The organism is Bacteroides sp. CACC 737 (genome assembly GCF_013874375.1).
GTDB classification, from domain to species: Bacteria; Bacteroidota; Bacteroidia; order Bacteroidales; family Bacteroidaceae; genus Bacteroides; species Bacteroides uniformis.
The window spans coordinates 288,146-403,488 of the sequence record NZ_CP059408.1; the positions used below are offsets into that span (position 1 = coordinate 288,146).

Below are 115,343 nucleotides of genomic sequence, written 5' to 3' on the forward strand. Positions count from 1 at the left end.
ATTCGCCAGAATTCCGGGCATGGGTAGGTGGATAAGCTGTGCGCTTCATTGTAGGCTACATAGCCTATATTGTATTCCAACGGGACATTCAGGCGTGCAGCAGTGCGGCAGATGTGCCGGCTGATGGTAGTGCAATGGTGGTCGAATCTCGGATAGGAACGCATGAACAAGTCCGGATGGGCAAGGCAAGAGAATAATCCGCTTTCCATACCTTCGATGGCGCTCTCTTCGTAAAGGTCGAGCATATCGCGGCTGTCCGTATGATGGCCGAAGTAGGGGAACTTTTCATCAGTGTGGTAGTGATGGTTTCCGAAGATGATATAGTCCAGTTGGTACTTCTTGATTTGTTCTTTCAGCCAATGGATATATTGGGGGAAGTATTCACATTCAAGTCCTATTCTGATGTCTATCCGGTCGTGGTATTTCTCACGGAGCGTCTTAAGACTCTCCACGTAGCCGGGAAGCTCTTCGGGGAGCATCCGCATGTCGGCTACGTAGTCAGTACGGTATTTCCAGGGAGTGTGGTCCGAAAATCCGAGTATCCGGTAACCGCCTTTGATGGCACTGAGCACATAGTCTTCATCATCTCCGGTGGCATGCATGCAGCGTGTGGTGTGCGTGTGATAATTAGTTTTCATTGCGTTATGATTTCATCCATGCGTATATCAAACGGTTCCGCAGGAACTTCTTCTACGAGTTGAAACGGGAAACAGATGCCGGCTTTGTAGGCTAATGGGATGCGGGGCAGAAGCCGGTCGTAGTAACCTTTACCGCGCCCCAGACGGTTGCCGTTACGGTCGAATGCGACACCGGGAACTACTATGAAGTCAATGTCTGCATAGTCAGTAAATAGCTCGCCGGTTGGTTCTTCAATGCCGTATGCGCCGGGTTTCAGGTCTTCCGGTCCGGTGTACAGCCGCAGTTCCAGGTCGTCGCCTACAACTACCGGAAGCAGTATTCGCTTTTCGCGGCTCCACTTCCGGATAAATTCGTGTGTGTCCACTTCGTCTTTGAGAGAGTGATAAAGCAGTACGGTTGTTGCCGCCCTGAAAGCAGGATGTGCCTCGAGGGCGGCAAGTATTTCAGCAGACTGACGCGTAGTGGAAGAGCTGTGTCGGGTCTTCAACAAAGCTACCTGCCTGCGCAGTTCTTTTTTCCTTTCCATCATCTTTTGTATCCTCTATGATTGGTGTCGCTTCCGGGGCTTTGGGGAATGCCTCGCCACGTTCCAGAATATCCAATGCCTTCTTGACGGTAGCATCGCTCTGGTTGATGTAGCGGATGTATTGCTCCCTTCCCAGTATGTTATAGATAATGTTGCCGTAAAGGCTTCTTTCCAGTAGCTTGTAAGACTTGTGTATAAGCAGGTTGCGCCGCTTTACTCCCTTGGAGTCTGCAAAACGCACAAACTGTTCCACAATACCCTGATGGCGAAGGTACTTCAACAAGTCTTCTTCATTGTCGTATTCACTCAATTTCGTGCGGTTGCGGTCGGTATACTGGAAGCTGAATTGCAGAATCAGTCCCTTGTTGCTTACTTCTATCAGGTAAGAAGATACTCCGGTGGTGTCTTGCGGAACGAATACGTCCGGCATAATGCCACCGCCGCCGTATACGGGTCTGCCCAAGCCGGTAGAGTAACGTAGGTTTTCGTCCAGTTTGATACTGTCTTTGGAGAAGAACTCGCCGTGTTCGTAACGGGTAATCCAGTCCATTTCGTATTTGCTGTCCTTACCGTTCTCATAGGGACGCTGGATGCAACGGCCCGATGGGGTGTAATAGCGGGCAATGGTCAGGCGGATGGCGGAACCGTCGCTGAAGTCGATGGGTTGCTGTACGAGTCCCTTGCCGAAGGAACGGCGTCCTACAATGGTCCCGCGGTCATTGTCCTGAATGGCGCCCGCAAAGATTTCGCTGGCCGAAGCGGAGCCTTCATTCACCAATACTATCAGCGGCAGCTTCTGGCAACTGCCGGTGCCGTTGGCATATTCCTCCATACGGGGATATTTGCGGCCGTGGGTATACACTATCAGCTTTCCTTCCGGCAGGAATTCGTTCACCATGCGCGTGGCGGCTTCCATGTATCCTCCGGTATTGTCGCGCAGGTCGATAATCAGGCCTTTGCATTTCTCGTGGCTCAGTTGGGCAATCGCATTCAGCAGCTCCACGTGTGTGGTGCGTCCGAATTTGCTGATTTGTATATAGCCATAGTCATCATTGAGCATATAGGCTGCATCAATGGTGTTTTGCGGGATGTCACCGCGTGTGATGGTGAAGTCGAGCAACTCCTTTTCCGTGGCACGCTTGACGCCTAACTTCACTTGGCTTCCTTTCGGACCTTTCAGGTTGCGCATAGCCTTTTCGTTTGTCAGGCCTTTGCCTGCAAAAAGACTGTCGTTGACCATCACAATGCGGTCGCCTGCCATCAGGCCCACTTTCTCGGACGGTCCGCCGGGAATCACGCTGTTTACGTGTATCGTGTCTTCCTGAATGGTGAACTGGATGCCTATACCGCTGAAGCTGCCTTCAAGTTCGGAATTAACCTCCTCCAGTTTCTGTGCGGGGATGTAGGTGGAGTGGGGGTCGAGTTCCGCCAATATCTGTGGCATGGCCTTCTCTACCAAATCGGTCATGTTGACGGTATCCACATACTGGTCGTCAATAACACGCAGCAAGGCATTCAGCTTGTTGGACGAGCTATTGATGATTCCCAGTTTATTACCGGCAAAATGCCTGGCATAAAACGTTCCGATAAGGATTCCCGCGACTACGCTGATTGCGATGATAAGCGGCATAAAGCGGGAAGTATTTTTTGTACTCATGATGTTTATTTACTATTAGACTATTTACAATTTACTATTTGGCTGCACATGCAATTTTCAACTTTCTATTATCCATTATCCATTGAAATAAATACCACCTCGATGCCTGCCCGTTTCAAAAGTTCGATACCATCTTCCAGGCGGTATTTCTCGGAGTAGACCACCCGTTTGATGCCTGCCTGGATAATCAGTTTGGCACATTCTATGCATGGGGAGGCGGTGACGTACATGGTGGCACCGTTACTGCTGTTGTTTGAACGGGCTATTTTGGTAATGGCATTTGCTTCGGCATGGAGCACGTATGGTTTGGTGACGTTGTTCTCATCTTCGCACACATTCTCAAAACCGGAAGGAGTACCGTTGTAGCCGTCGGAGATAATCATCTTGTCTTTTACAATCAGTGCACCGACCTGGCGGCGTTGGCAATACGAATTTTCGGCCCAAATGCTTGCCATACGTATATAACGCCTGTCCAATGCTTCTTGTTTGTCTTTTGTAGAATCGTCCATCATATTTATGTTTTATCGTTGCGGGGTGAATCCCATGACTCTGGTTGTCGGTCCGTCTTTAAAATAGAGGGTCAGTGAATTGGCATCCCCTTCATACTTGTACACATTTTGCAGTCCGGAGATGAATGTCTTGGCCAGTGCATCGCTCTCTGCGGACCCCGTAACCTTTACGCTGATGCTGAGCGAGCCTGAAGCTCCGTCGGCTTTCCAAGTGCCGTTGACGCTTGAGTTGATGCCTTGTCCGTTGACGGTGGTGCCCATCAGTTCTCCATCCAGTTCGGTACCTTCAAAATTGAGGGTGAAGGTACTTTTCTGATTATATAGCTTGTCCAGACTCTTCTTCATCTCTTCCTCATTGTTGTTCCAAAGGTTTGGATAGAATTGGGCATTGCTGCCTTTATTGGTGAGTCGGCTGAGCTTCCATGTCTTCCCGGTGAATATCCCGACAACATCGTCTTCATTGTCGCAACCGCTTAACAGGGGAAGCAACGACAACATGAGCAGTATGCAACAGATGTTCCTTATAAGTCTCTTCATTTCTTTATTCCATTTCTGATTAATAATGCGTCGATTGTAGGCTCTTGTCCGCGGAAGCGTTTATAGAGCGTCATCGGATGTTCCGTTCCACCTTTGGAAAGGATATTCTCTCGGAAGGAGGCGGCAGTCTCAGGGTTGAAGATGCCCGTCTGCTTGAATAGCGAGAATGCATCTGCATCCAGCACCTCTGCCCACTTATAACTATAGTATCCGGCAGAATATCCTCCGGAAAAGATATGGGAGAATTGTGTGCTCATGCAGGCTTCTGCCACAGAAGGCAGAATCTGTGCTTTTTCCCAAGCCTTCTTTTCATAGGCTTTCACGTCACCTTCAAACGGGGTGTTACGTGTGTACCAAGCCATATCAAGCAGGCCGAAGCTAACCTGGCGGAGGCAGGCGTATGCCGCGTTGAAGTTGGAGGAATCCACAATGCGCTGTACCAGTTCGTCCGGTATCAGTTCACCGGTTTGGTAATGGCGGGCAAACGTATGCAGGAATTCCTTTTCGATAGCGAAGTTCTCCATGAATTGGGAGGGGAGTTCCACAAAGTCCCAATACACATTGGTCCCACTCAGGCTTCCGTAGGTGGAATTGGCAAACATACCATGCAGGCTGTGTCCGAATTCGTGCAGGAAGGTTTCTACTTCACCGAAGGTCAATAGGGCGGGTTTGTCTTGTGTCGGTTTGGTGAAGTTCATCACGATGGATATGTGGGGACGGCTGTTCTCGCCGGTCTTCTCGTCAATCCACTGCTCCTTGTAGCTGGTCATCCAGGCTCCCGAGCGCTTGCCTGCCCGGGGGTGGAAGTCGGTATAGAACACAGCCAGGAATTTTCCGTCTTTGTCGAATACCTCGTAGGCGTCCACATCCTTGTGATAAACGGGAATATTTGGGTTCTTCTTGAAGGTGATGCCATACAGTCTGGTTGCCAGGCTGAATACACCTTCCTTCACGTTGTTCAGCTCAAAGTAAGGGCGGAGCAGCTCATCGTCGATATTGAACTTCCGGTCTTTCAGTTTATGGGAATAGTACGCCCAGTCCCACGGCATCACGACGAAGTCTTCTCCTTCCGCTTGGCGTGCCAGGGCTTGCACTTCTGCATATTCTTGTTTGGCGGTAGGCGTGTAAGCCTCCAGCAGTTGGTCCAGCAGCTTATACACGGACTCACTGTTTTGTGCCATGCGCTCCTGGAGGTTGTATTCGGCGAAGTTGTCATAGCCTAGGAGTTGGGCAATCTCCATACGGACATTGGCCAGTTTCTTTACAATTTCCAGGTTATTGCTGGCGTTGTCATGCGTACACTTCGTATTGTAGGCCATATATAGCTCACGGCGCAGGTCACGGCTGTCTGCGTAGGTCAGGAAAGGGCCATAGCTGGGAGCCTGCAAGGTGAATACCCAGCCTTCGACGCCTTTTTCCCCGGCTGTCTCTGCAGCGGCTTCTACCGCGCTCTCGGGTAGCCCGGCCAGTTGTGACTTGTCGGTGATGACAAGCTTGTAGTCGTTCGTTTCTTTCAGGTTGTTTTCACTGAACTGCAGCGTCAGCAGACTGAGCTCTTTGCATAAAGCCCGGTATTTCTCCTTGGCTTCTCCCTGGAGGTTGGCTCCATTGCGTACAAAGCCATTGTAAATATCTTCCAGCAGCTTGTGCTGTTCCGGGTTCAGCGTCTCTTTGTCTTGCTGCTCGTAAACCGCTTTGATGCGTGCAAACAGCTCTTCGTTCAGGCTGATGTCGTTTTCATGCTCGCTCATCATAGGCATGATTTCCTTGGCCAGTTCCTGCAGGTCATCGTTCGTTTCTGCGCTGAGCAGATTGCCGAATACGGTACCGACACGGTGGAGCATTTCGCCGGACTTCTCATAGGCCAGCACTGTGTTGGCAAATGTCGGGACTTCCGGATTGCGGATGATGGCATCTATTTCCGCATTCTGGCGGCGGATGCCTTCGTGGATGGCGGGTACATAGTCTCCGGTCTTAATCTTGTCGAACGGGACAGTGCCGTGTGGCGTGGAGTATGTTTCAAAAAAAGGATTTTGAGACGATATAGTGTTCATAAAGCAAAGCAATATTAGAGTTAGTATAATCTTCATCATCATTAAAGAAGCTGATAAAAAACGTACTAGCTGCAAAATTGCAAAAAAAATAGGCGACTTCTGCAGAAGCCACCTATTTTTTATTATTTTCTAACTGTATATTAGCAGTTAACTGATGCCATGTGAGCAATCAGGTCAAGAACCTTGTTAGAATAACCGATTTCGTTATCATACCAAGATACAACCTTAACGAAAGTATCAGTCAAAGCGATACCAGCCTTAGCGTCGAAGATAGAAGTGCGAGTGTCACCCAAGAAGTCAGAAGAAACAACTGCATCTTCAGTGTAACCCAGAACACCCTTCAATTCGCCTTCAGAAGCTTCCTTCATGGCAGCGCAGATTTCAGCGTAAGTAGCGGGCTTAGCCAAGTTAACTGTCAAGTCAACTACAGATACGTCCAAAGTCGGAACACGCATAGACATACCAGTCAGTTTACCGTTCAATGCCGGGATAACTTTACCTACAGCCTTAGCAGCACCGGTAGAAGACGGGATAATGTTGCCAGAAGCAGCACGACCACCTCTCCAGTCTTTCATAGAAGGACCGTCAACTGTCTTCTGAGTAGCAGTTGTAGAGTGAACAGTAGTCATCAAACCGTCAGTGATACCCCATTTGTCGTTCAATACCTTAGCGATAGGAGCCAAGCAGTTAGTAGTACAAGAAGCGTTAGATACGAATTGAGTACCCTTAACGTAAGTCTTTTCGTTAACACCGCAAACGAACATCGGAGTGTCGTCCTTAGAAGGAGCAGACATTACAACATATTTTGCGCCAGCTTCGATGTGAGCTTGAGCTTTGTCTTTGCTCAGGAACAAGCCAGTAGATTCAACAACGTATTCTGCCTCTACTTCGTTCCATTTCAAGTCAGCCGGATTTTTTTCTGCAGTGATGCGGATAGCCTGACCGTTAACGATCAATTTGCTGTTTTCAACGTCAGCTTCGATAGTACCGTCGAATTGACCGTGCATAGTGTCATACTTCAGCATGTAAGCCAAGTAGTCTACCGGGCAAAGGTCGTTGATACCTACGATCTGAATATCGTTTCTCTTCATTGCAGCGCGGAATACGAAACGTCCGATACGTCCGAATCCATTAATACCTACTTTAATCATTTTGTTTAAACTTTTAAGGGTTTTATAATGTTTAAAAATAAACTTTCGCTTACTAATTGCATTTCTTTCTGATTTGCGGTGCAAAAGTAAGAAAATGTTTTTATATTCGTAACCAAAATCATAATTAAATAATTGAAAAGATGGGAAAAAGTTCATTTTTACAGGAATTTAAGGCTTTTGCCATGAAGGGCAATGTGATAGACATGGCCGTCGGTGTGATTATCGGTGGGGCATTTGGAAAAATCGTCTCTTCCATCGTGGCAGATGTGATTATGCCTCCTATCGGGTTACTGGTGGGCGGTGTCAACTTTACAGACTTGAAGTGGGTGCTGAAACCTGCCGAAATGGTGGATGGGAAAGAGGTTGCTGCCGTGACCTTGAATTACGGTAATTTCTTGCAGGTCACTTTCGACTTTCTGATTATAGCATTCTCTATCTTCATGTTTATAAAGTTGTTGACCAAACTGACTGAAAAGAAGAAAGAAGAGGCGCCTGCCGTTCCTCCGGCTCCCCCCGTACCGAGCAAGGAAGAGGTGCTGCTGACCGAAATCCGTGACTTGCTGAAAGAAAAGTAATATCGAAGCAGAACTTCATAATGTGGTTAATGTGCCGGTTGGCATATTAATTACATTGGTACCTTTAACTCTTCCCGACACTGCCGGAAACTGTTCCTTTTTGTGCTAAGCAATAATCTTACCACAGCTGTGGTAAGAAAATAACATTGCTGTGGTAAGCAAGTTGCATAGCTGTGGTAAGAAAACAACACGGCTGTGGTGAGAATAGCTTTTCGTATATTTGTGGATAGTGTTTGCCTGAATTTAAAGCTGTTTTTAGTAAAAAAGCGTTTTTCTGTCACATTATCCCTAATAATTCCTTTACTTTTTCTACTTTTGCAAATCATTTATTAAAGTCTATACGGATTTATATGCAAGAGAAGATTATTATTCTTGATTTCGGTTCGCAAACCACGCAGCTCATAGGCCGCCGGTTGCGCGAACTGAATGTCTATTGCGAGATTGTACCTTACAACAAATTTCCATACGGAGATGAGAGTGTAAAAGGAGTTATCCTTTCGGGTAGCCCCTTTTCTGTTTATGATAAGAGTGCATTCAAGGTAGATTTGAGCGGGATTCGTGGGAAATATCCCATTCTGGGTATCTGCTACGGTGCACAGTTTATCTCCTACAGCAACGGTGGACGGGTGGAGCCGGCAGGAACCCGCGAGTACGGACGTGCCCATCTCGGTTCTTTCGATTCGGAGAATGTCCTTTTCAAAGGGGTAAGGAAGAATACCCAAGTATGGATGAGCCACGGAGACACGATTACAGCCATTCCCGACAATTTCAAGATTATAGCTTCTACGGACAAGGTAGCGATTGCTGCTTACCAGGTGTCCGGCGAGGAGATGTGGGGAGTGCAGTTCCATCCGGAAGTGTTTCATAGCGAGGATGGTACGCAGATGCTACGCAACTTCGTGGTAGACGTCTGCGGTTGCAGTCAAAGCTGGAGCGCCGCATCGTTTGTAGATACCACTGTAGCCGAACTGAAGGAGCAGCTTGGCAACGATCGCGTTATCTTGGGACTGAGTGGCGGTGTAGACTCTTCGGTAGCCGCCGTGTTGCTGCATCGTGCCATCGGTAAGAACCTGACCTGCATCTTTGTAGACCACGGACTGCTTCGCAAGAATGAGTTCAAGAATGTGATGCACGACTACGAGTGTCTGGGGTTGAATGTGATTGGTGTGGATGCCAGTGAGAAGTTCTTCAAGGATTTGAAGGGAGTGACCGAGCCTGAGCAGAAGCGTAAAATCATCGGCCGCGATTTCATCGAAGTCTTCGATGCCGAGGCGCACAAAATTACCGATGCCCGTTGGTTGGCACAAGGCACCATTTATCCCGACCGCATCGAGAGCTTGAACATTACGGGCAAGACCATCAAAAGCCATCACAACGTGGGCGGTCTGCCCGAGGAGATGAACCTCCGTCTGTGCGAGCCGTTGCAGTGGCTGTTCAAGGACGAAGTACGCCGCGTAGGACGCGAATTGGGAATGCCCGAACATCTGATTACTCGTCATCCTTTCCCTGGCCCGGGACTGGCTGTCCGCATTCTGGGGGATATAACACGAGAGAAAGTACAGACCTTGCAGGAAGCCGACGATATTTTCATCCAGGGCTTGCGTGATTGGAAAGTGAAGGATGCCGCCGGCAACGAGACATCGCTCTACCATCAGGTCTGGCAGGCGGGCGTCATTCTTCTGCCCGTACAGAGTGTGGGCGTGATGGGTGACGAACGTACCTATGAACGTGCGGTGGCCTTGCGTGCTGTTACTTCCACCGATGCCATGACGGCCGACTGGGCGCATCTGCCCTACGAATTTCTGGGCAAGGTGTCCAACGACATTATTAATAAAGTGAAAGGTGTGAACCGCGTAACCTATGACATCTCTTCAAAACCGCCCAGCACAATAGAATGGGAATAAGACCGACTGAAATTATTAACTTAAAAACAATATAGAAGAATGAAGCAGGATATGATTGTGATTCTGGATTTGGGAAGCCATGAGAACACAGTGCTTGCCAGAGCGATTCGTGCGTTGGGAGTATATAGCGAAATATACCCGCACGATATTACCGCTGCCGAACTGAAGGCTTTGCCGAATGTGAAAGGTATCATCATCAACGGTGGTCCCAATAATGTGGTTGATGGGGTATCTATCGATGTATTGCCCGAGATTTACGAAGCAGGGTTCCCCGTGATGGCCGCCGGACACGACAAGGCGTTGTGTGAAGTGAAGCTGCCGCAGTTTACGGATGATGTGGAAGCCATCAAGGATGCTGTGAAATCTTTCGTATTCGATACTTGTAAGGCTGAGGCTAATTGGAACATGACGAATTTCGTCAACGACCAGATAGAATTGATACGCCGTCAGGTAGGCGACCGTAAGGTGCTGCTGGCACTGTCCGGTGGTGTGGATAGCTCCGTGGTGGCTGCTTTGCTGCTGAAAGCTATCGGCGACAAGCTGGTTTGCGTACACGTGAACCACGGGTTGATGCGTAAGGGCGAATCGGAAGCCGTGGTGGAAATCTTTGGCAAGGAGCTGAAGGCTAACTTGATATACGTGGATGCCACAGACCGTTTCCTCTCCAAGCTTGAAAACGTGGCCGACCCCGAACAGAAGCGCAAGATTATCGGCGGAGAGTTTATCCGCGTCTTTGAGGAAGAAGCCCGTAAGCTGGACGGCATCGACTTCCTTGGACAGGGTACCATCTATCCCGACATTGTAGAGAGTGGTACAAAAACAGCCAAGATGGTGAAGTCTCATCACAACGTAGGCGGTCTGCCCGAGGATTTGCAATTTGAACTGGTGGAGCCGTTGCGCCAGTTGTTCAAGGACGAAGTACGTGCATGCGGTGTAGAGCTTGGATTGCCGTACGAGATGGTTTACCGTCAACCGTTCCCCGGTCCCGGATTGGGAGTGCGTTGTCTGGGAGCCATTACCCGCGACCGTTTGGAGGCTGTACGCGAGTCGGATGCCATTCTGCGTGAGGAATTCCAATTGGCAGGCCTGGATAAGAAGGTATGGCAGTATTTCACTGTGGTGCCCGATTTCAAATCTGTAGGTGTACGCGACAATGCGCGCTCTTTCGACTGGCCCGTCATTATCCGTGCCGTCAATACGGTGGATGCTATGACCGCTACCGTCGAGCCGGTAGACTGGCCCATCCTGATGAAGATTACAGACCGTATCCTCAAGGAAGTGAAGACCGTCAACCGTGTTTGCTACGATATGTCTCCGAAACCCAATGCGACAATCGAGTGGGAGTGAGACTGGCCAATGATAATGATAGCCTCACCTTAAAAATGGTGGGGCTGTTTTTTTATGACAAAAACAACAAAGAATAGAACAATGAAACTTTTATGTATGATTGCTGTCTTTTTGTGCATACCTTGGGTAGCCTCTGACGCGCAGAAGCAGGATTGGGGAAATTTGAAACGTTATGCAGAGGCAAATAAGGAACTGGTACGGAAGGGAAAGCAAAAGGACCGGGTGGTTTTTATGGGCAACTCAATCACAGAAGGATGGGTGGCAAATGATGCCGCTTTCTTTGAAAAAAATGGCTATGTGGGCCGTGGTATAAGTGGGCAGACTTCTTCCCATTTCCTGCTCCGTTTTCGTGAGGATGTCATCAAGCTTGCTCCGGCGCTGGTCGTGATAAATGCAGGTACCAATGACGTAGCGGAAAATGCAGGCGCTTATAATGAAGAATACACTTTTGGAAATATAGTGTCTATGGTTGAGTTGGCACGGGCTAATAAGATAAAGGTGATTTTGACATCTGTGTTGCCTGCCGCTGCTTTTGGCTGGAATTCTTCGGTGAAGGATGCTCCGCAAAAGATAATGCAGCTGAATGCCAGAATACGGGCATATGCTAAGGAGAACAAGATTCCTTATGTCGACTATTACAGTGAGATGGTAGAGGCGGAAGACGGCAATAACGCCTTGAACCCCTTGTATACTAAGGACGGGGTACACCCCACTCTGGAAGGGTATAAAGTGATGGAATCCTTGATAAAGAAAGTGATAGACAAGGTGTTGTAGGAAATCTCGGTTCAGGTGGTTATAAGAGTTTTTCTGCGTTGGGAATCATCATCTCGCCTCTGTGCAGTTCGAGCAGACCTTTCTCCTGCATGCTGTTCAGCGCTCTCGATACTCCCACGCGGGTATCATTGACCACCTGGGCCAGTTCTTCCATTTTTATTTTCAGCGTTTTCCTGCCTGCCGGACGTTCGATGTGTGTTAGGATAAAGTTGCCGATACGTCTTTCAAGGTTGTCGGTGTTTTCTGCCCAAAGGCGGTTGCTCAGACTTTGCGCGCGGTTGCTGATGATATTCATGTAATTCAGGCGGAATATATCATATTTAAACAATTCGCTCATGACGAAAGCCTTGCTTATGCTAACAGTGTGGGTCTCAGTTTGGGCGGTATAGGTCGAGACATAGGAGGTGCTCATCCCGAATAGGGATTGTGGCTCGATGACATAAGGCGCTTGAAAATATTCCGTGAAGCTGTATGAGGTATTAGCGGATGAAGTACATGAGGAGATTTCACCTTTCAATACGAATATCAGTTGACTGCATGTGTCACCGGCTTTCACGATAACTTCGCCGGCTTTATGCTTTGTAAAGTTCAGCTTGACTTTTCCTAGGATATTGGTAAAGTCTTCTTGTGCGAGTCCTTGAAAGAGTGGCAGTTGCAATAATGTATCAAACATTGTATTCATGATGCTTTTTCTTCTTGTTTTGAAACAAAAGTAGACATTATCAAGGTGTACTGTAAACTCTTTGCCCCTCTTTTTGTTTTTTTTATTGTTTCTTAAACGTGCTGTTGTCCTCTTCTGCCTTGTGGTCCGAATCCTCTTTTTCTGAATCCTCTTCTTCCGTGTCTTCCTCTTCCTCCTCTCCGGCAAACGGATCAGGCCGTTGTGGTCCGTATCCCATAAAGCATATGGCGCATAGCGTGCCTGCTATGGCTCCGCTAAGGTGTCCTTCCCAAGAAGTGGTGGCCTTTGCAAATTGTGGGAACATATTCCATACCAGGCCGCCATATAGGAACGTTATCAACAGTGAAATGGCGATAAGCGGTACATGTTTGCGCAGTATGCCGCTGAAGAACAGAAAGAAAGCCAGTCCGTATATAATGCCACTGGCTCCGATATGCCATCCCGGTTTCCCTATAAGAAAGGTAAGTGTACCGCATCCTATCCAAATGGCAAAGAAAATGTAGGGGGCTATATGGCGGTAGAAATAGAACAGACACCACATTAGGAAAAAGAGTGGAATCGTATTGGCGAGCAGATGCTTGAAGCTGCTGTGCACCAGTGGATGTGCGAAAATTCCGAACATACCCCGCTGTTCCATCGGATATACTCCCAGTTGTGTGAAGTTCCAGTCCATGCCTATCTCCAAAAACTTCAAAATGTATAAAATGAATAGCAGGAATAGGGGTATAACCGCCGCCAATGCCATTCTGCGTATATCATGCTTCATATTTCGTACAGTGATTGCTATTTTTGTACAATACTACGGAATATTTGACGAAAACCGAAAAAAAACTGACTTTTTATTTTGCCTATAAGCTTTAATTCGTATTTTTGGGCATCGCTACATGGCTTGTAGCGCATATACCGAAATAATTAACCTTTAAATAATGCACAACTATGAGTTATTTACGATTTGACAAGACCCTGATGATTAATCTGCAAGAATCTTTGCCAAGGGAGATATTGCGGACGAATAGGTCGGGAGCCTATCATTGTACAACAATTGTAGATTGTAACACACGCAAATATCACGGTCTGTTGGTGATACCGGTCCCCAACCTTGATGATGAAAACCATGTGCTGCTGTCTTCTTTGGATGAAACTGTAATTCAGCACGGTGCGGAGTTCAACCTGGGGTTGCATAAGTATCAAGGGAACCACTTCAGTCCTAACGGACACAAGTACATTCGAGAGTTCGACTGTGAAAATATCCCCACAACTACCTATCGTGTAGGAGGTGTCATCCTTCGTAAAGAAAAGATTTTCGTACATCATGAAAATCGGATTCTGATTCGTTATACCTTGGTCGATGCCCATTCGGCAACTACACTCAGATTCCGCCCTTTCCTGGCATTCCGCAGTGTGCGCGAGTACACGCACGAAAATGCGCAGGCAAGCCGCGACTATCAGTTGGTAGAGAATGGCATTAAAACCTGCATGTATCCTGGTTATCCGGAGTTGTTCATGCAGCTCAACAAAAAGAATGAGTTCCACTTCCAGCCTGACTGGTATCGTGGTATTGAGTATCCTAAAGAACAGGAACGCGGATATGACTTCAATGAAGACCTTTATGTGCCGGGATATTTTGAAGTTGATATAAAGAAAGGGGAAAGCGTTGTCTTCTCCGCCGGTATTTCCGAGATTTCCCCCCGCAAGCTGAAGCAGACTTTTGAGTCCGAGGTGGCCGACCGCACTCCGCGTGACAGCTTTTACCACTGTCTGAAAAACTCGGCGCACCAGTTCCACAACAAGCAGGGAGAGGAGCATTATGTGCTTGCAGGTTATCCTTGGTTCAAGTGCCGTGCCCGTGACTTGTTCATCTCCCTGCCGGGTCTTACTTTGGCCTTAGGCGAACAAGATGAATTTGAAGACGTGATGAAAACAGCCGAAAAGGCTATCCGTGAATTTATCAATGGAGAACCTTCTTCCTATAAGATATACGAGATGGAGCATCCGGATGTGCTACTGTGGGCTGTCTGGGCTTTACAGCAGTATGCTAAGGAGACTTCGCGTGAAAATTGCCGGCAGATGTACGGTAATCTCCTTGAAGAGATTGTTGACTATATCCGTGAACGCAGGCATGGCAATCTCTTCCTGCACGAAAATGGATTGTTGTATACCAATGGTACCGAGAAAGCGGTTACCTGGATGAACTCTACCGCCAATGGCCGTCCGGTTATTCCGCGTACGGGCTATATTGTGGAAGTGAATGCACTGTGGTACAATGCCCTGCGTTTTGTAGCCGATATGGTGCGGGAGGGAGGCAATGAAATTCTTGCTGATACACTGGACGCTCAGGCAGAAGTTACCGGAAAGTCTTTCGTAGACGTATTCCGCAATGAGTATGGCTATCTGTTTGACTATGTGGATGGTTATATGATGGATTGGAGTGTACGTCCCAACATGATATTTACTGTTGCTTTTGACTATTCTCCGTTGGATAGGGCCCAGAAAAAGCAGGTACTCGATATTGTGACGAAAGAACTGTTGACTCCGAAGGGTTTGCGTACACTGAGCCCCAAGAGTGGCGGATACAATCCGAATTATGTAGGTCCTCAGATTCAAAGAGATTATGCCTATCATCAGGGTACGGCATGGCCGTGGCTGATGGGTTTTTACATGGAAGCATATCTGCGTATCTATAAAGTGAGTGGCGTGTCGTTTGTAGAAAGATACCTCATCGGTATGGAAGATGAAATGACTTCCCATTGTATTGGCGCATTGCCCGAACTCTTCGATGGTAATCCTCCGTTTGTAGGAAGAGGGGCGGTGTCATTTGCCATGAATACGGCAGAAATCCTGCGTATCTTGAAGTTATTGTCTAAGTATAATTTATAAAAGGAGGAACGAAGATGAAAGTTTTAATGTTTGGATGGGAATTTCCTCCCAAAATATATGGTGGTCTTGCGGTTGCTTCTTATGGAATAACTAAAGGATTAAGTTTGCAGGGCGATGTGGAAACTACTTTCTGCATGCCCAAGCCGACGGGTGAAGAAGAGGACTTCTTGAAGATAGTAGGCATGAACCAGGTGCCTATCGTGTGGCGTGATGTCGATTACAATTATTTGAAGTCGAGGCTGACGCGCAACATGACGCCGGAAGATTATTATTCTTTCCGCGACCATATCTATTCGGATTTCTCTTATATGCACGTCAATGACATAGGCTGCATGGACTTTGCCGGCGGTTATCCCGGCAACCTGCACGAAGAGATAAACAACTTCTCGGTGATTGCCGGAGTAGTGGCTCGCCAGCAGGAATTTGATATTATTCATGCCCACGACTGGCTGACGTATCCTGCCGGAGTGCATGCCAAGATGGTGAGCGGAAAGCCGCTCTGCATCCATGTGCATGCTACGGACTTTGACCGTTCACGTGGAAAAGTCAATCCTACCGTCTATTCTATGGAGAAGAACGGTATGGATTATGCCGACTGCATCATGTGCGTGTCCGAACTGACCCGTCGCACGGTTATTGAGCAGTACCATCAGAATCCCAAGAAGGTGTTTGCCATGCACAATGCCGTCTATCCTCTCTCGCAGGAATACCAGGACATTCCACGTCCCGACCATTCCAAAGAGAAGATTGTGACATTCCTTGGCCGCATCACCATGCAAAAGGGACCGGAATACTTTGTGGAAGCTGCTTCACTGGTATTGCAGCGTGCCCGTAACATCCGCTTTGTTATGGCCGGTTCGGGAGATATGATGGATGCCATGATTAATCTGGCAGCCGAGCGGGGCATCGCCGACCGGTTCCATTTCCCGGGCTTCATGAAGGGAAAGCAGGTATATGAGGTTTATAAGAACAGTGATGTATTCGTTATGCCTTCCGTTTCCGAACCTTTCGGTATTGCTCCGCTGGAAGCTATGCAGTGTGGAACTCCTTCCATCATTTCAAAGCAGTCGGGATGCGGTGAAATTCTTGATAAGGTCATCAAGACCGATTATTGGGACATTCATGCAATGGCCGATGCCATTTACTCTCTCTGCACTAATCCCGCTCTCTTCCAATATCTGCAGGAGGAAGGCAAGAAGGAAGTGGATGGAATCACGTGGGAAAAAGTAGGCTTGAGAATCCGCGCCCTCTATGAGGATGTGTTAAGAAACTATGGTAAATAACAAAAACAATAATAGAAATGAGAACTATCTGTCTTTATTTTGAAATACATCAAATCATTCATCTGAAACGTTACCGTTTCTTTGATATAGGTATCGATCATTATTACTACGATGATTATGCCAATGAAACCAGTATCAATGATGTAGCCGAACGCTCTTATATCCCGGCATTGAACACTCTGATTGAAATGGTGAAGAATTCCGGAGGTGCGTTTAAAGTGGCTTTCTCCATTTCAGGGGTTGCGCTGGAGCAGTTGGAAATATATGCACCGGCTGTCATCGACTTGTTGCACCAGCTGAATGATACTGGTTGCTGTGAGTTCCTTGCCGAGCCTTATTCTCATGGCCTTTCTTCTCTGGCCAACGAGGATTGCTTCAAGGAAGAGGTGATGCGTCAGAGCGCTAAGATGAAGCAAATGTTCGGTAAGGCGCCGAAGGTGTTTCGTAATTCCAGCCTGATTTATAATGACGAGATTGGTGCGATGGTGGCAGCTTTGGGATTCAAGGGCATGCTGACGGAAGGAGCCAAGCATGTTTTGGGTTGGAAGAGTCCGCACTATGTATACCATTGCTCCATGAATCCTAACTTGAAGTTGCTGTTGCGTGACTTTAAGCTGTCTGACGACATCAGCCTACGCTTCTCCAACTCCGAGTGGAACGAGTATCCTTTGTTTGCCGACAAGTACATCAACTGGATTGATGCTTTACCGCAGGAAGAGCAGGTCATCAACATCTTTATGGAACTCTCTGCTCTGGGCATGGCACAGCCGTTGTCTTCCAATATTCTGGAATTCCTGAAGGCACTTCCATACTGTGCCAAAGAAAAGGGGATTACTTTCTCCACACCGACGGAAATCGTTACTAAACTGAAATCTGTTTCCCAGTTGAACGTTCCATATCCGATGTCTTGGGTGGACGAAGAAAGAGATACCAGCTGCTGGCTGGGTAACGTGATGCAGCGTGAAGCATTCAACAAGTTGTATAGTGTTGCCGAACGTGTCCATCTCTGTGATGACCGTCGTATCAAGCAAGACTGGGATTATCTGCAGGCAAGTAACAACTTCCGTTTCATGACTACCAAGCAAAGCGGTGTCGGTTTGAACCGTGGCATTTATGAATCTCCTTTTGATGCTTTCACCAATTATATGAATATTCTTGGTGACTTTATCAAACGTGTCGATTCTCTTTATCCGGTAGATATAGATAATGAAGAACTGAATGCATTGCTGACCACTATCCAAAACCAAGGTACCGAGATAGAGGAACTTCATAAGGAATTGGCGAAAGCGCAGACCAAACTGGAGAAGATAAAGGCTGCGGAAAAGAAAGAGGGCAAGGCTACAGCTAAATCTGCCGCAGAAAAAACGGCAAAGGCCAAGGCTTCTGCCAAAAAGCCTGCTGCAAAGAAAACAACTAAAAAGGCTGCTGAATAATATCGGCAGCTTTCCCATCAATCATAAAAAAGCCTTCCGCTCATCGTAGAGCGGAAGGCTTTTTTATGGAATATCTGTCAGTTACTTGTTGAAACTGGTGTATGTAACTTCTATCTTCAGAGGCGATTCCACTTCGCCTTTTGCATTCTCTTTCGGACCGCCTTTCAGTTTGGCATATCCCGGCTTGAGGTCGTTTTGGATACCGGTTATGGTTTTGTTGCCGCTACTGCTTGTACTGTTGTCATAGGTAATGGAAACCGGAATCAGCAATACCTTATCCCAGTCTTCATTTTCTTTGTTCCAAGTTTTTTCCCACTCTGTCTCATTCCAAGAACTGCCGGCCTTTTCTTTGGCGGCTTTCTTGGCAGCTTGTTTTTCGTTGATGCAAGTGGTAACCAACCGGGCGATGTTGCTGAATACATATTGATTAGTGGCAAATGCATTGTGGGTGGTTGTAAATGAGGTAATATTATCCATGACTTTGTTCTCTTCAAAGAAGCTTTTCAAGTCTTGTTTACGTATCAACAGCACGTCATTGGGAGCACTCATGCTATATTCATAGTCACTGTTTATATTATAATTCGTGAAAGTTAACTTCACGGCATTCAAGGTGTCATTGGTCAGTTTATTGTATATTGAATCGTATGGCATGGTAGCTTGAGTGAAGATACCGGCAGGAGATTTGATATAGGTATGTTGAGTTTCGGCAGCCTTTGCTTTTATCAAATCAGAATTCAGAAACTGGTTTGCCTGGATAACCTCTTTGGTAGAGGCGAATACAGTTTGCATGCTATAGAACAAAGAGTCTGTACCATCTTTTTTCTTCAGTGCTACACCGGTAGTATCATTTACGTGGTGGAAACGGAATTGCATTTGCAGAGCCACATAATCCACATAGAGGATGGTTCCATCTCCATAATCGCTCTTCACGTATACTCCTTTGAAAATCTTGTCTATGAAAGTTGCGGCGTCTTTAAAGTATTCGGGATGCTCGCGATAAACCTTCAATATTCTGTCTTCGCCGAAGGTTTTCTTGTCCAATGGGAACGTTACATTGGGATAGAAAGTATAATAACCGTTATTGTCCTTTTCAAATCTCACAGAGTCTGGAACAGACGTGTCGAAAGCTGAATAGGCCTTACGTCCGAGCAGGGACTTGGGGTCATACTTATTGTAGTACTCCTCTGGATTGATGTTGGTATAGCGATTTTTGTCCAGCTTCTTGTCCAGTTCATAGACACTCATTCGGCATGCATTCAGGGAATCGCCGAACCAACTGGAATAATAGACTGCTAGTTGTACTGAAACTACCGAGTCGGCAGTCATTGTACCTGTTGCCTTGATTGGATTTCCTTCACTGTCCCATTCGGTCACTTTATACACTTCCGGAAGTGAGAAGTTCTCCGTACAGTTCAGCTCCGTAAGGAAACTTGTTTCGTAATAACCGAATTCCGGGTCGGAAAACTTGCCTATATAGCCGGTACTCGTTTTGGCAAATACGGAATCAACGGGAAATGAACATGTTGTTACATTAAAAGTAGCAGTATGCGCTGACATGCCGTCAGAATCGGGCAACATACCCAGGCCTAATGTGCCGGTGTTGTCATCGCATCCAAAGAAAGTCAGGACTGCCAAAAGTAATGTTCCCAGATATCTTACTTTCATAGTTTTAACTGTCTAAATCGATTTTATTTTTGTTCTGTTTTCCATACCTTGTCGTAGAAGTCGTTGCAGGCTTCAGCAAAGTTTTCGGGAGATTGATATTCCAATACGGGCTTTCCGGATTCGCGGGCATAGTTCAGTACTTCCTCATTGACGTGTTCGCTTTGCTGTATAATGCCGTCGGAGAAGTCAGCAGCCAGTTTGCAAAGTGCTGTGTAGTCAATGGGTTCCTTCAATCCTGCAATATCTTTTTTGGCAATGCCTTTCAACAATAGCTTGTTAGAAAAGTCTGTGTGGAAAGCTTGTTTGAAGTCATCTTCATAAAGGGAAAATATGACTTTGGCATCTCTGAAAGAAGGTTCGTCTTTATAGGCTTTCTTGATGTACAGAGGCGCTAAAGCGGTCATCCAGCCGTGGCAGTGGATGATGTCGGGACACCAACGCAGTTTCTTCACCGTTTCCAGTACGCCGCGGGCATAGAAGATGGCACGGGCATCATTGTCTTCATACTCTTCACCATTTTCGTCTGTTACCTGCAAGCGGTTCTGGAAGTAGTCATCGTTGTCGATGAAGTATACTTGCATACGTGCAGACTGGATAGAGGCAACCTTGATGATGAGCGGGTGATCGGTATCGTCAATGATGAGGTTCATGCCGGAGAGTCGTATCACCTCATGCAGCTGGTTTCTGCGTTCGTTGATATTTCCCCATTTTGGCATAAACGTTCTGATTTCTCTGCCTTTTTCTTGAATAGCCTGAGGTAGGTTTCTGCCTACGAGGGACATTTCGGATTCTGAAACGTAAGGGGTAATTTCTTGGGTTATAAATAAAACCTTGTTCGCCTTTGTCATAATAACAATGTTCTCAATTATTCTGCAAAGATATAAAAAAAATCGGGCAATAAAGCAAACAGAGCCCGTCTATAATTCCTTATGAATTGTTAACTGATTGTTGTTCAGTGAAAAATCTTCTTTTGGAATTGTCGGAAAGTGTACTGAGTTTTGCATTAATTTGTGATATTTCTTCTTTATATGCTAAATAATGGTTTATTTTGCACCGCTTTTGAGAACAACCAAGTTATTATATAACCAATTAAAATGGAAATAGTACATACTATCAAGGACTTGCAGGCCGGACTTTCGGCTTTGAGAGCCCAGGGAAAGAAGATAGGTCTGGTACCTACGATGGGTGCCTTGCATGCCGGTCATGCCTCATTGGTGAAACGTTGTGTGGCAGAAAATGACGCTGCCGTAGTAAGCGTTTTTGTAAATCCGACCCAGTTTAATGACAAGAATGATTTAGTGAAATATCCCCGTACGCCGGAGGCTGATTGCCGTTTGCTGGAGGAGTGTGGAGCGGCATTTGTCTTTGCTCCTTCGGTGGAGGAGATGTATCCGGAACCGGATACCCGCCGTTTCAGCTATGCACCGCTGGACACAGTGATGGAAGGGGCATTCCGTCCGGGACATTTTAATGGTGTTTGCCAGATTGTGAGCAAACTGTTTGATGCTGTGCAGCCGGATCGTGCCTACTTCGGCGAGAAAGATTTCCAGCAGCTGGCAATTATTCGCGAGATGGTCCGCCAGCTGAAGTATCCTTTGGAAATTGTAGGCTGTCCCATTGTTCGTGAGGAAGACGGGTTGGCTCTGAGCAGCCGCAATGCCCGTTTATCTGCCGAAGAACGCAAAAATGCACTGAGAATTTCGCAGACTTTATTTGAAAGTCGTACCTTTGCAACCTCGCATACGGTAACTGAGACACAGAAGTTTGTGGAAGACACCATCGCAGCCACCCCCGGATTGCGTTTGGAATACTTTGAGCTGGTGGATGGCAGTACCTTACAGAAGATTGCCGATTGGGAGGAAACCTCTTATGCTGTGGGTTGTATCACGGTGTTCTGCGGGGAAGTCCGTCTGATTGACAATATCAAGTACAAAGAGCCTGCTGCCTTGTAATTTATAATTAGTAATTCGTAATTTATAAAGATATGATGATTGAAGTGTTGAAGTCGAAAATCCATTGTGCCCGCGTCACGGAAGCAAACCTGAACTATATGGGAAGCATTACGATTGATGAGGATTTGATGGATGCTGCCAACATGATTGCCGGCGAGAAGGTGTATATAGCCGACAATAATAACGGTGAACGTTTTGAAACCTACATTATTAAGGGCGAGCGCGGCTCTGGAAAAATTTGCTTGAACGGTGCGGCAGCCCGCAAGGTGCAACCTGATGACATCGTTATTATCATGTCCTACGCGCTGATGGACTTTGAAGAAGCCAAGTCATTCAAGCCGACGGTGATTTTCCCCGACCCGGCAACGAACAAGGTGGTGAAGTAGTCTCTTTATTGAAATATGGAAATAAAGCCCCGTTTGCAATTTTTCTGTAAACGGGGCTTTGTTTTTACTTCTGATTCTTCCCCGCAGGGTTCGTATGAGAATGAGGAGCCGATTTAATCTTATCGAGTAAATACAGAATCTCAGTTTGGACATCGAAATTATATCTTTGGTAGTCCTGATAGGTGGGCATCAAGTCCGGATAAAGTGTGTGGGCACACCGGTCTTTGCCCGGAAAGCATATTTGTATGGAGTTGGAGATAGAGCCTTGCATGCCGGTATAAGGTAACCGGAATAAGGTTTGTTCCATATAGGTATTGGGGGCTTGTCCACTGGGTATTCCTACAAGGGTAGCACCCATTTTCCACAGATAGAAAGTGTAGTGGAAAGCTGCACTGAAGGTACGTTCGTTGGTAATGACGTAAATGTGTTCCGGAGTATAGAGCGCCTTTCCTTGTTGCTTTCTCAGTTCTTCCGGTGCACTGGACATACAGTTCTCGATGAAGTCGGCCCGTCGCTGTTCTATGTTTGTGGTATCTGCTTCGTCCGTACTAAAAGTGTAGTCACCGTAGGTATAGTCTGTTCCGTATGTTTGGTTGAAATCCTGCAAGTTTGTCTGTAGTTTTTGCATGTAGAGGGGAGAGATGATACGATAGAATTTTATATCCATATCCGTTTGCAGGAAGTGGTCACCGAACAGTTGGTAAAGTGTGGGTAGGACAATCGGAGTCCAGCCGCCGCTATTGTTGCGCAAATCTATGATGAGAGTGGAGGAGGCTTCCTTCTTCATCTCTTTCAACATATGGGCGAAAACTTCGGAAAGGGACGGGAGTTGCCGAATGGCTTGCAGGGTATCGGCGGGCATATCTTGTTTCAAGATATCCCGATAATAGAATCCTATTTGCCGGTATAAATCTTTCAGCCCTTGTTTTTGCATATACTCAAAATTATCCCGTGCCATGATACTGTTGATATTGATGAGCATTATTTGCTTGTCGTTGTCTACGAACTGATAGGTCAGTTGTTTGTCTGTATAAGCTTTCCAACTGTTATTGTGTTGCATGGGTGTGTTTTGCACTTCCTGCCTTGACAATAAGGGAAGGGTTAATCCTCTTGATTTGCCGTCGGGAGTAAGAAGTGAGAGGTGAAGGTTGTCTTTCATTTCAGGGAAAAGCTGTCTCAAGAAATGTTCCGTAGGCATGGACTTGCATAGATTGGCATAACGGTCATATAGGTTTTCACTGGCTTGGATAGCGGCAGTGCGGGCCAGTACCTCTTCTAAAGAATCTCCGTTGATGGTTGTGATACGGCTACCTAACAAGTCTTTGTACGTTTCAGGGATTCCTTGAAGTATAATGCCGTCGGGGATGGTGCGTACTTCCAGTGCCAGGTAACGCTGCTTTGCTTGTTGATTGGCTGTGGGAGGTAAAAGGTAGGTGTGTCCGTCTTGCAGATTGGATAGGAAAATGCTTACCTTGTCAAAAAAGGTCTGTTTCGTACTGGGAGTCCGGCGTAACTCGTTCTCCAGATGGAAAGCTTGTTCGTAGAAGAATACTTTTCCTCCGAAGCCGCTGTAAGGGTCAGGATGGGTTGCTGTCAGTTCTTTTACCAGATACCGAAAGTCTGAAGCAAGGGAATCCCCGTTTAGGGGCTCTTGGGCGCTTGCCAATAGGGAAGCCAGACAGAGAAGGAAGGATAGATGAATATGTTTCATATTCTTGAAATATTAAGTTGTATGTTAGAAGGGGAAAGTAGAAGGAGAGGTTGTAGTAGAATAAAAAAGGTGGAGTTCGTATGTCTCCACCTTTCATGACAGATTCTTATTTTTTTAGCTGTTCGTTCATCGCTGCTGCTGCCTTTCGTCCGTCTCCCATGGCAAGGATTACGGTAGCACCTCCGCGGACAATGTCTCCTCCGGCAAAGATGGTCGGGATGGACGACTGCATGTTATCGTTGACGGCAATCGTTCCTTTCCGGCCCAATTCCAGTCCCTTGATGGAGCTTGGGACAATCGGGTTGGGAGATACACCTACGCTGACGATGGCAAGGTCAATGTCGATGGTTTCCGTGGCTCCGGGGATGGGTACGGGACTGCGGCGTCCGCTGGCATCCGGTTCACCCAGTTCCATTTTCTGAAGCACCACTTGTTTCACTTTTCCTTGTTCGTCGGCAATGTATTCGATTGGGTTGTGGAGGGTCAGGAATTCTACACCTTCTTCCTTGGCATGTTTCACCTCCTCGATACGTGCCGGCATTTCTTCTTCCGAACGACGGTAGATAATTAGGGCGCGCGCTGCACCGAGGCGGCGTGCAGTACGCACGGAGTCCATGGCAGTATTACCGCCGCCTATCACGGCTACACATTTGCCGAAGGGAACCGGTGTATCGGAATCTTCACTTGCCGCATCCATCAGGTTGACACGGGTCAGGTATTCATTGGACGAGAGGATATTGATGGAGTTCTCGCCGGGGATGTTCATAAAGTTGGGCAGTCCTGCACCGGAAGCTACGAATATGCCTTTGAAGCCTTCCTCTTCCAGTTGTTCCACGCTGAGCGTCTTGCCGATGATACAGTCCTTGACGAATTCTACTCCCATTTTGGCAAGGTTGTCAATTTCTACATCCACCACTTTGTTGGGCAGGCGGAACTCAGGAATGCCGTATTTCAATACACCACCAATCTCGTGCAGTGCTTCGAAAACAGTCACGTCATAGCCATACTTCGCCATATCTCCGGCAAATGACAGACCGGCGGGACCTGAACCGATGACAGCTACTTTGATACTGTTCTTTTCCTTGATTTCAGGTATGGAGATTTGTCCGCTCTCTCGTTCGTAGTCAGCGGCAAAACGTTCCAGATAGCCGATGGCTACCGGCTTTTCGTTCATCTTCAGATGGATACATTTGGATTCGCACTGTTTCTCTTGCGGACAGACGCGACCGCAGACGGCAGGCAGCGCACTGGTTTCTTTCAGTGTCTTGGCCGCTTCGAGGAATTCACCGCGCTCAATGTTCTTGATGAAGCGGGGGATGTCGATACCTACCGGACAACCTTCCGTACATCCGGGGTTGGCGCAGTCCAAGCAACGTTTGGCCTCTGTCAGCGCTTGTTCTTTCGTTAACCCTTGGTTGACTTCCTCCTTGCGGCTGTGCGAGCGGTATTCTGCATCGAGCTCGTTCATCTCCACGCGTGGAATGGCAGTCCGTTCTTTGGCTTTCATGGATTTGCGTAACTCCTGACGCCATGCAGCATTACGGCTTTTCTCATCTTCCATGTTTTCACCGGTAGCTTGGCAGGTCTGAGGTTCTTCCAGCTTGTGCATCTCCTCGCGTTCGATGCTTTTAAAAGCGCCCATACGCTTCAGCATCTCATCGAAGTCCACTTGATGTCCGTCGAACTCAGGGCCGTCCACACATACAAATTTGGTCTTTCCTCCGATGGTGATTCGGCAGGCGCCACACATGCCGGTACCGTCAACCATAATCGTATTCAGGGATACATCCGTGGGGATTTCGTATTTCTTTGTCAGCAAACAAACAAATTTCATCATGATGGCGGGGCCGATGGCGAAACACTTGTTCACCTTCTCGCGCTTGATGACTTCTTCTACGCCTTCCGTCACCAGACCTTTTCGTCCGTAGGAGCCGTCGTCGGTCATGATAATGACTTCGTCGGAGCTTTCGCGCATCTCCTTTTCAAGGATGATCAGTTCTTTGGTACGTCCTGCCAGTATGGTGATGACGCGGTTGCCGGCAGCTTTCAGCGCTTGCACGATAGGGAGCATGGGAGCTACGCCTACACCACCTCCGGCACAGACCACAGTACCGAAGTTGTCAATGTGTGTAGCTTGTCCCAACGGACCGACAACATCCGTAATGTAATCGCCTTCGTTCAGTTCGCAAAGACGGGTAGAGGAGAGCCCGACTTCCTGAACCACCAGTGTGATGGTTCCCTTTACCGGGTCGGCTTCCGCAATGGTAAGCGGCATACGTTCGCCTTTTTCGCCCACACGTACAATGACAAAGTGCCCTGCCTTACGTGATTTGGCAATCAATGGTGCTTCAATGACTAACTTAAAGACCTTTTCAGAAAAGTGTTCTTTGCTAATGATTTTATTCATTATCTAATAATTTTGTTGGTGTAATTACGCAATTACTGTCAGATTGATAGATTTTGCAAAGATAGGGGTTATTTGGTAATATCAAAAGAAGAATAGGGTAAAACTGCATGTTGTCACTGGATAACATCCCTTTGTCACTATAATTTGTTCACTTTCTACAGCCTGCCTACTTTTGAAATAAAAAATGAGGAAGAGTATGTATCGAAATGTTTTTTTAGGGGCAATTTTATTGAGTATGCCTTTGGTGGTTTGGTCGCAGCAGGATACGATTGCCGACCAGCGTTTGGAAGAAATTATGGTAACTGCTAAACTCCCGTTGGTAGAAATATCTGCCGGTAAAACAAGTTATCGGATGGATGCATCTGTCACTCAAAGTACGGGCAGTCTTTATGATGTTCTTGCTTCCCTGCCGGGAGTCGTGATAGATTCCAATGGCAATATTTTGTTGAACGGACAAAGCGGTGCAACGATTCTGATGGATGGCAAGCCTACTTATCTTTCGGGAGATGAATTGATGAGTCTGTTGAAATCTACTCCTGCAACTAATGCTGATAAGATAGATTTGATAACCCAGCCTTCCGCACGCCACGATGCGGCGGGAAGCTCCGGGTTGATTGATATACGTACAAGAAAAATAAGGCTGCGCGGTGTGAATCTGGCCTTGAACGGCAATGGCAGTCTTGGACGGACGGGTGGCGGTTATGGCGGCGTTTCCATGAATGTCAGGGAGAATAAGTTCAATCTTTATTTGAATTATTCGTATTATCAGGGAAAGGATGTCATAGACTTGTTTATCGACCGTGCGTTCGAACGGGATGGAGGAAGAATGATGCAGGACTCTTACCGGAAGCGTAGGAATTATTCGCACTATTTTCGTACCGGATGTGATTATTATCTCAATGAACGGACAGTTTGGGGAGTCTCGTTGGGTGGAAACTTTTCCCGGCAAAAGGAAAATGCAGGCATGTTTACGGAAATCCAAGAAATCGGAGTTGCGGGAAATACTTATAGCTATGCGGAGCAAAACCGGAACAATCTTTCTGCCGGGACCAGTATGGTGCATAAGCTTAAAAGAGAAGGGGGAGAACTCAGCGCTTCTTTTGATTATTTCCATTATTACCGTGTTGGAAACCAGTTGATGGATAGTTTTAAGCCCGATACATTGAAAGGGGACATGAAGGGAAATACCGACTTATATGTCGGACAGATAGATGCGGTTTATCCATTAAGTGAGGTTTGGAAGTTGCAGGCCGGAGTCAAAACCTCATTTGTTACGATAGACAATACGGCAGGTTATATGCGTCCGTCGGCTTCCGGCTGGCTGCCGGACGGGGCGCTTGGTTCCCGATTTGTATATGATGAAAATATCAATGCCTCCTATCTGCAAGCCGGCTATGAGAAAGACCGCTTGAAAATCTCAGCGGGTCTAAGGTTGGAACATACCCATGTACACGGGGACTTTGGAGGAAATACACAACAGAAAGACTCTTCGTTTACAACGAATTACTTCCATTTGTTTCCTACCATTGCTTTGCAATACGGTTTGACTTCGGAACATTTGTTTCAGTTTTCGTATGGCAGGCGTATTACCCGCCCCAATTATGGTGATTTGAATCCTTTTACCTACATATTCGATGACTATACCCATGAAGGAGGAAATACAAAACTGCATCCTTCCTTTTCTGATAATATAGAGTTGGGGTATGTGTATCGTGACTGGTTTCAGACGGTTCTCTTTTTCTCGTATACAGATGATGCTATCATGAAGAGCTATCGCGAACAAGAGGAACGGCGTATCTATGTAATGCCTCAGAATCTGTCTTCCTATGTACAGACGGGTGTGCGTGTACATGCTGCCAACCTCTCACCTGCTTCTTTTTGGAAAGTGAATCTGACCGCTATCGGTATTTATAATAATTATGGTTGGACGGAACAAGGGCAGAAAATGAAAAACCGTATGTTTACCCCGATACTCGGCTGCATGAACCAGTTTGCTTTCGCTTCAGTATGGTCGGCCGAACTTTCGGCAAATTATAATGGGCGAATGGCCTACGGACAAGCCACTGTACATCCGGTGCTGGAGGTGAACATCGGTATCCAAAAGAAGATGTTCCGTAACAGATGCACCGTTACCTTGTTTGCCAAGGATGTATTCAACACCAATTATCAAAAAGTAGATATTCGGTCTCCCGGTGTGCAGGCGTTTGTTGACGAACGGCACAACAAACGTGTGCTGGGTATTGCTTTCTCTTGGCGTTTTCAAAAAGGCAGCGATACAAAAGAAAGCAGAAGGAAAAAAGAAATAAATGAAACAAAAAGAGTAAATTTGTAACTACTATGGGCAGACTGTGGAACAAATGGCTGATGCCGGCATTATTTGCCGTGATTCTTTTTCTATGTATTCGTGTGGCGAATGATATTCCGAAACATGAATACTATTGGGAAAGTAATGAGTGGAATTTCATGTTGAAGGATATGCTTGTGGTACTCTTCATGTCTTACCCTATCTTTTTTCTATTGAAGTATTGGCTTTGTTTGTGCCGGAAGCGGAAGTTGGTGTGGTGGCAGGAATACGGGGTGGTTGTCCTGACAGCTCCCGTCTGGTGTCTTCTGACGATGTGGGTTATCCGCTTTTTGATGGGGGTAAGTCTTGATTTATACGATGTGCCTATTCCCGCCATAGTCAGTATGTTGCTTGGCGGCTTCTTCTATATATTCTTGCGTAATCAGATGATACAGAAGGAAAACGAAGCTCAACGCCTGCAATTGGAGAAGATAAAAAATGACCAGCTCCAGACAGAGCTGAAATTCCTTAAAGCACAATATCATCCACACTTTCTTTTTAATGTACTCAATACGGTTTATTTTCAGATAGATGAGAATAATGAGGCTCCACGGCATACTCTTGAGCAATTGTCCGATTTGCTTCGTTACCAATTATACAATGACGGGGAGAAAGTGCAAGTTCGTGTGGAAGTGGAATATCTGAAACAATACATCAGCCTATGTAAACTTCGTGCTACGAAGCGGCTGCAGTTGCAGGTGCATTTCGATGAAATGGAGGCGCAGGTTGAGATTTATCCATTGTTGTTTGTACCGTTGGTGGAGAATGCTTTCAAATATGTGGGAGGGAACTATTTTATAGCTATGGATATGTGTCTGAAAGAAGGCAAGTTGTGTTTTAGTATTGAAAATTCTATACCGGAACCATTAGTGCACCAGAAAGGAAAACATGGAATCGGCATAGAAAATCTGAGGCGCAGGCTGGAGCTGCTATATCCGGAGCGTCATACGCTGGACATAAATAGAGGAGATACTTTGTTTAGAGTAAAACTTGTGATAGAATTATAGGATGAAACAGGTAAAATGTGTAATAACCGATGACGAGCCTACTGCATGTGAAGGATTGCAACGCTATGTGGAAAAGGTGGATTTCCTTTCTTTAATGGGTGTATGTGAAGATGCTATGCAGTTGAACACTCTTTTGCAGACTGAGCAGCCGGACTTGTTGTTTCTGGATATTGAAATGCCTTATCTTTCGGGGCTTGAACTCTTGGCATCTCTTGCCCATCCGCCTCATGTGATTATCACTTCCGCTTATGAGCAGTATGCATTGAAAGGTTATGAACTTGATGTTACGGACTATCTGTTGAAACCGATTTCGTTTGACCGGTTCCTGAAAGCGGTGAATAAAGTACATGGTCTTTTGCAGCAGGAGAAATGGCCGGATGAAGCTAATAATTTTATATTTGTCCGTTCAGACCGTCAGATGCATAAGGTGTTGTTTAAGGATATTCTGGTGGTGGAGGGGCTGGAAAATTACGTCTGTATTTATACGGAAAGCACAAAGCTGCTTGTACGTTCTACCATGAAGCGTATGATAGAGGCTCTTCCTGGTGGAGTATTTCAGCAAGTCCATAAATCATATCTGATAAATTTGGAAAAGATTGAGATGATAGATGGCAATCGGATTATAGTTGGGAGGCATACTGTTCCGGTGGCACGTAATTTCCGCGAGGAGGTGTTTGCACGTATTTTGAAGAATACTTTGTAGTTGCGCAGGAGAAGCTTGTCATGATAAAACTCTGGGCACGAATTACATGGATTTCACGTTTTTTGCTAACCGCAACTGTGAAATTCATGTAATTCGTGCCCGAAAGAAAGTGTCAAAGGCGTATTGCTGCACGTGACTATTATGGCCTTAGTCTATTATTTCAAATCCCGTATACGGAACCAATGCCTTTGGTATGCGGATTCCTTCTGGAGTCTGGTTGTTTTCCAGCAAGGCGGCAACGATGCGTGGCAGAGCGAGTGCGGAACCGTTCAGCGTATGGCAAAGCTCTGTTTTCTTTTCTGCCGTACGGTAGCGGCATTTCAGACGGTTGGCTTGATAAGTGTCAAAATTAGAGACGGAACTTACTTCCAGCCAGCGTTTCTGTGCTTCGGAATACACCTCAAAGTCAAAACAGAGGGCAGCCGTGAAGCTCATATCGCCACCGCAAAGGCGCAGGATGCGGTAGGGGAGTTCCAGTTTTTGAAGCAAACCTTCTACATGGTCCAGCATTTCCTGATGAGACTGTTTGGAGTGTTCCGGCTTGTCGATGCGCACCAGTTCTACTTTGGAGAATTCGTGCAGACGGTTCAGACCACGTACATCTTTTCCGTATGAGCCGGCTTCGCGACGGAAACATTGAGTATAGGCGCAATTCTTGATGGGCAACTGTTTTTCGTCCAGAATCACATCGCGGTAGATGTTTGTTACCGGAACTTCGGCTGTAGGAATCAGATATAAGTCGTCCACTTCGCAATGGTACATTTGTCCTTCTTTATCGGGAAGTTGCCCCGTGCCATAGCCAGAAGCGGCGTTCACCACTGTCGGCGGCATTACTTCTGTATAGCCGGATTTGCGTGCCTCGTCCAGGAAGAAGTTGATGAGCGCGCGTTGCAGTTGTGCACCTTTGCCTTTGTATACGGGGAATCCGGCACCGGTAATCTTAACGCCCAGGTCAAAGTCTATCAAGTCATATTTCTTGGCCAGTTCCCAGTGGGGCAGGGCATCTTTGGGCAATTCGGTTTCCATGCCGCCCATCTTCTCTACCACATTGTCGTCGGCACCGACGCCTTCGGGCACACTGTCATAGGGAACGTTGGGGATGGTGTAAAGTAAAGTCTGCAAATCGTTGGCAGCCTGCTCCATATTGGCTTGCAAGTCTTTGTTGACTTCTTTCAGCTCGGCCACGCGGCTTTTGGCGGCTTCTGCTTCTTCTTTCTTACCCTCCTTCATCAGTTGTCCGATGGATTTGGAGAGTGAGTTGGCTTCTGCCAAGTTTTTATCTAAGATGGTTTGATTGGCTTTTCTTTTGTCATTGAAGTCCAGCACTTGTGCAATGGTTTCTTTCGCATTCTTGAAGTGCTTCTTTTCCAGTCCGCGGAGAACCGCGTCGGTATTTTCTGTAATTTGTTTGATGGTAAGCATATCTTATACTTGTTTTTATGTTATTCGGTTTTGTGAGTGCAAAGATATGGAAAAAACAAATAAAGTGTTGCTTTTGACATGAAAGAAAGGGATGCAATCCATTCGGATTGCATCCCTTTTCCTTATTTCTTGTTCGGAAACTTATGCTTCTGCGTTTTCTGCGGGGATAACAGAAACTGAACGTCTGTCTTCCTTGCCTACTTTGAACTTTACAGTTCCGTCTACTAAAGCGAAAAGAGTGTGGTCTTTTCCCATGCCGATGTTCTCACCCGGGTGGAATTCAGTACCTCTTTGACGAACGATGATGTTACCTGCCTTGCAAGCTTCGCCACCAAATATCTTAACGCCTAATCTCTTGCTCTGTGATTCGCGGCCGTTCTTAGAACTACCGACACCTTTTTTATGTGCCATTTTTTCTTACTGTTTTAATTGATTAAGCTACTACTTCTGTAATTGTTAACTCTGTGAATTGTTGACGGTGACCGTTCAACTTACGATAACCTTTTCTTCTTTTCTTATGGAAAACGAGAACTTTATCGCCTTTTACCATGTTTGATACGACCTGGCAAACAACCTTTGCACCCTCTACAGTGGGAGCACCTACGGTGATGTTGCCGTCTTTGTCTACCAAAAGAACCTTGTCAAACTCTACTGTTGCACCGTTTTCTGCATTCTGGATGTGGTGTACAAACAGTTTTTTGCCAGCTTCTGCTTTGAATTGCTGACCGTTAATTTCTACAATTGCGTACATTTCTTATATTAATGTATAAGTTAGCTCCGTCGGGTGGTCTCTAATCACTTAGAAAGCACTTGGTCGAACCCGGTGCGGAATAATCGGGCACAAAAGTACTCTTTTTATTCTAAATGGGCAAATGTTCTTTTGCTTTTTTATTCTTTTAGTGCAGATTGTACTTTTGGCCTATTGGAGAAAAACTGTTTCATCAAGAAGAGACAATTTATGTAGGGATGGTTGTTGTTACAAGATGAATTTCAGTACATAGATACCGGCCAGCATTAGTGCCATGACGAGGCATGCAAATATGACGAGTAGCACAAGACTGTAAGTCAGCATGAGGATAGTGCGCCAAAAGCTTCTCCACCAGGTGCAGCGGTACAATTGTTTGTAATCGCAACAGAATAGGACGAAAATAAGCCATAAAGGCAGCTCATACAAATCGTCTACCTTTGCACACCCGTTGAAAGGCAGCACGATGATGCTTAGCAGGAGTATCTGGCAAGCTATGTAGGCTTGTATGAATACATGCTCCGTGGTATTGTAGTTTAACTTATATTTCCGGCGTCGGAAGGCAAGTTGGGTAGCAAGTGCAAACAGAGGCAGTGTGGCAATGATGCGGAATGCTTTGTTTCCGTGTCCCCAGCTCTTCATCAGATTCCATACTTTCATTAGGAAAGGAGAGTTCTGGAAGACTTTTTCCAGTCTGTCTCCCACCTCCGAGGTGTCGTTTACAAACTCATCGATGAGGTCGCCATCATCGCTGTTCGATTCGGATACCTGTGTGGCAGAAGTGGAGTCGTTCTTCTCTTCCAGTTTGTTCAGGCTTTTCTCCAGGCTTTTTATAGTGATGGCGAGGGCTCGCTTTTCCTCTTTGCTATAGGTTTTCTCCATCTTTTGGGTAAGCTTCTCTTTAGCGGCAATGATTTCTTCTTTGTCTGTCTGCTCTGTCTTTTCCGTCTTTGCTTTTTTGCTCAGAGCTTCCGGGTCTACCAGTTGCACAGCCATGATATAAAGAGCTGCAAGAATGAAGAGTGTCTGGAACGGGCGAAAATACTCTATACGCTTACCACCGATGAAGTCTCTAATCATGTATCCCGGACGGTAGAGGAGTTCCAGAAGGGTACGTCCAAAACCATTGTCTATATTGAAGAAGCCTCCGGCAATGTTTTTAAGGGCGTTGCTTAGCCGGTAACGTGGAGTGTTTCGGCTTTGTCCGCAACGGTTACAGTAGTTGCCGGTATAGGTGGTGCCACAATTCAGGCAAGTGCAGGTTTCGGTACTCGCAGGAGGAGTTTTCCTTCCTTGTATCAGCTTGATGTGGAATGCACGCAGGCGTACTGCGTAGGGGTGCCACCATGAGTCGATGAAAGTTCTTGCTTTGTTGGGCAGTATCCTTCTTTTTTGGAGGATGCCCCACAATGTCAGTATGAAGACAACCGGGAAGAAGTTGCTGTCGTCGGTCATGTCCAGCTCTTCAATAGCCAACCAAAAGAGTGTCAATAGAAGGAGGATTTGCCAGGCATTTATCCTTTTCTGTTTCCGGGGAGAAGTGGCATACATATTTTCCGGTCGGATGGGGCTTTCAATCTTGAATATGGAGGGATGCTCCTCCTGAACTGCCAGCAGTTCTTCCAAAGTGCTCATTATTTTCCGGTGTGGGTACTTTTCCAATTCTTTGGCAGTGGTTACTCCGTGGGTGACCCCGGCAAAGTCTACTCCGGCCGCTTGGGCTGTTTCCGCATCTATCGTGCTGTCGCCTATATAGAGGGTATCGGTTTTGCTGACATGTAGCCGCTTAATGGCAAGGAGTAGCCCTTCGGGAGATGGCTTGGCGGTTTTCACGTCTTCACCACCCACGATGATGTCTATAAAATCTTCAGGAAAATGCTGGTCGAGGAGTTCCTTGATGCGGAATCGGTATTTGGTCGAGATGATTCCGATGCGGGCGCCAGAGTCCTTTAGTGCAGTCAGTACAGACTTGGTTTCCAGGAAAAGCACCGTATTGACAGTCATATGCGTATCGGCCTCTTTTCGGTATTCTGCCTTGAATCCTGCCAGTTGTCCGGCATCTGTCACGCCGGTGAGGATGGAAAAAGAGTTTTCCAGAGTCTTGCCGATGGTACGTTTGATGTCGTCATCTGTAACCTCTGTATATCCGTGACGGGTCAGTACGTTGCGGAAACAAGTGACGATTCCGCGGGAAGAATCAGCAAGCGTATAGTCAAAGTCGAAAAGATAGGTCGTGTAATTCATTGTGACTTTTTGTGGCAAAGATAGTGTAAAGTATATTTTTACAAAATAAAAAAGAGGATTAATCGGAATTTTGTATTACTTTTGTTTGCATGAATTCTGTTGAAAAAGTGACAAGATGTGTAAGTGTTTTATCCGGTTAGGTTGTTATACTATACACGTTAACCCTATAATGTTATGAATTTGATAAAATCTTGTTGTTTGTTTGTGGTCTTTTCATCCTTTCTGGCATGCACCCCACAAGTGTCGGATGTGAAGAGTATGTCTTATACAGAGTTCGTGAACCCCTTTATCGGTACAGATTTTACTGGAAACACCTATCCGGGTGCCCAGGCACCGTTTGGCATGGTGCAACTCAGTCCTGACAACGGACTGCCGGGCTGGGACCGTATTTCCGGATATTTTTATCCAGACAGTACCATTGCAGGCTTCAGCCATACCCATCTCTCCGGAACCGGCGCTGGTGACTTGTATGATATCTCTTTTATGCCGGTGACATTGCCTTATAAGGAGGCGGAAGCTCCGCTCGGCATTCACTCTTTGTTCTCTCATTCGGAAGAGTCGGCAAGCGCCGGATATTACCAGGTGCGTCTGAAAGATTATAATATCAATGTAGAGTTGACGGCCACCGAGCGTTGTGGCATTCAGCGGTATACTTTCCCCAAAGCCGATGCTGCCGTTTTCCTGAATTTGCGGAAAGCCATGAATTGGGATTTTACCAATGATTCTCACATAGAAGTCGTCGATTCGGTAACGGTGCAAGGTTACCGTTACTCTGACGGTTGGGCACGCGACCAGCGCCTCTACTTCCGTACCCGTTTCTCCAAACCGTTTGTTGTGATGCAGCTCGATACAGCTGCCATAGAGAAAGATGGCAAGCGGATAGGGACATCCGTCATTGCACGATTCGACTTTCAGACTAAGGAAGGAGAACAGATTCTTGTTAGTACTGCCATCTCCGGTGTGAGTATGGAAGGGGCGGCACGTAATTTGGCAGCCGAAGTACCCGATGATGATTTCGACAAATACCTGGCAGCTGTGCAGGATGATTGGAACAAACAATTGTCCCGGATAGAAATAAAATGCGATGACCGTGATGAGAAAGTCAAGTTCTATACGGCTTTGTATCATTCGATGATTGCTCCTACCATTTACAGTGATGTGGACGGTGCTTATTACGGTCCCGACAAGCAAGTGCACCGTGCGGAGAGCTGGACAAATTACAGTACTTTCTCCTTGTGGGACACTTACCGTGCGGCTCATCCTCTCTATACCTTTATTGAGCCGGAACGGGTGAACGATATGGTGAAGTCCTTCCTCGCCTTCTTCGAACAGAACGGTCGCCTTCCCGTATGGAATTTTCAGGGGAGCGAGACAGATATGATGATAGGTTACCACTCTGTACCAGTTATTGTAGATGCCTATCTGAAAGGTATTGGGGACTTCGATGCGAAAAAGGCCTTGGAGGCTTGTGTAGCTACTGCCAATATCGATTCTTATCGTGGCATTGGGTTATATAAGAAATATGCTTATGTTCCTTATAATGTGACGGATCAGTATAATTCGGAAAACTGGTCACTTTCTAAAACACTGGAATATGCATACGATGACTATTGTATAGCCCGTATGGCAGAGAAACTGGGCGATAAGGAGGTAGCGGACGAGTTTTATAAGCGTTCCCGTAATTACCGGAATGTTTACAATCCGGTAAGTTCTTTCATGCAGCCCCGTGATGACAAGGGAGAGTTTATCCGGAACTTCTCGCCGGACGACTATACTCCGCACATCTGCGAGAGCAACGGCTGGCAGTACTTCTGGTCTGTACAGCAGGATATTGACGGCTTGATAGCTTTGACCGGAGGTAAGGAACGGTTTGCCCAGAAGCTGGACAGTATGTTTACCTATAATTCTTCTGCAGATGATGAGCTGCCTATTTTCAGCACCGGAATGATTGGCCAGTATGCGCATGGAAATGAGCCTAGCCATCACGTCATTTATCTGTTCAATGCTGTGGATCAACCTTGGAAAACCCAGAAATATGCAGCCCGGGTGATGCATGAACTCTACCTGAACACTCCTGCCGGTTTGTGTGGCAACGAGGATTGCGGACAGATGTCTGCTTGGTATGTGTTCAGTGCGATGGGCTTTTATCCGGTAGACCCGGTTGGCGGAAAATATGAAATCGGTACCCCCCTATATCCGGAAATGAAGATGCACCTGCCTGGTGGAAAGACCTTTAAGGTACTGGCACCGGCGGTGAGCAAGGAAAATTGCTACATTCAATCTGTCAAACTCAACGGTAAGAGCTATGACAAAAGTTATATTACGCATGAACAGATAATGGATGGAAGTGTTTTCGAATTTGAAATGGGGGATAAGCCAGGTGATGCATGGTACAGCCCCCGATAACCGGCTAAAATATGGATGAACATTTCGACTTGACATATAAATCCCTTTTCCGCAGGTATTATACCAATCTGCTGTTCTACGCCACACGCATTGTGGGGGAAGAAGATGCGGAAGATGTGGTGCAGGATGTTTTCGTGGAGCTGTGGAAGCGGAAAGATACCATGAAGGTGGGAGAGCAGATTCAGGCTTTTTTGTATAGGGCGGTGTATACCCGTGCCTTGAACGTTCTGAAGCATCGGGACATTGTAAGTGGCTATGAGGCTGTCATGCTCGAAATCCATAAAAAGAGGGTTGAGTTCTATCAACCCGACAGCAATGATGTGGTGAAACGGATAGAGGATGCCGAACTCAGAAGGAAGCTGTCCGATGCCATCAATGAATTGCCGGACAAGTGCCGGATGGTATTCAAACTCAGCTATCTGCATGATATGAAGAATAAGGAGATAGCTGATACGATGGGAGTGTCATTGCGTACGGTGGAGGCTCACATGTACAAAGCTTTGAAGTTGCTGCGCGATAAACTGGGGTATCTGAACCTGATGTTGGCTCTGTTTTTCATCGGGAAAGTAAGTGTTTTTGCGAGCAGCGTTGTTTTATTATCATAATGAAGGAAAGAATGAATAAGTTGAATGAGGAGATATTGGCCAAGTTCCTTATGGGTGAATGTACGGAAGATGAACTTCGTGAGGTGAACGCCTGGCTGGAAGGGTCGGGTGAGAATGCACGCGAATTGTTCAGGCTGGAGGAGATTTACCACTTGGGGAGACTGGGGGATACTTCGAATGCACAAGACATAGAAAAGGTCGAAAAGCGATTGTTTAAAAGGTTGGAACAAGAGAAGACGAAACAATACAAGGTACGGAGGATGGTTGGATGGATGCGGTATGCGGCCGTATTTGTGGGCTTCTTCCTTTTGGGTACTTTCGGCTATCTTTTTTATCAGACTTATAGCCAGCCGGAAACATTACTGGCTGTCACCACTCATGATAAGATTAAGGAATTGAAACTGCCGGATGGCACAAAAGTCTGGCTGAATAAAAATACTACCTTGAAATATCCGTATGAGTTTGCAGGGAAGGGAAGAAAGGTTTATCTGGAAGGAGAAGGATATTTTGAGGTAATGAGGAATCCGGAAAAACCGTTTGTCGTACAGAGTGAGGCCATGCAGGTCAGAGTATTGGGAACTGTTTTCAACCTCAAGTCTGACAAGGCTAAGATGTCTGCAGTAGCTACCCTTCTGAAAGGCGAAGTAGAGGTGAAAGGCAATCATGGCGAGGGTATGATTATCCTTGCCCCCGGACAGAAAGCCGAGCTGAACGGAATGACTAGGCGTCTGGTGGTGAAGCAGGTGGATACGGGAATCGAAAACTGGCACAATAATGAGTTTGTCTTTGAGAAGGCTGACCTATACACCATTGCGCGTACATTGGAGAATTCGTATGGGGTGAGGATAATTCTGGCACCGAACATAGATGTAAGCAAGACCTACTCGGGTACACTGAAGAAAAAAGAGAGTGTGGGGGCTGTGCTGAATCTGATAAAGAATGCCATTCCATTGGAGTATAAAATTGTGGGGAACAGTGTTTTCCTCTCCTCAATGAAGTAGGAAGGCCGCACAAATCCGAGATATGACGAGAAGAATTTATTTAATACTAACAACTTTCTAATATTATGCGAAAATTAATCCTATTGTTTCTTTTTGTGAGCAGTTCCTTGTGGCTGCATGCCAAGGACTTTACCCAGTATGTCAGTCCTCTTGTCGGCACGCAGTCTACTTTCGAGCTTTCCACCGGTAATACCTATCCTGCGATCGCACGTCCCTGGGGTATGAACTTCTGGACTCCTCAGACTGGTAAGATGGGTGACGGCTGGCAATACGTCTATACCGCGAACAAGATCCGTGGTTTCAAGCAGACACACCAGCCCAGTCCCTGGATTAACGACTACGGGCAGTTCTCCATCATGCCGGTGGTTGGCAAGCCCGAGTTTGATGAGGAGAAGCGTGCAAGCTGGTTCTCCCACAAGGGCGAAGTGGCACTTCCTCATTATTATAAGGTATATCTTGCCGAACACGATGTGGTTACCGAGTTCACCCCTACCGACCGTGCCGTATTGTTCCGTTTCACTTTCCCTGAAAATGATCATTCATACGTTGTTGTTGATGCCTTTGACAAGGGCTCTTATGTGAAGATACTTCCGGAACAGAATCGTATTATCGGTTATACTACCCGTAACAGCGGCGGTGTTCCCGAGAACTTCAAGAACTATTTCGTGATAGAGTTCGACAAGCCTTTTACTTATAAGGCGTCTGTAGCCGATGGCGTCTTGACCGAGAATAAGGTTGAGCAGGAAGCCGGACACGCCGGTGCTGTTATCGGCTTCAAAACCCGCAAGGGTGAAGTGGTACATGCCCGTGTAGCCTCTTCTTTCATCAGTTTTGAGCAGGCTGACCGTAACTTGAAGGAGCTTGGCAATGACAATTTGGAAACATTGGTTCAGAAAGGTCAGGATGCCTGGAACAAGGTGCTGGGCCGTATTGATGTGGAAGGCGGAACCCTTGACCAGTACCGTACTTTCTACTCATGTTTGTATCGTTCCTTGTTATTCCCCCGTGCATTCTATGAACTGGATGAGGCGGGAAGTCCTATTCATTACAGCCCTTACAATGGTCAGGTGCTGCCCGGTTATATGTATACGGATACCGGTTTCTGGGATACTTTCCGCTGTCTCTTTCCATTCCTTAATCTGATGTATCCGTCAGTGAACAGGCAGATTCAGGAAGGTCTTGTCAACACCTATAAGGAAAGCGGTTTCTTCCCCGAATGGGCAAGTCCGGGTCACCGTGGCTGTATGATTGGCAACAACTCTGCTTCCGTACTGGCAGATGCCTATCTGAAAGGTGTGAAGGTGGAGGATGTGCAGACGCTGTACGAAGGTCTCATCAACGGTACAAAGAATGTCCATCCCGAGGTCTCTTCTACGGGTCGCCTCGGCTATGAGTATTACAATAAGCTTGGTTATGTTCCCTACGATGTGAAAATCAACGAGAACACTGCCCGTACTTTGGAGTATGCTTATAATGACTGGTGCATCTACCGCATGGCAAAAGAGTTGAACCGTCCGAAGAAGGAGCAGAAACTCTTTGCGGAACGTGCCATGAACTATAGGAATGTGTTTGATAAGGAAAGCAAGCTGATGCGTGGTCGTAATCAAGACGGCCAGTTCCAGGCTCCTTTCTCTCCATTGAAGTGGGGTGATGCCTTTACTGAAGGTAACAGTTGGCACTATTCCTGGTCTGTATTCCACGACCCTCAAGGTCTGATAGACTTGATGGGTGGCAAGGAATCTTTCGTGGAGATGCTTGACTCTGTATTTATTGTTCCACCCTTGTTCGATGACAGCTATTACGGCCAGGTAATCCATGAAATCCGTGAGATGACAGTGATGAATATGGGTAACTATGCCCATGGCAACCAGCCCATCCAGCACATGATTTACCTTTATAATTATGCCGGGGAGCCTTGGAAGGCCCAATATTGGCTTCGTCAGGTAATGAACCGCATGTACACTGCCGGTCCCGACGGTTATTGCGGTGACGAGGACAACGGTCAGACTTCCGCGTGGTATGTCTTCTCTGCACTTGGTTTCTATCCGGTTTGCCCTGGTACGGACGAGTATGTACTGGGCGCCCCTCTGTTCCGTAAGGCTACCCTCCATTTCGAGAACGGTAAGTCCCTGACAATTGACGCTCCGGATAACTCACCGGAGAACATGTATATCGAGTCTCTCAAGGTGAACGGCGTGGATTATTCCAGGAATTATCTGACGCATGGCAATTTGCAGAATGGCGGTACCTTGAGGTTTGATATGGGCAGCCAGCCTAATATGAAGAGAGGTACGCAGCCGGAAGATTATCCTTATTCTTTCTCGAATGAACTGAAGAAGTAAAGAATAGTAATAATATAGTAAGAAAAGGGTTGCCTCGAAAATAAGTTGATATATCATTTTGTTATTTACTATCTGTATTATAGGTGTTTTTCTTGAATCAGGTGGAAATAATTATTTACTTCGTTAGTAATATTGAGCAAAATGATATATCAACTTATTTTCGGGGTAACTCTTTTTTTTAGGATTAATGATAAAAAAGATACTTTTTCAGTAAGTGTATTTTCATTGTCTGTTGTTTTATATAGGAATGCGAGAGAATGAATCTCTCGAAGTAATTTATTGTATAACCTATAAATTGTGTTTATGAAAGACAATTATGCTTTTCGGAGTTCGACGTTCATGCGGGCTTTATTAGTTTTGTTGTTCATGGCAGTTTCTATCCAGTGGGGCTTTGCCCAATTAAACCTGAATGTGTCTCGCGGCACATTGAGGACAGTCATTGAACAAATCAAGTCTCAATCCAAGTATCAATTTTTTTATGACGACAAACTGGCTGCGTTGCCGGTAGAAAACGTCAAAGTGAACAATGCGTCTATAGAAGATGCTTTGAATGTTATTCTCAAAGGGAAAGACATTTCCTATAAAGTGGAGGATAACATCGTTTATCTTTCTGAAAAGTCTGCTGCTCCTCAAGAGGGCAACCAACAAGGGAAAGAACGGACGATTACCGGAGTCGTGTCAGATGACATGGGACCTCTGATTGGTGTGAATGTATTGATAAAAGGTACCAGCAACGGGTGCATTACCGACCTCGACGGTAACTTTACGTTGACCACTACGGAAGCGAATCCGGTGATCGTATTCTCTTATATCGGTTATACTACGCAGGAAATTCCCGTGAAAGGTAATGCACCGATTAATGTGATGATGGCCGGAGATACCCAACAGCTTGAAGAAGTTGTGGTTACTGCCCTAGGTATCAAGCGTTCGGAAAAGGCATTGTCCTACAATGTACAGCAGGTGAATACAGATGCCATTACTTCCAATAAAGACGCCAACTTTGTGAACTCATTGAGTGGTAAAGTAGCAGGTGTGAATATCAATGCTTCTTCATCCGGTGTGGGTGGCGTGTCAAAGGTAGTGATGCGTGGTACGAAATCCATCATGCAGTCTTCCAATGCACTTTATGTAATTGACGGTGTGCCTATTTTCTCTGGCCGTGGTACTGCCGGAGGTAAGGAGTTCGACTCCCAGGGATCTTCAGAACCGATTGCTGACATCAACCCGGAAGACATCGAGTCAATGTCGGTCTTGACTGGCGCCGCCGCTGCTGCCTTGTACGGTTCGGAAGCTGCCAACGGTGCCATTGTCATCACTACAAAGAAAGGTAAAGAAGGTAAGGTGAGTCTTACTGTCAGCAGCAATACTGAATTCACCAATCCGTTTGTGATGCCGAGCTTCCAAAACCGGTATGGTACGGGAACCGGTGGTGTGATGAGCACTTCAGGAGCCATGAGCTGGGGAGCTCCTTTGTCTGCAGCCAATAATTACAATTACAGTCCGAAAGATGATTATTTCCAGACGGGTATTGTAGGGACGGAAAGCATCTCTTTGTCAACTGGTACAGAAAAAAACCAGACGTATGCATCGGCTGCTGCCGTAAACTCTAAGGGTATTGTTCCCAACAACAAATACAACCGTTACAACTTCACGGTACGTAATACCACTACTTTCTTGGACGACAAGATGACTTTGGACTTCGGTGCAAGCTATATTCTGCAGAATGACCAGAACATGACGAACCAGGGTACCTACAATAACCCGTTGGTGGGTGCTTATTTGTTCCCGCGCAGCAACGACTGGTCGGATATCAGCATGTATGAGCGCTATGACGCTGCCCGTAAGATTTATACGCAATATTGGCCGGTAGGGGACGAAGGTATGGTAATGCAGAATCCTTATTGGATTAACTACCGCAATTTGCGCCAGAACAAGAAGGATCGCTATATGCTGAATGCCGGTTTGAGCTATAAGATTCTGGACTGGCTGACTGTTTCAGGACGTGTACGTTTGGATAACTCCAATAATGACTATACAGAAAAGTTTTATGCTTCTACCAATACTCAGCTCACCGAGAGTTCTTCACGAGGTCTTTATGGTATTACTAAGACGCAGGACAAACAGTTGTATGCTGACTTCCTGGTGAGTATCAACAAATATTTCGGTGAAGACTGGTCACTCCAGGCCAACGTCGGTGGTTCATTCTCCGATATACGTTCGGATGCAATGAAAACACGTGGTCCGATTGCTGACGGTGGTGATGCTTTCGGTGGTGAACCGGTAGGTCTAACCAACTACTTTGCTATCCAGAACCTGAGTGCCAGCAAGACACAGCGCTTGCAGGAGGGATGGCGTGAACAGACTCAGTCTCTCTTCGCTTCGGCTGAGCTTGGTTACAAGAATACTTACTTCTTGACGCTGACCGGACGTAACGACTGGCCTTCACAGTTGGCAGGTCCCAACTCCAACAGTAAATCATTCTTTTATCCTTCAGTCGGTGGTTCTGTTGTACTGTCTGAACTGATGCCTAACTTGAACAAAGATTATCTTTCTTTTATAAAGGTTCGTGGTTCATGGGCATCTGTTGGTAGTGCTTTCTCCAGATACTTGGCTAATCCTCACTACGAATGGAATTCAAGTTCCGGTCAATGGAGTATCACGACTCAATATCCGTTGTATAATCTGAAGCCTGAGCGTACCAATTCTTGGGAAATCGGTTTGAACATGCGTTTCCTCAAAAATTTTGAATTGGATGTGACATATTACAATGCCAAGACTATGAATCAGACATTCAATCCGCAGTTGCCTGTCAGCGGTTGGTCGGCTTTGTATATCCAGACCGGTGCCGTACGTAACTCCGGTATTGAGTTGTCACTGAACTATAAGAATACTTGGAAGGACTTTACATGGGATACTGGTATAACTTTTTCCAGCAACAAGAATAAGATTTTGACACTGGCAGACAAAGCCATCAACCCCGTTACCGGTGAGTTGTTCTCTTTGAGCACGTTGAATATGGGTGGTTTAGGTGATGCCCGCTTCTTGCTGAAAGAGGGAGGAAGCATGGGGGACCTTTACTCTCTGAGAGATATGAAGCGTGATGCCAATGGACAGATTTTTGTAGACCAGAACGGAGCAGTTGCTACGGAAACCATTACCGATCCTGACAAATACATCAAATTGGGAAGTGTACTTCCTAAGGGGAATTTGGCTTGGCGTAACAACTTCATCTGGAAGAATTTCACAGCAGGCTTTTTGATTTCAGCCCGTTTGGGTGGTGTGGTCTACTCACGTACACAAGCCATGTTGGATTACTATGGTGTGTCTGAGGCTTCTGCGGATGCACGTGATTTAGGTTACGTATTGGTGAATGGCAAGGACAAGGTAAATCCCGAAACATGGTATGGTGTAGTCGGTAGTGGTACAGCTGTTCCCCAATACTATACTTACTCTGCTACCAACGTTCGCCTGCAGGAAGTTTCCTTGGGTTACACTATTCCCAAAAAGTTGTTGAACGATGTGTGTGATATCAAGGTTTCGTTGGTAGGCCGCAACTTATGGATGATTTACAGCAAGGCTCCTTTCGATCCAGAAAGTGTGGCTTCTACCGATAACTTCTATCAGGGAATCGACTATTTCATGATGCCGGCTTTGCGTAACATCGGCTTTAGCTTGAGCTTTAAATTTTAATACCAAACGATATGAAAAAGAGAAATATAATAAATAAATTGATTATTGCTCCATTGGTTATGGGCTTTATGTCCTGCACCGGCAATTATATGGATATCAATTCCAATCCTTATCAACCGGGCGATTTGACTCCCGATGATTATGCACTGGGTTCTGCCATGAGTAACTTGGCAAGTACGGTTATTTCGTCAGACGTCAATACGGCACAATTTACCGATTGTTTGTTGGGCGGACCGTTGGGAGGTTATTTTGCCGATTCAAATGCCGGCTGGTCCAATACAATATCCAATTTTAATGCTACGAATGACTGGACACGCGTATTCTTGATGAGTGACCGTATCATCTCGACATTATATGCTAACTTGAGCACAGTGAAACAAGTATCGGAGAATACCAACAATCCGGTTCCCTATGCTATTGCACAAATCATAAAGGTTGCTGCCATGAGCCGCGTGACTGATACATACGGTCCCATCCCTTATTCCAAGATTGGTCAGGATGGCAAGATAACTATTCCTTATGATACGCAGGAAGAAGTCTACAATGCATTCTTCAAGGAACTGGACGAGTCCATTGAGGTGCTGACCGAGAACAGAAACGCGGCGTTGGTCGCTTCTGCAGACTTCGTATACAGCGGTAATGTACAGAAATGGGTGAAATTTGCCAACTCGTTGAAGTTGCGTCTGGCTATTCGCATTGCCAATGTAAGTCCTGCCAAGGCCAAAGAGATGGCTGAAAGCGCAGTGAATCATGAACTGGGCTTGATTGAAACAAATGCAGACAATGCTACATGGAAGTATTTCGGAACAATCAGCAACCCGCTGTTTATGGCAGTGCGTTATAATGAAGAAGCATCAGGCGGTGATACCCATCCTGCTGCTGACATCATCTGTTACATGAACGGTTACAATGACAATCGCCGCGCCAGCTATTTTGAAGAATCCAAATGGGAGGGAGAGTCTTATGTAGGATTACGCCGTGGTATCGATCTCAGCAAAGCGAGGGAATCTTTCATAAATTATTCACGGGTGAAGATTTCCTCTTCAGACCCTGTGCTTTGGATGAATGCAGCGGAAGTTGCCTTCTTGCGCGCTGAAGCTACTGCAGTCTATGGTTTCAGCATGAAAGGAACTGCGGCTGATTTTTATGAACAAGGTGTCCGCCTTTCTTTTGAACAATGGGGAGCTACGGGGGTAGATAGTTATCTGGCTGATGGAAGCAGTGTCCCTGCCCTTTATAAGGATCCTGCTGGTCTTAATACGTATGAAAAGAACCTTTCAAACATTACCATCAAATGGAATGAGGGAGCATCCAAAGAGGAAAAGCAGGAGCGTATCATTACTCAGAAATGGATTGCTAACTGGCCGTTAGGCAACGAGGCTTGGGCTGATTACCGTCGTACGGGTTATCCCAAACTGTTGCCTGCAACCAGCGAAGGCAATAAGAGTAATGGAATTGTTGACAGCGAGAAAGGTGCACGTCGCATGCCTTATCCTTCTGAAGAATATACAAATAATACTGAAAACGTGCAGGATGCAGTAAGCAATTATCTGGGTGGACCGGACAACATGGCTACTGATGTATGGTGGGCACGTAAATAATAACAATAAATGCTGAATAATTATGAAATTATATAAGAAATCATTTAAAGGAATTGCGCTGGCAGCTTTTTCCGTATTGGCATTGTCTGCCTGCTCCGACTGGACAGATACAGAAAGCATCAATTTGGCAGAACCCGGAATCGACGAACAGTCTCCCGAATTGTATGCCAAGTATCTGAAGAACTTGCAGGAATATAAGAATTCTGACCATAAGATTGTGTACGGCTGGTTTGATAATAGTGAGAAAGTTCCTTTCAGTCGTGGGCAACACATGTCAGATGTGCCTGACAGTCTGGACGTAATTATTGTGACTACTCCCGATTTAGTGGAATTCGAACTGAAAGACATTGTAAGTGTACACGAGAAAGGAACAAAAGTATTCTACTCTATCAGTTATGACAATATCTTGAAGGAACATACCGACAAGGTGAAGGAAGGAACGGAAACGTCCACATTCTCGGCTTATCTTTCTGCTGAGTTGAACAGATTGATTGCTCTGGAAGCTCCTTTCGACGGCATTGTTGCTGAATATCGCGGCAGCAATCCTATCTACATGTCCGAAGCTGACAAGGCTGAAGCAAAGGCAAATCAAGATACCTTTTTCAGTGTGATAGCCAACTGGAAGAGCGCCAATTCGGGTAAGAAGCTGGTGTTCCAGGGGTATCCTGCCAACCTGATAGGTCAGTCTGTACTGTCTTCTTGTGACCATATCATCTTGATTACAAATGATGTCACGGATGTTGCCCAACTGGGGATAGAAGCGCTTCAGGCCTTGATGGCAGACGGTGTTCCGGCTGACCGCTTCATTGTATCGGCATCTACCATCTCTCTGGATACAACTGATAAGACTACCGGATATTACAATGCTTTGAGAGCTCTGTCGGAAGCCGCTTATTGGGTGACAGAGCCGTCTGCTGAGTTTATAAAAGCTGGTTTGGCTATTGAGAACATGCAGAATGATTACTACAATGCAACCAATACCTACCAATACGTGAGAGAAGCTATCAATATTATGAATCCTGCTCCTAAAAAATAAAAGAATATCATGAAACTGAAAAGTATATATTTAGTATCGATGGCATTATTGGCAGGTGTATTTGCTGCTTGTAATGATAATGACGTTGAGAATTTCGATAATCAGGTGTATATCAACAGCTCGGCGATGACCAGCACTGTGTTGTTGAAAAACACAGTTTCCGATACGGAAGGTTCATTCCGGATTTCAATGGCTCGCCCTGAATCACGGGACATAACTATTTCCTTGAAGGCGGACCCTTCCTTGGTAGCTACTTATAACGCCACCTATTATGACACAGCCGAGGCGCTGCCGGAAAATTATTATACGGTAGAAACTCCGCAGGCTACCATTTTGGCCGGTGCTGTCATTTCAGATGACATCACTGTCAGCTTCAAGAACTTGACGGAACTGGACCGTGAGAAGGTATATGTATTGCCGGTTACGGTAGACCAGGCAAGTATCGGAGTCTTGAAGAGCTCCGGTACTATGTACTACGTGCTGAAGGGTGCTGCATTGATTAATACGGTTCCTGATATTACCAAGAATCTGGTTTACGTAACTTGGACCAATCCGGATGTAGCCAATAATATGAATAAACTGACGGCAGAAGCGTTGATTCGCGTAAGCAAGTTCGACAAGATGCTGACTTCCATTATGGGTATCGAAGGCAAGTTCCTGCTCCGTATCGGTGATGCCGGAATTCCTCAGAACCAATTGCAGGTGGCTACAAGCAGTGGCAATGTGACTGATGAGAGTCTGGCTATTCCGACAAATGAATGGACACATATAGCTGTGACCTACGATGCGGATGCAAAAACTGTTATAGTTTACATCAATGGTAAGAATATGTTGGAGACTACTTTGGACTGCGGTGCTGTGAACTGGGGGCAGACTATGACTGATGAAGGTAACGGATTCTGGATTGGTCATTCATACAATCGTGACCGCTGGTTGGAAGGTAACATCTCAGAGGTACGTATCTGGAACAAGGTGTTGACATCAGCAGAAATCAATGCAAAGGACCACTTCTACCAGGTAGATCCGGATGCTGACGGACTGGTTTCTTACTGGAAGTTCGATGAAGGTGCCGGTACTGCCATTCATGACTATAGCGGAAATGAGAACAATGCTACTGCAGTTGAACCATTGACTTGGACTGCTGTGGAACTGCCCGCCAAATAATTTAGTTATACCTTAATTCAAATAAAAAGATATTGATTATGAAATATATGAATCATGTAAAATCAGGCTTGCTGGCAATGGCTTTTGCATGTGCAGGAATATGCTTTACCGGTTGTGAAGATGATGTTGTCATCAACACCGGCAACAGCGACAAGCTGGATACTGTGGATGGCGTGTATGGTTATGTAAAGTCTGCCGCTGGTGCACGTGAACTTACTCCGATTTCCGTTTTTGGCGACAAGGTTGCTACCGGACATCTCTATTTTGAACTGAGCAAAGCTGCAGAGCAGGATGTTACGGTGACCTTCAAAGTGGACGAAGACGTTTTGGAAGCTTATAATAAGAAGAATGGAACAAGCTATAAAATGTATCCCGCCGATAAGTTGAGTCTGGCGAACGGTGGAACTGTCATTATCAAGGCGGGCGAACAGAAGTCGGCTTCTGTGGAACTGAATATCAATGCAGGAGGCACAATCGGACAAACTTATGCTGTTGCCGTTTCTGCATCTGCCAATAACGGTGTGGAAGTTTCTACAAACAATCAGGAATATATTTACTTGGTAAAGCCTTTGGCTGCTATTCCTGAGAGTATCAGTAAGGGTGATATACTTACACATTGCTTTGTGGAAGTAAATGACGAGAACATCTTGAATATGGGTGAATATACCATGAAGAGCGACGGAAAGCCTTTCTTTGATGTAGTCAGCATTTTTGCTGCCAATATCAATGTGGATAGCAAGACCGGTCGCGTACATGTTTTTTGCAATGACCAGGTTTCTTTCTTGCTGAGAAATGCGGATAAGTTCATCCGTCCTTTGCAGGCTAAGGGCATTAAGGTGGCTATGACTATTCTTGGCAACCATGATGAGGCCGGTATGGGTAACCTTTCTGAAGCTGCCGCCAAAGACTTTGCCAAGGAACTGAAGGCTTATTTGGATATCTATGGTTTGGATGGCATTGACTTTGATGATGAGTACACCAGTTACAACAACTCCAACCCCAGTCCCGGCTTCGAAAAACGTTCACGTGCCAACTTCGCACGTTTGGTTTATGAGTGCCGCCAGGTATTTGGAGATAAACTGATCGGTGTGTATGAATATGGTTCGCTTGATTCTCCCGATGGCGAGGTAGAAGGTGTGAAAGTTGGTGATATTGTGGACTATATGACCTATGGTTATTACCAGAATCAGAATCCTAATGGAGCTTTTGGCCGTGAAGCGTCTCATTTTGAGAACCTGCCCAAATCCAAGTATGCTCCGCTGCCTTGGAAGATTAATGATGAGTTGAACGGAGGTTGGAATGGATTTGACAAGAGCAAATTCCAAAAAGTGAAAGATGAAGGTTATGGCATTCAGATGTTCTACAATCCCAAACCGCTGATGTATCAGTATTATACGCTGCTTTCGGAAATAAGTAAAGTACTTTTTGATGATGAAGTGGAGTGGAGCGGTAAGTACTGGAACCGTACTGGTGAAGCTTATCAAGGAAAGATGATGGGCTATGAAGATTTGGTCGGTGAATGGAAAGTAACTTCCAGTAACTCCCTCTTTACCTATGTGGATGAAGAAGGCAATCCTCGCTGGTGGGATTGGAAAGGCAGTCAGGATTTTGAGAAGAATGTAATTATAGAGAAAGATGAAGAAGGTACCGGATATGTAGTTTACAACTGGGGTACTTTCCCCGAAATTACCGGTAAGTATCCGATGCATTGCGATTACTATAACGGTGCACTGCTCATCTATCCGCAAACCATTCATGAGGGCGATGCTGAAGACCCTGCTACCTACAAGATGCATTTCGGTACTTATAGTAATGCCTTCCAGTGGAAAGCATATCCTAAGTATGATAATTATTCCATGGATGGCGATATTGCTCCTAACGGTGATATGCGTATCTATGGTTTGGGCAACAGATGGGCTATCAACCCTTATAAGTATGTAGGCGGTGAGATTGAGAACGACATCTTCCCCGATGTTCCTTACTTCGTGAGTGAGAACTATACGATGAAGAAGGTACGCTGATGCCATGTTTTCCGTAAACTGAGGTTTCGGAAAAATGGATGCTTGAACCTTTTCATACATGAAACAAAGGAGGGCTTTGCTCAAAGTAATGGGGCGGCCCTCCTCAAGCATTCTCATATAACAAGATTCTATTATGAAGCTATACACTTACTTATACAATAAACAATATGAAGAAAAACATGAAATCTAGTTCCATACTGTTGGGCGGACTTTTTCTGCTGGGGGCGGTTTGCAGCTGTACCCAGACGGCACCGGACTATGCGTCTTACGTCAATCCGTTCATCGGTACGGGCGGACATGGGCATACCTATCCCGGAGCGGTAGTTCCCAACGGAATGATTCAGCCCAGCCCCGACACGCGTATCTACGAGTGGGATGCCTGCTCCGGATATTACTATGCAGATACTACTATCAACGGATTTTCACATACTCACGTCAGCGGTACGGGTTGTGCCGATTACGGGGATGTGTTGCTGATGCCCACTGTAGGGCGGCAGGATTACCACTCTATGGGCTCGAAGAGCCAGCAGATGGCGTACGCCTCTGCCTTTTCCCACGAGAATGAAACAGCCGAACCGGGATATTATTCCGTATTTTTGGACCGCTACGGGGTGAAAGCCGAACTGACCTCTACCAAACGTGCGGCGATTCATCGCTATACCTTCCCGAAAGCGGAAGATGCAGGCTTTATCCTCGACTTGGATTATAGCATTCAGCGCCAGAAGAATGAACAGATGGAGCTGGAAGTAATCAGCGATACTGAAATCCGTGGACGCAAGAAGACTGTATATTGGGCTTTCGACCAGTATATCAACTTCTACGCCAAGTTCTCCAAACCATTTACCTATACGCTGGTCACGGACTCCATGGCATTGGACGAAGGCGGTCCGCTTCTGCCTACAGCTAAAGCTTTACTGCAATTCCAGACGGAGCCCAATGAGGAGGTATTGGTAAAGGTAGGTGTGTCTGCCGTGGATATGGACGGTGCCCGCAAGAATGTGGAAGCCGAAATCTCCGGATGGGATTTTGACGGTGTGCGCCGTGCTGCCCGCCAGCAGTGGAACACTTATCTCTCCAAGATTGACATCGATACGAAGGACAACGACCAGCGTACCATGTTCTACACGGCACTTTACCACACGGGCATGCAGCCCAACTTATTTACCGATGCCGACGGACGTTACTTTGGTATGGACTTGAAGCCCCATCAAGGCAGGGTGGACGAGCCTGTCTACACCATTTTCTCTTTATGGGACACTTTCCGTGCCTATCATCCGCTGATGACGATTATCGATCCAGAACTGAACGAGGCCTTCATCCGTTCGCTCATCCAGAAGTCCCGCGAGGGCGGCGTCCTGCCTATGTGGGAACTGGCCGGAAACTATACGGGTACCATGATTGGTTATCATGCAGCTTCCCTCATAGCGGATTCGTATGTAAAGGGATACCGTAACTTCGACGTGCAGGAGGCCTATAAGGCTTGCCTCCGTACGGCAGAATACGATACGACGGGCATTATCACGCATCCTTTGGTTGTGCCGCATCTGATGCCGCAGGCCAAGTACTGGAAGAACAAGATTGGCTACGTGCCTTGCGACAAAGACAATGAGTCCGTGGCAAAAGCGCTGGAGTATGCTTACGATGACTGGTGCATCTCTGTACTGGCAGGTGCCTTGGACGACGAAGTCAACCGCGACAAGTATGCTGCCTTTGCCGAGGGATATAAAGTTTATTTCGATCCGAGTACCCGTTTCATGCGTGGACTGGACAGTGAGGGCAACTGGCGTACGCCTTTCAACCCCCGCGCATCCAATCACCGTAACGATGACTATTGCGAAGGCACTGCCTGGCAGTGGACTTGGTTCGTTCCCCACGATGTAGACGGATTGGTAGAACTGATGGGAGGACGCGACGCTTTCATCGGCAAGTTGGATTCTCTGTTCACTGCCGATTCCAAGCTGGAAGGTGAATCGACTTCGGTGGATATTTCCGGTCTGATAGGCCAGTATGCTCACGGCAATGAGCCGAGCCATCACATTGCCCATCTCTACAACTACGTAGGCCAGCCCTGGCGTACGCAGGAGATTGTGGATGAGGTGCTGCATACGCTTTACTTCAACAACCCCGACGGACTTTCGGGCAATGAAGACTGCGGACAGATGTCTGCATGGTACATTCTGAATGCGATGGGCTTCTATCAGGTATGCCCCGGCAAGTCGGTATATTCCATCGGACGCCCGCTGTTCAACGAGGCGACCGTTCATCTGAAAGACGGCAAGTCGTTCAAGGTGATAGCCCACAACAATAGCCGCGATAACAAGTATGTGCAGAGCATTGTGCTGAACGGCAATAAGCTGGAGACTCCATTCTTTACGCATCAGGATATAGTGGACGGCGGTACACTGGAACTGACTATGGGCAGCGAACCGCTGAAGCCGGAAGAGTAAATGGATTATTATGCTCACAAGATTCCCTGATGAGCAATACCTTTAATAAGGTGGAGTCCTACCGGGAAATGAATAGCAGCAGCAACGGCATGTATTCTTTTAGCTCGTTGCGCAGAAATTCCAATGTTTTTTGTTTATAGCGGTTGACTGACTTCACACTAAGGTTCAGCTCTTCCGCTATTTCTGTATGCGTTTTTCCCTTGAAGAAGCTCTCGATGAAGACAATGCGGTAGCTCTCGGGAAGCTTGTTCAGGGTACCGTACAGCATCCGGTACATTTCGTCTAAGGTATATACACTGTCCGGTTCCGTTTCGTAGACAGGGGTTTTCTTTTTGACGACTTCCGCATAATTCCATTCATATTCCTGATGCTTCAGGTAGTTCAGGCAATTGTTCCTCACGCACATCTTGAGGTAACCCAATATCGTTTTCGGGTCTATCTCGAAGTTGTCCATGTTGTTCCATAGGGAGGCGAATACTTCGGAAACAATGTCTTCGCGAGTCTCTTTATTGTCAACAAAACGCTTGGCATACAAGCAGAAGGGGGCATAGTACTCCTCGTAGAGCTGCTTGAATACTTGTTTCTTGCTTTGTTCATTAAGAGATAGTTTCATAATATATCTACAGTATTTCGAAGGCAAATATACAATAAGAAAGTCAAATAAAAGGTTCTTTTTGAAATTTAAAAGAACAAAGCTGTGGCAATAGGCAAGTAGTATTTTGTTATTAAGGACCCAATTGAAAAAACTTTGTTTTAGCTGTCCCTTTTTGATTTCCCGATTGTATTATCTATGTAATTGCAATTATAAATAGGTTATAAGGTTTAGAGATTATGGAAAAATTAGATTCGGATTTATTGTTTCGGAAAGCACAAGCATTGGGAGATGATATCCGGGAAATGGAATCAATTGATGTGGCCAAAGCTTTTGAACGGACACAGCAGTTGATAAGGAAAAAGCGGGGTAGGCAGATGTATGATAGCTTGATGCGCTATGCCGCATTCTTGACGTTACCTTTGCTGATGATTTCGCTGACGTTGGGCTACTTATATTTCAGTGGACCGGAAGCGGTAGACTGCTACGCCGAAGTCACGGCTGCCAAAGGTTCGGTCATCCGTTATGAGCTTCCTGACCATTCGGTGGCGTGGCTCAATGCGGGAAGTACCTTGCGTTATCCCATAGTTTTCAGGAAAGACAATCGGAGCGTGGAACTGAAAGGGGAAGCGTATTTTGAAGTGCAGGCCGACAAGAAACGTCCTTTTTATGTGAACACACTGGATGGATTGAGTGTATATGTATACGGAACGAAGTTCAACGTGGCTGCCTACGAGGATGAAGAACTTATTGGTACGGTGTTGGAGAAAGGTAAGGTAAATGTGGTAACCCCCAATCAGGAGACAATGGAATTGTTACCCGGAGAGCAGTTGCTTTACAATCGGAACAGTCGGAAATGGATTAAAAATAAAGTGGATGTCTACGAGAAGGTGGCTTGGAAAGACGGAAAGCTGATTTTCAGGAATGCGACGTTGGAAGAGATATTCAAAAGGCTTTCAAGGCATTTCAATGTGGATATTGAGTTTGACAATAGGTTGGGAAAGGAATACAAGTACCGGGCGACTTTCCACAAAGAGACCTTGCAGCAGATTTTGGATTATCTGGCAAAGTCGGCAGCCTTGAAGTGGAGGGTGGAAGATGCTGCGCAGCAGGCAGACGATACCCTTACGAAGGCTAGGATTATAGTAAACTTATATTAGTAACCCTTAAAACCATAAAGAGCCTATGATATAGCATAAGAAGAGCAAAAACAAAAAAGGAAGAAAACTGTCCCCACAGCTTTCTTCCCTACTCATTAAAAAACTCACGGATTTTGGTTTAGCAGACAAGAAGCCGTGAATCAAACCTTAGTTCATTTAGTAATAAACTTTAGTTAACCGCAAATGTATGAAAAATAATCATTCATTTAGTGCAGTATGCCTTAAATATACCTTAAAATTAAAACTTCCTTTACCTATGAGGATAAGTCTAATACTACTTTTTGCTGTTGTATTACAGCTTCCTGCCAGTAACGGGTACGCCCAGCGGACGCGAGGCTCCTTTTCTATGTCGAGTGTTTCCATAGAAAATGTATTGAATAAGATAGAGGAGAACTCCGACTATGTGTTCCTCTATAATAACAAGACGATTCAGGCAGACCGCATTGTTTCGGTAAACAGCCGGTCGGGAAAGATAACAGAGATCCTGGATGACATGTTTCGTGGAACAAATGTCACTTATACATTGGTAGACAATCAGATAATCTTGTCCACGAAACAGATAAAGCAACAAGAACCCAAAATCAAGGTGGACGGCGTGGTCAAGGATGCTACCGGCGAACCGCTGATTGGCGTCAACGTGAAGGTGAAGAATACCATTGCCGGTACCATTACTGATTTGGACGGCAAGTTCAACTTGGCGGTAAACAAGGGGGACGTTCTCGAAATCTCTTATGTGGGATATACTACTAAGGAAATCAAGATAATAGACGATCGAATCCTGAATGTGCTGTTGGAAGAAGATTCGCAGAAGCTGAACGAGGTAGTGGTCACTGCCCTGGGTATCAAGCGTGCCGAGAAAGCGTTGAGCTACAACGTGCAGCAGGTGAAACAAGACGAGCTGGTCCGTGTGAAGGATGCTAACTTCGTGAACTCGCTGAGCGGAAAGATTGCCGGTGTAAGCATCAACAAGAGTGCTAGCGGCGTGGGAGGAGCTACCCGCGTGGTGATGCGTGGAGCCAAGTCCATCGAGGGCGACAACAATGCACTCTACGTGGTGGACGGTATCCCTTTGTTCAACACCAATATGGGGAATACGGACAGCGGTATCATGGGTGAGGGCAAGGCCGGAACGGAAGGTATTGCTGACTTCAACCCCGAAGACATCGAAAGCCTCTCCGTGTTGAGCGGCCCTTCGGCAGCCGCCTTGTACGGTAGCAGCGCCGCCAACGGGGTGATTCTGATTACTACCAAAAAGGGCAAGGAAGGAAAACTTTCCGTCCAGTTCTCTTCTTCCACGGAGTTTAGCAAAGCCTACATGACACCGGAGTTCCAGAGCACCTACGGCAATAAAAAGGACATGTACGAAAGCTGGGGAGAAAAGCTGGCTACCCCTTCTGCCTACGATCCGAAGGACGACTTCTTCAATACCGGAACCAACTTCATCAACTCGTTGACATTGACCACGGGCACCAAGCAGAACCAGACGTTCGCGTCCGTATCATCCACCAACTCGGCCGGTATTGTGCCCAATAACTCTTACGACCGTCTGAACTTCACTATCCGCAACACTGCCACCTTCTTCAAGGATAAACTGCAACTCGACCTGGGCGCGTCGTATGTGAAGCAGAAAGACCGCAACATGGTGTCGCAAGGACAGTACTGGAATCCGGTGATGGCTGCCTACCTCTTCCCGCGGGGAGAAAACTTTGAAGACATCAAGACTTTTGAGCGTTATGATGACAGCCGTAAGTTTCCCGTACAATACTGGCCGGTGTCCGAACCTACCTACGCTTCGCAGAACCCTTACTGGACTGCCTACCGCAATGTGGCTACCAACGAGAAGAGCCGCTACATGTTCAACGTGGGGCTGACCTACAAGATTACCGACTGGCTGAACGCCGCCGCACGCTTCCGCATGGACGATACGCATGTGCTCTTCGAACGCAAGATTTACGCCACTTCCGACCAGAAGTTTGCCGAGGGAAAGAAAGGACATTATGGCTACAGCAACTATAACGACCGCCAAGAATACGCCGACTTCATGCTGAATGTCAACAAGCATATCCGGGACTTCAGCATTGCTGCTAACTTGGGCTGGAGCTATTCTAACTATTGGCTATTGGAGAGAGGATATAAAGGAACATTGAGCCTGGTACCCAATAAATTCGTGGCAGTCAACATCGACCCGGCCAATGGACGTGTCTCCGAAAAGGGCGGTGATAGCCGCGTGCGCAACCATGCCGTCTTTGCCAATGTGGAATTAGGCTGGAAGAGTATGCTTTACTTGACGCTGACCGGACGTAACGACTGGAACTCCCGTCTGGTGAACACCGACGAAGAGTCCTTCTTCTATCCTTCCGTAGGTTTGTCGGCCATCATTTCCGAAATGGTAGATTTGCCCCGGTTCATTTCTTACTTGAAGGTACGTGGTTCCTTTACCGAAGTGGGCGCTCCAATTTCCCGTTCCGGTCTGACTCCCGGTACGGTGACAACTCCCATTGACGGCGGTACGGTGAAGCCTACCTATATCTATCCGTTTACCGACTTCAAGGCAGAGCGTACCCGTTCGTATGAATTCGGTTTAAGTTTGCGTTTGTGGAACAAGTTGAGTGCAGAAGTCACTTACTACCATTCCAATACCAAGAACCAGACTTTCTTGGGTAACTTGCCTGAATTTACCGGTTACAAGCAGATTTACTTGCAGGCCGGTAATGTGGAGAACCGCGGATGGGAAGCCTCTTTGGGTTACAATGACAAGCTGAAGAACGGACTGGCATTCTCCTCCACATTGACATTTTCGCGTAACGTCAACAGAATTAAAGAAATGGTGGATGGTTACCATACTGATTTGTTGGACGATCCCATCCAGATTTCTGAAGTTGTGAAAGATGGCGGACGTATCATTTTGAGGAAAGGTGGCAGCATTCACGACATTTACGCCAATACCTTCTTGAAGAAAGATCATCAGGGTTATGTAGAGATAAAGAGTGACGGTACGTTTGAACTGGATAATAGCGGTAAGCCCGTCTATTTGGGCAAGACTTCCCCCGACTTCAATATGGGATGGAACAACTCCTTGTCGTACAAAGGACTCGGACTCAGCTTCCTGCTCAACGGACGTTTCGGAGGTGTGGTTACCTCCTCTACCGAAGCATTGCTCGACCGTTTCGGCGTGTCGAAGCGTTCGGCCGAGGCACGTGACAATGGCGGTGCATTATTGCCGGGACAGGGCAGGGTAGATGCAAAGACCTACTACCAGATGATTGGTACAGGAGGTTACGAGACCTCCGGCTACTATGTCTACAGCGCTACCAACATCCGTTTGCAGGAGTTGACACTCAGCTACACCATGCCCAACCGCTGGTTTGGCAATGTACTGAAGGACGTGACGGTTTCCTTCATTGCCAACAATCCCTGGATGTTGTACTGCGAGGCTCCGTTCGACCCCGAACTGACTCCCTCTACCGCCACCTACGGACAAGGCAACGATTACTTTATGCAGCCAAGTGTGCGTAGCTTTGGCTTTGGTATTAAATTCAAATTATAACAGACCGACTTTTAATATGAAAAAGATAAATCAATATAAGCTTTTAGCGGGAATATATGCCCTAGCATTGTTGGCATCCTGCGATTACGAGGAAATCAATACCAATTGGGCTGAAATGAACGAGAAGGAAGAAGCCATGGACGGTGTTGCCGTCGGAGGATTGGTGACAACGATGGAGCAGACCGTCTTCCCGGTAGGGACACAAGCCGACGATACGGACATCATCAACATGTACCAGACCGACTATCATCTGTCTGCCGACTGCTGGAGTGGATTCTTCTCACAAAACAACTCTTGGAACGGTGGTAACAACAATACCAGTTATTATTTGATTGACGGATGGATTAAGGGTACTTATGCACGTTCTTATACCAATGCACTCGACCCGTGGAAAAAATTGAAAGCCGCTTCTGAAAAGAACGACACTCCCGAAGTCTTTGCCTTGGCACAAGTATTGAAGATTTCGGCTTGGCACAAGGCGTTGGAGAGTTTCGGGCCGATGCCTTATTCACATGCAGCCGATGCTACGATGAACATTCCTTTCGACTTGGAGAAGGACATATATGCTGCCATGTTCAAAGACTTGGCCGATGCTGTGGAGGTTTTGACCAAGAAAGCGGATGCCGGGGTGACCATTATGGGAGATTATGATGCGGTTTATGCGGGTGACTCTAGGAAATGGGTGAAGTATGCCAATTCGCTGATGCTTCGTCTGGCGATGCGCGTACGTTTTGCCGATGCCGAACTGGCAAAGCGGTATGCGGCTTTGGCCGTGAAACACTCCATCGGAGTGATGACCTCCAAAGACGAAGAGGCGCAGATGAGTTCGGGTGCGGGCATCACTTTCCGCAACAACATCGAGTGGTTGGCCGAGCAGTACAATGAATCGCGCATGGGGTCGTCCATGTTCTCTTACCTGATGGGTTACGAAGACCCACGTCTGAGCGCTTACTTCAAACCGGTGGATGACAAATGTACTTTGGGACAGTTGGCATTCGATGGCAAGAAATATCAAGCCATTCCTGCCGGGCATCTTTACGGGCAGAACGATGTCTATACGACATTCTCAAAGCCGAATATCAAAGGTGACACTCCGACCTATTGGATGCGTGCTTCCGAAGTCTATTTCTTACGTGCTGAAGCTGCTTTGGTGTGGGGAGGTGAATTCGGTAATGCCGACGAGCTCTACAAGCAAGGTATTGGGATGTCGTTCCAGGAAAACGGGGTGACAGCTTCGGTCGATGATTACATGAACTCCGGCAATGTACCAATCAAGCATGAGTTCGGTGGTTCTTACTCTTGCAGTTTTTCCGCCCCTCGTGCCGTTACAGTCAAGTTTGAAGGCAGCCGGGAAGAAAAATTGGAGAAGATTATTATCCAGAAGTGGCTTGCGCTCTTTCCCAACGGTCAAGAGGCTTGGACGGAGTGGAGAAGAACTGGCTATCCCGACTTGAATCCGGTGATGGCAAACAGAGGTTCGTTCCAAGGAGCCACCATTGAAAAAGGAGTGCGCCGAATGATTTATCCGACCAGTTTCCATCAGACAACGGAGGACGAGGCCAACTATCAGGCCATCCTGAAGTTGCTCAATAATGGGAAGGGTGGTGAAGACAAATCTTCTACCCGTCTGTGGTGGGATTGCAAGTGATAAACGATGTCTTACGTTAGAAATAAGAAAAATATGAAAAAATTGAAGAAACTATTATATATTGTTCCGTTGCTTGGTTTGATGGCTACTGCCTGCACGGATATTGAGAGCATTGAGATAGATCATATCGGTGGTAACAATACCAAAGATGACGTGGAGAGCGAAGCGTACTATGCCGACTTGCGCGCGTATAAAGAAACCGCCAAGAATTATGGCCGCCCCGTTGCGTTCGGCTGGTTTTCCAACTGGGCGCCGACGGGAGCCATGCGGAGAGGGTATCTCACTTCTGTGCCCGATAGTATGGATATCATATCTATGTGGAGCGGTGCCCCAGGACGTTATGAAATCACTGAGGCGCAGAAGAAAGACAAGGAGTTTGTGCAAAAAGTGAAAGGCATCAGGTTATTGGAAGTCTGCCTGCTTTCACACTTGGGCAAAGGGCGCACCCCTACTTCGGTATACGATGAAGTGGAAAAAAAAGCCATAGAAGAGGGTTGGAGCGAAGCTAAGCTGACAGAAGAAAGAAAGTTTGCTCGCTGGGACTTCTGGGGGTTTACTTCGCATGACTTGAACAACAAGGAAGAGCTGGAACGGGCTCTTTCCAAATTTGCCAAAGCCATCTGTGACTCGTTGGTGACCGGCGAGTGGGACGGATATGATATCGACTGGGAACCGGGTAACGGTTTCAATGATTCCGACGGTACTATCGGCAGCCATAACATCGGTTTCGTGGTGAAAGAGTTGGGCAAATACATCGGTCCTAAGAGCGACCCGGAGAACAAAGGGCATAAACTGCTATGCATCGACGGGCATATCAATGATTTCTTGCCTGAGATAGAAGATTATGTGGATTACTGGATAGCTCAGGCGTATGGGCAAGCTTCTCCTTATTTGCATTCGCCTGGCAATATCAATGAGAAACTCATTGTCACGGAGAACTTCGAATCGTTTGCTTCCAATGGAGGGCAATTGTTGAAACAGGCCGCCTGGATGCCGGAAGAAGGGTATAAAGGCGGTGTGGGAGCTTATCGCTTTGATAATGACTATGACAATGCACCCGATTATAAATGGATGCGTCAAGCCATACAGATTAATCAGCGTGTGTTCAACGAATGGAAAGAAAGCAAAGGAAAAAATAAGTAGTGAATCAAATTTTAGAATATGAAAGATATGAATAAATATTTGTTGAAATATATGGTGTTTTGCTTCATAGCCATGCTGTCGGTCAGTTGCAATGATAGCGAAAGTGATTTGCTGGAACCTAAGGTCTATTTTGAAGAAAGGGAGTACCGGATAGAGGTGGAAGAGGGCGAAGCGATGACCCATGAGTTGCGGGCACGTGTGTCATCCTTGTGTGCTTCGCAGGTAGAGGTGTCTTATGAAGTGGCCGATACTTCTGTAATTGAGGCTTATAACAAAAAGTATGGAACGGAATATGAGATGTTCGATGCTACTGCCGTAGATTTGGGAAATGCTGTTGCCACTGTTCCTTCCGGAGAGGTGTATGCCGGATCGGTATCGGTGAAATTTTCTAAGTTGGATAAGGTGGAAGAAGGTAAGTCTTATCTGCTTCCGGTGCGTGTACGGTCTGCTTCTCTACCGGTTTCCCAAGGGGGAGATGTGGTTTATTTTATCCTCCACAAGCCCGTGCGGATTATGAAGGTGGCTCGTGTGTATAACAATTATGTGAGGATACCTTTGCTTCCCGGTACCCAATTCACATCCGTTACTTACGAAGCATTGATTTATATTGATTTCTTTGGAAACAACAATACTGTTATGGGATGCGAGGGAACTCTGATTTTCCGTATCGGTGATGCACCTTTGCTGGAGAAAGACCATTTGCAGATTGCAGGCAAATCGGAATACAGCGTTTCTCAGGCTTTGGGAACCGGGAAATGGTATCACGTGGCGTTCACTTACAATCAGCCTACCGGCAAGACTGCCATCTTCATCAATGGAGAAAAAGCTTCCGAAGCGGTTTGGGATATTCCGAGCTTCGATTTCGGTAAGGGCGACTTCTTTATCGGTAAGGTGGCCGGATTCATGTGGGGCGAACGTCCGTTCTATGGTCGCATGAGCGAAGTCAGACTTTGGAATGTGTCGCGCACGGAGAGTCAAATCAAGGAAAACATGATTACGGTTGACCCGAAATCGGAAGGCCTTGCTGCTTATTATAAGTTGAACGGAACCGACCAGTTCCAAGACGGAGAGACGTGGAAAGTGAAAGATGCTTCCGGTCATGGAATGGACGGATTGGTGAATGGAGGCGATAAAGCCCTCGGCATCGTGGAATTGGATGAACCGATAACTATTAAATAGCAGGATTCCGGTTTGGATATGAATGCAAGTTCTTGCAACTACCAATTACAAGAACTTGCATTCTTTCTTTTACCGACATGTCTTTATTCTTTATCCTTCTATTCTGCTAATTAAAATTAAAAAATAATCTGCAGTATTAGTGTTTTTGCCGAGTGAATTGTTTTATTAACCAATAAAAGGCAAAAGAATGTGTCTCAATAAACTTAAATTTAGGATGAAAAACATGAAATCTATTGCATGGCAAGCCGGATGTCTCTTGTGGTTGGGCATGGCGGTATGCAACTGTACTCCGGCTTCTTCAGGGGAAGACTATGCATCTTACGTAAATCCGTTTATCGGTACGGGTGGGCACGGACATACCTATCCGGGCGCAGTGGTACCCAACGGGATGATTCAGCCGAGCCCCGACACGCGCATCTTTCAGTGGGATGCTTGTTCCGGTTATTACTATGCCGATTCCACCATTAACGGATTCTCGCACACGCACCTCAGTGGAACGGGTTGCGGTGATTATGGCGATGTGCTGCTGATGCCCACCGTGGGCCGTCAGGACTATCATGCGATGGGGAAGAAGAGCCAGCAAATGGCATACGCCTCGCCTTTCTCGCACGGGCGGGAGAAGGCAGAACCGGGATATTATTCCGTATTCCTCGACCGTTATGGCGTACAAGCCGAGTTGACCTCTACCAAGCGCGCCGCCATTCATCGCTACACGTTTCCCAAGTCTGGGAAAGCAGGATTTATCCTTGACCTTGACTACAGCCTCCAGCGTCAGAAGAATGAAGAGATGAAGCTGGAAGTCATCAGTGATACAGAAATCCGCGGACATAAGAAAACCGTTTACTGGGCTTTCGATCAATACATAAACTTCTATGCCAAGTTCTCCAAACCGTTTACTTATACAATGGTGACCGATTCCATGGCATTGGATGAAGGGGAACCGCTGTTGCCCACCGCCAAGGTGCTATTGCAATTCCAGACGGAGAAGGATGAGCAGGTGATGGTGAAGGTGGGTGTTTCAGCTGTGGATATGGACGGTGCCCGCCGGAATGTGGAAGCGGAGATACCCGGATGGGATTTTGACGGAGTGCGTCGGGCAGCCCGCCAATCATGGAATGAATACCTTGCCAAGATAGATATCGAGACGGAGGATGAAGACCAGCGTACCATGTTCTATACGGCGCTTTATCATACGGGTATGCAGCCCAATCTGTTTACCGATGCCGACGGGCGTTATTTTGGCATGGATTTGAAAGTGCATCAGGGTAGCGTGGAAGAGCCCGTCTATACCATTTTCTCTTTGTGGGACACGTTCCGTGCCTACCACCCGTTGATGACGATTATCAATCCGGATTTGAACCAAGCCTTCATCCGCTCGCTCATCCAGAAGGAGCGCGAAGGCGGTGTATTTCCCATGTGGGAATTGGCGGGCAACTATACGGGCACGATGATAGGCTATCATGCTGCCTCCCTTGTGGCAGATGCCTATATGAAGGGCTATCGCGACTTTGATGTACAGAAGGCATACCGCGCTTGCCTGCGTGTGGCGGAGTATGACACTACTGGTATTATCACCCATCCTTTGGTATTGCCTCATTTGATGCCGCAGGCCAAATATTGGAAGAACAAGGTCGGTTACGTGCCTTGCGACAAGGATAATGAAGCAGTAGCTAAGGCCTTGGAGTATGCCTACGATGACTGGTGCATCTCTGTGCTGGCCGGTGAGTTGGGCGACACGCTGAACCAACGGAAGTATGCTGATTTCAGCAAGGGCTATCAGAACTATTTCGATCCAGTTACCCGTTTTATGCGTGGACTGGATAGCAAAGGCAATTGGCGTACGCCGTTCAATCCCCGCTCTTCCAACCATCGCAGTGATGACTATTGTGAGGGGACTGCCTGGCAATGGACCTGGTTTGTTCCTCACGATGTGGAGGGACTGGTGGAACTGATGGGAGGCCGTGAAGCTTTTATCGGTAAGTTGGACTCGCTGTTCGTGGCCGATTCTTCACTGGAAGGTGAACTAGTGTCTGCCGACATTTCCGGCCTGATAGGGCAGTATGCCCATGGTAATGAGCCGAGTCACCATATCATTCACTTCTACAACTATGTGGGCCAACCCTGGCGCACGCAGGAGTTGGTGGACGAGGTACTGCAGACGCTTTATTTCAACAATCCGAACGGGCTTTCGGGTAATGAAGACTGTGGGCAGATGTCGGCATGGTATGTACTGAATGCCATGGGCTTCTACCAAGTTTGCCCAGGCCGTCCGCTCTATTCCATCGGTCGCTCGTTGTTCGACAAGGCGACAGTGAACCTTAAGGATGGAAAGAAATTCACGGTGGTGGCCACGGACAACAGTCGTACGAACAAGTATGTTCAGAAGATGTTGTTGAACGGCGAGGAATTGGTACGCCCGTTCTTTACGCATCAGGACATAACGGACGGTGGCACTTTGGAGTTGATAATGGGCGACAAGCCGGTAAAGACAAACAATTGATAACGTGCGATTAGTTATGAATCACAATAATTACCGTAACCCGGTTTCCTGGGTGCCTTCCGTTTATTTTGCCATGGGGCTGCCTTTCATTGCAGTCAACCTGGTCTCTACGTTCATGTTTAAGGATTTGGGCATATCCGACACGCAGATTGCCTTCTGGACTTCTATCATCATGATGCCCTGGACGTTGAAGTTCCTTTGGAGTCCGTTCCTGGAGATGTACCGCACAAAGAAGTTCTTTGTGGTTATCACCCAGTTGTTGAGCGGATTGCTGTTCGGACTGGTGGCTTTTTCGTTGAAGTTCGATTACTTTTTTGCCATTAGTATTTCGACAATGGCAGTCATCGCTTTCAGCGGAGCCACGCACGATATAGCCTGCGATGGCGTGTATATGGCGGAACTGTCACCTGCCGACCAAGCCAAGTACATCGGTGTGCAGGGGGCTTTCTACAACATCGCCAAATTGGTGGCGAACGGCGGACTGGTGGCGATGGCGGGTATGCTGGCCCAGAGTTTCGGGGCGATGGAAGGCCGTTCTATGCAGGAGAACATGTCTGCTTATAAGGAAGCGTGGATGATTATCTTTATCGTCATTGCCGTGTTGCTGTTGCTGTTGGGGGGGTATCATTCACGGATGTTGCCGTGCACGCAGAAGCGGCAGGACGCCAAGCGTTCGGGCGCGGAGGTGATGCGGGAACTGTGGGCGGTGATAAGGAATTTCTTCACAAAGCGCCACATCTTCTATTACATTTGCTTCATTATCCTCTACCGCTTTGCTGAAGGGCTTGTGATGAAGATTGCACCGCTCTTCTTGCGCTCCTCGCGTGAGGTGGGGGGATTGGGGCTTTCGCTTACTGAAATCGGTACGTTGAACGGTGTCTTCGGTTCAGCGGCTTTTGTGCTGGGATCCTTGTTGGCAGGCATCTACGTGTCGAAGCGCGGGCTGAAGAAGACGCTGTTTTCGCTCTGCATCGTGTTCAACTTTCCGTTCGTGGCCTACACGCTACTCGCCATTTATCAACCGGAGAACCTTTATCTGATAGGTGCGGGCATCGTGGCGGAGTATTTCGGTTACGGCTTCGGCTTCGTGGGGCTGACGTTGTTCATGATGCAGCAGATTGCTCCCGGCAAGCATCAGATGTCACACTACGCCTTTGCTTCCGGCATCATGAATTTGGGAGTGATGCTTCCGGGGATGATGAGTGGTTTCTTTAGTGATTTGTTGGGGTACGAGAAGTTCTTCACTTACGTGCTGTTGGCCGCCGTACCGTCGTTGCTGATAACATACTTCATTCCCTTTACGCATGACGATGAGGTGAAGTAAGCTTTGCAGCATGAATGAGACTTGTTGCATAAAAAACTATTGAATAAAAGAATATAATCTGTGCCCATCTGTGTAATCTGTGGTGCAAAGATAAAAATCCAAAATATTATGAACAATAAATTTACTTCAATCCCTTGGGAAGAGCGTCCGGCAGATTGTGCGGACGTGATGTGGCGTTATTCGCAGAATCCCGTTATCGGACGTTACCATATTCCGACGTCCAACAGTATCTTCAATAGTGCAGTGGTGCCTTTTGGCGACGGATTTGCCGGTGTGTTCCGTTGTGACAACCGGGCGGTGCAGATGAATATTTTTGCCGGTTTCAGCAAGGACGGCATCCACTGGGAAATAGAGCATGAGCCAATCAAGTTCAAGGCCGGGAATACGGACATGATAGAGTCCGAATATAAATACGACCCGCGCGTGACATGGATTGAGGATCGCTACTGGATTACGTGGTGCAACGGCTACTACGGTCCCACCATCGGTATCGGCTATACTTTCGATTTCAAGGAGTTCTTCCAGTGCGAGAATGCTTTCTTGCCTTTCAATCGCAACGGTGTATTGTTGCCTCAGAGGTTCGATGGCAAATATGCACTCTTGAGCCGTCCCAGCGACAGTGGCCATACACCTTTTGGCGACATCTACATCAGCTTCAGCCCCGACATGAAGTTCTGGGGCGAACACCGCCATGTGATGGCTCCCACACCTTTCCCCGAAAGTGCCTGGCAATGCACCAAGATAGGGGCGGGTTCGGTACCGTTCCTCACGGACGAAGGTTGGCTGATGTTCTATCACGGCGTGATAACCACTTGCAACGGTTTCCGTTACTCCATGGGGGCGGCTATTCTGGATAAGGACAATCCTGCCAAGTTGCTCTACCGCACCCGTGAGTATCTGCTTGCGCCTGCTGCTCCATACGAACTGGCAGGCGATGTACCCAATGTGGTGTTCCCTTGCGCAGCATTGCAGGATGGAGAACGTGTAGCTGTATACTACGGTGCAGCCGATACGGTAGTGGGGCTTGCCTTTGGCTATATCCGCGAGATTCTGGAGTTCACGAAGCGCACAAGTATTTTGTAAGCACCAAGCAGTTGGCAGGCGCTTGGTATTGCTGAAAAAAACGTCTGCCGTAACTGTCTTATACTTAGTGAAATATCACTGCAAAGATACTGCATGCTTTTTGCAGTGATACTGCAGAGCCGTTGCAGCGCCACTGCAAAGCTGATGCAGCGTTACTGCAAAGCTGTTGCAGCGCTACTGCAAAGTAGTTTGCAGTGTCACTGCAGACCGTTTGCAGTAACGCTGCAGAGTGCATGCAATGACACCGGCATGGGTAGCGTGCTCACTAACTAATAAAGAACAAATCCCTACTATATTATGAAACGACTGATTACTTTCTGTATCATCTCCTTTGGAATGCTCACGGCATCTATGGCTGCGGAGAAGCAACCGACGGACTATGTGAATCCTTTTATTGGTACCACCAACTTCGGCACTACAAATCCGGGAGCCGTCTGTCCCAATGGAATGATGTCCGTAGTGCCCTTCAACGTGATGGGCTCGGAGGACAACAAATACGATAAAGATGCCCGCTGGTGGTCCACTCCCTATGAGTATCACAATTGTTTCTTCACCGGATATTCGCATGTCAATTTGAGCGGTGTGGGCTGTCCGGAATTGGGTTCTTTGCTGCTGATGCCCACTACGGGAGAGTTGTCCGTGGATTATAAGGAGTATGGAAGCCGCTATAAGGACGAGCAGGCATCCCCCGGATATTACAGCAACTTCCTGACCCGCTACAATGTGAAGACGGAAGTGACGGCAACTCCCCGCACGGGTGTGGCGCGTTTCACCTTTCCTGCTGGGCAAAGCCATGTACTGCTGAATCTGGGCGAAGGTCTGACCAATGAATCGGGAGCTTTTCTGCGTCGGACGGGTGAGTGCGAGTTTGAAGGTATGAAGCTGCTGGGTACTTTCTGCTATAATCCGCAGGCCGTTTTCCCCATCTACTTTGTGATGCGTGTCAACAAGCAGCCTGCTGCTTCGGGCTACTGGAAGAAGCAACGCCCCATGACCGGTGTGGAGGCCGAATGGGATCCCGATAACGGACGCTACAAACTTTACACCGGCTACGGGAAAGAGCTGGCAGGAGATGACATCGGCGCTTACCTTACATTCCATACTGAAGAGGGCGAGCAAGTGGAAGTACAGATGGGAGTCTCTTTTGTGAGTATAGAGAATGCCCGGCTCAATTTGGATATCGAGCAGCAGGGAAAGAACTTCAGCCAAGTGCTGGAGGAAGCCCGTCGTTGCTGGAACGATGACCTCTCGCGCATCCTTGTGGAAGGAGGTACGGAAGAGCAGAAAACCGTTTTTTATACGGCACTCTATCATACGCTGATACATCCCAATATCCTGCAAGATGTGAACGGGGAGTATCCCGCTATGGAGAGTGACAAAATTCTGACCACCAAAGGCGACCGTTATACCGTCTTTTCCTTGTGGGACACTTACCGCAATGTGCACCAGCTTCTTACGCTAGTATATCCCGAACGGCAATTGCAGATGGTGCGCTCCATGCTCGACATGTACCGCGAACACGGCTGGCTTCCCAAATGGGAACTCTACGGCCGTGAGACGCTGACCATGGAAGGTGACCCTTCCATCCCCGTCATCGTCGACACCTGGCTGAAAGGTCTGCGCGACTTTGACATAGAACTGGCCTACGAGGCCATGCGCAAGGGAGCCACCCTGCCGGGGGCGGAGAACCTGCTCCGTCCGGACAATGACGACTATGTGTCATTGGGATATGTGCCTCTGCGGGAGCAGTATGACAATTCCGTTTCACATGCCCTGGAATGCTATATTGCCGACAATGCCTTGTCGCGCATAGCTGCTGCGCTTGGCAAGAAGGAGGATGCCCGTCTGTTCCACGAACGTTCGCTGGGCTACAAGCATTATTACTGTAAGGAGTACGGTACTTTCCGTCCCATCTTGCCGGACGGAGAATTCTATGCTCCTTTCAATCCTATGGAAGGTGAGAATTTTGAGCCCAGCCCCGGCTTCCACGAAGGCAATGCTTGGAACTATACTTTCTATGTTCCCCACGATGTGAAAGGGCTTGCCCGGCTCATGGGTGGAAAGAAGCCGTTTGTAGACAAGCTTCAGCGCGTGTTCGACGAAGGGCTGTACGACCCTGCCAACGAACCGGACATTGCATACGCCCATCTTTTCTCTTATTTCAAGGGTGAGGAGTGGCGCACGCAGAAAGAGCTGCACCGCCTTTTGCAGAAGTATTTCAAGAATGCCCCCGATGGAATTCCCGGCAATGATGATACCGGAACGATGTCCGCTTGGGCTATCTTCAATATGATGGGCTTTTATCCGGATTGTCCCGGAGAACCGGCATATACGCTATCTACTCCGGTATTTGATAAAGTAACCATAAAGCTCGACCCTAAGTATTGGGGACGCGACCAACTGGTAATAGAGACGGAACGTCCGTCGGCAGAATCTCTATATATCCGCGAGATGAAGCTGGGAGGAAAAAAACTGTCCCGATATCGTATCACTCATGAAGAACTGGTGCAGGGAGGTAAACTGCAGTTTAGTCTTCGATAGGTATTGTGAGTCAGGATAACATCGGTGATGGTTTAGGTTGCCCGCTGTTGACAGAGTTCATGTCAGTGGCGGGCTTTTCTATGCAGGTTGGCTTCCGGCAGGTTGATAGGGTATTTCGAACCAGAATTCGGAACCTTTCCCTGGAATAGAGCTGACACCTACTTTTCCGTTCATTTTCCCGGCAATCATGGTGCAGATGGAGAGTCCGAGGCCCGTGCCTTGTTTAAAGCTGTTTAGCTTGACAAAGCGTTCGAATACATCCTTTTGCTTTTCGGGAGGAATGCCGCACCCGGTATCACGGACAAAGAAGCGAATCCTGTCTTCTTGCGGCAGGTGATAACCAATGTCGATGAAACCTTCTTCCGTATGCTTGAGGGCGTTTGACAGATAGTTGTTCAGTACTTGCCTTACCCGCTTGGGAATGGTATGAATGCTACAGCAATCCGTACCGGGGAGGAGACGTATGCAGACTTTGGGCGGAAGTTTCAGTTTTGCCATCGTCTGCATTTCATCAAGCGCCTTGTTTACATCCATATCTCCTTCTGTGAATTCGAGAATGCCGGCTTCGATGCGTGACAGGTCGAGAATATCATTAATCAGTTGCAGCAGCAGTTGGGTGTTTTCTTCGATGATATGTATGTATTCCTTTGTATCTTCGTCTTGTATATAATCGGAAAGTATGGAGGAGAATCCGACAATGGCGTTTAGTGGAGTACGTATCTCGTGGCTCATATTGGCAAGAAAAGCCGATTTCAGGCGGCTGGCTTCTTCTGCTTTCTCTTTGGCTGCCAGTAGTTCGGTGATATCCAGTGCAGAACTGACAATCCATCTCTCTTTTCCTTTGTTGTAGGACACCAGCGTTTTGTGAAACGACAGAACATACTCTCTGCCTTTGGGATTGACAAAGTGTTTGATGTAGGACTGGGGAGTTTCCGACTCTTCGACTTCTTTGTCTGTCTCCTGAATGAAATTATCTTGCATTAGGGGTTTGAACTCCTCTTCATAGTGTCCCACAATATCCTCAGCGGGGACTTCCATCATCTCTGCCGCTTTTTTGTTCCATATCAGGTAGCGTCCTTCGTCGTTTTTGTCTTTTACTGTAGTGGCGATGGGGAGGTTCTCCAGAATACTTTCAAGGAAGAAACGGTATTTTTCGTTTTCCCGGCGTTGGACTTCATCTTCCGTAATGTCGCGTATGAAGGCCATGGCATAATTTCTGTTGAGGTAGACCATGCGCACTGCGATATATAGTTCTTCACTACTTTCCACTCTTATCTTTAGGATCAGGCTGTCCGAAGTGCGGGTATTCAGTACGCGTAACAGCGACGTCATGTATTTCCGGCATTCATCGGCGTCTGTCACTAAATTATTGATATTTAGAACTCCCGAATTCAGAAATGGAAGTCTGTTCGCCTTTTCGGTAGGTGTATTAAGTAGTTTTACGACAATACCTTGTCTGTTCAGCAGATATACTGGAATGTCTATTGCCCGGATAATCTGTCTGTTCAGACTTTTGTATTTATGATTTATCCAGTATAGAAAGCTTGCAGATGTAACGGCAATTAACAGAAATAACTGTACTTCTCCAAATAATGTAAGATGCATACGCAGTGTCTTTCATTTCGTCTGTCCTCATTGACGAAGGTTATTATATAAAAAGCGCGAGGACTGTTATTGTCTATCTGCATTCGAGGCTCTGGAAAATGCCCACACCGTTAATAGACAACAGCCCCCACGCCTAAGTATATAATAACATAGACGTGAAGAAACTGTTGCTATTATCCTGCGGTGTTTAAGAGAATTTTCCAGATTCCGAATAGCAGGGATAATAACTTTCGCTTCTTGCGTTCTTATCGAATCGAGTCAAAAGTGACGTTATCACTATAACAGCCAAGACTTTGGTGCAAAAGTAGTATATTTTTCGGGATGTACAGTATGATGAGGACAATAAAGTGTATATGCAAACAAAGCGTGATGGTATTTGACCGTCACGCTTTGTATAGCCTGCCATTAAAAGTTGTTGTTAGAGAGAATTGTTAGAGGATTTATTTCATGGCTTCTATGGTATATCCTTGTTGTTTCAGAAGGTTCAGCACTCCATTGTCTCCGGGCAGGTGTCCGGCACCGACTACGAAAAGGGTGGGGGCTTCCGTCATGATGGCAGGCATCTTTTCAACCCATGCCTTGTTGCGGTTGTCCAGCATGGCTTCCATCTCTCCGGGCAGCGGGTCGCATGAATTGCCGTCGCGCTCTTCCATCAGTTGCAGCATGGCATCCAGATCCTGCTTTTCATAAGCGGCAATCAGGCGCTTGCTTTGCTCGATACCTTTCTCGATGTCACTGATAGCGCAGTAGAGGAGGTTTGCCTGGCGTTGCAGCGTCTGGCTGTTGAACAGAATGTCTATTTGTGACTGGGCTGTTTCCAGACCGCCAACTTTCTTGCCTTGCTGTCCGGCCTGCTGCTGGAAGTAAGTGTCGAGCTGTTCTTGCGGGTTGAAGCCCGGAGTATGTTTCATGTAGAGCAGGACGACAAGCTGCTGGTTGATGGCAGCCGGTTTCAGTTGAGCAAGCATGGCGATGTCTACCATCATATTCTCTTTTACAACTTTACCCACTTCTTCGTATTGCTCGGGAGTAAAGAGGCTTTGCAGCGTGGTGTCTTTGGGCATCATCATCTGCTGTTGCATGCTTTGCATGAAGGTGGGAGTCGCCATTTCGCTCATCACGACCTCACCGTAGACTTGGGTGGTTTCGTTCATGGCCTGCGGCATGGCGGCGATGCTGTCCTTGATGCTGAGTGGAGAGAGATGGTAAGTACCGAAAATATAGGATGGTTTCTCTAATCCTTTACCGGATACTTTCCATAAAAGTTGTGCATTGGCACTCAGCGCAATGCTGATGAATACGAGGATGCCTAAAAGTTTCTTCATTGTTTTCTTCTTTTAATTGTTTCTGGACTATCAGTCGGGAAAGAGTAAAGAAAATCACAAGAAGGGAAAAAATTAGTATCATTTTATTCTTCCTCCGCAGAGCCAGTGTTGGGTGTAATATTTTTCCCGGAGGTTGCTGACTATGACTCCCTGGCTGGTACTGGCATGTATAAATTTGCCGTCCTTGAGGTAGATACCTACGTGTGCCACTTTTTTGCGGGAAGCACGGCTGGTGAAGAACACCAAATCTCCCTCACGCAAGTTGCGGCGGGAGATTTTGCTGCTCTCTTTCAGTTGCCCGTCTGTGCTTCTCGACAGACGGGTGTGGTAAACTTTCTTATACAGTTGCGATACCAGTCCGGAGCAGTCTGTCCCCCGCTTGCTGTCGCCACCAGCACGATAGGGGGTGCCTATCCATTCGGAGGCATGGATGTACAGCTTGTGGTTGTCCTGCAGTTCAATATCCACTCCCAAACGGACGGATGCCTGTGCCAGGGCTTTGTAGTCCAGGCGTGGCGCGGAGGTATGGCAGGAACTTAGACCTATCAATATGATGGTAAAGGCTACTATATAAGAAAGATATTTTTTCATGCTTCCGAGTTTTTTTCTTCTACCGTTTTATCTTCTTTTTCCGTTATTTCTTCTACGGCTGCTTCTGCTTCTTCTACCGTTTCTTCTACCACGGCTTCTTCCTCCACGCCGACGTTGAAGTAAGCTTCCAATTCCTGTTCGGCAGAGTTGTTCTCATTTCGTATATCGCGGATAATAACACCGTTTTCTAACAATGCAATACGCGGGCAAACGTCCACTGTGTGGTTCAGGTTATGGCTGGAAATGATGACAGTGGCTCCGTGTTCTTCATTGTATCTTTTCAGCAAGTGTTTGATTACGGACTGTGAACTGGGGTCAAGGAAGTTGAACGGTTCATCCAGAATCAACAGTTGCGGATGGTGGAGCATGGCGGAGATGATGCCGATTTTCTGCTTGTTTCCGGCAGAATAGTTGCGGATGAATTTCTTCTGGCCCATTACCTCGCCGTTCATGAAGCGTTCGAAGGGAAGCAGGCGTTCGTCTACCTCCTCTTTCTTCAGACCGTACATCTTGCCGATGAAATAGAAGTATTCTTCGGGAGTGAGGTAGTCTATCAGGAAACCGTCGTCTATAAAGGCTCCCGTGAAGTTCTTCCAGTCCTCACTTTTGCTGACGTCAATGTCATTGATGGTTACATTGCCCCGGTCTGCCTGTAGTAAGTCAAGAATAAGGCGGAAGAGGGTGGTCTTGCCTGCACCGTTGTTGCCTACCAGTCCCAGCATATCGCCTTGCCCGATGGTGTAGTTCTCTATATCTACGGCTTTTTTTGTGCCGAAATTCTTCTGTAAATTGTTGATGCGTATCATGTTAGTGATTGATGTTTAATGATTTCTATTTCTGTCTACTGTCCCTGAAGCCTTCCATATTCTTGTAGCGGCGTTTCATGAGTCGGTGATATACATTCATCAGCCAGAATTTGGAAGTGGCGATGAATGCCACGCCGATGCCGATAAGTATCCAGGGGGTGACCTCTTTGCCAAAGATGGCATTCAGTGCAAAAAGCAGCAGTAAAGGTATGCCGAAAGCACCTCCTGAAATCAGATTCTGCAGACCGGTGCCTATATTCTGCCGGCTGGTCATCTTTGAATTCAGGTCGGTAGTCTTGTTGTTGTAGACTGCCAGTTGGAACAGACAGCAGTATACGGCTCCCGGAATGAATATCAGCCATGCAATGCAACCGAGTACGGATACCTTCCCGGTAACCATACCGGGAATCATCAGAATCGTAGGAATGAGCAATGCAATGCTGTACAGTATGTATTTGGCACGCAGCAGCGAGTAGATAGATTCCTTGCGGCTCATCAGTCCGTCAATGTAATTGCCTTCGTAACCCATCAGTGTGCTGAGGAACATGATGCCGAAGATAATGTAATTATAAAGGACGAAGAAATCTCTCAGACCTCCGTCATACACATCGGAAAAGCTAATGATACTACTGAACATTATCACTACACCGGTGATGGAATAGAGCGAACGCTTACAAATCTTGTTGCGTAGCAATAACTTGAGTTCCAGTCTCATGTATTCGCCTATTTCGCCGTAGCGGTCGAGGAATTTGTATTCGGATACATGTTTTATCCGTGTATCTTCCACTTTGTTCAGTTCATTGTAGATGAGTTTCTGCATCAGGGTGCGGTTGATGAACCACATGAGGGCGATGGCAGCCAGTACACCGATGAATGACAGTATATTGCCGGTGATGAACCCTTCTCCCAGATTGACAAAACAGTCGAAAAGCGGACTGTTGTCCGGAATGAATAGTGCGGCGACAATGCCACCATATACTACTACTGGTAATGCCAGCCACCAGATGCGCTCACCCATCAGTGTGCGGCACAACAAGAACCAGTAGTTATTGAATACCATCAGCAGCCAGATGCCAATGCAATAGGTCAGCACACCACTGATTCCATAGAATTTGGTGACGGTGATGATGGAAAACGGAACAAACAGAAACAGCCAGAACAGATTGAAGCCATCCAGTCCGGAACGGATCAGCAGGAAGTCTATAAGACGATTCCGTTTGATGGGAAGCAGCAGGTAGGGCTTCACTTCCTGGGTGGGTGTTTTTTGGAAAGGCAGGCGTATCAGGAAATCCAGCACAAGGACAAATATCAATCCGGAGTTCATTACGTGATAGGCTTCTGTGGCACCACCGTCAAAGGCGAATGCAAAGGTCGTACCGAAGAATATCAGGTAACCGGCCCAGAAGACGAACATGAAGTACATCCAGAATTTTCCGAATTTACTTTTTTCGTACATCGGATTTCGTTTTTCCGCCAGTTTTCCGTGCTTGCGCAAATCTAAGAAAAGACTCATAGTATTTGTATATATAGAGTTTGTATAAAAAAGGCTGCGCTGCCTTTTAAACAACGCAGCCTTCTGTGTGTATGGCTCTCTTATTCTTTGTCAGGAGTTTCAGGACTGATCATTGATACCTCAATCTCATTCTTCTGCTTGAACAAGTCGTCGGTGAACTTCTGGATGTCCTTCACGGTAATGCTGTTGACTATCTGTTCGTAATCCTTTATCGGATTCATACCGGTGAACAGGTATTCGTCAATACTTCCCAGCCAGTAGCTGTTCTCCTTCAAGTCTTCGGCGTGTTTTTTCAGCATGAACTCCTTCACTTTATTCAGATCTCCTTCCGACGGACCTGCTTTGGCGATGTTGTCGAGTTCTGTAAAGATAATCTGCATCAACTTTTCTCTTTTTGCCGGAGCGGTTTCGAATATAATTTGCAGAAGGGCCTTTTCTTTCGGATATTTGCTTAACTGGCCGCCTACATATACACCGTAAGTGCCACCTTCGTCTTCACGTACCTTGGCTGTATAAACCAAGTCAAGAATCTGGCTGGTCATATCCAGCAGGATGTCATTTTTCAGGTCGTACTTGCAGTCACCGTTCAGCAGGACAAAATTTGACGCTTTAGCAGTTTCCTGCTTCCTTACGAACTCATTTTTATAAACTCCCTGGCGCATGTCGACTTTATTGTCCTTGAATGTTTCCTTGCGGTTGATGGCAGGCAGTGAACCCAGGTACTCGGCGATGAGTGGTTTCATTTCCTCCACATTCACATTTCCTACAAAGATAAAGGTAAAATCGCTGGCATCTTTGTAGCGGTCTTGATACATGGACAGAATCTTGTCATAATCCATCTTGTCAATCATGTCCGCCTTTATTCTGGCTCTTCTGGGATGGTGCATGTAAATACCGGCCGAGACAGAGTCACTGAACGCCACCTGGGGATTCATTTCCATATTCTGCAAAGCAGCTTTGTTGCGGTTCTTGTAGGATGCGAAGGCATCGTCGTCACGGCGTGGAGCGGTGAACGTCAAGTAAGTGAGCTGCATCATTGTTTCGAAGTCTTTCGGTGAACAGCTGCCATTGACGGTTTCTGTCTTGTCACCGATACCATAGCTGACGGAAGCTTTCTTGCCGGCCAGAACTTTTTCCAGGTCTACGGCACTGAAATTACCCAGACCACCGACACTCACTGCATCCAGTCCGTTGATGTTGATGATTTCCGAGTCGGGGAACAGGGAACTACCGCCTAGGCTGACTCCCTTCATGCGGATTTCGTCTGCCTTGAAGTCTGTCTTCTTGATAATGACCTTGACTCCGTTGGAGAGTGTCAGCGTTGTAGTGCTGAATATATCGTCTGTCTGCTCGGATACAATCTTTCCGCCTTTCGGGGCTTCGGCCATCAAAGGTTCATCCGATACCTTGTCTACGTAGGCAGTCAGTTTTTCAGCTTTAATATCTTTCAGTATCTTCTTGATTGCATCTTCTGTCGGCATTTTCAATCCTTCCTTATCCGGACCGAGAATTGCGACTACCTGGTTACTGTCTGTCACGAGGGCTTGCATCATCTGGTTCAGTGCGGCAACCGGAATGGCGGGAGCTATCTGATTGATGATGGCGTATTCGTTTTCGATGCCTGGAATCGGTTCGTTATCGAGGAAATGACGGACATATTCATCCACGTACTCTTCATTCTTGCGTTTGTCACGCTCGTTATAAGCAGATTCCAGTTGGCGCAGATATTCGGCACGGGCACGGTTGTATTCCGTTTCCGTAAAGCCGAATTGGCGGGCGCGTTCTGTTTCGCGCAGGAGAGTGGCTATTCCATTTTCTATGGCATCTTCCTTGCAGACAACGACACCGGTGAAGGCATCTTTGGTTTTGGCAACAAAGAAATCATCGTCATAAGTGGCGGCATATATATAAGGAGGATTGGCGGTCTGTACCAATTCGTTCAGACGCGCATTCAGCATATTGTTGATGAGCGTGGTTGCATAATTCTGTACCAGATAGCCCATGTCGCCTTTCTGCTCGTCAGGAGTGGCTTCGTGCTTGTTGAAGATGAGGGCTTGTACATTGGACTGTTCCTTGTCCTGATAAACCAATACGATAGGCTCCTTGTTGTCGTTTACCGGATAGTACTCACGTTTGGCAGCATTGGGCTGGGCGGGAATATCAGAAAATATTTTCTTGATTTGGGCTTCGATGGCATCCACGTCTATATCGCCAACTACCACAATACCCTGAAGGTCCGGACGGTACCACTTTTCATAGTAGTCTCTCAAGGTTTGCGGTTTGAAGTTCATAACGACCTCCATCGTTCCGATAGGGAAACAAGTGGCATACTTCGTTCCTTCGAACATGACCGGAAGCATCTTCTCCTGGAAGCGTTGTATGGCGCTCATACGGGTGCGCCATTCTTCGTTGATGACTCCGCGTTCCTTGTCTATTTCCTTCGGGTCCAGAGTCAAATCGTTACTCCAATCGTGCAGAATCAGCAAGCAGGAGTCGATGGCTCCCGGAGTAGTGACCGGCACATTGGAAATGTTGTATACGGTTTCGTCTACGGAAGTATAGGCGTTCAAGTTCTCACCGAATTTCACCCCGATACGCTCCAGGTATTGTTTCAGTGCATCACCGGGGAAGTGGGTCGTTCCATTGAAACACATGTGTTCCAGGAAATGGGCAAGGCCGCGTTGGTCGGCTTCTTCTTGAATGGAGCCTACCTTTTGGGCAATGTAAAAGTCGGCCCGGTTTGCAGGCTGGCTGTTCTTGCGGATATAATAGGTCAATCCGTTGTCCAACTTTCCGATACGGACATTTTTGTCGACCGGGATAGGCGGCATTTGCTGTGCAAATACCTGCTGAAAATTGCAGCAAAGAATTAACGCTACAATCCATAAACCGCGTAATAGATGTTTCATATTATTATGAATTTAAATTGTTCTTGAACTATCTGTCGGACAGCCCTTAGATAAATCACAACTTCTGTTGTTTTTTTCGGATTCCATTCCGGATAAATGGAATTTATCTGACTGCTTCCCGGATGCGGACCAATTTGGTCAGCAGGTCTTCCAGCAGGTCGAGTTTCAGCATGTTGGCGCCGTCACTCTTGGCTACGGTGGGATTTTCGTGGGTTTCGATGAACAGTCCGTCTACACCTACGGCAACACCGGCTTTGGCTACGGTCTCGATAAGTTGCGGCATACCTCCCGTGACACCACTGGTCTGGTTGGGCTGTTGCAGGGAGTGGGTTACATCCAGGATGACAGGGAAACCGAAGGTCTGCATTTCGGGGATGCCGCGATAGTCGATGACCAAATCCTGATAACCGAAAGTAGTTCCGCGTTCCGTCAGCATGACGTTCCTATTGCCTGCTTCCACTACTTTATCAGCCGCAAAGCGCATGGCAAGCGGAGAGAGGAACTGCCCTTTCTTGATGTTGATGGTTTTTCCGGTTTTGGCGGCGGCTACAAGCAGGTCTGTCTGCCGGCAGAGGAAGGCGGGAATTTGCAGAATATCCACATATTCGGCAGCCATGGTGGCTTCTTCGGCGGCATGAATATCGGTTACGGTAGGTACTCCGAAAGTGGTGTGCACTTTTTGCAGTATCTTCAGCGCCTTTTCGTCACCGATACCCATAAAGGAATCCAGGCGGGAGCGGTTGGCTTTGCGGTACGACCCTTTGAATACATAGGGGATTTGCAGTTTTTCGGTGATAGTCACGATACGTTCGGCAATGCGCATTGCCATTTCTTCTCCTTCGATGACACATGGACCTGCCAGTAGGAAGAAGTTTCCGGCAGGATTATTCTTTAATTCAATCATAGGTTGTTACTGATTAAGTATTTTCAATTGGGTATAATCAATGTTATTGCTTCATGCAGTACGCTGATGTCCAGTGGAAAATGACGGTCGAGAATACGTCCGTCCAAATCGACAGAGGCATTTTGCGCACGCAGCACTTTTACTTTTTGCGTACGGTAGGGCATCACTACCTTATGGTTCAGAATCCGCCCTTGGATAAGCATCCACAATCCCGACCATAGTTGCAGCAATTCGGGACGGTAAATGACGGAAACATCCAGCCAGCCGTTATAGGGCACTGCACTAGGCGCCTGGCCGTATCCCCACGCACTGCCTATGCAGACAGTCATGATGCGTCCGCGTATATGCTCGCCGTTTATCTTGAGATGCATGCGGTACAACTTACGTTCGAAGATAATGGATAGCAGTGCCATGAAGTAAGAGAGGAACTTCACTCCCCAAAAACGCTTGCACTGGTCGGTGATTTTCACGATACGGGCTCCCAGACCTATGTTGATGGCATTGAGAAAGTAGCGTGTCAGATGCTTTTCACCGTCGTAATAATAGCAGGTACCCACGTCTATTTTCCGGCGGCGGTTGTTGATGATGCAATCCACCGCTTTCTTGTAGTCCGAACTCATTTCCCAATAGTCGGCAAAGTCATTTCCTATACCATTGGGGATGATGCCGATGGCTATATTCTCCTTGTCCGGTGCATTGGAAAGCATGATGCCGTTAATGACGTCATTCAGTGCGCCGTCACCGCCTACTACAACAATGGTGCGGTAGCCGTTGTTGGCAAGGATACCTGCCAGACGCTCTACCGAACCGAACCCTTCGGACTGCACATAGTCGTAAGGCACACCTTTGCTGTCCATGTATTCTTTGATTTCTTTCCACCGTTTCTGCACTTTCCGCGTTCCGGCCTTGGGGTTGTATATTACTCCCAACTTTTCGGGTTCTGCACTCATGATTCTATTTACAATTTGACTATTTACAGTTTACGATTTAAATCACCCGGTTCTTCATCATTTCATCATCCTTCCAACTTCTTCTTTACAAAAGCTATCTTTTCTTCCATCGGCCATCGGGCATTCATCCAATGGATGGTAAATCCACGCCGTTCCATACCGCGGAACCAGGTCATCTGGCGTTTGGCAAACTGGTGGATGGCTGTTTCCAGTTGCGTGAACATCTCTTCATAGGTCAGCTTGCCGATGACATAAAGTGTCAGATACTTGTATTCCAGTCCGTAATAGATGAGGTCATCCGGTTGGATGCCTTGCTCTATCAGACGGCGCACTTCGTCTATCATTCCTTCTTCCAGGCGCTGGTGCAGGCGGCGGGTGATTTTCTCCCGACGCAATTCCCGGTCGATGTCCACACCTATGATGAGGCTGTTCATCTGGGGGAAGGAACGTTCGTCTACTGGGGTATGGGCATAATACTCTTCGATTTCGATGGCTCGTATGACACGTTTGGCTGTGTCCACGTCCGTAGTATTGTGCAGGCTTTTGTAACCTTTCAGTATGTCGGTCAGTTCTTCCAGCGATTTGTCCGCCAGACGGGTGCGCAACTCAGGATTCTCGGGTACGGGCAGCAGACGGTAGCCTTTCAGCACTGATTCGAGATACATTCCGGTTCCTCCACATACAACGGGCAGGCAACCTTTTTGTTTAATAGTCTCGTAAGCATTCAAGAAATCACGCTGATACTCGAAAACATTGTACTTATAGCCCGGGTCGGCTATGTCGATGAGGTGATAGGGAATCTGTTTCCCGTCGACGGTATAGTCGGCAAGGTCTTTGCCGGTGCCCAGGTCCATCCCCCGGTAGATTTGCCGTGAATCGGCACTGATGATTTCCGTATGGAGTTCGGCGGCCAAGGCGGCTGCAAATGGAGTCTTTCCTGAGGCGGTAGGCCCTAATATGGCGATTAAATCATAGTCTGGCATATATAAGTTCTTGTTAATCTCATTACAAAGATAGTGCAAACCGAATGCAGAATAAAATGAACTCGTTCATTTTTTATGCTGAGGTGCAGCCTATCTTCGTGTTAGTGCAAAGATAATGCAAACTGGGAGTATAATGGAAAGAACTTGCTTATTTTTTTACGTGATGCTATACCTCCTTTTCTATTTTGAAGCAGAAAAAGTGAAAAAGGACGTGAAAACGAGCATTTATCTTATTAAAATGTGTTATGAAACATGCTTTTTTTCTTGGAAAGTTTGTCAATGTCCCAAAATTCCGTACATTTGCAATGTGTTTTTCATAGTATTAGATTTAAGGTTAACAAAGGTTGGAGTACAGCGGTACTCCTTTTTTTATGCCCTAAACTGAACTTTGGCACATTTTTTTCTGTACTTTTGCACTATATCTTGAATGAACAAACATATTCACCTTTTATGAAGCTCTGTATATAGCTACGCTCAACGAATAGCCCTGCTTGATAAAGCTATTCAGCTATCTGGCAAGCGATGCCCCGTTTGCCATAGAGATTGTATATCCTTTTATTCATGAATTTGCAGGATAGCATGCTGTACTTGTACAGTGTGTTGTTTTGTGCTATTTTATTGTTGAGCAATGCATTATACATATAAACAGATATGGCTTATCAACTTTCCGGTAATGATGAGCATTTTGATGGAGCAGCTGATAAATATAACCGATGCTGTTTTCTTAGGTCACGTTGGCGAGGTGGAATTGGGAGCATCTGCCATTGCAGGGATTTATTATTTGGCGATCTACATGCTTGGGTTTGGATTTAGTATCGGATTGCAGGTGATGATTGCCCGAAGGAATGGAGAATGTGATTATGGTAAGGCTGGGAAGATATTCTTTCAAGGTTTCTTCTTTTTATCGGGATTGGCCATTTTGCTTTGTCTGCTGATGCAGGCAAGTTCTCCTTTCATATTGGGAAGGTTGATTTCCTCACCGGAGATTTATCGGGCTGTAATTCAGTATCTGGACTGGCGCAGTTTCGGTTTGCTGTTTTCGTTTCCGTTTTTGGCTATCCGTTCTTTTCTTGTGGGAATAACATGCACTCGGGCATTATCGTGGGCTGCAGCCGTTGCAGTAGTGATTAATATTCCTTTGAATTATATTCTGATATTCGTTGGAGGACTGGGAATATCGGGAGCTGCCATTGCTTCTTCTCTGGCAGAGATGGGTTCTTTGGCGATGCTTCTTTTCTACGTATGGCTGAAAATAGATAAAGGGAAATATGGATTGAAACCGGTATATGACGGAAAGCTGTTGGTAGATGTGCTGAGCTTGTCGGTATGGAGCATGCTTCATGCCTTTATCAGCGTAGCTCCGTGGCTCTTGTTTTTTGTGGCGGTGGAACATTTGGGTAAAACGGAATTAGCCATTTCCAATATTACGCGAAGTGTATCTGCTGTCTTTTTTGTAATAGTCAATTCTTTTGCGGTCACTACGGGTTCGCTGGTCAGTAATGCGATTGGGGCTGGAGAAAGGAGGGCTGTTTTCATTATCTGCCGTAAGATACTGAGGTTGGGCTATTCTGTTGGATTTCCACTGATAGGGGTAGCTGTATGCTGTAATCGCTTGATAATAGGAATCTATACAGATAACGAACTGTTAACAGAGCAGGCTTTCATCCCTTTTGTTGTGACGTTGCTGAATTATACCTTTGCCTTGCCAGGCTATGTATATCTCAACGCAGTTGGAGGGACCGGTAAAACCCGGATTACTTTTCTTTTCCAAGTGACTACCACTGTCGTGTATTTGGGGTATCTTTATTGGTTAAGCGCTTGCACTCATGCATCCTTGGCTATTTACTTAACGGCAGAATACCTTTTTGTGATTTTGCTGGCACTGCAATCGGTTTTCTATTTAAGAAGTAAACAATATTAGAAACATATCGAATTATGATGACTAAAATATATCCGCGTACGGGAGATAAGCAAACCGTATATCTTAATGCTGTTGTAAAGGATCCTCGAATAGAGGTTGGTGACTATACTATTTATAATGATTTTGTAGCTGACCCTTTGTTGTTCGAGAAAAACAATGTGCTGTATCATTACCCCATCCATCAGGAGAGGCTGGTTATTGGTAAATTCTGTTCCATTGCTTGCGGTACGAAATTTCTGTTCAACTGTGCCAATCATACGTTGAAATCTCTGTCTACTTATACATTTCCTTTATTTTACGAAGAGTGGGGATTGAAGAAATCGGACATAACGGATGCATGGGATGACAAAGGAGATATTATAATAGGTAATGATGTTTGGATTGGTTATGAAGCGGTGATAATGGCTGGTGTTCATATAGGAGATGGGGCGATTATTGGTGCACGTGCTGTTGTGACTAAAGATGTTCCCCCTTATACAATTGTAGGGGGAACTCCTGCCAAAGAAATCAGGAAACGTTTTGATGAGGATGTGGTGAAGAAATTATTGCGGCTGCAATGGTGGGATTGGTCGATTGATGAGATACGCTGTTACTTGCCGCATCTTGTACAAGGCTGTTGGGATAGATTTCCTTAATAATCCATCATCAGTGAGTTGCCGGTCTTGCCTCGTGAAATGTCAAGGTTAGGCGGTGCATAGCTCTGGTTACAGCTACATAAAGCATACTCTTGTCAATCTCCGAACGGTAATTTCTCTCATCCGTCTGTGGAATAATGACTTCGTCAAACTCAAGCCCTTTTGCCATGTGGGCAGAGGTGATGACGATGCCTTGCACAAATGCGGAGCTTTGACTTGATAGGAAGCTGATATCATTGGCATATGATTTCAGCATGTCTGCCATCTTCCTGGCTTGCTGCTCCGTCTTGCATATGATGCCAAGAGACTTATATCCGGATTTCCGGTAAGTGGAGATTAGCCCCATAATGCCGGACAGTTCTTCTACGGCACTGCCGAACTGCAGGATTTGTGGCTTTTCTCCATGCCGGGCAACCGGTTCCAGCTCTGCGTTAGGATGAATCTTTTGCGCAAAATCCGTAATCTCGAAGGTGGAACGATAACTCTTACACAATTTCATGATTTCACTTGCAGTAAGTGACTTTTGGATAGTTTCTGCTGTGGATGAGCCATAAGGATTCACGGACTGTCCTGCATCGCCCAACACGGTTTTCCGGCATGGAAAGAGTTTCTGTATTACCTTGTACTGTATGGGCGAATAGTCCTGCATCTCATCTATCAACAGATGTTTGACTCTGAATGGCTGGTTCCCGTTTCCCTCCAATGCCAAGTGTAGGTATGCCAGCGGTGCCAAGTCTGAGTATTCGAGTGTATGTCCCTTTCGCATTTTGAACATTCCGGGATTATTTGTCCATTTAAAGAAATCTTTGTAGACTTGAATGTCGTTATTGCCTGCAAACATTAGTCTGATTTCTTTTTTCAAAAGGTTTCTGCCGGCGGTGGTTACCGTAAAGGCGTATTGTATTTTCAACATATCCAGCATATAATCAGCCATAGCATCAAATCGTCGGCGTATGGGATAACGGTTGAAACGTAGGTACTGTTCTTCAATAAACGGGGCAGGTATGGTGATGTATTTGGTCAGCTTCACGTCTGCTGCCTTGAAGTAGGTGTTCTCTATGTGGAGGATAAACTTGTCAAGCTCTGAAATGAAGCCGAAAGAGGCTTTATAGGCTATTCTGTCGATGAGGCTTGAGGATGGCTTTTCTAACAGTTCATTCACTAGCCCGAAGTATGTTTGGTACTTATATTTGTGTTCCAACACTCCGGAGAGTATTTGTTCCATACTGGTTTCGGGCACGGTTTCTTCCCCAAGTTCGGGGAGGACGTTGGAGATATAATCGGAAAACACTTTGTTGGGGGAGATAATCAGAATATCTTTTGATGAGATGCTGTCTCTGAAGGTATAGAGCAGGTAGGCTATGCGGTGCAGGGCTATGGATGTTTTTCCAGAGCCGGCCACTCCTTGAATAATAAGCGTGCGGATATCTTCGTTGCGGATAATCCGGTTCTGTTCCCGTTGGATGGTGGCAACGATATTTTTCATCTTGTCATCTGCATTGGAACTTAACTCTTTTTGCAGAATGTCGTCATGGACGGTCAGGGCACTTTCAATCATAAATTCCATTTTGCCGCCCCGAATTCTGTATTGGCGTTTTAGGGAAATTACTCCTTTAATCTCTCCCGATGGAGACCGATAGCCTGCTTCTCCTAATTCATGGTCATAGAACATGCTCGAAACGGGTGCTCGCCAGTCATGGATAAGGGTAGCTCGACTTTCCGGGTCATAGAAGGTATGGATACCTATATAGATAGGCATCACTTTGCTGTTTTCTTTCTTTTCCAAAAAATCAATTCGTCCGAAGTAAGGAATGGCAAGTATCTTGGTGAGCCGCTTACGCTTGTTGATTACACTTTCCCCCAAGGCAAAATGGTTTAGGATGCTTTCGCGCATGGAGCGTATCTCGTGCGGGTCGATGTCTTTGTTGGACCAGATATAGTCTTTGTATTCTGCCAAGGTGTCGACGTGGTCTTTCACTGATGCGTCGGTATTACCGATAACCTTTTTCAGAAAACTGATTATTTGCTTTAAATATTCTTTCTCTTGTTTCTCTGTTTGATTGAATGCCATAATTAGTTGTTGCTAAAAATAAGACAGTGTGCAAAATTAGTGTATTGTATCGGGAAGGGAAATGGCTATTTATAGCTATATATTGGGAAGTTTTATATCTTTGCACATTCAAAAAAGTGGAGGTAAATGGATATTCATGAGCTTGCAAGGCAGAATCAGCAATCTGCATGGAAAGTATTGGAAGATACCCGTATTATTGAAGCATGGGAGCGCATTGGAGCAACCGTTCATTTGGTGGGCTCACTCCGTACCGGGCTGTTGGCGAAAAGTAGGGATATAGATATCCATATTTATACCGATAGGTTGGATGTAGGAGAGAGTTTTTCGGTCCTCCGGGAACTTGCGGAACGATTGCCTTTGCAGGAAATACAATATAGGAACCTTATCCATACGGAGGAAGAGTGCATGGAGTGGCATGCTTTATATAAGGATAGAGAACAGAATACTTGGAAGTTTGATATGATTCACATCCGGAAAGGTTCCAGGTATGATGGTGTTGTAGAAAAGGTGACTGCCGCTATTGCGGAGCGCCTTACTCCTGAAATTAGGAAAACGATATTGCAAATCAAATTCGATGTGCCGGATGGTGTAACGATTCCAGGTATAGAGATTTATCATGCTGTCTTTACGGGAGGTGTCCGCACTTATAAGGAGCTTGAAGAGTGGCGCAAAACAAATCAGTTGGCGGACAGTCTCGGTTGGCTTCCGTAATCTTAGAGGTAGATACCAAGATTTTCTACTATATGGATGGCTTCCATTATATTGTTGGCATCTAACTTGCTTAGGATGTTTTTCCGGTGATTGTTCACAGTATAGATGCTCACTCCCAGCTGGTAAGCGATTTCCTTGCTTAGAAAACCTTGTCGGATGAGTCGTAATATTTCTTTCTCCCGGTTGGATAATTGTTTGTCGGGAGAAACAGTGCATGTTGGAAGTATCTCTCCCGTTTTTCTGTTCACCACCGTCCGTTTGATTCTTTCGATAGGGGTCTGGTCGGGAAGTATGTCCATTACTCCCATGATTATCCAGGCTTTACCATTCCGGTCTGTTTCTATGACTTGTTGCCGGCTGCTTACATTGATATACTGTTGCCGTGCATTCAACATACGGAATTGAAATATTTGCCGGTAGTCATTTCTTTCTTCCGGTGGGAGTGAGTAGATGAACTGTCCATGCTCGATTTGGCATTCTGTGAGTTGAATTCTGTCATCAGGGTGTATTCTCTCTTCCAGTAAATCGCCTTGTTGCCTGATTGTCTTTATCCAAGTGGGATTGTATCCGAAAAGATGGGCAAAACTGTCGGATGCAAAATCGTATCTCTCTTTAAATACGTCAACTGTAAAAATACAGCTCTGACTCATTTGTGAGAACGCTTGCACGGATATTCTTTTCTTGTTCCACAAATCATAGTCCACATCGGGACCGCTAATCTGCTGTCTTGCCCATAATTCTTTGGGAGTTGTCTTGTTGGTAGTCATGGAACAAAGATAACTGATAATTTTCTTTTGAGCTTTATCTTTTACGGGATAATATTATTTTTAAGAATATGTTGTAGGGTTGGATTAAGTGGCTACTTTTGTAGGCCATGTCATTGGGGACGTCGTGAATGAAAAGCAAACGAGTAATAAATTCAATATGTGATAAGATGAAAGATATACCGGCAGACAGCTTAATAAAGAATTATTTTCCTGTAGATTATATAGATTCTTTTTCTAAAGTGATGGTCACTGGGCAGGCATTGACACCGGAAGATTTTCGCAATCTTGCCTTCAGCCGATTTCCTAAATGGATTGGTTGGCTCATGAATTTCAGGAATGCGATTGTAAAGCCATTAGGACTGGATACAGCAACCAGATTTACAGATATGGTCTTGGATAAAAATCTGCATGAAGAAATTCTCGGAATGCTGGATAAGCATCTTGATTTCCATGTGTCCATGTGGTGTGGGGAATATCACGAAGGAAAACAAGAACTTCGGATTACTACTGTTGTGAAGTACAATAATTGGCTGGGAAGGGCATATTTCTTTATTATCAGACCTTTTCATGGGATAATAGTAAAGTCTATCTTAAAGCATGTTGCTGGGGATAGGGGGAGTGGGTGTAAATAAATACTCCCATTGAAATATTATCATTTCAATGGGAGTATTTATTTGAGTGGTGCCACCAGGAATCGAACCGGGGACACAAGGATTTTCAGTCCTTTGCTCTACCAACTGAGCTATGGCACCATGTTTATCTCTTTTGCGGTTGCAAAGGTAGTGAAACTTTTGGACTATGCAATAGCTTTCATAATAAAAAACGCTGATGATTGGCTATGTAGCTAATTATCAGCGTTTATGATTTGAGAAAAAATACTGAAAAAGTTTTATAGTTATGCTTTTTCCGCTTCTTCTTCCTTCAAAGGATTCCATCCTTGTGCTTTGAGTTCAAACTCTTGGCCGTCACGGGTAATTAGTGCGCAGCCTAATTCTGGTTTGGTGATATGGCCAATCAGCTTGACGCCTTCCATTTCGGCAACTTTTTCATGGTCGGCAATGGGGACGGTGAACAATAACTCATAATCCTCGCCTCCGTTCAGTGCACAAGTGCTCAGGTTCATATTGAATTCTTCTGCCATTACAGCCGTCTGATAGTCGATAGGAATATGTTCTTCGTAGACGCGGCAACCCACTTTGCTTTGGGTACAGATATGCAGTAATTCCGAAGAAAGGCCGTCCGATATATCCATCATGGAGGTGGGTTGTATACCTTCTTCTGCCAGTTTCTGAATGATGTCACGGCGTGCTTCGGGCTTCAATTGACGTTCCAGAAGATACTCCTTCCCCGAGAAGTCCGGTTGCAAGTCTTTGTCACCTCCTTTGAGCACCGCCTTTTCGCGTTCCAAAAGCTGTAGTCCCATGTAGGCGGCACCCAAGTCGCCGCTGACGCAAATCAGGTCGGTTTCGCGGGCACCATTGCGGTAGACCACTTTTCCTTTCTCACCCTCGCCTATGCAGGTGATGCTGATGGTAAGCCCGGTATAGGAAGCGGAGGTGTCTCCTCCCACGATGTCAACATCATATTCTTCGCAAGCCAAACGGATGCCGGCATAGAGTTCCTCCATGTCTTCTATACTGAAACGCTTGGATATGCCCAAGGAAACGGTAATCTGCTTCGGTGTGCCGTTCATGGCATAGATATCGGAGAAATTGACTACGGCCGATTTATACCCCAAATGCTTGAGCGGTACATACACAAGGTCGAAATGGACGCCTTCCATCAGCAAGTCGGTAGTAACGAGCACTTCCTTTTCGGCCGGGTAGGAGAGGACGGCAGCATCATCTCCGACACCATATCGGCTCGACTCATTCTTTAGTTCAATGCCTTCGGTGAGGTGACGGATGAGGCCGAATTCACCGAGGGTAGCTATTTCTGTTCTCATGCTTTCTTATGCTCTATTAATCAATTCACGCATAATCTCTGTCATTCTCGGTTGTGCCTCGTCTGCAGCTTTCTGCACTTCTTCGTGAGAAACTTCTACGATTTTACCTTCTACCCCCAAGTCTGTAATGACAGATACGCCGAACACTTTGATTCCGCAATGATTTGCCACGATGACTTCCGGCACGGTGGACATGCCCACTGCATCGGCACCCAGAATATGGAACATCTTGTATTCCGCAGGTGTTTCGAATGTGGGACCTTGCGTACCGATATAGACACCGTGCTGAACCTTGATGCCCTTTTCTGCTGCAATGGCGTCGGCCTTACGAATCAGCTCTTTGTCATAGGCCTCGCTCATATCCGGGAAACGAGGGCCGTAAGGTATGTTTTTGCCACGCAATGGATGTTCGGGGAAGTAGTTTATATGGTCGGTGATAATCATCAGGTCGCCGATCGCAAAATCCGGATTTGTGCCTCCACTGGCATTGGAAACGAACAAGGTCTTGATACCCAGTTCGCGCATTACACGTACCGGGAAGGTTACTTCCTTCATGGAATAGCCCTCGTAAAAATGGAAACGTCCCTGCATCGCCATGATGTCTTTATGGCCCAGTTTGCCGAAGATAAGTTTTCCGCTGTGTCCCTCTACGGTAGAGACGGGGAAGTTGGGGATTTCTTCGTACCTTATCTCATACTTTTCAGTGATTTCACCGGCAAGACTGCCGAGTCCGGTACCGAGGATGATTGCTGTCTCAGGCTGGGTGTGCATCTTTCCCTTCAGAAAGGCTGCTGTTTCTTGAATGCGCTCTAACATAGCCAATAATGTTTTGGTTAAATATATATTGTTGATTTTGTAAAATTTCTATTTCTATCGGCAGCACGTAGATGTACGGCTTTAGTGTTTCGTCCAGTGCGGGATGGAGTTTCAGCCTTGCCGCATCTTTCTCCGTGGTGATTATCAGTCTTTTCCACTCTTCCAGGTGCAGGAATTGTTCCTTTATTTGCAATAAATCCTTGGGAGTAAAGTCATGATGGTCATCAAATGACAGCAATTTGACGTGCGGCGTGTAAGATTCCACTTCTTTCTGCAAGGGGGCGGGGGAGGCGATGCCTGTCACCAGCAGTACTTGCTCGTCTCCGGTGAGGGAGGAGAGCACTTCCCAGCTGTTCGTTTTCTCGGGAAATAGCGGGGTCAACATTCCATAGCGGAATCTGGAGAAATACAGTTGTTGGTATGGATAGAGGTGGAGCCGTTTGGCTATGATGTTGAAGTCTATCGGCTTGATGTCATCCGGACATTTGGTGACGATGACCATCTGTGCCCGGTTTTTACCGCTTGAAGGTTCGCGGAGTCTTCCGGCAGGGAGCAAGGCATCATCGCATAGTAACCGGTGAAAATCGGTTAGTAGAATGTTCAGTCCGGCTTTTACATGGCGATGTTGGAAGGCGTCGTCCAGGATGATGGCTTCTACAGTGGGATTTTCCAGTTTCAGCAGTTGCTCAATGCCGTGACAACGGTTTTCGTCTACCGCTACCCGTGCATTGGGGAATTTATTTTTAATTTGATATGGCTCGTCACCTATTTGCCGTACATTGCTCTTGTCATCGGCCAGTACATAGCCTCGGCTTTTACGCTTGTAACCCCTACTGAGGGTGGCTACATTCACTCCGTTTTTTTGTAATAGCTTTATCAGATATTCGGTATGTGGCGTCTTGCCAGTTCCGCCCACAGCAAGGTTGCCCACGCATATTACTGGAACGTCAAAACTCTTTGACCGGAGCCAGCCCCAGTCAAAGAGTTTATTTCGCAAGCATACCCCTATTCCATAAAGCCATGATAGGGGATATAGCCAATGATATATCTTGATAAAGTTTTCTTCCATTTATTGAATATTCAGTTCAAAGGGTACACGTGCTTGTATACGGTCACATTTGTCAAAATTCTCCAGGACGCTGAACTGCTGGTATATCTCGCCCATTGTGCCTTTCAGCATGCGTGCTTTGACGTAGTTACCCGGATTGGTGTTCATCAGGCTTTCAAAGAAACTTTCCTTTTTCGGATAGCTCATCACGGTATAGGCATCTACTCCGGCCTTTGCAATGGCAATGTCCAAAGCTTTGTCCAAACCACCCAATTCGTCGACCAGTCCTAGTTCCTTGGCCTTGCTTCCGGTCCATACACGACCTTGGGCAATTTTATCCAGGTCTTCCTTGCTGATGCCTCGGCCATCGGAGCAGCGGGTGAGGAAGAGGTCATATCCGTTGTTCACATACATTTGCATCAGCCCTTTTTCACCGTCATTCATCGGGCGTGTCAGCATGCCGAAGTCTGCGTATTTATTGGTTTTCACTACATCAAAATTTACCCCGATTTTATCAGTCAGCCCCTTTGCGTTGGGGAACATGCCGAAGATGCCGATAGAACCCGTCAGTGTGGTAGGCTCGGCCACGATGGTGTCTGCATTACAAGAAATGTAGTAACCTCCTGAAGCTGCATAGTCACCCATGGAAACAATGACCGGTTTCTCTTTCTTCAATTCGCTGACGGCATACCATATCTGTTCTGAACCATAGGCACTTCCGCCCGGTGAGTTTACGCGTAATACTACCGCTTTTACATCTTCGTCATCTTTCAGCTTGCGCAGGTCTTTAATCACCTTTTTAGAGTCGATGCCTTCTTCGCTGGAGGCAGAAGATGAACCACCGTCAATTTCTCCATAGGCATAGTATACGGCAATCACATTTCCACTTTTGTCTTTGGGAACGTTCTTCTTTACGTTAATCATGTCCTGCAAACCAAGTACGGGCATGCGGTCGTCTTTGTCGATGCCTACCATCGCTTTCAGGTAGTTGCGCACATCATTCTTATATATTAATGTATCGACCAGTCCGCATTGCACACTTTCTTCTGCGTGATAGAACATCAACATGCGGTCGGCAATGGCGTTCAGTGAGTCTACAGATATTTTGCGTGATTCTGCAACATCATTGGTCACTTGTCCCCAGATGGAGGTCAGGTAAGCGTCGATTTGTTCACGGTTGGCAGGGCTCATTTCGGTAGAGATGAAAGGCTCTACAGCCGATTTGTAGGTACCTACTTTGAATATCTGCATTTCCACTCCGATTTTGGCCAGCAAATCCTTGAAGAACATGGGGGTAGCGGCCAAGCCCCTCCACTCGACCATACCTTGCGGGTTCAGCAACACCTTGTCGGCTACACTTGACAGATAATAAAGACCTTGGGAATAGCTGTCACCATAAGCTACGATGAATTTTCCCGATTCCTTGAAATCCTTCAATGCATTGCGTATTTCTTCGCGTGAAGCAAATCCTGCACCCAGCGAAGTTGCTTCTATATAGATACCTTTAATGTTGTCATTCTCTTTTGCTTTTTTGATAGAGGAGAGGACATCATCCAGGCCATAGGTCTTATAATTGTCTCCCATAAGAGCATCGAACGGATTGTCTTGGCTGCGTTCAGCCAGTGCGCCATTCAAATCCAGCATCATAATGGAGTTCTTGCGTACTTGCGTTTCCGACTCCGAAGATGATACCATGCTGAAAACCACCAGAATACTGATGAAAACTAAAACAACGACTGATACGATGATGCCGGTAATGGTGGCAAACGTAAACTTCAGAAAATCTTTCATTGTACTTTATTGTTTTTAGTATGCTAACTTTTAAAAGCTAACAAAGATAAATAATTAGGTTGATATTTACCCTATCTGTCGCTGAGTTTTTCGGTTTGTCACAGTATTATGGGAGATTTCATTCTCTTTTCTTTTATCTTTGAAGTATGTCATTTCGTTCTTTATGGATAGTTAGTTTGTAAAATGCCAGAGTATAATTGCTGTCTTCTTACTTTCTGAATCTATTTCTCCTAAGAACTAATCTTTCCACACCCGTGTTTCTTTCTTACCACAGCTGTGGTAAGAAAGAAACACGGGTGTGGAAAGAAAGAAACATATCTGTGGTGAGAAAAGTTGTTCATTAGTTCCCGTTTAGTTTCCGTGCTTTCCGGATGTAGCCTTTCGCAGGTTTATTGTCAGTTCTCTTTGTGATTCGCAAGCGCGGTGCCTGTCGTTCAGTGGTCTATGTCAAGGTATGAATTGGAGCTTGTATTTCGCGCGCGTATATATATAATGTGTCCCTTCCTTTCCTTATCCCAGTTTCCTTTAAAAAACATGCTTTAAAACATATCTATCAATCAGTGAGTTATGAAAAAGTTCATGGAATCTCTCAAAAAAACCGTGTATAAATTTTGCAGATGTCCATAAAAGGCCTACTTTTGCATCCGCTTTCGGGAACGAAGGCGGCGATGTTTTGACATTCTGACAGTAAAACGGAGCGGTAAGTTTACATTTTTCTCTTCTTTGCCATCGGTTTCTTCCGGAACTTCAGCCTTGGAAAAGAAAAATGAAAAAAAAACTTCTGAAAATATTTGGAAGTTATGCTTTAAAGTTCTTACCTTTGCACCCGCTTTTGAAAATGAAAGCAGCGCGAGTTGACATTCTTTTAAAAGAAACGGTGCCTGGTTCTTCTTTCTTTTTCTTTTTGCCTCCCTTTCGACAAGAGAGACGACGAGGAAAGAGAAAAGAGAGAAAAAAAGAAAAAAAACTTCCGAAAATATTTGGAGGATATACTTAAAAGTTCTTACCTTTGCATCCGCTTTCTGAAAAGAACAGCAATCGTGAAACGAGCGATCTTTGAACAGATTTACATAAACAATACAAGTAGTACAAGAGCAAGGTTTTTCCTTATCAATGGGGAAAGCCTTGGGTAAAACAAGAGAACCGTCAATACTTATTTTATATAGGTAAAGATAAACTTTTGAATTCGAGCGTCCTGAACAGATAACAAGCTGTCGCACATTAATTTTTTAATTTGCGCAGTCACGATACTTTTACAATGAAGAGTTTGATCCTGGCTCAGGATGAACGCTAGCTACAGGCTTAACACATGCAAGTCGAGGGGCATCAGGAAGAAAGCTTGCTTTCTTTGCTGGCGACCGGCGCACGGGTGAGTAACACGTATCCAACCTGCCGATGACTCGGGGATAGCCTTTCGAAAGAAAGATTAATACCCGATGGTATATCTGAAAGGCATCTTTCAGCTATTAAAGAATTTCGGTCATTGATGGGGATGCGTTCCATTAGGTTGTTGGCGGGGTAACGGCCCACCAAGCCATCGATGGATAGGGGTTCTGAGAGGAAGGTCCCCCACATTGGAACTGAGACACGGTCCAAACTCCTACGGGAGGCAGCAGTGAGGAATATTGGTCAATGGACGAGAGTCTGAACCAGCCAAGTAGCGTGAAGGATGACTGCCCTATGGGTTGTAAACTTCTTTTATACGGGAATAAAGTTAGGCACGTGTGCCTTTTTGTATGTACCGTATGAATAAGGATCGGCTAACTCCGTGCCAGCAGCCGCGGTAATACGGAGGATCCGAGCGTTATCCGGATTTATTGGGTTTAAAGGGAGCGTAGGCGGATGCTTAAGTCAGTTGTGAAAGTTTGCGGCTCAACCGTAAAATTGCAGTTGATACTGGGTGTCTTGAGTACAGTAGAGGCAGGCGGAATTCGTGGTGTAGCGGTGAAATGCTTAGATATCACGAAGAACTCCGATTGCGAAGGCAGCTTGCTGGACTGTAACTGACGCTGATGCTCGAAAGTGTGGGTATCAAACAGGATTAGATACCCTGGTAGTCCACACAGTAAACGATGAATACTCGCTGTTTGCGATATACAGTAAGCGGCCAAGCGAAAGCGTTAAGTATTCCACCTGGGGAGTACGCCGGCAACGGTGAAACTCAAAGGAATTGACGGGGGCCCGCACAAGCGGAGGAACATGTGGTTTAATTCGATGATACGCGAGGAACCTTACCCGGGCTTAAATTGCAAATGAATGTTCTGGAAACAGATCAGCCGCAAGGCATTTGTGAAGGTGCTGCATGGTTGTCGTCAGCTCGTGCCGTGAGGTGTCGGCTTAAGTGCCATAACGAGCGCAACCCTTATCGATAGTTACCATCAGGTTATGCTGGGGACTCTGTCGAGACTGCCGTCGTAAGATGTGAGGAAGGTGGGGATGACGTCAAATCAGCACGGCCCTTACGTCCGGGGCTACACACGTGTTACAATGGGGGGTACAGAAGGCAGCTACACGGCGACGTGATGCTAATCCCTAAAACCTCTCTCAGTTCGGATTGGAGTCTGCAACCCGACTCCATGAAGCTGGATTCGCTAGTAATCGCGCATCAGCCACGGCGCGGTGAATACGTTCCCGGGCCTTGTACACACCGCCCGTCAAGCCATGAAAGCCGGGGGTACCTGAAGTGCGTAACCGCGAGGAGCGCCCTAGGGTAAAACTGGTGATTGGGGCTAAGTCGTAACAAGGTAGCCGTACCGGAAGGTGCGGCTGGAACACCTCCTTTCTGGAGTGACGTCTCGACTCGATCGTTGGTTCTTGAAGTTATGCTTCCATAAGAACCTCTTGTACTGCGCGTACTTGTTTATTAAAATATACGAGAAAAGTAGAAGCCGAGCCGTAAGGCGAGGGTTTGACTGACAGTCCTATAGCTCAGTTGGTTAGAGCGCTACACTGATAATGTAGAGGTCGGCAGTTCAACTCTGCCTGGGACTACTTCTCAGTTGGTGACCGACCGGTTACGATTTAGCGGGTCTTTCATCAATGGTGAAGGGGGATTAGCTCAGCTGGCTAGAGCACCTGCTTTGCACGCAGGGGGTCAACGGTTCGAATCCGTTATTCTCCACTTCTCAAGATTAGGAATTATCTTTAATCCTTAATCCTTAACAACGATCTTTGACATGATGTGACCAAAAAAGTAAAGTTGAAAGCTGAAAGTATATATCGACCATACGTGATCGGTAAGACAAAAAGTAAGTAAGGGCACATGGCGGATGCCTTGGCTCTCGGAGGCGATGAAGGACGTGATAAGCTGCGATAAGCCGCGGGTAGGTGCAAATGACCTTTGATCCGCGGATTTCCGAATGGGACAACCCGATATCCTGAAGGGATATCATCCCGCAATGCGGGAGGCTAACGCAGGGAACTGAAACATCTTAGTACCTGCAGGAAAAGAAAATAAATAATGATTCCCCCAGTAGTGGCGAGCGAACGGGGAACAGCCCAAACCATCCATGTTACGGCATGTGTGGGGTTGTAGGACCACGTTGTGGCAAGAAAGTTGGTGAGCAGAATGTTCTGGAAAGTACAGCCATAGAGCATGATAGCTGCGTATGCGAAGCCAACCGAAGCCTAGTGGTATCCTGAGTAGCGCGGAGCACGAGGAATTCTGCGTGAATCTGCCGGGACCATCCGGTAAGGCTAAATACTCCCGAGAGACCGATAGTGAACCAGTACTGTGAAGGAAAGGTGAAAAGCACTTCGAACAGAAGAGTGAAATAGTTCCTGAAACCATGTGCCTACAAGCGGTCGGAGCACTTTTAGTGTGACGGCGTGCCTTTTGCATAATGAACCTACGAGTTACTTTTTCCGGCGAGGTTAAGGATCTCAGATCCGCAGCCGAAGCGAAAGCGAGTCTGAACAGGGCGTATAGTCGGAAGGAGTAGACGCGAAACCAAGTGATCTACCCTTGGGCAGGTTGAAGGATGGGTAACACCATCTGGAGGACCGAACCAATAAGCGTTGAAAAGCTTCTGGATGACCTGAGGGTGGGGGTGAAAGGCTAATCAAACTTGGAGATAGCTCGTACTCCCCGAAATGCATTTAGGTGCAGCCTTGACTTATACTGACATGAGGTAGAGCGACTGATAAGATGCGAGGGCTTCACCGCCTATCAAGTCTTGACAAACTCCGAATGCGTGTCAGTTCTATGTCAGGAGTGAGGGCATGGGTGCTAAGGTCCATGTCCTAAAGGAGAACAATCCGGACCAACAGCTAAGGTCCCGAAATGAATACTAAGTTGAACTAACGAAGTCAGATTGCTAAGACAGCTAGGATGTTGGCTTGGAAGCAGCCATTCATTTAAAGAGTGCGTAACAGCTCACTAGTCGAGGAGTTTGGCGTGGATAATAATCGGGCATAAGTATTCTACCGAAGCTTTGGGATGAGAAATCATCGGTAGGGGAGCATTCCACTCTGCGTCGAAGGTAAGGCGTGAGCCTTGCTGGAGCGTGTGGAAAAGCAAATGTAGGTATAAGTAACGATAAAGGGGGTGAGAAACCCCCTCGCCGAAAGACTAAGGTTTCCTGATCAACGCTAATCGGATCAGGGTAAGTCGGGTCCTAAGGCTCAGCCGAACGGCGAGGCCGATGGCAGAACCGGTTAATATTCCGGTACTACCTTAAGGAGTGACGTGGAGACGGAGTCGTGACAGCGCCGCGGACTGACGGAATAGTCCGTTGAAGGGTGTAGATGTTGATTGTTCCAGGCAAATCCGGAATGAGAGTCGAACCTGACAGTATGGAGCGTCCTTCTGGACAATCCAATAGTGCGTGTAATCATACTTCCAAGAAAATCCGCTAAACTTAATCCTTACGGTACCCGTACCGCAAACGGACACACGTAGTCGGGTTGAATATACTAAGGCGCTTGAGTGATTCACGGTTAAGGAACTAGGCAAACTGACCCTGTAACTTCGGGATAAAGGGTCCTCAAGCAATTGAGGCGCAGAGAATAGGTCCAGGCAACTGTTTAACAAAAACACAGGGCTGTGCAAAATTGAAAGATGAAGTATACAGCCTGACACCTGCCCGGTGCTGGAAGGTTAAGAGGAGACGTCATCGCAAGAGAAGCGTTGAATTGAAGCCCCAGTAAACGGCGGCCGTAACTATAACGGTCCTAAGGTAGCGAAATTCCTTGTCGGGTAAGTTCCGACCTGCACGAATGGTGTAATGATCTGGACGCTGTCTCAACCGTGAGCTCAGTGAAATTGTAGTATCGGTGAAGATGCCGATTACCCGCGATGGGACGAAAAGACCCCGTGAACCTTTACTATAGCTTAACATTGAATTTGGGTAATTGATGTGTAGGATAGGCCGGAGGCTTTGAAGCGGGCACGCCAGTGTTCGTGGAGCCGCTGTTGAAATACGGCCCTTTGATTATTTGAGTTCTAACCCGCTGTTGCGGGGACACTGTTTGGTGGGTAGTTTGACTGGGGTGGTCGCCTCCAAAAGCGTAACGGAGGCTTCTAAAGGTGCCCTCACGACGATTGGTAACCGTCGGCAGAGTGTAATGGCATAAGGGCGCTTGACTGGGAGACTCACAAGTCGATCAGGTAGGAAACTAGAGCATAGTGATCCGGTGTTTCTGTATGGAAAGGACATCGCTCAAAGGATAAAAGGTACTCCGGGGATAACAGGCTGATCCCTCCCAAGAGCTCATATCGACGGAGGGGTTTGGCACCTCGATGTCGGCTCGTCACATCCTGGGGCTGGAGAAGGTCCCAAGGGTTGGGCTGTTCGCCCATTAAAGTGGCACGCGAGCTGGGTTCAGAACGTCGTGAGACAGTTCGGTCTCTATCTATCGTGGGCGCATGAAATTTGCGTGGCTCTGACACTAGTACGAGAGGACCGTGTTGGACTGACCTCTGGTTTACCGGTTGTGCCGCCAGGTGCATTGCCGGGTATCTAAGTCGGGATTGGATAAGTGCTGAAAGCATCTAAGTACGAAGCCAGCCACAAGATTAGATTTCTCAGGGTCGTTGTAGACTACAACGTTGATAGGACGCAGGTGTACAGGCAGCGATGTCATAGCCGAGCGTTACTAATTGCCCGTTCACTTTTTGCCTTGCCTTGTATGGAGGTATATACGTTCAGCCATAAATGAATGCTTTGCTTTTTTCGCATCATGTCTACCTTATTCAGGTGACTACAGCACCGGGGTTCCACCTCTTCCCATTCCGAACAGAGAAGTTAAGCCCGGTCACGCCGATGGTACTGCGTAACAGTGGGAGAGTAGGTAGTCGCCGTTTTTCAGAAGAAGCCTCCGTGTCTGATAAGGATACGGAGGCTTCGTTCGTTTTGGCGGTCTCATAAACTTTTCGTATATTTGCGTCGAACTAATTTTATATCAACGTTTAAAGCAAATTGAAAGTATGAAGACTAAAGTTTTATTGGCTGCCGTTGCGGTAGCGTTTTCTTTCGCAGTGACATCTTGTGGCAACAAAAAGGCTGCAGATTCTAATGTAACTGAGGTGGATTCTTGCTGCGCAGCAAAAACAGAACAAGTGTGTGACTCTGCTAAGGCTTGCTGTGAGGGTGCTGACTCTGCTGCTTGTGACAGTGCGAAATGTGAGAAGGCTTGTGATAAAGCTGCTTGTGATAAGAAAGAAGATTGCAAGAAAGCTTGTGATAAAAAGTAATTCAAGACTTGTATTAAATTGTGCAATAGGAAAAGGCATACTGTAAAGTATGCCTTTTTTGTGATATATTTAAGTAATAGGTGAATGCTAACTTATAAAATGAAACTGTTTCTTTGAAAAAAGTAATGAATTTGTTTGTGTGATACGAAATAATATCTACCTTTGCAACGTCAAAACAAAAAAGAAGATGATTCAGAACTTTACATATATTCTACTGTGTGGTATTATTATTCTACTGGCAAAGTTTAGTGGAAGTGAGTGCTGTGCGTGAATATATATGTAAGATGCAATGATATATGAAGCCTTTCTCACTTCCAAGTGCGAAAGGCTTTTTTTATGGGACATAAATTAAATACAATAAAGCAATGAGTGACAAATTATTTATTTTCGACACAACGCTCCGCGATGGCGAGCAGGTTCCGGGATGCCAATTGAATACAGTGGAAAAGATTCAGGTAGCCAGACAACTGGAAGCCCTGGGGGTGGACGTGATTGAAGCCGGATTTCCGATTTCAAGTCCGGGAGATTTCAATTCGGTCATTGAGATATCAAAGGCTGTGACATGGCCCACCATCTGCGCCTTGACACGTGCCGTACAGAAAGATATTGATGTGGCAGCAGAGGCTTTGCAATTTGCCAAGCATAAACGTATCCATACTGGCATCGGTACATCTGACTCGCACATTAAATATAAATTCAATTCCAATCGCGAGGAAATAATAGAGCGTGCAGTGGCTGCCGTAAAGTATGCACGTAAGTATGTGGATGATGTAGAGTTCTATGCCGAAGATGCAGGCCGAACGGATAATGAATATTTGGCACGGGTGGTAGAAGCTGTTATCAAGGCAGGTGCTACTGTGGTGAATATTCCCGATACAACGGGGTATTGCTTGCCTGATGAGTATGGCGCGAAGATAAGATATCTGATGGAACATGTCAACGGTATTCATAATGCCATTATTTCTACTCATTGCCACAATGACTTGGGCATGGCTACTGCCAATACAATGGCTGGCGTGCTGAATGGTGCCCGCCAGGTGGAGGTAACCATCAATGGTATTGGTGAACGTGCCGGCAATACTTCTCTTGAGGAAGTGGCGATGATTATCAAATGTCACAAGGACATAGAAATCGAGACCAACATCAATACACAGAAGATTTATCCAACCAGCCGTATGGTGTCCAGCCTGATGAACATGCCGGTGCAGCCCAACAAGGCTATTGTAGGTCGCAATGCTTTTGCCCATTCGTCGGGTATTCACCAGGACGGTGTATTGAAGAATGTGCAGACGTACGAAATCATTGACCCGCATGATGTGGGTATTGATGATAATTCTATCGTATTGACAGCCCGTAGCGGACGTGCAGCCTTGAAGAATCGTTTGTCGATATTGGGAGTACAGCTGGATCAGGAGAAGCTGGACAAAGTGTATGAAGAGTTCTTGAAACTTGCCGATAAGAAGAAAGATATCAATGATGACGATATTCTGGTATTGGCAGGGGCAAATCGTACGCAGAACCACCGTATCAAACTGGAATATCTTCAGGTGACCAGTGGGGTGGGGGTTCGTTCGGTTGCCAGCTTGGGATTGAACATCTCCGGTGAGAAGTTTGAAGCCGCTGCCAGTGGAAACGGTCCGGTAGATGCCGCTATCAAGGCTTTGAAGAAGATTATCGACCGCCATATGACATTGAAGGAATTCACCATCCAGGCTATCAGCAAGGGTAGCGACGATATGGGTAAGGTACATATGCAGGTGGAATACGATAATCATATTTATTATGGGTTCGGTGCCAATACGGATATTATCGCGGCATCAGTGGAAGCGTACATCGACTGTATCAATAAGTTTAAGATGTGATTTTAATCGTAAATTGTAAATAGCTAAATTGTACATAAAGAGATGAATACATTATTTGATAAAATCTGGGATGCCCATGTGGTACAGAAAGTGGAAGACGGTCCCACACAGCTTTATATTGATCGGCTTTATTGTCATGAAGTAACCAGCCCGCAAGCCTTTTCAGGATTGCGCGAACGTGGAATCAAGTGTTTCCGTCCGGAAAAGATTTTCTGTATGCCCGACCATAACACGCCGACGCATGACCAGGACAAGCCGATTGAAGACCCGGTTTCAAAGACTCAGGTAGATACACTGGCCAAGAATGCGGAAGAGTTTGGATTGGTCCATTTCGGCATGATGGACAAGAAGAACGGAATTATCCATGTAGTAGGTCCGGAACGCGGGCTGACCCTGCCTGGCATGACCATTGTCTGCGGTGACTCGCATACTTCCACCCACGGGGCGATGGGAGCAGTGGCTTTCGGTATCGGTACGAGTGAGGTGGAAATGGTAATGGCCTCGCAATGTATCCTTCAGACCCGTCCTAAGACAATGCGCATCACTGTCGACGGCAAACTTGGCAAGGGAGTGACGGCAAAAGATGTAGCATTGTATATGATGTCGAAGATGACGACCAGCGGCGCTACGGGATATTTCGTGGAATATGCCGGAGAAGCTGTGCGTGGTCTGACTATGGAAGGCCGTCTGACCTTGTGCAATCTGAGTATAGAGATGGGTGCCCGCGGCGGTATGGTTGCTCCGGATGAGACCACTTTCGAGTATATTAAAGGACGCGAATATGCTCCGAAGGGTGAGGCATGGGACAAGGCATTGGCCTATTGGAAAACATTGAAGAGTGATGAGGATGCAGTGTTCGACAAGGAAGTCCGTTTTGCTGCCGAAGATATTGAACCGATGATTACATACGGTACCAACCCGGGCATGGGTATGGGTATCACACAACATATTCCTACTACCGAAGGCATGGGAGAAGCTGCCCGGACCTCTTTCATGAAGTCTATGAGCTATATGGGTTTCCAACCGGGAGAACCTTTGCTGGGTAAGAAGGTTGACTATGTGTTTTTGGGTGCCTGCACCAATGGGCGCATTGAGGATTTCCGTGCATTTGCCTCCATTGTGAAAGGTCGTCAGAAAGCCGGGAATGTAGTGGCATGGCTGGTTCCGGGCTCCTGGATGGTAGATGCACAGATTCGCGAAGAGGGACTGGACAAGATTTTGGAAGAGGCCGGTTTTGCCATTCGCCAACCGGGTTGCTCCGCTTGCCTGGCAATGAACGACGATAAGGTGCCTGCCGGAAAGTATGCAGTGTCTACCAGTAACCGTAATTTTGAAGGACGCCAGGGGCCGGGTTCCCGAACACTGCTTGCCAGCCCGCTTGTAGCTGCAGCAGCGGCAGTGACTGGAGTAATTACTGACCCGAGAACGCTGATTTGATGTACGATTGGACGATTTACGATTAAAATTACTTCGTAAATCAAACATCGTTCAACAAAGGTAAATCAAGAGTATTTTCAATCGTAAATTGTAAATCGTAAATACAAAGATGAAGACAAAATTTGATATAATAACCAGTACTTGTGTGCCTCTTCCATTAGAGAATGTGGATACAGACCAGATAATCCCTGCACGTTTTCTGAAAGCTACTACCCGTGAGGAAAAGTTCTTCGGAGATAATTTGTTCCGTGATTGGCGCTATCATCCGGACGGTTCTCTGAACAAGGACTTTGTTTTGAACAATCCCACTTACGGTGGACAGATTCTGGTGGCGGGAAAGAACTTCGGTTCCGGTTCCAGCCGTGAGCATGCTGCATGGGCCATTGCCGGTTACGGGTTCCGCGTGGTGGTATCGAGCTTCTTTGCCGATATACACAAGAACAATGAACTGAACAACTTTGTGCTTCCGGTGGTGGTAAGTGAGCCGTTCCTGAAAGAGTTATTCGACTCTATCTCTGCCAATCCGAAGATGGAAGTGGAAGTGAATCTGCCCGAACAGACCATCACCAACAAGGCTACGGGCAAGAGCGAACATTTTGAAATCAATGCCTACAAGAAACATTGCCTGATGAATGGCTTGGATGACATCGATTTTCTGGTTGAGAATAAAGATAAGATAGAAGCTTGGGAGAATAAAAATGAAGCATAATCATCCGAAGATAGAAATCATGGACACTACGCTCCGCGACGGTGAACAGACCAGCGGAGTCTCCTTTGTGCCCCATGAGAAGCTGATGATTGCCCGTTTGTTGCTGGAGGAATTGAAGGTAGACCGGGTAGAGGTGGCTTCTGCGCGGGTATCCGAAGGAGAGTTTGATGCCGTAAAAATGATTTGTGACTGGGCGGCACGCCGTAATCAGTTGCCAAGAGTAGAAGTACTTGGCTTTGTAGATGGCCACACGTCGGTGGACTGGATACATGCGACCGGTTGCCGTGTCATCAATCTGCTGTGCAAAGGCTCGCTGAAGCATTGCACCTACCAGTTGAAGAAGACTCCCGAAGAGCATATCGAGGATATTCTGTCCGTAGTGGATTACGCTAACGAGCAGGATATGGTAGTGAATGTCTATCTGGAAGACTGGAGCAACGGCATGAAAGATTCTCCGGAATATGTGTTCCGTCTGATGGACGCCTTGGAGCAGACCAATATCCGCCGTTACATGTTACCTGACACATTGGGCGTATTGAACCCGCTACAAGTCATCGAGTTCATGCGCAAGATGGTGAAACGCTATCCGCATGCCCATTTCGACTTCCATGCCCACAATGACTATGACCTTGCCGTGAGCAATGTGCTTGCCGCCGTACTTAGCGGTTGTAAGGGACTGCATACTACCATCAACGGCCTGGGCGAACGTGCCGGCAATGCTCCGCTTGCCAGTGTGCAGGCTATCCTGAAAGACCACTTCAATGCCATTACCAACATTGACGAAAGCCGCCTGAACGATGTAAGCCGTGTGGTGGAGTCCTACTCGGGTATCGTAATCCCTGCCAATAAACCGATTGTGGGCGAGAATGTATTTACCCAAGTGGCAGGCGTCCATGCCGACGGTGACAATAAAAGTAACCTCTACTGCAACGACCTTCTGCCCGAACGCTTTGGCCGCAAGCGAGAGTATGCCCTGGGCAAGAACAGCGGTAAAGCCAATATCCGGAAGAATTTGGAGGACTTGGGATTACAACTGGATGAAGATGCCATGCGCAAAGTGACCGAACGCATCATTGAGCTGGGCGACAAGAAGGAACTGGTGACGCAAGAAGACCTGCCCTATATTGTTTCGGACGTACTGAAGCACGGAATGGCAGAAGAACGCGTCAGCCTTAAGAGCTATATTGTGAATCTGGCGTATGGATTGAAGCCGATGGCTACGTTGAAGATAGAAATCAACGGAAAGGAATATGAGGAAAGTTCCAGTGGAGATGGCCAGTATGATGCTTTTGTGCGCGCCTTGCGCAAGATATATAAAGTGACACTGGGCCGTAAGTTCCCGATGCTGACGAACTATGCCGTGACCATTCCTCCCGGCGGGCGTACCGATGCCTTTGTGCAGACGGTTATTACCTGGAGTTTTGAAGATACGATATTCCGTACACGCGGATTGGACGCAGACCAGACGGAAGCGGCCATCAAGGCGACGGTGAAGATGTTGAATATCATAGAAGACGAATACGAATCATAAAAAATGGATCTTATGGAGAAAAAGAAATCGTTTTTTGAGAGGCGTCCTTATGTATGCTATGCGTTGTATGCAGGCTTGCTTTTTGCTTTCAACCTCTTTCTGCGTTGGTGGAGCGGCGAGTTGGATGCGGACGAGTATCTTATGTCAGCCATCAATACCCTTATATTGACAGCTGGTTTTGTGTGGGGTGACCGGTATCGCCGCAAGAATCTTGCAAACAAAAAGAAGATAGATGAACTTTTAAATAATAAATAAAACAATGGATTTTAAAATTGCAGTGTTGGCCGGTGACGGTATCGGCCCCGAAATCTCTACCGTAGGCGTGGATGTGATGACTGCCGTGTGTGAGAAGTTCGGACATAAAGTGAACTATGAATATGCCATCTGCGGTGCAGACGCGATAGACAAGGTGGGTGACCCGTTTCCCGAAGCCACTTATGAGGCTTGTAAAAATGCGGATGCTGTATTGTTCTCTGCCGTAGGTGACCCGAAATTCGACAATGACCCTACTGCCAAAGTGCGTCCCGAGCAGGGCTTGCTGGCTATGCGCAAGAAACTGGGACTGTTTGCCAACATCCGTCCCGTACAGACCTTCAAATGTCTGCTCCATAAGTCTCCCCTTCGTGCGGAACTGGTGGATGGTGCCGATTTCCTTTGTATCCGCGAACTGACCGGTGGCATGTACTTCGGTGAGAAATACCAGGACAATGACAAGGCGTATGATACGAACATGTATACCCGTCCTGAGATTGAACGTATCCTGAAAGTCGGATTTGAATATGCCATGAAACGTAACAAACATCTTACGGTGGTGGATAAAGCCAACGTGCTTGCCTCTTCCCGCCTTTGGAGACAGATTGCCCAGGAAATGGCACCGCAATATCCCGAAGTGACAACCGACTATATGTTTGTGGACAACGCCGCTATGAAGATGATTCAAGAGCCGAAGTTCTTTGACGTAATGGTTACGGAAAATACGTTTGGCGATATTTTGACGGACGAGGGTTCCTGCATCAGTGGCTCTATGGGATTGCTGCCTTCTGCTTCTACGGGAGAGAGCACGCCGGTATTCGAGCCTATTCATGGCTCCTGGCCGCAAGCGAAAGGTTTGAATATAGCCAATCCGCTGGCGCAAATTTTGTCTGTAGCCATGCTTTTCGAATACTTCGACCTGAAAGAGGAAGGGGCGTTGATTCGCAAGGCAGTGGATGCTTCACTCGATGCGAATGTACGTACACCGGAGATTCAAGTAGAAGGTGGAGACAAATACGGTACCAAGGAAGTGGGCGCTTGGATTGTAGACTATCTTAAGAAGTCTTGATGCCAGTATCCCATTACTGTTCTGTCCATCAGTAACTTCCCACTGTAAAGTTCTGCAAAAAGCATGCACCATCTTTGCAGTGGGAAGTCGCTGATTGTCAGATATGGTTCTTCCTTCCCATTTTTCCTTCTTCAATCGTTTCATATCCTTTCATCCTCTTTATTCGTGTTAAGCTTTGGTAGATGGCAGCATAATCTTTCCTTTCCCGCACGGTTTATTTCTTGGAATTTGCATATCTTTGTCAGCATATCCATGCACCGCAAGTATGTGCGGGAAGAATGTATTAGACAATAAGATTATGGCGAAAATTGCAAAGAACCTGACGGAGTTGATTGGGCATACTCCTTTGATGGAATTGGCTGAATACAGCCGTAAATACGGATTGAAAAGAAACGTAGTGGCAAAACTGGAATCTTTTAATCCGGCGGGAAGCGTGAAGGACCGTGTGGCATTTGCCATGATTGAGGATGCCGAGGCACGTGGGGCTTTGAAACCCGGAGCTACGATTATTGAACCTACCAGTGGCAATACCGGCGTGGGACTGGCGATGGTGGCAACCATCAAGGGATACCATTTGATATTGACCATGCCGGAGACCATGAGTGTGGAACGCCGTAATCTGTTGAAAGCCTTGGGCGCGGAGATTGTACTGACCGACGGGCTGGCAGGTATGTCCGGCTCCATTGCCAAAGCGAAAGAACTGCGGGATGCGATACCCGGTGCGGTTATTCTGCAACAGTTTGAGAATCCCTCCAATGCCAAGGCTCATGAACATACTACGGGGGAAGAAATCTGGACGGACACGGATGGCAAAGTTACTGTTTTTGTTGCCGGTGTGGGCACGGGCGGCACGGTCTGTGGAGTGGCGCGTGCCTTGAAGAAACACAATCCGGATGTCTATGTTGTGGCTGTAGAACCTGCCTCCTCTCCGGTCCTGGAAGGAGGGGAAGACGCACCGCACCGCATCCAGGGGATTGGAGCCAATTTTATTCCTTCCATTTATGATGCTTCTGTAGTAGACGAGGTTATTCCGGTACCCGATGACGAGGCCATTCGTGGAGGACGGGAGCTGGCTTCTACGGAAGGCTTGCTGGCCGGCATCTCATCCGGTGCAGCGGTATATGCGGCACGGTTGCTGGCCGAACGCCCTGAATTTGCGGATAAAATGATTGTTGCCCTACTGCCCGATACGGGGGAACGCTATTTGTCAACAGAACTGTTTGCTTTCGATACCTATCCTTTGGAATAAATACTGAACGATTATATGAAGAAATTTATTTTTTCTTTCCTTTTGTGTGGAGCCACGATGTTTTCTGCCTTTTCACAAACCTATCAAGAACTGAGCGAACGTGCGGTTGCAGCCACGGAGCAGGATAGCTTGTCATTGGCCGAAAAATACATTGAACAAGCTTTGAAAATGGAGCCTGCCAACCCTCATAACGCTATGCTGTTCTCCAACTTGGGAACGATACAGCGTCGGCAACACCGGTATGAGCAGGCCCTTGACTCGTATACTCTGGCATTGAACATTGCTCCGCGTGCCATACCTGCCCTGATGAACCGTGCCGCTCTTTATCTTGAGTTGGGGAAGGATGATTTGGCCCGGATAGACTATTCTTTGGTGCTGGATATAGAGAGCGATAATCAGGAAGCCTTGCTAATGCGCGCCTATATCTATATGCGGCAGCGCAACTATAATTTTGCAAAGTCTGATTATGAACGTCTGCTGAAACTTGCCCCCCGGAGTTACAATGGCCGTCTGGGGTTGGCTACACTGGAGCAGAAGGAGGGCAAATATGAAGCGGCGCTTTCGATATTGAATGCCATGATTGCAGAAAAAGGAGGAGAATCTATCCGGCTGACTACCCAGCAATATGCCGTGCTTTACGTGGCACGTGCGGGTGTGGAGCAGGATATGAAACATGTAGACCTGGCCATGATGGACTTGGAAGAAGCTATTAAGCTGGATCCTTCACAGACGGAAGCCTACTTGATACGGGGACAAATTTATCTTTCCCAAAAGAAAAAGGAGTTGGCAAAACGTGACTTCGAAAAAGCCATTTCGCTTGGCGTACCGCAAGGTGACCTCAGGGAATTGTTGTTGCAGTGTAAATAATATTCAACTATATTTCCGTATCAGCTCCACAAACTCTTTTCCGTATTTCTTCTTCTTATATTCACCGATACCGCTGATATTACCAAAATCTTCTATGGTGGTGGGGCGGGAGGTGCTTAGCAGGTGGAGTACTTTGTCAGACAGTACGATATAGGCAGGGAGTGCTTCCTGGTCGGCAAGGCGTTTGCGGAGAGTGCGGAGAGCCTCGAAAAGTTCCCCACTTTCTGTATTGGGCAATCCCAATGGCAATTCTTTGGTTGGAACTGTAGCCTTGCGTTTACGGCCTCTTGTAGTTTGTACAGCTTCCTCGCGGCGGATGGTGACAAGCAGGGCGCGTGCTCTGCCAAACAAGATATCTGTTCCGCTTTGAGTAATTTTCAGATGGTTGTTTTCATTGTAGGCTATTTCGAAATAGCCGAGTTGCAACATTTGCAGCAGGTAGTCATGCCAATCTCTGGCGGGTACTTCACGCCCGACTCCAAAGGTCTTAAGACGATGGTATCCTCTTTCTGTAACTTCAGAACTCATGTTTCCTCGGAGGATGTCCACTAAAATACCGGTCCCTATCTGCTGCTCGGAACGCGCGATTGCACTAAGTGCCTTTTGTACGATTATTGTACCATCGAAACGCTCGGGAGGATTTTTGCATACATCACAGTTTCCACAGTCGCAAGTCGTATTTTCACCGAAATAGCTTAACAGAATGCGGCGGCGGCAGATATCTGCTTCCGCATATTGCTGCATGCGTTGCAGTTTTTCCAGGTTGATGCTTTGCTGTCCACTGTCCGTTGCGAATTTAGTGAGCAGAATGAGGTCGGCCAGTGAATAGAACAAAAGGGTGTCACTGGGCATTCCGTCCCGTCCGGCACGTCCTATTTCCTGATAGAAACTTTCAATGCTTTTGGGCAAATTGTAATGAATTACCCAGCGTACATTGCTTTTGTCAATTCCCATTCCAAAGGCGATGGTGGCGCATACCACTTGCACGCGGTCATTGATGAAGTCGTCTTGCGCTTCATCTCTTCGTGCCGGTGACAGTCCTGCATGATAGACCGCTGATTTTATCCCTTGTTTTTGAAGCATTTGTGCCACTGTTTCAGTCTTGCTGCGGCTCATGCAATAAATAATGCCGCTCTCTCCCGGATGGCGGGCAATGAAGTCGAGGATGGCTTTGCTTTTTTCCTTCTGCTGGTAACCTCTTTTTACGGTGAGGCTCAGGTTGGGACGGTCGAAAGATGAAATGAAAACCCTGGGTTGGTTGAGGCGTAGCTGTTTAATAATATCTTCACGGGTTATTTTGTCGGCTGTGGCAGTAAGTGCAATGATGGGAACCTGGGGAAACTGTTGGTGAAGGATGCCCATCTGTGTATATTCCGGACGGAAATCGTGTCCCCATTGTGAGATGCAGTGAGCTTCATCAATGGCGAAAAGGGAAATATGCATATCTCTTAACAGATAGTTGGCTTCCGTCAATAATTTTTCAGGAGAAATATATAGTAGTTTCAGCTTGCCTTCCATGCATGCACGTCGTAGGGAAGCATTCTCTGTTTCATCGTTATTGCTGTTCAGTGCACCGGCCGCGATGCCGTTTGCACAGAGCGTTTCCACTTGGTCCTTCATCAAGGAAATGAGCGGAGAAACCACTACCGCCGTGCCTTCACTCAATAAGGCGGGAAGTTGATAGCAGATGGATTTTCCGCCTCCCGTCGGCATCAGTACCAATGCGTCTTTACGGTCCATCAGATGGCGTATGATGTCTTCTTGTAAGGGGCGGAAACTGTCGTAACCGAAATATGTCTTGAGCGTTTGTAGCATAATCTGGCAGTATGGATTTCTTCCGACAAAGGTACACTAATTATTGCATATACTACAAATGGAAAGTCATCAAGATTTAGTATCATATGAGTTTCCGCAAAAGGTTAAAGTTTCTTATTAATGGCTGAATTGAGCTACTTTTCAACCTTTTTCGTTGTTTATTTATCAAAAATATATACGGGAAAAGTTGTGTATTAAAAAAAAATGTCTGACTTTTGTAAAGTCTAAAGGGCTAACCCTTTGGCTTTTCCGATTTTAAACAACCCTAACCAGTTAATTCAATGAGTGATTTAGAAAACAATGCCCAGGAAAAAGGAACGAAGAAACGTCCTTACAACCTGCGCGAAAAGAAAGAAAAGAATGCTGCCTACCGTTCTTTGATAAGGCCGGAATTGGCAGATGAGTTGTATGACAAGATATTGAATATCGTTGTTGTACAAAAGAAGTATAGAGATGCTGATTATTCCGCTAAGGATTTGGCGAAAGAATTGCAGACCAATACCCGCTATTTATCTGCAGTGGTGAATTCACGCTTCGGCATGAACTACTCTTGCCTGCTGAATGAATATAGAGTAAAAGAAGCGCAGCATTTGTTGACAGACAAAAGATATGCTGACAAGAATGTAGAGGAAATCAGTACGATGGTAGGCTTTGCAAACCGTCAGTCTTTTTATGCTGCTTTTTATAAAAATGTAGGTGAGACTCCTAATGGATATCGTAAAAGACACGCTGAAAAAGAGGCTAAGAAGAAATAATTCTGTATGATTGAATGAATAAAAAGGAAATATTTCGGAACAGTTGTTTCGGGATACTTCCTTTTCTTCTTTTTTAATACCAATCCATATATTCCCGACACATGAAGAAACAACTGATTTCTATGGTGACTGCCCTTTCTCTATTGACGGCTTGTGGCGGAAATCCGAAAACAACTGCTGAGGCAGAAAAATTTGACTATACAGTGGAACAATTTGCAGATTTACAGATTTTACGTTACCGTGTACCAGGTTTTGAGGATTTGTCCCTCAAACAAAAAGAATTGGTTTATTATTTGACGGAAGCGGCTTTGCAGGGTAGAGACATTCTTTTCGATCAGAATGGCAAGTACAACCTGACGATTCGCCGGATGTTGGAGGCTGTCTATACCGGCTATAATGGAGATAAGAACACTCCTGATTTCAAGGCTATGGAAGTGTACCTCAAGCGGGTATGGTTCTCCAATGGCATTCATCATCACTATGGCAGCGAAAAGTTCGTTCCGGGATTTACTCCCGAATTCTTCAGGCAGGCTGTACAGAGTGTGGATGCAGCTACGTTGCCGCTTGCCGAAGGACAGACTGTGGAACAACTATGCGAGGAAGTATTCCCCGTTATTTTTGACCCTAAAGTGATGCCCAAGCGGGTGAATCAAGCTGCCGGTGAAGATTTGGTATTGACTTCCGCATGCAATTATTATGATGGCGTGACGCAGCAAGAAGCCGAAGACTTTTATAATGCCTTGAAGAATCCGCAGGATGAAACTCCCGTTTCCTATGGTTTGAACAGCCGTTTGGTGAAAGAGGATGGCAAGATTCAGGAGAAAGTATGGAAAGTGGGTGGTTTGTATGGACAGGCACTTGAAAAGATTGTCTATTGGCTGAAGAAGGCGGAAGGAGTTGCCGAGACTCCCGAGCAGAAGGCGGTGATAGCCAAACTGATGGATTTCTATGAAACCGGCGATTTGAAGACATTCGATGAATATGCCATTTTGTGGGTGAAGGATTTGAACTCACGCATTGACTTTGTGAACGGTTTTACCGAAAGTTATGGTGACCCGCTCGGCATGAAGGCAAGCTGGGAATCTCTGGTGAATTTTAAAGATTTGGAAGCTACCCGGCGTACAGAGTTGATAAGCGGCAATGCACAGTGGTTTGAGGACCATTCACCGGTAGACGGACAATTCAAGAAGGAAAAAGTGAAAGGGGTGTCTGCCAAGGTAATCACGGCGGCTATTCTGGCCGGTGACTTGTATCCTGCAACAGCTATCGGCATCAACCTGCCCAATGCGAACTGGATACGTAGCCAGCATGGTTCGAAATCCGTTACAATCGGTAACATTACAGATGCTTATAACAAGGCTGCTCATGGCAACGGATTCAATGAGGAGTTTGTGTACAGTGATGCAGAGCTTCAACTGATTGATAAGTACGCAGATGTGACAGATGAACTGCATACTGACCTGCATGAATGTTTGGGACATGGTTCCGGCAAATTGCTTCCGGGTGTGGACCCGGATGCGTTGAAGGCGTATGGCTCTACTATTGAAGAGGCACGCGCCGACTTGTTCGGACTCTACTACGTGGCCGATCCGAAGCTGGTGGAACTGGGGCTTACTCCAAGTGCGGATGCTTATAAGGCTCAATACTACACCTATCTGATGAATGGTTTGATGACACAGCTTGTACGTATCGAACCGGGCAACAATGTAGAAGAAGCCCATATGCGTAACCGCCAGCTCATAGCGCGCTGGGTGTATGAAAATGGTGCGGCGGAGAAGGTTGTGGAATTGGTAAAGAAGGATGGGAAGACGTACGTCGTGATAAACGATTATGAGAAAGTGCGTGACTTGTTTGGCCGGTTGCTTGCCGAGATACAGCGTATCAAGTCCACCGGTGACTATGCCGGTGCCCATGATTTGGTGGAAGCCTATGCCGTGAAAGTCGATCCCGCTTTGCATGCCGAAGTGCTGGAACGCTACAAGAAGCTGAATCTTGCGCCGTATAAGGGTTTCGTCAATCCGAAATATGAGGCGGTGACGGATGCCAACGGTACTATAACAGATGTGACAGTGACTTATGATGAAGGTTATGCGGAACAGATGTTGCGTTATAGCAAAGACTATTCTACATTGCCTTCTGTCAATAAATGATGAACTATGATAGATACTAAAGAGCAGCTGCATCAGCGGCTGAAAGATATAAAGACACAGCTCCGTCTCTCAATGAACGGGGCTGTGTCCCAAAGTATGCGTGAAAAAGGGCTGGTATATAAGCTGAACTTTGGCGTGGAGCTGCCCCGTATCAAGGGTATTGCTGCCGGTTACGAGAAGGACCACTCTCTGGCTCAGGCTTTGTGGAAAGAAGATATCAGAGAGTGCAAAATATTGGCGGGACTTTTACAGCCAGTAGAGAGTTTCCTGCCCGAGATAGCCGATATCTGGGTGGAAGATATCCGTAATATCGAGATTGCAGAACTTACTAGTATGAATTTATTCCAACATCTTCCTTATGCGCCTGCCAAGTCCTTCCATTGGATTGCAAGCGAGGACGAATACACGCAGGTTTGCGGCTTCCTCACCATAGCCCGTCTATTGATGAAGAAAGGGGATATGAGTGAACGGGTTGAAAATGAGTTCCTCGACCAGGCAATAACGGCTTTTTTGTCGGGCTCCTATCATGTGCGCAATGCAGCCATGACCGCTATCCGCTGCTTTATGCAGCAAAATGAGGAAAATTCTTTTCAAGTTTGCCGCAGGGTGGAGGGTATGGACAATTCTTCTTCTGATGTAGAACAATTACTATACAATCTTGTAAAAGAGGAGGTTTGTTAGATTAGTTTTATGGTTATAGAGACTGATGCGGTAAGGGAATATTTCCCTTATCGCAATTTTTATCTCTTTCTCGTTTGCTTTCCACAAAAAAGGATTAACTTTGTTGGCTGTAAAACTGCGCCGTCAAATGGAAAGTCAGAATGTGAAAGATACAGTTAGGCAGATATTCACTGAATATCTGAATGCGAACGGGCATCGGAAGACTCCCGAACGTTATGCCATACTTGACACCATTTACTCCATAGACGGTCATTTTGATATCGACACGCTCTATTCACTGATGGCCGACCAGGAGAATTTCCGCGTCAGCCGTGCAACGCTTTACAATACCATCATTTTGCTTATAAATGCTCGTCTGGTCATCAAGCATCAGTTCGGCAACTCTTCCCAATACGAAAAATCTTATAATCGTGATACACACCATCACCAGATATGCACCCAGTGCGGAAAGGTAACTGAGTTTCAGAACGAGGAGTTGCAGCATGCCATTGAGAATACCAAGCTGAGCCGTTTTAATCTTACGCACTATTCCTTATATATGTATGGGTTGTGCAGCAAGTGTGACCGGGCCAATAAACGGAAGAAAAAGAATAATAACCATAAAAAAGAAAAATGAAAGTAGACGTATTATTAGGATTACAATGGGGCGACGAAGGCAAAGGCAAAGTCGTTGATGTGTTAACTCCGAGATACGATGTCGTAGCTCGTTTCCAGGGCGGACCGAATGCCGGACATACACTCGAGTTTGAAGGGCAGAAGTATGTGCTCCGTTCCATTCCGTCTGGAATATTCCAGGGGGACAAGGTGAATATCATTGGTAACGGTGTAGTGCTTGACCCGGCTCTCTTCAAAGCGGAAGCCGAATCTTTGGAAGCGTCTGGCCATAACTTGAAGGAACGCTTGCACATTTCCAAGAAAGCACACCTCATTCTGCCGACTCACCGCATACTGGATGCTGCATACGAAGCAGCCAAAGGCGATGCAAAGGTAGGAACGACCGGAAAAGGCATCGGACCGACTTATACGGATAAAATCAGCCGTAACGGTGTGCGCGTAGGCGACATTCTGCATGACTTTGACAAGAAGTATGCAGCGGCCAAGGCCCGTCATGAACAGATATTGAAGAGCCTGAACTATGAGTATGATCTTGCAGAAATGGAGAAGGCATGGTTCGAAGGTATCGAATACTTGAAACAATTCCAGTTGGTGGACAGTGAACACGAGATGAACAATCTGTTGGCTGTCGGCAAGTCTGTATTGTGCGAAGGCGCGCAGGGGACAATGCTGGACATTGATTTCGGTTCTTATCCGTTTGTCACTTCTTCCAATACGGTCTGTGCGGGTGCTTGTACCGGTCTGGGTATTGCTCCCAACAAGATTGGTGAGGTATATGGTATTTTCAAGGCCTATTGTACGC

84 protein-coding genes, 3 tRNA genes and 3 rRNA genes (2 of these 90 running past the window's edge) are annotated in these 115,343 nt (G+C 46.6%); 55 read left to right on the forward strand and 35 right to left on the reverse strand.

What is annotated here, in order from left to right; all coding sequences use genetic code 11:
* From H1A11_RS01375 to gap, 7 genes are all read right to left on the reverse strand, one after another.
* Nucleotides 1–638, reverse strand: the 5' portion of a protein-coding gene (locus tag H1A11_RS01375; protein ID WP_119961255.1) for a histidinol-phosphatase. 148 nt of this gene lie to the left of the window's left edge; only the first 638 of its 786 coding nucleotides appear in the window; the start codon lies at nucleotides 636–638; its stop codon lies off the left edge, out of view.
* Nucleotides 635–1,165 (reverse strand): 5-formyltetrahydrofolate cyclo-ligase, encoded by a 531-nt coding sequence (locus tag H1A11_RS01380; RefSeq protein ID WP_119961254.1) that lies wholly within the window; start codon nucleotides 1,163–1,165, stop codon nucleotides 635–637. The genes H1A11_RS01375 and H1A11_RS01380 overlap by 4 nt, the downstream gene beginning before the upstream one ends.
* Nucleotides 1,083–2,822, reverse strand: a complete 1,740-nt coding sequence (locus H1A11_RS01385) for a S41 family peptidase (RefSeq protein ID WP_181757627.1) — start codon at nucleotides 2,820–2,822, stop codon at nucleotides 1,083–1,085. Before H1A11_RS01385 ends, H1A11_RS01380 begins: the two co-directional genes overlap by 83 nt.
* A 68-nt stretch (nucleotides 2,823–2,890) precedes the next feature.
* A complete protein-coding gene (locus tag H1A11_RS01390; protein WP_022401703.1) occupies nucleotides 2,891–3,331 on the reverse strand; it encodes a dCMP deaminase family protein in 441 nt (146 codons plus the stop codon).
* Nucleotides 3,332–3,343: 12 nt separating this feature from the next.
* On the reverse strand, nucleotides 3,344–3,868 hold the full coding sequence (locus H1A11_RS01395; RefSeq protein ID WP_138345094.1) for a DUF4847 family protein: 525 nt from the start codon (nucleotides 3,866–3,868) through the stop codon (nucleotides 3,344–3,346).
* Nucleotides 3,865–5,922, reverse strand: a complete 2,058-nt coding sequence (locus H1A11_RS01400) for a M3 family metallopeptidase (protein ID WP_138345095.1) — start codon at nucleotides 5,920–5,922, stop codon at nucleotides 3,865–3,867. The genes H1A11_RS01395 and H1A11_RS01400 overlap by 4 nt, the downstream gene beginning before the upstream one ends.
* A 140-nt stretch (nucleotides 5,923–6,062) precedes the next feature.
* Nucleotides 6,063–7,073 carry a type I glyceraldehyde-3-phosphate dehydrogenase gene (gene gap, locus H1A11_RS01405; RefSeq protein ID WP_117601142.1) on the reverse strand — a complete coding sequence of 337 codons (1,011 nt, stop codon included), beginning with the start codon at nucleotides 7,071–7,073 and terminating at the stop codon, nucleotides 6,063–6,065.
* 140 nt (nucleotides 7,074–7,213) lie between these two features.
* Between gap and mscL the strand changes: the two genes are divergently transcribed.
* The 4 genes from mscL (at nucleotide 7,214) to H1A11_RS01425 (ending at nucleotide 11,673) form a co-directional block, all read left to right on the forward strand.
* Nucleotides 7,214–7,648: a large-conductance mechanosensitive channel protein MscL gene (mscL, locus tag H1A11_RS01410; RefSeq protein ID WP_117601141.1), complete on the forward strand. Its 435-nt coding sequence runs from the start codon at nucleotides 7,214–7,216 to the stop codon at nucleotides 7,646–7,648.
* A gap of 350 nt (nucleotides 7,649–7,998) precedes the next feature.
* On the forward strand, nucleotides 7,999–9,552 hold the full coding sequence (gene guaA, locus H1A11_RS01415) for a glutamine-hydrolyzing GMP synthase (protein WP_117601139.1): 1,554 nt from the start codon (nucleotides 7,999–8,001) through the stop codon (nucleotides 9,550–9,552).
* A 39-nt stretch (nucleotides 9,553–9,591) separates the two neighbouring features.
* Nucleotides 9,592–10,899, forward strand: a complete 1,308-nt coding sequence (gene guaA / locus H1A11_RS01420) for a glutamine-hydrolyzing GMP synthase (protein ID WP_117601138.1) — start codon at nucleotides 9,592–9,594, stop codon at nucleotides 10,897–10,899.
* A gap of 81 nt (nucleotides 10,900–10,980) precedes the next feature.
* Nucleotides 10,981–11,673, forward strand: a complete 693-nt coding sequence (locus H1A11_RS01425; protein WP_117965899.1) for an SGNH/GDSL hydrolase family protein — start codon at nucleotides 10,981–10,983, stop codon at nucleotides 11,671–11,673.
* Between the two features lie 19 nt (nucleotides 11,674–11,692).
* Here H1A11_RS01425 and H1A11_RS01430 read toward each other — a convergent pair whose 3' ends face one another.
* Both H1A11_RS01430 and H1A11_RS01435 read right to left on the reverse strand, forming a co-directional pair.
* Nucleotides 11,693–12,355, reverse strand: coding sequence for a Crp/Fnr family transcriptional regulator (locus tag H1A11_RS01430; RefSeq protein ID WP_117601136.1), 663 nt, complete (start codon nucleotides 12,353–12,355; stop codon nucleotides 11,693–11,695).
* An 82-nt stretch (nucleotides 12,356–12,437) separates the two neighbouring features.
* Nucleotides 12,438–13,121 (reverse strand): rhomboid family intramembrane serine protease, encoded by a 684-nt coding sequence (locus H1A11_RS01435; protein WP_117965902.1) that lies wholly within the window; start codon nucleotides 13,119–13,121, stop codon nucleotides 12,438–12,440.
* A 170-nt stretch (nucleotides 13,122–13,291) separates the two neighbouring features.
* Here H1A11_RS01435 and H1A11_RS01440 point away from each other — a divergent pair, with 170 nt between their 5' ends.
* From H1A11_RS01440 to H1A11_RS01450, 3 genes are read left to right on the forward strand one after another with little or no spacing between them, the layout of a single operon-like run.
* Nucleotides 13,292–15,232, forward strand: a complete 1,941-nt coding sequence (locus tag H1A11_RS01440) for a glycogen debranching enzyme N-terminal domain-containing protein (RefSeq protein ID WP_117601134.1) — start codon at nucleotides 13,292–13,294, stop codon at nucleotides 15,230–15,232.
* Nucleotides 15,233–15,246: 14 nt separating this feature from the next.
* Nucleotides 15,247–16,515 (forward strand): glycosyltransferase family 4 protein, encoded by a 1,269-nt coding sequence (locus H1A11_RS01445; RefSeq protein ID WP_008666090.1) that lies wholly within the window; start codon nucleotides 15,247–15,249, stop codon nucleotides 16,513–16,515.
* A gap of 17 nt (nucleotides 16,516–16,532) precedes the next feature.
* The gene (locus H1A11_RS01450) at nucleotides 16,533–17,948 is read left to right on the forward strand and encodes a glycoside hydrolase family 57 protein (protein WP_181757628.1); all 1,416 of its coding nucleotides are present in this window, start codon (nucleotides 16,533–16,535) and stop codon (nucleotides 17,946–17,948) included.
* Between the two features lie 81 nt (nucleotides 17,949–18,029).
* Here the strand turns inward: H1A11_RS01450 and H1A11_RS01455 are convergent, their stop codons facing one another.
* On the reverse strand, nucleotides 18,030–19,613 hold the full coding sequence (locus H1A11_RS01455; protein ID WP_117601132.1) for a DUF4270 domain-containing protein: 1,584 nt from the start codon (nucleotides 19,611–19,613) through the stop codon (nucleotides 18,030–18,032).
* Nucleotides 19,614–19,636: 23 nt separating this feature from the next.
* Complete coding sequence (locus tag H1A11_RS01460) at nucleotides 19,637–20,461, reverse strand: glycogen/starch synthase (protein WP_117601131.1); 825 nt, start codon at nucleotides 20,459–20,461, stop codon at nucleotides 19,637–19,639.
* Between the two features lie 246 nt (nucleotides 20,462–20,707).
* Here H1A11_RS01460 and panC point away from each other — a divergent pair, with 246 nt between their 5' ends.
* Entirely contained in the window at nucleotides 20,708–21,565 is an 858-nt protein-coding gene (gene panC / locus H1A11_RS01465) for a pantoate--beta-alanine ligase (RefSeq protein ID WP_117965911.1), read from the forward strand.
* Between the two features lie 32 nt (nucleotides 21,566–21,597).
* Complete coding sequence (gene panD / locus H1A11_RS01470) at nucleotides 21,598–21,951, forward strand: aspartate 1-decarboxylase (protein ID WP_005823568.1); 354 nt, start codon at nucleotides 21,598–21,600, stop codon at nucleotides 21,949–21,951.
* A 64-nt stretch (nucleotides 21,952–22,015) separates the two neighbouring features.
* Here panD and H1A11_RS01475 read toward each other — a convergent pair whose 3' ends face one another.
* Nucleotides 22,016–23,662, reverse strand: coding sequence for a S41 family peptidase (locus H1A11_RS01475; protein ID WP_117965914.1), 1,647 nt, complete (start codon nucleotides 23,660–23,662; stop codon nucleotides 22,016–22,018).
* 106 nt (nucleotides 23,663–23,768) lie between these two features.
* Nucleotides 23,769–26,069, reverse strand: coding sequence for a bifunctional dihydroorotate dehydrogenase B NAD binding subunit/NADPH-dependent glutamate synthase (locus tag H1A11_RS01480; RefSeq protein WP_181757629.1), 2,301 nt, complete (start codon nucleotides 26,067–26,069; stop codon nucleotides 23,769–23,771).
* Between the two features lie 196 nt (nucleotides 26,070–26,265).
* On the opposite strand from H1A11_RS01480, the gene H1A11_RS01485 reads away from it, so the two are divergent.
* The 3 genes from H1A11_RS01485 to H1A11_RS01495 are packed head-to-tail and all read left to right on the forward strand — an operon-like array spanning nucleotide 26,266 to nucleotide 30,123.
* A complete protein-coding gene (locus tag H1A11_RS01485) occupies nucleotides 26,266–28,401 on the forward strand; it encodes an outer membrane beta-barrel family protein (protein WP_227186385.1) in 2,136 nt (711 codons plus the stop codon).
* A 5-nt stretch (nucleotides 28,402–28,406) separates the two neighbouring features.
* Nucleotides 28,407–29,420: a sensor histidine kinase gene (locus H1A11_RS01490; protein WP_009037054.1), complete on the forward strand. Its 1,014-nt coding sequence runs from the start codon at nucleotides 28,407–28,409 to the stop codon at nucleotides 29,418–29,420.
* Nucleotide 29,421: 1 nt separating this feature from the next.
* Nucleotides 29,422–30,123: a LytTR family DNA-binding domain-containing protein gene (locus tag H1A11_RS01495; protein WP_117965925.1), complete on the forward strand. Its 702-nt coding sequence runs from the start codon at nucleotides 29,422–29,424 to the stop codon at nucleotides 30,121–30,123.
* 147 nt (nucleotides 30,124–30,270) lie between these two features.
* Here the strand turns inward: H1A11_RS01495 and serS are convergent, their stop codons facing one another.
* From serS to H1A11_RS01515, 4 genes are all read right to left on the reverse strand, one after another.
* Nucleotides 30,271–31,545, reverse strand: coding sequence for a serine--tRNA ligase (serS, locus tag H1A11_RS01500; protein WP_119961246.1), 1,275 nt, complete (start codon nucleotides 31,543–31,545; stop codon nucleotides 30,271–30,273).
* Between the two features lie 141 nt (nucleotides 31,546–31,686).
* Nucleotides 31,687–31,956 carry a 50S ribosomal protein L27 gene (gene rpmA, locus H1A11_RS01505; protein ID WP_117601126.1) on the reverse strand — a complete coding sequence of 90 codons (270 nt, stop codon included), beginning with the start codon at nucleotides 31,954–31,956 and terminating at the stop codon, nucleotides 31,687–31,689.
* Between the two features lie 22 nt (nucleotides 31,957–31,978).
* Nucleotides 31,979–32,296, reverse strand: coding sequence for a 50S ribosomal protein L21 (gene rplU, locus H1A11_RS01510; RefSeq protein ID WP_005828892.1), 318 nt, complete (start codon nucleotides 32,294–32,296; stop codon nucleotides 31,979–31,981).
* Nucleotides 32,297–32,521: 225 nt separating this feature from the next.
* The gene (locus tag H1A11_RS01515; RefSeq protein WP_181757630.1) at nucleotides 32,522–34,534 is read right to left on the reverse strand and encodes an HAD-IA family hydrolase; all 2,013 of its coding nucleotides are present in this window, start codon (nucleotides 34,532–34,534) and stop codon (nucleotides 32,522–32,524) included.
* Between the two features lie 174 nt (nucleotides 34,535–34,708).
* Between H1A11_RS01515 and H1A11_RS01520 the strand changes: the two genes are divergently transcribed.
* The 10 genes from H1A11_RS01520 to H1A11_RS01565 all read left to right on the forward strand — a co-directional run bounded on the left by H1A11_RS01520 (nucleotide 34,709) and on the right by H1A11_RS01565 (nucleotide 52,847).
* On the forward strand, nucleotides 34,709–36,940 hold the full coding sequence (locus H1A11_RS01520; protein ID WP_181757631.1) for a GH92 family glycosyl hydrolase: 2,232 nt from the start codon (nucleotides 34,709–34,711) through the stop codon (nucleotides 36,938–36,940).
* 11 nt (nucleotides 36,941–36,951) lie between these two features.
* Nucleotides 36,952–37,545, forward strand: a complete 594-nt coding sequence (locus tag H1A11_RS01525; RefSeq protein ID WP_117601122.1) for an RNA polymerase sigma-70 factor — start codon at nucleotides 36,952–36,954, stop codon at nucleotides 37,543–37,545.
* Between the two features lie 11 nt (nucleotides 37,546–37,556).
* Complete coding sequence (locus tag H1A11_RS01530) at nucleotides 37,557–38,546, forward strand: FecR family protein (protein ID WP_165491389.1); 990 nt, start codon at nucleotides 37,557–37,559, stop codon at nucleotides 38,544–38,546.
* 65 nt (nucleotides 38,547–38,611) lie between these two features.
* On the forward strand, nucleotides 38,612–40,888 hold the full coding sequence (locus H1A11_RS01535; protein WP_117965937.1) for a GH92 family glycosyl hydrolase: 2,277 nt from the start codon (nucleotides 38,612–38,614) through the stop codon (nucleotides 40,886–40,888).
* Between the two features lie 303 nt (nucleotides 40,889–41,191).
* On the forward strand, nucleotides 41,192–44,578 hold the full coding sequence (locus H1A11_RS01540) for a TonB-dependent receptor (protein ID WP_117965940.1): 3,387 nt from the start codon (nucleotides 41,192–41,194) through the stop codon (nucleotides 44,576–44,578).
* A gap of 11 nt (nucleotides 44,579–44,589) precedes the next feature.
* The gene (locus tag H1A11_RS01545; protein ID WP_181757632.1) at nucleotides 44,590–46,179 is read left to right on the forward strand and encodes a RagB/SusD family nutrient uptake outer membrane protein; all 1,590 of its coding nucleotides are present in this window, start codon (nucleotides 44,590–44,592) and stop codon (nucleotides 46,177–46,179) included.
* A gap of 22 nt (nucleotides 46,180–46,201) precedes the next feature.
* Nucleotides 46,202–47,215 carry a glycoside hydrolase family 18 gene (locus H1A11_RS01550; protein WP_117965946.1) on the forward strand — a complete coding sequence of 338 codons (1,014 nt, stop codon included), beginning with the start codon at nucleotides 46,202–46,204 and terminating at the stop codon, nucleotides 47,213–47,215.
* Nucleotides 47,216–47,224: 9 nt separating this feature from the next.
* Entirely contained in the window at nucleotides 47,225–48,379 is a 1,155-nt protein-coding gene (locus tag H1A11_RS01555) for a DUF1735 and LamG domain-containing protein (RefSeq protein ID WP_117965949.1), read from the forward strand.
* 38 nt (nucleotides 48,380–48,417) lie between these two features.
* A complete protein-coding gene (locus tag H1A11_RS01560) occupies nucleotides 48,418–50,400 on the forward strand; it encodes a BT_3987 domain-containing protein (RefSeq protein WP_117965952.1) in 1,983 nt (660 codons plus the stop codon).
* A gap of 167 nt (nucleotides 50,401–50,567) precedes the next feature.
* Entirely contained in the window at nucleotides 50,568–52,847 is a 2,280-nt protein-coding gene (locus H1A11_RS01565) for a GH92 family glycosyl hydrolase (protein ID WP_117588971.1), read from the forward strand.
* 58 nt (nucleotides 52,848–52,905) lie between these two features.
* Here H1A11_RS01565 and H1A11_RS01570 read toward each other — a convergent pair whose 3' ends face one another.
* Nucleotides 52,906–53,460 (reverse strand): RNA polymerase sigma-70 factor, encoded by a 555-nt coding sequence (locus H1A11_RS01570; RefSeq protein ID WP_117588972.1) that lies wholly within the window; start codon nucleotides 53,458–53,460, stop codon nucleotides 52,906–52,908.
* Between the two features lie 218 nt (nucleotides 53,461–53,678).
* On the opposite strand from H1A11_RS01570, the gene H1A11_RS01575 reads away from it, so the two are divergent.
* The 9 genes from H1A11_RS01575 (at nucleotide 53,679) to H1A11_RS01615 (ending at nucleotide 69,564) form a co-directional block, all read left to right on the forward strand.
* Complete coding sequence (locus tag H1A11_RS01575) at nucleotides 53,679–54,599, forward strand: FecR family protein (RefSeq protein WP_117588973.1); 921 nt, start codon at nucleotides 53,679–53,681, stop codon at nucleotides 54,597–54,599.
* Between the two features lie 256 nt (nucleotides 54,600–54,855).
* Complete coding sequence (locus H1A11_RS01580; RefSeq protein ID WP_226791310.1) at nucleotides 54,856–58,146, forward strand: TonB-dependent receptor; 3,291 nt, start codon at nucleotides 54,856–54,858, stop codon at nucleotides 58,144–58,146.
* A gap of 16 nt (nucleotides 58,147–58,162) precedes the next feature.
* Nucleotides 58,163–59,794, forward strand: coding sequence for a SusD/RagB family nutrient-binding outer membrane lipoprotein (locus H1A11_RS01585; RefSeq protein ID WP_117958554.1), 1,632 nt, complete (start codon nucleotides 58,163–58,165; stop codon nucleotides 59,792–59,794).
* A 33-nt stretch (nucleotides 59,795–59,827) separates the two neighbouring features.
* Nucleotides 59,828–60,937 (forward strand): glycoside hydrolase family 18, encoded by a 1,110-nt coding sequence (locus H1A11_RS01590; RefSeq protein ID WP_181757633.1) that lies wholly within the window; start codon nucleotides 59,828–59,830, stop codon nucleotides 60,935–60,937.
* A gap of 27 nt (nucleotides 60,938–60,964) precedes the next feature.
* Nucleotides 60,965–62,116 (forward strand): DUF1735 and LamG domain-containing protein, encoded by a 1,152-nt coding sequence (locus H1A11_RS01595; RefSeq protein ID WP_117588989.1) that lies wholly within the window; start codon nucleotides 60,965–60,967, stop codon nucleotides 62,114–62,116.
* A 214-nt stretch (nucleotides 62,117–62,330) separates the two neighbouring features.
* Complete coding sequence (locus tag H1A11_RS01600) at nucleotides 62,331–64,616, forward strand: GH92 family glycosyl hydrolase (protein ID WP_181757634.1); 2,286 nt, start codon at nucleotides 62,331–62,333, stop codon at nucleotides 64,614–64,616.
* Between the two features lie 16 nt (nucleotides 64,617–64,632).
* Nucleotides 64,633–65,940 (forward strand): MFS transporter, encoded by a 1,308-nt coding sequence (locus H1A11_RS01605; RefSeq protein WP_117588977.1) that lies wholly within the window; start codon nucleotides 64,633–64,635, stop codon nucleotides 65,938–65,940.
* 108 nt (nucleotides 65,941–66,048) lie between these two features.
* A complete protein-coding gene (locus H1A11_RS01610; protein WP_117965961.1) occupies nucleotides 66,049–67,023 on the forward strand; it encodes a glycoside hydrolase family 130 protein in 975 nt (324 codons plus the stop codon).
* Nucleotides 67,024–67,320: 297 nt separating this feature from the next.
* Entirely contained in the window at nucleotides 67,321–69,564 is a 2,244-nt protein-coding gene (locus H1A11_RS01615) for a GH92 family glycosyl hydrolase (protein WP_181757635.1), read from the forward strand.
* Nucleotides 69,565–69,642: 78 nt separating this feature from the next.
* Here H1A11_RS01615 and H1A11_RS01620 read toward each other — a convergent pair whose 3' ends face one another.
* The 9 genes from H1A11_RS01620 to miaA form a co-directional block, all read right to left on the reverse strand.
* On the reverse strand, nucleotides 69,643–71,169 hold the full coding sequence (locus H1A11_RS01620) for an ATP-binding protein (RefSeq protein WP_117965964.1): 1,527 nt from the start codon (nucleotides 71,167–71,169) through the stop codon (nucleotides 69,643–69,645).
* Between the two features lie 440 nt (nucleotides 71,170–71,609).
* A complete protein-coding gene (locus H1A11_RS01625; protein WP_117965967.1) occupies nucleotides 71,610–72,494 on the reverse strand; it encodes a TraB/GumN family protein in 885 nt (294 codons plus the stop codon).
* A gap of 78 nt (nucleotides 72,495–72,572) precedes the next feature.
* The gene (locus H1A11_RS01630) at nucleotides 72,573–73,085 is read right to left on the reverse strand and encodes a C40 family peptidase (protein ID WP_117601111.1); all 513 of its coding nucleotides are present in this window, start codon (nucleotides 73,083–73,085) and stop codon (nucleotides 72,573–72,575) included.
* On the reverse strand, nucleotides 73,082–73,891 hold the full coding sequence (locus tag H1A11_RS01635; protein ID WP_117965970.1) for an ABC transporter ATP-binding protein: 810 nt from the start codon (nucleotides 73,889–73,891) through the stop codon (nucleotides 73,082–73,084). Before H1A11_RS01635 ends, H1A11_RS01630 begins: the two co-directional genes overlap by 4 nt.
* Before the next feature lie 25 nt (nucleotides 73,892–73,916).
* On the reverse strand, nucleotides 73,917–75,404 hold the full coding sequence (locus H1A11_RS01640; RefSeq protein ID WP_117965973.1) for a DUF5687 family protein: 1,488 nt from the start codon (nucleotides 75,402–75,404) through the stop codon (nucleotides 73,917–73,919).
* Nucleotides 75,405–75,484: 80 nt separating this feature from the next.
* The gene (locus H1A11_RS01645) at nucleotides 75,485–78,313 is read right to left on the reverse strand and encodes a pitrilysin family protein (protein WP_181757636.1); all 2,829 of its coding nucleotides are present in this window, start codon (nucleotides 78,311–78,313) and stop codon (nucleotides 75,485–75,487) included.
* A gap of 103 nt (nucleotides 78,314–78,416) precedes the next feature.
* Entirely contained in the window at nucleotides 78,417–79,217 is an 801-nt protein-coding gene (gene kdsA, locus H1A11_RS01650; RefSeq protein WP_117601107.1) for a 3-deoxy-8-phosphooctulonate synthase, read from the reverse strand.
* 23 nt (nucleotides 79,218–79,240) lie between these two features.
* A complete protein-coding gene (locus H1A11_RS01655) occupies nucleotides 79,241–80,167 on the reverse strand; it encodes a diacylglycerol kinase family protein (protein WP_005828845.1) in 927 nt (308 codons plus the stop codon).
* Between the two features lie 65 nt (nucleotides 80,168–80,232).
* On the reverse strand, nucleotides 80,233–81,150 hold the full coding sequence (gene miaA / locus H1A11_RS01660; protein ID WP_181757637.1) for a tRNA (adenosine(37)-N6)-dimethylallyltransferase MiaA: 918 nt from the start codon (nucleotides 81,148–81,150) through the stop codon (nucleotides 80,233–80,235).
* Nucleotides 81,151–81,778: 628 nt separating this feature from the next.
* On the opposite strand from miaA, the gene H1A11_RS01665 reads away from it, so the two are divergent.
* Complete coding sequence (locus tag H1A11_RS01665; protein ID WP_034523111.1) at nucleotides 81,779–83,071, forward strand: MATE family efflux transporter; 1,293 nt, start codon at nucleotides 81,779–81,781, stop codon at nucleotides 83,069–83,071.
* 14 nt (nucleotides 83,072–83,085) lie between these two features.
* Nucleotides 83,086–83,706 (forward strand): CatB-related O-acetyltransferase, encoded by a 621-nt coding sequence (locus H1A11_RS01670; protein WP_005828836.1) that lies wholly within the window; start codon nucleotides 83,086–83,088, stop codon nucleotides 83,704–83,706.
* A 10-nt stretch (nucleotides 83,707–83,716) separates the two neighbouring features.
* On the opposite strand, the gene H1A11_RS01675 is transcribed toward H1A11_RS01670, so the two are convergent.
* The gene (locus H1A11_RS01675; protein ID WP_129643401.1) at nucleotides 83,717–85,777 is read right to left on the reverse strand and encodes a 3'-5' exonuclease; all 2,061 of its coding nucleotides are present in this window, start codon (nucleotides 85,775–85,777) and stop codon (nucleotides 83,717–83,719) included.
* A gap of 126 nt (nucleotides 85,778–85,903) precedes the next feature.
* Here H1A11_RS01675 and H1A11_RS01680 point away from each other — a divergent pair, with 126 nt between their 5' ends.
* Nucleotides 85,904–86,488 carry a nucleotidyltransferase domain-containing protein gene (locus H1A11_RS01680; RefSeq protein ID WP_117601102.1) on the forward strand — a complete coding sequence of 195 codons (585 nt, stop codon included), beginning with the start codon at nucleotides 85,904–85,906 and terminating at the stop codon, nucleotides 86,486–86,488.
* A gap of 2 nt (nucleotides 86,489–86,490) precedes the next feature.
* Here H1A11_RS01680 and H1A11_RS01685 read toward each other — a convergent pair whose 3' ends face one another.
* Nucleotides 86,491–87,255: a LuxR C-terminal-related transcriptional regulator gene (locus H1A11_RS01685; RefSeq protein ID WP_117601101.1), complete on the reverse strand. Its 765-nt coding sequence runs from the start codon at nucleotides 87,253–87,255 to the stop codon at nucleotides 86,491–86,493.
* Between the two features lie 167 nt (nucleotides 87,256–87,422).
* Here H1A11_RS01685 and H1A11_RS01690 point away from each other — a divergent pair, with 167 nt between their 5' ends.
* The gene (locus H1A11_RS01690; RefSeq protein WP_117601152.1) at nucleotides 87,423–87,887 is read left to right on the forward strand and encodes a DUF2867 domain-containing protein; all 465 of its coding nucleotides are present in this window, start codon (nucleotides 87,423–87,425) and stop codon (nucleotides 87,885–87,887) included.
* Between the two features lie 47 nt (nucleotides 87,888–87,934).
* Here the strand turns inward: H1A11_RS01690 and H1A11_RS01695 are convergent.
* The 5 genes from H1A11_RS01695 to sppA all read right to left on the reverse strand — a co-directional run bounded on the left by H1A11_RS01695 (nucleotide 87,935) and on the right by sppA (nucleotide 92,855).
* Nucleotides 87,935–88,007: transfer RNA gene (locus H1A11_RS01695), tRNA-Phe, on the reverse strand.
* Between the two features lie 143 nt (nucleotides 88,008–88,150).
* The gene (gene thiL / locus H1A11_RS01700) at nucleotides 88,151–89,200 is read right to left on the reverse strand and encodes a thiamine-phosphate kinase (RefSeq protein ID WP_005828671.1); all 1,050 of its coding nucleotides are present in this window, start codon (nucleotides 89,198–89,200) and stop codon (nucleotides 88,151–88,153) included.
* 6 nt (nucleotides 89,201–89,206) lie between these two features.
* The gene (locus H1A11_RS01705) at nucleotides 89,207–90,016 is read right to left on the reverse strand and encodes a purine-nucleoside phosphorylase (RefSeq protein ID WP_005835556.1); all 810 of its coding nucleotides are present in this window, start codon (nucleotides 90,014–90,016) and stop codon (nucleotides 89,207–89,209) included.
* Nucleotides 89,955–91,085, reverse strand: a complete 1,131-nt coding sequence (lpxK, locus tag H1A11_RS01710) for a tetraacyldisaccharide 4'-kinase (protein ID WP_131225906.1) — start codon at nucleotides 91,083–91,085, stop codon at nucleotides 89,955–89,957. The genes H1A11_RS01705 and lpxK overlap by 62 nt, the downstream gene beginning before the upstream one ends.
* Complete coding sequence (sppA, locus tag H1A11_RS01715; RefSeq protein WP_181757638.1) at nucleotides 91,086–92,855, reverse strand: signal peptide peptidase SppA; 1,770 nt, start codon at nucleotides 92,853–92,855, stop codon at nucleotides 91,086–91,088.
* A 766-nt stretch (nucleotides 92,856–93,621) separates the two neighbouring features.
* Between sppA and H1A11_RS01720 the strand changes: the two genes are divergently transcribed.
* From H1A11_RS01720 to H1A11_RS01790, 15 genes are all read left to right on the forward strand, one after another.
* Nucleotides 93,622–93,852: a hypothetical protein gene (locus H1A11_RS01720; protein ID WP_181757639.1), complete on the forward strand. Its 231-nt coding sequence runs from the start codon at nucleotides 93,622–93,624 to the stop codon at nucleotides 93,850–93,852.
* Nucleotides 93,853–94,110: 258 nt separating this feature from the next.
* A 16S ribosomal RNA gene (locus tag H1A11_RS01725) occupies nucleotides 94,111–95,637 on the forward strand.
* Between the two features lie 135 nt (nucleotides 95,638–95,772).
* A tRNA-Ile gene (locus tag H1A11_RS01730) sits at nucleotides 95,773–95,846 on the forward strand.
* Between the two features lie 56 nt (nucleotides 95,847–95,902).
* Nucleotides 95,903–95,976 (forward strand) — tRNA-Ala (locus tag H1A11_RS01735).
* 121 nt (nucleotides 95,977–96,097) lie between these two features.
* Nucleotides 96,098–98,975 (forward strand): 23S ribosomal RNA (locus tag H1A11_RS01740).
* 73 nt (nucleotides 98,976–99,048) lie between these two features.
* Nucleotides 99,049–99,159: ribosomal RNA gene (gene rrf, locus H1A11_RS01745) — 5S ribosomal RNA — on the forward strand.
* Together the 16S, 23S and 5S rRNA genes with 2 tRNA genes alongside form the textbook arrangement of a ribosomal RNA operon.
* A gap of 123 nt (nucleotides 99,160–99,282) precedes the next feature.
* Nucleotides 99,283–99,549 (forward strand): hypothetical protein, encoded by a 267-nt coding sequence (locus H1A11_RS01750; protein WP_117966787.1) that lies wholly within the window; start codon nucleotides 99,283–99,285, stop codon nucleotides 99,547–99,549.
* 365 nt (nucleotides 99,550–99,914) lie between these two features.
* Nucleotides 99,915–101,411 carry a 2-isopropylmalate synthase gene (locus H1A11_RS01755; protein ID WP_005835565.1) on the forward strand — a complete coding sequence of 499 codons (1,497 nt, stop codon included), beginning with the start codon at nucleotides 99,915–99,917 and terminating at the stop codon, nucleotides 101,409–101,411.
* 42 nt (nucleotides 101,412–101,453) lie between these two features.
* On the forward strand, nucleotides 101,454–102,848 hold the full coding sequence (leuC, locus tag H1A11_RS01760) for a 3-isopropylmalate dehydratase large subunit (protein WP_131225908.1): 1,395 nt from the start codon (nucleotides 101,454–101,456) through the stop codon (nucleotides 102,846–102,848).
* 109 nt (nucleotides 102,849–102,957) lie between these two features.
* Nucleotides 102,958–103,557 (forward strand): 3-isopropylmalate dehydratase small subunit, encoded by a 600-nt coding sequence (gene leuD / locus H1A11_RS01765; RefSeq protein WP_117601589.1) that lies wholly within the window; start codon nucleotides 102,958–102,960, stop codon nucleotides 103,555–103,557.
* On the forward strand, nucleotides 103,547–105,088 hold the full coding sequence (locus tag H1A11_RS01770; RefSeq protein ID WP_131225910.1) for an alpha-isopropylmalate synthase regulatory domain-containing protein: 1,542 nt from the start codon (nucleotides 103,547–103,549) through the stop codon (nucleotides 105,086–105,088). The genes leuD and H1A11_RS01770 overlap by 11 nt, the downstream gene beginning before the upstream one ends.
* 12 nt (nucleotides 105,089–105,100) lie before the next feature.
* Nucleotides 105,101–105,343 (forward strand): hypothetical protein, encoded by a 243-nt coding sequence (locus H1A11_RS01775; RefSeq protein ID WP_025834589.1) that lies wholly within the window; start codon nucleotides 105,101–105,103, stop codon nucleotides 105,341–105,343.
* A gap of 4 nt (nucleotides 105,344–105,347) precedes the next feature.
* Entirely contained in the window at nucleotides 105,348–106,409 is a 1,062-nt protein-coding gene (gene leuB, locus H1A11_RS01780) for a 3-isopropylmalate dehydrogenase (protein ID WP_117966782.1), read from the forward strand.
* 298 nt (nucleotides 106,410–106,707) lie between these two features.
* Nucleotides 106,708–107,658, forward strand: a complete 951-nt coding sequence (cysK, locus tag H1A11_RS01785; protein WP_131225911.1) for a cysteine synthase A — start codon at nucleotides 106,708–106,710, stop codon at nucleotides 107,656–107,658.
* A 15-nt stretch (nucleotides 107,659–107,673) separates the two neighbouring features.
* Entirely contained in the window at nucleotides 107,674–108,525 is an 852-nt protein-coding gene (locus H1A11_RS01790; protein ID WP_131225913.1) for a lipopolysaccharide assembly protein LapB, read from the forward strand.
* A gap of 3 nt (nucleotides 108,526–108,528) precedes the next feature.
* On the opposite strand, the gene recQ is transcribed toward H1A11_RS01790, so the two are convergent.
* On the reverse strand, nucleotides 108,529–110,340 hold the full coding sequence (recQ, locus tag H1A11_RS01795) for a DNA helicase RecQ (RefSeq protein WP_131225915.1): 1,812 nt from the start codon (nucleotides 110,338–110,340) through the stop codon (nucleotides 108,529–108,531).
* 281 nt (nucleotides 110,341–110,621) lie between these two features.
* On the opposite strand from recQ, the gene H1A11_RS01800 reads away from it, so the two are divergent.
* The 5 genes from H1A11_RS01800 to H1A11_RS01820 form a co-directional block, all read left to right on the forward strand.
* Complete coding sequence (locus H1A11_RS01800; RefSeq protein WP_117601585.1) at nucleotides 110,622–111,095, forward strand: AraC family transcriptional regulator; 474 nt, start codon at nucleotides 110,622–110,624, stop codon at nucleotides 111,093–111,095.
* Nucleotides 111,096–111,196: 101 nt separating this feature from the next.
* Complete coding sequence (locus tag H1A11_RS01805; RefSeq protein WP_117601584.1) at nucleotides 111,197–113,245, forward strand: dihydrofolate reductase; 2,049 nt, start codon at nucleotides 111,197–111,199, stop codon at nucleotides 113,243–113,245.
* A 6-nt stretch (nucleotides 113,246–113,251) separates the two neighbouring features.
* Nucleotides 113,252–113,926 carry a DNA alkylation repair protein gene (locus H1A11_RS01810; RefSeq protein ID WP_174646253.1) on the forward strand — a complete coding sequence of 225 codons (675 nt, stop codon included), beginning with the start codon at nucleotides 113,252–113,254 and terminating at the stop codon, nucleotides 113,924–113,926.
* 127 nt (nucleotides 113,927–114,053) lie between these two features.
* A complete protein-coding gene (locus tag H1A11_RS01815; RefSeq protein WP_005835580.1) occupies nucleotides 114,054–114,542 on the forward strand; it encodes a Fur family transcriptional regulator in 489 nt (162 codons plus the stop codon).
* Nucleotides 114,539–115,343 carry the 5' portion of an adenylosuccinate synthase gene (locus H1A11_RS01820; protein ID WP_174646252.1) on the forward strand. The gene runs 467 nt beyond the window's last position, so the window shows 805 of its 1,272 coding nt (coding positions 1–805); its start codon is at nucleotides 114,539–114,541; the stop codon falls past the right edge of the window. The genes H1A11_RS01815 and H1A11_RS01820 overlap by 4 nt, the downstream gene beginning before the upstream one ends.

Excerpts from the sequence above, each read along its gene's own strand:
- H1A11_RS01380 (WP_119961254.1), bottom strand. The coding sequence starts at position 1,165 with ATGGAAAGGAAAAAAGAACTGCGCAGGCAGGTAGCTTTGTTGAAGACC.
- H1A11_RS01385 (WP_181757627.1), bottom strand. The coding sequence starts at position 2,822 with ATGAGTACAAAAAATACTTCCCGCTTTATGCCGCTTATCATCGCAATC.
- H1A11_RS01390 (WP_022401703.1), bottom strand. The coding sequence starts at position 3,331 with ATGGACGATTCTACAAAAGACAAACAAGAAGCATTGGACAGGCGTTAT.
- H1A11_RS01395 (WP_138345094.1), bottom strand. The coding sequence starts at position 3,868 with ATGAAGAGACTTATAAGGAACATCTGTTGCATACTGCTCATGTTGTCG.
- H1A11_RS01400 (WP_138345095.1), bottom strand. The coding sequence starts at position 5,922 with ATGAACACTATATCGTCTCAAAATCCTTTTTTTGAAACATACTCCACG.
- gap (WP_117601142.1), bottom strand. The coding sequence starts at position 7,073 with ATGATTAAAGTAGGTATTAATGGATTCGGACGTATCGGACGTTTCGTA.
- mscL (WP_117601141.1), top strand. The coding sequence starts at position 7,214 with ATGGGAAAAAGTTCATTTTTACAGGAATTTAAGGCTTTTGCCATGAAG.
- guaA (WP_117601139.1), top strand. The coding sequence starts at position 7,999 with ATGCAAGAGAAGATTATTATTCTTGATTTCGGTTCGCAAACCACGCAG.
- guaA (WP_117601138.1), top strand. The coding sequence starts at position 9,592 with ATGAAGCAGGATATGATTGTGATTCTGGATTTGGGAAGCCATGAGAAC.
- H1A11_RS01425 (WP_117965899.1), top strand. The coding sequence starts at position 10,981 with ATGAAACTTTTATGTATGATTGCTGTCTTTTTGTGCATACCTTGGGTA.
- H1A11_RS01430 (WP_117601136.1), bottom strand. The coding sequence starts at position 12,355 with ATGAATACAATGTTTGATACATTATTGCAACTGCCACTCTTTCAAGGA.
- H1A11_RS01435 (WP_117965902.1), bottom strand. The coding sequence starts at position 13,121 with ATGAAGCATGATATACGCAGAATGGCATTGGCGGCGGTTATACCCCTA.
- H1A11_RS01440 (WP_117601134.1), top strand. The coding sequence starts at position 13,292 with ATGAGTTATTTACGATTTGACAAGACCCTGATGATTAATCTGCAAGAA.
- H1A11_RS01445 (WP_008666090.1), top strand. The coding sequence starts at position 15,247 with ATGAAAGTTTTAATGTTTGGATGGGAATTTCCTCCCAAAATATATGGT.
- H1A11_RS01450 (WP_181757628.1), top strand. The coding sequence starts at position 16,533 with ATGAGAACTATCTGTCTTTATTTTGAAATACATCAAATCATTCATCTG.
- H1A11_RS01455 (WP_117601132.1), bottom strand. The coding sequence starts at position 19,613 with ATGAAAGTAAGATATCTGGGAACATTACTTTTGGCAGTCCTGACTTTC.
- H1A11_RS01460 (WP_117601131.1), bottom strand. The coding sequence starts at position 20,461 with ATGACAAAGGCGAACAAGGTTTTATTTATAACCCAAGAAATTACCCCT.
- panC (WP_117965911.1), top strand. The coding sequence starts at position 20,708 with ATGGAAATAGTACATACTATCAAGGACTTGCAGGCCGGACTTTCGGCT.
- panD (WP_005823568.1), top strand. The coding sequence starts at position 21,598 with ATGATGATTGAAGTGTTGAAGTCGAAAATCCATTGTGCCCGCGTCACG.
- H1A11_RS01475 (WP_117965914.1), bottom strand. The coding sequence starts at position 23,662 with ATGAAACATATTCATCTATCCTTCCTTCTCTGTCTGGCTTCCCTATTG.
- H1A11_RS01480 (WP_181757629.1), bottom strand. The coding sequence starts at position 26,069 with ATGAATAAAATCATTAGCAAAGAACACTTTTCTGAAAAGGTCTTTAAG.
- H1A11_RS01485 (WP_227186385.1), top strand. The coding sequence starts at position 26,266 with ATGTATCGAAATGTTTTTTTAGGGGCAATTTTATTGAGTATGCCTTTG.
- H1A11_RS01490 (WP_009037054.1), top strand. The coding sequence starts at position 28,407 with ATGGGCAGACTGTGGAACAAATGGCTGATGCCGGCATTATTTGCCGTG.
- H1A11_RS01495 (WP_117965925.1), top strand. The coding sequence starts at position 29,422 with ATGAAACAGGTAAAATGTGTAATAACCGATGACGAGCCTACTGCATGT.
- serS (WP_119961246.1), bottom strand. The coding sequence starts at position 31,545 with ATGCTTACCATCAAACAAATTACAGAAAATACCGACGCGGTTCTCCGC.
- rpmA (WP_117601126.1), bottom strand. The coding sequence starts at position 31,956 with ATGGCACATAAAAAAGGTGTCGGTAGTTCTAAGAACGGCCGCGAATCA.
- rplU (WP_005828892.1), bottom strand. The coding sequence starts at position 32,296 with ATGTACGCAATTGTAGAAATTAACGGTCAGCAATTCAAAGCAGAAGCT.
- H1A11_RS01515 (WP_181757630.1), bottom strand. The coding sequence starts at position 34,534 with ATGAATTACACGACCTATCTTTTCGACTTTGACTATACGCTTGCTGAT.
- H1A11_RS01520 (WP_181757631.1), top strand. The coding sequence starts at position 34,709 with ATGAATTTGATAAAATCTTGTTGTTTGTTTGTGGTCTTTTCATCCTTT.
- H1A11_RS01525 (WP_117601122.1), top strand. The coding sequence starts at position 36,952 with ATGGATGAACATTTCGACTTGACATATAAATCCCTTTTCCGCAGGTAT.
- H1A11_RS01530 (WP_165491389.1), top strand. The coding sequence starts at position 37,557 with ATGAATAAGTTGAATGAGGAGATATTGGCCAAGTTCCTTATGGGTGAA.
- H1A11_RS01535 (WP_117965937.1), top strand. The coding sequence starts at position 38,612 with ATGCGAAAATTAATCCTATTGTTTCTTTTTGTGAGCAGTTCCTTGTGG.
- H1A11_RS01540 (WP_117965940.1), top strand. The coding sequence starts at position 41,192 with ATGAAAGACAATTATGCTTTTCGGAGTTCGACGTTCATGCGGGCTTTA.
- H1A11_RS01545 (WP_181757632.1), top strand. The coding sequence starts at position 44,590 with ATGAAAAAGAGAAATATAATAAATAAATTGATTATTGCTCCATTGGTT.
- H1A11_RS01550 (WP_117965946.1), top strand. The coding sequence starts at position 46,202 with ATGAAATTATATAAGAAATCATTTAAAGGAATTGCGCTGGCAGCTTTT.
- H1A11_RS01555 (WP_117965949.1), top strand. The coding sequence starts at position 47,225 with ATGAAACTGAAAAGTATATATTTAGTATCGATGGCATTATTGGCAGGT.
- H1A11_RS01560 (WP_117965952.1), top strand. The coding sequence starts at position 48,418 with ATGAAATATATGAATCATGTAAAATCAGGCTTGCTGGCAATGGCTTTT.
- H1A11_RS01565 (WP_117588971.1), top strand. The coding sequence starts at position 50,568 with ATGAAGAAAAACATGAAATCTAGTTCCATACTGTTGGGCGGACTTTTT.
- H1A11_RS01570 (WP_117588972.1), bottom strand. The coding sequence starts at position 53,460 with ATGAAACTATCTCTTAATGAACAAAGCAAGAAACAAGTATTCAAGCAG.
- H1A11_RS01575 (WP_117588973.1), top strand. The coding sequence starts at position 53,679 with ATGGAAAAATTAGATTCGGATTTATTGTTTCGGAAAGCACAAGCATTG.
- H1A11_RS01580 (WP_226791310.1), top strand. The coding sequence starts at position 54,856 with ATGAGGATAAGTCTAATACTACTTTTTGCTGTTGTATTACAGCTTCCT.
- H1A11_RS01585 (WP_117958554.1), top strand. The coding sequence starts at position 58,163 with ATGAAAAAGATAAATCAATATAAGCTTTTAGCGGGAATATATGCCCTA.
- H1A11_RS01590 (WP_181757633.1), top strand. The coding sequence starts at position 59,828 with ATGAAAAAATTGAAGAAACTATTATATATTGTTCCGTTGCTTGGTTTG.
- H1A11_RS01595 (WP_117588989.1), top strand. The coding sequence starts at position 60,965 with ATGAATAAATATTTGTTGAAATATATGGTGTTTTGCTTCATAGCCATG.
- H1A11_RS01600 (WP_181757634.1), top strand. The coding sequence starts at position 62,331 with ATGAAAAACATGAAATCTATTGCATGGCAAGCCGGATGTCTCTTGTGG.
- H1A11_RS01605 (WP_117588977.1), top strand. The coding sequence starts at position 64,633 with ATGAATCACAATAATTACCGTAACCCGGTTTCCTGGGTGCCTTCCGTT.
- H1A11_RS01610 (WP_117965961.1), top strand. The coding sequence starts at position 66,049 with ATGAACAATAAATTTACTTCAATCCCTTGGGAAGAGCGTCCGGCAGAT.
- H1A11_RS01615 (WP_181757635.1), top strand. The coding sequence starts at position 67,321 with ATGAAACGACTGATTACTTTCTGTATCATCTCCTTTGGAATGCTCACG.
- H1A11_RS01620 (WP_117965964.1), bottom strand. The coding sequence starts at position 71,169 with ATGCATCTTACATTATTTGGAGAAGTACAGTTATTTCTGTTAATTGCC.
- H1A11_RS01625 (WP_117965967.1), bottom strand. The coding sequence starts at position 72,494 with ATGAAGAAACTTTTAGGCATCCTCGTATTCATCAGCATTGCGCTGAGT.
- H1A11_RS01630 (WP_117601111.1), bottom strand. The coding sequence starts at position 73,085 with ATGAAAAAATATCTTTCTTATATAGTAGCCTTTACCATCATATTGATA.
- H1A11_RS01635 (WP_117965970.1), bottom strand. The coding sequence starts at position 73,891 with ATGATACGCATCAACAATTTACAGAAGAATTTCGGCACAAAAAAAGCC.
- H1A11_RS01640 (WP_117965973.1), bottom strand. The coding sequence starts at position 75,404 with ATGAGTCTTTTCTTAGATTTGCGCAAGCACGGAAAACTGGCGGAAAAA.
- H1A11_RS01645 (WP_181757636.1), bottom strand. The coding sequence starts at position 78,313 with ATGAAACATCTATTACGCGGTTTATGGATTGTAGCGTTAATTCTTTGC.
- kdsA (WP_117601107.1), bottom strand. The coding sequence starts at position 79,217 with ATGATTGAATTAAAGAATAATCCTGCCGGAAACTTCTTCCTACTGGCA.
- H1A11_RS01655 (WP_005828845.1), bottom strand. The coding sequence starts at position 80,167 with ATGAGTGCAGAACCCGAAAAGTTGGGAGTAATATACAACCCCAAGGCC.
- miaA (WP_181757637.1), bottom strand. The coding sequence starts at position 81,150 with ATGCCAGACTATGATTTAATCGCCATATTAGGGCCTACCGCCTCAGGA.
- H1A11_RS01665 (WP_034523111.1), top strand. The coding sequence starts at position 81,779 with ATGCATTATACATATAAACAGATATGGCTTATCAACTTTCCGGTAATG.
- H1A11_RS01670 (WP_005828836.1), top strand. The coding sequence starts at position 83,086 with ATGATGACTAAAATATATCCGCGTACGGGAGATAAGCAAACCGTATAT.
- H1A11_RS01675 (WP_129643401.1), bottom strand. The coding sequence starts at position 85,777 with ATGGCATTCAATCAAACAGAGAAACAAGAGAAAGAATATTTAAAGCAA.
- H1A11_RS01680 (WP_117601102.1), top strand. The coding sequence starts at position 85,904 with ATGGATATTCATGAGCTTGCAAGGCAGAATCAGCAATCTGCATGGAAA.
- H1A11_RS01685 (WP_117601101.1), bottom strand. The coding sequence starts at position 87,255 with ATGACTACCAACAAGACAACTCCCAAAGAATTATGGGCAAGACAGCAG.
- H1A11_RS01690 (WP_117601152.1), top strand. The coding sequence starts at position 87,423 with ATGAAAGATATACCGGCAGACAGCTTAATAAAGAATTATTTTCCTGTA.
- thiL (WP_005828671.1), bottom strand. The coding sequence starts at position 89,200 with ATGAGAACAGAAATAGCTACCCTCGGTGAATTCGGCCTCATCCGTCAC.
- H1A11_RS01705 (WP_005835556.1), bottom strand. The coding sequence starts at position 90,016 with ATGTTAGAGCGCATTCAAGAAACAGCAGCCTTTCTGAAGGGAAAGATG.
- lpxK (WP_131225906.1), bottom strand. The coding sequence starts at position 91,085 with ATGGAAGAAAACTTTATCAAGATATATCATTGGCTATATCCCCTATCA.
- sppA (WP_181757638.1), bottom strand. The coding sequence starts at position 92,855 with ATGAAAGATTTTCTGAAGTTTACGTTTGCCACCATTACCGGCATCATC.
- H1A11_RS01720 (WP_181757639.1), top strand. The coding sequence starts at position 93,622 with ATGAAAAAAAAACTTCTGAAAATATTTGGAAGTTATGCTTTAAAGTTC.
- H1A11_RS01750 (WP_117966787.1), top strand. The coding sequence starts at position 99,283 with ATGAAGACTAAAGTTTTATTGGCTGCCGTTGCGGTAGCGTTTTCTTTC.
- H1A11_RS01755 (WP_005835565.1), top strand. The coding sequence starts at position 99,915 with ATGAGTGACAAATTATTTATTTTCGACACAACGCTCCGCGATGGCGAG.
- leuC (WP_131225908.1), top strand. The coding sequence starts at position 101,454 with ATGAATACATTATTTGATAAAATCTGGGATGCCCATGTGGTACAGAAA.
- leuD (WP_117601589.1), top strand. The coding sequence starts at position 102,958 with ATGAAGACAAAATTTGATATAATAACCAGTACTTGTGTGCCTCTTCCA.
- H1A11_RS01770 (WP_131225910.1), top strand. The coding sequence starts at position 103,547 with ATGAAGCATAATCATCCGAAGATAGAAATCATGGACACTACGCTCCGC.
- H1A11_RS01775 (WP_025834589.1), top strand. The coding sequence starts at position 105,101 with ATGGAGAAAAAGAAATCGTTTTTTGAGAGGCGTCCTTATGTATGCTAT.
- leuB (WP_117966782.1), top strand. The coding sequence starts at position 105,348 with ATGGATTTTAAAATTGCAGTGTTGGCCGGTGACGGTATCGGCCCCGAA.
- cysK (WP_131225911.1), top strand. The coding sequence starts at position 106,708 with ATGGCGAAAATTGCAAAGAACCTGACGGAGTTGATTGGGCATACTCCT.
- H1A11_RS01790 (WP_131225913.1), top strand. The coding sequence starts at position 107,674 with ATGAAGAAATTTATTTTTTCTTTCCTTTTGTGTGGAGCCACGATGTTT.
- recQ (WP_131225915.1), bottom strand. The coding sequence starts at position 110,340 with ATGCTACAAACGCTCAAGACATATTTCGGTTACGACAGTTTCCGCCCC.
- H1A11_RS01800 (WP_117601585.1), top strand. The coding sequence starts at position 110,622 with ATGAGTGATTTAGAAAACAATGCCCAGGAAAAAGGAACGAAGAAACGT.
- H1A11_RS01805 (WP_117601584.1), top strand. The coding sequence starts at position 111,197 with ATGAAGAAACAACTGATTTCTATGGTGACTGCCCTTTCTCTATTGACG.
- H1A11_RS01810 (WP_174646253.1), top strand. The coding sequence starts at position 113,252 with ATGATAGATACTAAAGAGCAGCTGCATCAGCGGCTGAAAGATATAAAG.
- H1A11_RS01815 (WP_005835580.1), top strand. The coding sequence starts at position 114,054 with ATGGAAAGTCAGAATGTGAAAGATACAGTTAGGCAGATATTCACTGAA.